This window comes from Octadecabacter sp. B2R22 (assembly GCF_018861045.1).
Lineage (GTDB): Bacteria > Pseudomonadota > Alphaproteobacteria > Rhodobacterales > Rhodobacteraceae > Octadecabacter.
On sequence record NZ_JAHKQJ010000010.1, the window covers coordinates 339,649 to 452,419 of the forward strand.

The following is a 112,771-nucleotide window of genomic DNA, read 5'->3' on the forward strand; positions in this document are numbered from 1 at the left end:
ATAGCCGACCACGGCCATATTTCGCCAAAACCAGATCGGGACCATTGCCATAGAGATCATCACTGCAAGGCCGAGCCCGAACCGCTGCACTTGTGGCGTAACCCAAGGGGTCATTGATCCACCAGCAACGGAGTAAAGCATCAAGAAGCCAAAGCCCGACACGGCTGTGATCAAAAAGACGACAGGCCAGTTCAGATGCAGCAGCTTTCTGAATCCGGAGGGGACGTATTTTACCTGATACTCAAGATAGCTCATCAGGTGTCTTCCGTATCGCGGCCAGGTTGGATATCGCGGATCATGCTTTCCAAGCGGCGTTGCTGATCCGCAATCTGGCCACGAACGGCAGACGGATACGCAGACAATGGCGGGGTGCCGTCGTACAAAGCCTGAAGCAAGACGTCCCGTGCAATTGGCGCTGCGGCGGTGGAACCGCCTCCGCCATGCTCGACAACCACTGCGACCGCGTACTTCGGGTTTTCAGCGGGTGCGAAGGCCACATAGAGGGCGTGGTCACGGGCTTCCCACGGAAGGTCGGCATTTCGCGTGATGACGTTACCGTTTTCGTCCCGCGCAATGGCGCGCACTTGGCTGGTTCCGGTCTTACCGGCCATCTTGAATTCTTCGACGGCAATTCGGGCGCGATAGGCGGTGCCACGTGAATTGTTCGAGACGTCATACATCGCGCGGCGAACGCGGCGCAGGTTGTTTTCATTGATGCCTAGGCTTTCGCCTGCGCCAGAGGGTTGTTCCACTCCGTCAATGGAGCGGACAAGCCGAGGCGCGACGGCGCGCCCCGTAGCGATACGTGCGGACATCACTGCCAATTGCAGGGGCGAAGTTGCTACGTAGCCCTGACCGATTGAAGCGTTCACCGTATCGCCAACGCGCCAGTCTTCGCCACGGGTTTCGCGTTTCCATGCTTTGTCCGGCATGATGCCAGACCTAATCGCGGACATCGGCAGTTCGTGACGTTCCCCTAGGCCGAGTTTTCGTCCCATGGCTGCAATCTTATCGATGCCGACGCGCTGGGCGATATCGTAGTAATACACGTCGCAGGACTGTTTCAGACTTTCGTTCAGGTTCATGTTGCCATGGCCCGAGCGTTTCCAGCAGTGGAAACGCACATCAAATACATCCGCATGACCGACGCAGCGCACGGTGTCTTCGGCTTCGATAACGCCATCTTCCAAAGCCGCCAGCGCCGTTACCATCTTGAACGTGGATCCCGGAGGATAGGTGCCCTGCACAGTTTTCGCCGCAAGAGGGCGGCGGTGCAGTTTGGGATCGACCTCACGTTCGTTAAGTTCATTCCAGAGCGTCGTAGAAATCCCCTGTACAAAGACATTGGGGTCATAGGTCGGCGCCGACGCGATCCCTTTGATGTCGCCGTTCGTGACATCCATGACGATCGCGGCGGCTGAATCGCCGTGAAGCCGCGCCTGCATGTAGTTTTGCAGTTTTGCGTCGACAGTCAGCTGAATATCGGCCCCGGGAATGCCTTCGACGCGATCAAGTTCGCGCATGACACGGCCAGCGGCGTTGACTTCGACCCGTTTCGTGCCCGCCGACCCACGTAATTCCTGTTCAAGCCGGTTTTCGACCATCGTTTTACCGATCTGGAAACGCGGAATTTGCAAAAGGGGGTCTTGGTCTTCGATGCGGCTCAGATCGTAGTCACTGACGGGGCCGACATATCCAACGACATGGGCCAGATCAGCACCCTGCGGATAGATGCGACTGCGGCCCAATTCGGCCACGACACCGGGCAACGCGGGCGCATTGACGGTCACGCGTGCGACGTCTTCCCATGTCATCCGTTCAGCCACCGTGACGGGCACAAACGGGGATCGCGCCTTGAGCTCCTCGCGTGCCTTTTCGAGCCGCTCAGGGTCCAACGCGATCAGTCGCCCAAGACGGGCAAGAATTTCATCGACGTCACCCGCACCTTCACGGGTCATCGTGACGGTGTAGTGCTGTTCATTATCCGCAATCACCACCCCGTTGGCGTCATAGATCAGGCCGCGGGCAGGGGGGATGAGACCAATGTTGATGCGGTTTTCTTCCGCAAGCATACGAAACGTGTCGGCTTGTTCGACCTGCATCGACCCCATTCGCGCGCCTAAGATACCAATGATCCCAAGTTGCGCCGTCCCAAGCAGCATCGCGCGCCGCGAAAGGCGACGGTTGCTGTCTTCGGTTTCCTTGGGCCCGCGTTTCATATCCTGTGTCCTAATTCGTCCACTTGTCCCGGAGCTGGTCGGCTAACGCCAAAAAGGATGTATGAGAGAAAAACAACCAGCGGGTATGCCAGTATATTAAGACTCAATTGCAGCAATCCCAACCCTATCGACGCATCTGAAACCAGAACCATCGATAACGTGAACCAATAGATGCCCGAAATTACGGCGATTCCAGTGCTGACAGTCGCCCATTCCAACCAGAATGGCATCGTGCGCATGTGCCGTGCTCGGCTGCGCAGGATTTCAGTCAGGATGACCACCAAGGCCGTCCAAAGCCCCGGGGGGCGTTGAAACAACATGTCTGCCAGAAAGAAAATTGCAGCGATAACGAAAACGGGGGCAAAAGACGGACGGCGTGAAACCCACGTGACCGTAAGCAACAGCAAAAAACTTGGCATGATCCAACGTTTTGGATCTGCAAAGGTTTCAAATTCTATCGGCGAAGAGGGGGTGGCGCCACGTTGTTCGATTGGCCAAAGCGACGTGCCCCCTAAACCGGGTGGCACTGTTTCCAGCGGAATGAGTTGGCAAAAGATGAGGAATAAACCGAGGAAGGCGAACGTTATTCGGCCAATCCATTTGCGACGGGTGAGCGTGTTGTCAGCCATCCGAACCATCGCCCGAGCCGTCGTCGGCCTCTGTTTCCTCGGTTGAAACAGGCGCGAAAAGGGGCGCAAGAAGTGATCCGGCTTCTTCGATGCGCGCAGCAGGCTGGCTGCGCAAGACACGAAGGAACTCTAAACGTTCAAGGTCCGCCGACAACCGTGTGCGCATACGACCATCAGTGCCACGCGCAAGTTGTCCAACGGGCAAGTCGGCAGGGAAAACACCGCCATCGCCTGATGTTACAACGCGATCACCGGGCTTCACGAGATCAGAATCTTCGATGAATTGCAGTAAGGGGTTGATCGTGTTGTCCCCTGACAGAATGGCCCTTTGCCCAGACGGCTGAATCGTAACTGGGATTTGGCTTGAGGTGTCGGTGACAAGGATCACGCGCGAGGTTTGTTCGCCAACGCCGGAAATCCGTCCGACAAGACCGATACCATCCATGGCTGGCCAGCCATCAAGAATACCGTCTCGCGATCCGACGTTCAGCAGGACCGATTGACGGTAGGGGGATCCGGAATCCGCCATCACTACGCCTGTGATCCGCGTTAACTGGGGATCAAGCTGGACATTGATGAGCTCCCGCAGGCGCGCGTTTTCTTGGTCTAGCTGAATTGCAGCCTCGCGCCAGCTTTTCATGTCCTGAAGTTCGCGGCGCAGGTCGACGTTTTGTTGGGCAAGGCGTTGATAAGATTGGAAGTCGGACAGCAAGTTCGCGATGCCCGTCACAGGGGCCATTGCCCAATCAAAACTGGGAACCACGGCGTCGATCACCATCATACGAAACCGTTCAACGCGTGGGTTGTCGATGCGCCAAATCAGGAACGTGCCAAGCAGGAACAGCACCAAAACACCGACCAGCAAGCGCCGGACGGGATTTACATAGTCTTCCTTCTGCTGTCGGTCCCGTGCCAATAACGCGGCCCCCTAGATCAGCTGTCGTAGTCGATTACATGCCGCAGCTGGGTCTCGTATTCCAGTGCTTTACCGGTTCCGAGCGCAACGCAGTTCAGGCTTTCGTCAGCGACCGAAATCGCAAGGCCGGTTTGTTCGCGTAGGGCCAAGTCAAGTTCGCCAAGCAAAGCGCCGCCACCTGTCAACATCACGCCGCGGTCAACAATGTCGGCCGCCAAATCCGGTGGGGTTGCTTCAAGCGCTGTCATAACCGCTTCGCAGATTTGCTGAACGGGTTCGGCAAGGGCTTCGGCGACTTGGGCTTGTGAAATTTCGGTTTCCTTTGGCACGCCATTCAAAAGGTCGCGGCCACGGATGTGCATGGACTGGCCACGGCCATCATCGGGCATACGGGCTGTACCAATGGATGTCTTGATGCGTTCGGCGGTTGCTTCACCGATCAACAGGTTATGCTGACGACGCAGGTAGGAAATAATCGCTTCATCCATGCGGTCACCACCGACACGTACAGAACGCGCGTAGACGATGTCGCCAAGCGACAGAACCGCCACTTCGGTTGTACCGCCGCCAATATCGACAACCATATTGCCTGTTGGGTCCGTGATCGGCATGCCCGCACCAATCGCGGCAGCAATCGGTTCTGCGATCAAACCGGCTCGGCGGGCACCAGCTGAGAGAACGGACTGGCGAATGGCACGTTTTTCGACGGGTGTGGCACCGTGGGGCACACAAACGATAATCTTGGGCTTAGAGAAGGTAGAGCGACGGTGCACCTTACGGATAAAGTGTTTGATCATCTCTTCGGCAGTGTCAAAGTCGGCAATTACGCCTTCGCGCATGGGGCGAATTGCATTGATGGAACCGGGGGTGCGACCCAGCATTAGTTTGGCGTCTTCGCCCACGGCGAGCACTTTCTTAACGCCATCTTTCATATGGTATGCGACCACCGAAGGCTCTGACAAAACAATGCCTTTGCCCTTCACGTAAACGAGCGTGTTCGCAGTTCCGAGGTCGATCGCCATATCAGACGAAAAGAGGTTGCCTAAGCCAAACATAGAGATGCCGTTCCCATAGTAATATCGCCCGCGACTCCCCTAAGGATACGGACCCTCGCGGTTATAGGGCGAGGCGGTGTTGGGGGGAAGGGGGGTTGCGCTTAGGCTGCGCGTTATTCCGCCGCGATTTGATCGAAGGACAGCCCGCCGATACGGTTGCCATTTTCGTTGAGCCCGTACTCGGCGATCATCAGGCCCAAATCAGGTGCGTACACTTTTTGGCCGAAGCGGGTTTGACCATCTTCGTCCGAGATGCTCTCGTCAATGCGCCAGATCGTGTACTCGCAGCCACTCAGGGTCGCAGACCCCAGAGCGGTGAGGTCAAGTGTCTGAGTGATGCGCCCTATTTCTTCAGCGCCTTCAAAAACAGTGACCTCTGACGACCAAGTTCTTAGCGTTGCAAGGTTATCCAGCTCGTCGAGTGAAGTTTCATATTCTGTTCGCGCACCCGAACCGGAATGAGGCAGCGCCAGCGGATGTTCAAAAAACAATTCAATGCGAATGTTTTGGCCCGAGAACTGTCTAACACTTGTAATGGCGAGGCCGCGCGGTGTTATGCGGTTCTCCATAAAGACCGGTTCGATAGTGCTCGAAAGCGTGATCGTTTTGCCCGCGTCAAGGTCGGCGGCTGTGGGGCAGTCTTGCGCGACTGCCCCTGTGGAACTTGCGATCAGTGCAAGAGCAAGCCTCATTCGCCGGCATCCGTATACCGAATTTCCGGTGTGTCAGACCCAGCTGCGACCTTTTCGCGCCGCACCAGCAAACGGTTGAGCGCATTGATATAGGCTTTGGCGCTGGCCACGACCGTGTCGGTGTCAGCGGATTGGCCCGTGGCAATGCGGCCGTCTTCTTCCATGCGCACAGATACGGTCGCTTGCGCGTCAGTGCCTTCGGTCACGGCGTGCACTTGGTAAAGCTGCAGTCGAGCGCCGTGCGGGAACAATGCCTTAACCGCATTGAATGTCGCATCAACGGGGCCATCGCCCGTTGCTGATGTACTGTGATCTTCGCCGTCGATTTCCAGAACCATGTCCGCCTTTTGCGGGCCGTTCATGCCGCATACGACTGTTAGGTCCTTCAGTTTCAAGCGGTCGTCTTCGGTGTTGTTCTGACGGATCAGCGCGATCAGGTCGTCATCAAAAACTTCCTTTTTACGGTCCGCTAGATCCTTGAAGCGTACGAATACGTCTTTCAGCTCGTTGTCGCCCATCTCGTAGCCGAGCTTTTCCAGTTTATCACGCAGTGCGGCGCGGCCAGAGTGTTTGCCCAGTGGAAGGGATGTGCCGCTCAGGCCGACGTCTTCGGGTTTCATCACCTCGAACGTCTCGCGGTTTTTCAACATGCCGTCTTGGTGGATGCCGGATTCATGGGCAAAGGCGTTCTTGCCGACGATGGCTTTGTTGAACTGCACAGGGAAGCCGGACACCGTCGCGACTCGCCGCGATATGTTCATTATCTTGGTTGTGTCGATCTTGGTATTGTACGGCATGATGTCCTTGCGGACTTTCATCGCCATAACGACTTCTTCGAGTGCGGTGTTACCAGCACGTTCGCCCAAGCCATTGATTGTGCATTCAATTTGGCGCGCGCCACCCGCAACAGCGGCCAGCGAGTTCGCGGTCGCCATGCCAAGGTCATTGTGACAATGGGTTGAGAAGATCACGGTGTCTGCGTTGTCGACTTCGGCAATCAGGCGTTTGATCAGATCAGCGGATTCGACAGGTTCGGTATAGCCCACGGTGTCTGGGATGTTGATCGTCGTCGCACCTGCTTTGATCGCGATATCAACTGTGCGTTTCAGGAAACCCCATTCGGTGCGGGTCGCGTCCATGGAGGACCATTGAACGTTGTCACACAGGTTGCGGGCATGGGTGACGCACTCATGGATGCGGTCTGCCATTTCATCCATAGTCAGGTTCGGGATCGCGCGGTGCAGTGGGGACGTGCCGATAAACGTATGAATGCGCGGGGATTTGGCGTGTTTCACGGCTTCCCAGCAGCGGTCGATGTCTTTGAAGTTGGCACGAGACAGCCCGCAGATCGTTGATCTATCGGCGCGTCGCGCGATCTCGGACACCGCATTAAAGTCGCCCTCAGACGCAATCGGAAAACCCGCTTCGATGATGTCGACGCCCATGTCGTCCAGCATTTCAGCAATTTCCAGTTTCTCGTCGTGAGTCATTGTCGCGCCTGGGGATTGCTCGCCGTCGCGCAGAGTCGTGTCAAAGATCAGAACTTGATCGGTCATTTTGGTATTTCCTTGTTTTCCTTAGTGTTTCTTGGCGCGATCAATCCCCTGAGCGGTCGCGCCGAAGGGCACGCTCAGAGGCGACTAAGGAGGAGGCCGAGGAGCGGCCGGATATATGCGATCTGCATCATGGGTGCGACTATACTCACAGGATTTCGTTTTGGAAGGGGGTGGTGCAAATTATATGGACGCAGGCTGTGGCTGCCGTAAGCTGGGTGAATGAATAAAGCATTGGTCATTGGCACATCGGGCGGAATTGGGTCCGCTTTGGCGCAAGAGTTGCAGTCACGCGGCTTTGCTGTAACTGGCGTATCGCGATCTGGCGACGGGTTGGATGTAACTGACAAGGATTCGGTTGAACGTGTCTTGCGCGGGCTTGAGGGGCCGTTTGATGCAATCTTCGTGGCGATTGGGACGTTGGCCGCAGGCGGTGCGCCCGAAAAGGCGCTCAGCGCGATTGATCCAGCACGGATGGTGGATATCTATGCTGTAAATGCCGTTGGGCCTGCGTTGGTCTTGGCGCAGCTGGAACGGCTGTTGCCGACGGACCGCGCTAGTTTCGTCGGGGTCTTGTCTGCGCGGGTTGGATCGATTGGCGATAATAAAATCGGCGGGTGGCATTCTTATCGGGCGTCCAAGGCGGCTTTGAACCAGATTGTTCGCGGCGCGGCGATCGAATTTGGGCGCAAGCGGCGCAATGCCGTGGTCGTTGCCTTGCATCCAGGCACGGTCGCAACCGAATTTACCCGCGATTATCCTGCCCACAAAAAGGTGTCAGCCAAAGACGCGGCGGCGAACCTTTGTGACGTGATGAAGCGGTTAGAACCCTCCCAGTCGGGTCGATTTTTTGCCTATGATGGCGTTGAGATAGATTGGTGAGAGATGTGCGACGCCTGCACGCGGATGATCCTGCATTGGCGCAGGCTTTGGATGTCATGCGGGGCGCGTTTGCAGGGATGAACGGGCGGATCAATCCGCCATCGTCATTGGAAAGCATGACTGTTGATGATCTTCGCGATCCAGCGTCCGAAGTTTGGGTCTTTGGTCATCCTGTGGCCGGCACTGTGGTTCTGACGCCGAAACCTCGCGTGCTTTACGTTGGCAAGCTGGCGGTGGCGGGCAAGCGGCGCGGGGTTGGCCGGATGTTGATGGCAGTGGCCGAAGATCGAGCGCGCGCATTGAGGCTGGAGTGGCTCGAGCTGCAAAGCCGAGTAGAACTGGTAGAGGTTCACGCGGTGTTTAAGGCGCTAGGGTTTTCAGAAGTGATGCGAACGACCCATGAAGGGTTCAAGCGGCCGACCAGTATTACGTTTCGGAAAGCGGTTAGGTGAAAATGAACATCAACCAAATTCTTGCTGTCGATTGTTGTTGTTAACGGAGTGAATCTTCCGGATCTTGAACTTTTAACGTTGGCTCAATAGCGAATAGTTCCCAGTATCATTGTTATTTGCGCAAAATTTTGGTACATTTTTATTGGTCCTCGATTTTGAAGGGCTCTTTTTGAACGATACTAATTTTTGGAGCTATTATTATGAAAAAGTTTATTGGCGCGTTAGCGCTTTCTATTGCTGCTTTCGGCTCAAGTTTTGCACAGGCTGCAACTTTGATTGTCGATGACGTGACGTTTGGTACGTCTTCCGTGTTGCGCGACACCACAAACAATCAAGATTTTCTTCGGCTCGATTTGACCATGGGGTATGGCTATAGCGGTATTTCTAGTGAATTCGGTGTTGGTGGTGATTTTGAAGGGTGGTCTGTTGCTTCTACAATGATCATGGATGCGTTGGGTGTTTCTGCCGGTGTCATTAACGGGTCTACAGATGTCGGGCAGATCGGTATCGCCGAGAGCCTTAGGGATTTCTTTTGCCCGGCAAGCACATGTGTCAACCTTTCGTCGACACATGAATATGCCCGAGGGTTGGTTAGTGATTCAACGGCTGTCGCTGGAACGGTGGACGCATTTTCGATTGGGCGCCGCTTCAATGTGGATCCCAACGAGGTTGATTTTCGGATCAGCGGTTACGGGGGTCTGAACGCCATCAATGAAGAGGTTTGGTTGACACGAACGGCGCTGACACCTGTGCCACTTCCGGCTGCTGGCTGGCTGTTGATTGCCGGTTTGGCGGGCATGGGCGTTGTCGGCCGACGCAAGAAGGTTTGACTGGCAGTCTTCGGAGCAAAGTAAAGCGCCCCCATACGGGGGCGTTTTCATTCCAACGGAGGCGTTTCGTCTCACGTTTCGAAGTGGATCAGGTTGGTTGAATGCATGTCTATAAACCTGACGCTGTTTTTAGGGCGCAATTTGAACCGTTATTCCAATCGATCGCCAATCCGCTGGATCGTCTGACAAACCCAAAACGCTCATGGATTCTGACCCAGCTAGTCCACGACCTTCGAAAACTACTGAAATATTAGTCACTGTCAGACCGTCCCTAGAGACTAGGCAGGAAATTGCACCTTCGACATCTCCGAACGCGCTTTGAAATTTGACTGCCGTATACGTCGCCAGAAAACCAATACTCGATTGAGCAATTTGATTGGCATCTAAGGAAATGCCGTTTAGCCCTCTGAACCCCGGAGCGATTGCGTCTTCGAATGAAGCGGTGCAGGCGGCATCTACGCCTTCGAAGACGGGCTGGGTTTAATTGTATGCCCGTGAAACGGACAAGCTCTGGGCTGATACTGGCGTCGCGATGCCCAAAATAAAAGCGGTCGCTATCTTTAAATACACTCGGGATATTTCGTTTTTCACTCGGTCGCCGCATCCTCAACCACAACACCGTCCGTTGCTGGGTTCGCTGTGCCTTGGGTCACCAATGCGCCGTCTTGCCATTCGCCCTCAGCCACTTGGCCTGAGGCGGCGTAAGTCATTGTGCCTTCGCCTTGGCGGCGGCCCGAGCGGAACATGCCGCTGTAGATGTCGCCATTGGTGTATGTTGCAACGCCAAGGCCAGAGATTTCGCCTGTGTCCCATTGGCCTTCATATGTGAAACCGTCGGCCATGGTGATTTTACCTGCCCCGTTGCGTTGGCCGCCTGCAAATTCGCCCTCATAGATTGTGCCATCGGCGTACGTCGCCGTGCCAAAGCCTTCGCGTTGGCCGTTCGCCCATGTGCCGACATAGGTATAGCCATCCGCATACGTCATCGTGCCTTGGCCATGGTTCTTCGCATTAAGGAATTCACCTTCATAGACCAGCCCGTTTTCGTATGTCGCAACGCCAGTGCCGTTGATAACGCCAGACTCCCAGCCGCCTGCATAGGTCGAACCGTCGGGATAGGTGATCGTCCCTGTTCCATGGGCAAGGTCGTTTTCAAAAGTACCCGCATAGGTGGAGCCGTCGGGATAGGTGACTTCACCAGTGCCCTCAATCTGACCTTCGGACCATTGCCCCGCATAGCGGTAGCCGTCAGCGCCCGTAAATGTACCGTCGCCGTCGCGCAGGTCGTTCACAAAGCCGCCTTGGTATACGTCGCCGTTGGCATAAGTAACGGTGCCCGTGCCCGCACGCTTGCCGTCAACAAGGTCACCTTCATAGATGTCGCCGTTGGGCTGGGTGAGGCGGCCTGTGCCGCTCATCTGGCCGGCGTTCCACGTGCCTGCATAAATTAGGCCGTCTGCCATGGTCAGAGTGCCGACGCCTTGGCGTTCGCCATCCGAAAGGGTGCCTTGATAGATCGCACCGTCAGGGTAGGTGATCGTACCTTCGCCTTCTTTGACGCCATTGACCCATGGGCCTTCGTAAATGTAGCCGCCGGGGCTGCGCATGGTGCCTTGGCCGTGGTGCATGGCATTTCGGAAGTCGCCTTCATAGACGACGCCATTGGCATAGCGCGCAATGCCACGTCCCGTGATCTTTCCGTCCAGCCAATCGCCTTCATAAGTGCCGCCATCGGCAAAGTTGATCACGCCAAAGCCCTCGGGTTTGCCTGCTGCGAACTGGCCTTCGTAGATAGACCCATTGGGGAAACGCGCTGTGCCTTGGCCGCGAATCTCTCCTTCGAACCATTCGCCGGTGTATTCATAGCCGTTGGGCAGGGTGTATGTGCCTTGGCCGTGTTGCAGCCCCGCGAGGAATTGGCCCTCGTAGATGCCGCCATCGTCGTATTGTTTCGTCTGCACAGATTGGGACAGTGCAGGGTTTGCCAGCAATAGAGCGGCGATCAATGGAGTGGCGAGGCGCAACATAGGGGCAGGTCTTTCATGCGAAATTTGGCAAAGAATAGGCGGAGTACGCATGTAAGACAACGGGGCTTTCGCGGGTTCGGCTTCCCCTTGCCGTTCATCGGCATTAAGTGGGGGTAAGACGCACGAAAGGTCGCACCATGAGCAAGAGTTTTCGCCTAACGATGGCGCAGTTGAATCCGACAGTCGGGGATATCGCAGGTAATGCAGCCAAGGCGAAGGCCGCATGGGATGAAGCCCGTGCTGCGGACGCGGATATGGTCATGCTACCAGAGATGTTTTTGGTCGGGTATCAGACGCAAGATTTGATCGTAAAACCTGCTTTTCAAGAAGCCGCCCGTGATGCGTTGGAAGCTTTGGCGAAAGAATGCGCAGATGGTCCGATGCTGGGCATTGGCGGGCCGTTGGCCGAGGTGTCGGATGAAGGTGCCAAGCTCCACAATGCCTATTTCATTCTGAAGGGCGGCAAGGTGCACGCCACAACACGCAAGTATTTCTTGCCTAACTTCAATGTCTTCGATGAGGTCCGCCTGTTTTCACGCTCGGATATGCAAGGCCCTTGGGATGCGGGTGATTTACGCATTGGCACACCGATCTGCGAGGATTCTTGGTATCCTGACGTTTGCGAGGCCATGGTCGAAAGCGGCGCTGACGTTTTGATGGTGCCCAATGGCAGCCCATATTTCCGCGACAAACATGAATACCGCATGAACCAGATGGTTGCGCGGGTGACGGAATGTGATGTGCCGTTGGTTTATCTAAATATGGTCGGCGGGCAGGATGACCAAGTGTTTGATGGCGGGTCTTTTGTGCTGAACAAACACGGCGCCTTGGCGGTGCAACTGCCTTGGTTCGACGAGGCCATCGTCCATGTTGATTTCACCCAAACCGATGATGGCTGGGTGGCTGAGAGCGGCGAAAAAATCTTGGAACCAGACAGTCTGGAAACCGATTATGCCGCCATCGTGATGGGCCTGCGCGATTACATGGCAAAGACGGGTTTCAAAAAGGTCCTGTTGGGACTGTCAGGTGGCGTGGATTCGGCGATTGTGGCGGCGATTGCGGCTGATGCTTTGGGGCCAGAAAACGTGCGCTGTGTGATGTTGCCGTCCGAGTATACCTCAGAGGGGTCTTTAACGGATGCCAAAGCTGCGGCCGCGGCGCTGGGCGTGACCTATGATATCGTGCCAATCGGCCCGACCCGCGATGCGGTGACAGAAACCTTGGCCCCGCTGTTTGCTGGGTTGGATGAAGGTCTAACCGAAGAAAACATTCAAAGCCGTATTCGCGGCCTGCTGCTTATGGCGCAGTCCAACAAGTTTGGGGAAATGCTGCTGACGACAGGCAATAAATCCGAAGTCGCAGTGGGTTATGCTACGATTTATGGGGATATGGCTGGTGGATATAATCCGATCAAAGACCTCTATAAAACGCGGGTATTTGATATTTGCCGCTGGCGGAATGCTAATCATCGCCCGTGGATGAAAGCCCTAGAAGGCGAAATGATCCCTGTTGCGATCATCGACAAACCGCCAAGTGCTGAGCTGCGCGATGATCAAAAAGACAGTGACAGCCTGCCCGAATACGACGTGCTGGATGGCATTCTTGAAATGCTGGTGGATGAAGAGGCGAGCGTCGCTGATTGCGTTGCGGCAGGTTATGATCGCGCGATCGTCAAGAAAATCGAACACCTGCTTTATATTAGTGAATACAAACGTTTCCAATCTGCTCCGGGTCCAAGGTTGTCGATGAAGGCCTTTTGGCTGGACCGAAGGTATCCAATCGTAAATCGCTGGCGCGACAACAGCGGCCAGACCTAAAGCGTTTCGATCTGAGTTTGGAGCAGCACGTTTTCGAAGTCGGACAACAAACAAAGTTGCGTGCCTTCGGTCATGCACGCCGCTGAAGCAGCCGCGGCGCCATAACGAAATGCGTCTTCCATGGGCAAATCGCGCGCGAGCGCCATAGTCAGCCCGCCAAGAAAACTGTCGCCGGCACCGACACGTGACCGAACTTCGACGTTTGCTGCATTGACGCGGAGCTGTTGTTGCCCGTCGGCCAGCACAGAACCGTCACGCCCGCGCGCCACAATGACGGTTCGGGCAGCCCCTTGGTCGACCAGATATTTGGCGAAATCCGCGCTGTCCTTGCGTGTTACCAGTGGTCGCCGCGCGAGGGTTTCGGCCTCGCGCTGGTCCATCCGAAGCATAAAGGGCGGTCTATCTTGACCCGCAGCCAGATGCGCAAGGGCAGGGCCAGACGTGTCGATCAGGATTTCCGCATCGGTTTGCGAAAGGTCCTGACAGATTTCGGCGTATAGGTCCGGCGCGGCACCGTTTGGTCCGCTTCCAGATAGGACGACGAACCCGTTGGGCTGAGTGACAGATACCAACGACATCCGCATCGCCTGCAATTGCGCCGCGTTCCAATCTGGACCCGCGAGCATGAATCGGAACTGTTCGCTTGTGCTAAGGTCGGTAACGGCAAGGCTTTGACGGGTGTCCCCTGGGGCGTCATAGGCAATGATATCCAGTCCAGCTTTTTCCAGAAGCTGCTGAACCGTGTCGCCCGTATTCCCCCCAAGCGCCACGAACGGCCGCGCGGTGCCGCCGAGCTGATGGATTGCACGCGCGACATTCAGCCCGCCACCGCCCGGGTCCGGATCTGGTTGGGTGCAGCGCAGCTTTTCGTTTGGCCGCACTTGGGGCGCGGATGTCGCCAGATCAAGTGCCGGGTTTAGAGTAACGGTTAGGATGTCACGCACAACGTCGCCTTTCATAGCCTCAAAACGGACCTGCTATTGAAGCATTAAGTGACAGGTTTCTGAGTGCAAGCAAGTTAGGCGACACATGCACTACGCCGTGTTATTCTGTCTGCGATAGCATGGAGGTTTCTATGGCGGGCTCCAAGAATAAGACCCAAGCGACGAGTACGGATGTTGACGCCTTTATACAGGGTGTTGAACACCCCACGCGTCGTGCTGACGCTCTGGCGTTGGATGAGCTATTCCAAAAGATCACGGGATGGTCGCCGCGCATGTGGGGCCCAACGATCATAGGCTACGGGCAATATCACTATATTTATGATTCAGGCCGTGAGGGTGACATGTGTGCGACGGGGTTTAGCCCGCGTAAGTCAAACCTCAGCCTTTATATCATGCCCGGCTATCAGGATTTTGGCGATCTTTTGGCGCGGCTGGGCAAACACAAAACCGGCGCCGCGTGTCTTTATATCAACAAGCTGGCGGATGTGGATTTGGCAGTGCTGGAAGAGATTATCCGTGCTGGACTGTCTGATCTTGATAAGAAATGGCCCGTGAGACCGAGTTAGAGGCGGGCAAGCTTTGTGATGAGCGTGTAGATAAACACAAAGGCGAAGCCGACGATCGTCAATCCTCCGAGCGTAGCGGAAAGATTCCATGCCGCTTCGCTTACAGCAGTGTCGACGCCGTGGGATGAGACGTAGAAATCGTTACCGTCACGGTATCCGTTGATGGCATCGCCGCCGATGATCATGCTGTGAACGAAGAAGGTCCCAAACAACGCGAAAAAGGCGAGGAACACGCGTTTTTCGTATTTTTTGAGATTTGGATCTATCTTCGGCATACTGCTTATATGGACATTGCAGTGTGGCTATGAAAGGTCACGCAGCAACAAATCATACCGGATTCCTTGTCATGACAACCACTCGCTTCGCCCCATCGCCAACTGGCTATTTGCACATCGGTAACCTACGTGCTGCGCTGTTTAACGCCGCGATTGCACGACAGGCGGGTGGTACGTTCATCTTGCGCATTGATGACACGGATCCTGAGCGATCCAAGCAGGAATACATCGATGGCATTATGGAAGACCTGACTTGGTTGGGGCTGACGTGGGATCGTGTTGAATATCAGTCCAAACGGTTGGACCGCTATGATCTGGCAAAACAAAAGCTCATTGAAATGGGCCGTTTGTATGAGTGTTTTGAAACGCCGGTTGAGCTGGACTTGAAACGCAAAAAACAGATGAACATGGGTAAACCACCGGTCTATGACCGTGCGGCTTTGGCCTTGTCTGAGGATGAGAAAGACACCCTTCGTGCGGAGCGTGGCAGTCATTGGCGGTTCAAGCTTGATCACAAGCGGATTGAATGGGCCGACGGGATTATTGGCGACATTTCGATTGATGCAGCATCTGTCAGTGACCCAGTGCTGTTCAAGAATGACGGGCAGATTTTGTATACCCTGGCATCGGTTGTCGATGACACAGAGATGGGCGTGACTAATGTTGTGCGCGGGTCAGACCACGTGACCAACACGGCCACACAAATCCAGATGATCGAAGCGCTGGGTGGCACCGTGCCAAACTTTGCGCACCATTCGTTGCTGACAGGCCCTCAGGGTGAGGCGCTATCAAAACGTTTGGGCACGCTTGCACTGCGCGATTTGCGGGCCAAGGGCGTGGCCCCGATGGCCGTTCTGTCCCTGATGGCGCGTTTGGGGTCGTCTGATCCGGTCGAGTTGCGTGAAACCGTGGATGAAGTCATTGCAGGGTTCGACCTGAAGAAATTCGGATCGGCGCCGACTAAGTTTAACGCTGATGATTTGGGGCCGCTGACGGCCCGTTGGTTGGCAGCGCGCCCGTACGAAACCGTTGCAGACACGGTGGGCGATCTTGGTGTGCCTGCTGAACTTGGTGAGCGGTTCTGGAATGTGGTCCGTGAAAACATCACCCACCTTGGTGAAATGGCCGAATGGTGGGCTGTGTTCCGAGACGGGGCAGAGCCGCAGATTGCTGATGAAGACGCGGAGTTTATTCCACAGGCCTTGGCTCTTTTGGGTGATCCGCCCTATGCGGATGATACTTGGGGCACTTGGACTGGCGCTGTGAAAGAGGCCACAGGTCGCAAGGGTAAGGGGCTGTTTATGCCGCTGCGCCATGCGGTGACAGGGCGCACGCGCGGGCCAGAAATGGCGGACGTAATGCCACTGTTGCAGGTCAAACCGAAGGGCTAACTGCATACCCATCTGGGTTTGTTGCGGGCGTTGACGTCTAATTCACTGCACAACGCCTGTTCGGTTTTGTTGCCTTGCTTCACTTCGGCCTGAGGCAGATAGTCCACCGCATGAATGAACAGGCAAAATTTCTCAGCGGATCGTTGATGCGTCACATCACCGTCATGGCGCTTACGTCGTCGGTTGGTTTGATGGCGGTGTTTCTGGTCGACTTTATCGACATGATTTTCATCTCGATGCTGGGTAAGGCAGAACTGGCTGCGGCCATCGGTTATGCGGGTGCGATCCTGTTTTTCACATCGTCATTCGGGATCGGCATGGCAATTGCAGGTGGCGCTTTGGTGGCGCGTGCCTTGGGCGAAGGTGATGAAGGTCTGGCTCAACGGCAGGCGACAAATGTGCTGATCTTTGGGGCTTTGTTTGGCGCCGTGTTTGCGGCAGTTGTCTGGCTCAACCTTGGCGCTATTGTCGGTTTGGTTGGCGCGACTGGGCAGACCGCAGATCTGGCGATTAGTTATCTGAGCATCATCATTCCGTCGTTGCCAATGCTGCTAATCGGCATGGTTGGTGGCGCGATCCTTCGCGCGCACGGTGATGCGCGCCGTTCAATGTTGGCGACGATTGTTGGCGCTGTGGTGAATGGGGTTCTTGATCCAATTTTGATATTTGGATTCGGGATGGAATTGCAGGGGGCTGCTTGGGCCTCGGTTGTGGCACGTGTCGCGATTGGGGTGACGGCCTTGGTGCCGATCATTCGCTTTTATGGCGGATTTGGGCGGCCCAATTTGGCAAGCATGTTGCCGGATTTGCGCCCTGTGATGATCATCGCATTTCCAGCGATCCTTACACAGTTGGCGACGCCTGTTGGGCAGGCTTATGTCACCCGCGCGATGTCGGAATTCGGCGAGGATGCCGTCGCGGGCATGGCGATTGTCGGTCGCCTGACGCCTGTAGCATTCGCGATTATTTTTGCGCTGTCGGGCGCCATTGGTCCGGTTATCGGGCAGAACTTTGGCGCGAGACAGATGGACCGTGTGAACGGCGCGTTCCGCGAGGGGCTGATCTTTACAGCTGGCGTTGTGGTGATTGTGTCGGGGCTTTTGTTTGCAGCACGACCACTGTTGGTAATGTTGTTTGAGCTTGATGGCCAAGCACAGGGGTTGGTCTTCTTGTTCGCGGGGCCACTAAGCCTGATGTGGTTCTTCAACGGGATGATCTTTGTCAGCAACGCGGCCTGCAACAATATGGGCCATCCGTTCTATTCGACTATTGTGAATTGGGGGCGGCATACGCTTGGTACGATCCCGTTTGTCATTGTGTTTTCAGCATGGTTCGGCGCGGGTGGCGTGTTGATCGGGCAGGCTGTGGGCGGCGTTTTATTTGGCCTGATCGCCTTTGTAATCGCGCTGCGGGTCATGCGCGGGGGCGGTGGGTCTGCTGGGGCGGATGGTGTCCACAAGCAGGCGCGCATCTTTGGCTGGATGTACAAGAACCGATAACTCCGCGAGTGCGTTGTCTACTGTATCTCGGGTGTTCGCGGCCAGTGGTTGCGAGCGTGGGTAAAGCGGGTCGCTACGATCATCAAGGATTGGCCCCCAGCCGTGTGTCGTCGCAAAGAAATGGGCCGCGCCGTCGTCGCCCATGAGAGACGTATAGCCAGAGACGACAACATCCAGATAGCTGAGCAAGATTGGATGCCCCATGCTGGGCGGCGCGATATGGTCTGGGTTGGCCTCGTAAACCGCGGTATCGGTTTTGAATTGGTCGGTCACATCGCGGCGCAGGTAGGCGTGTTCGCGGGCATCAAGTGCGTTCCAGTCGGCATTTGGGACACCTGCGGTGATGCCGTGAAGGGTCGTGCTGGGGCAGGGTTCGACGGACAAAAACGCGACAGGGCGCGCGCGGGCGTGACGCCAGACGCGGCGCCATCCTGTTAGGGTTGCAGGGGTCGGATCAGCGTAGTCATGGGTCGCCAAATTAACGAGGCTGCCATAGCCGAAGAACTGCGGATGTGGGTCAGCCTTGGTCATTCCCGCGACCTTAGAACACGTGCTGGTTTGGCGGCAAGTGGGCGTAGGGCAAAGGCAAGGCCCGCAAGTAGCGTCGCCCCCATTCCGCCTAAGATAATGACGCTCGCCGAAGACCAGATTGGGCTGAAATCGGTTTCCATGATGAAGGTCGAGACAGCCCAGCCGCCAAGCATGCCAGCCCCCAATGCGACAAGCCCCGCAGCAAGCCCAAGTAAGGCAGAACGCAAGGCAAAGCTGCGCAGGATAGTTGAGCGTGATGCGCCAAGGGTCTTGAGAACGGCAGACTCATAAGTACGTGCAGGAAGCCCCGCAGCGGCAGCCCCGATCAACACAAGGAACCCCGTTAGGAGAGTGGCCAGCGCGCCATAACGCGTCGCCGCTGAGATGCCACCAAGAAGGGTCACGACTTGATCAATTGCGTCACGAACGCGGATGGCAGTGATGTTTGGATAGGCCGAGGCAAGGTCACGCAGGATCGCGGCTTCGGCTTCGGGGGTACTGTAAACGGTGCTGATCCACGAATGGGGCGCACCTTGTAGGGCCGCAGGGTTCATCGACATGATGAACCCCATTTGCGCGTTTTCAAAACTGACTTCGCGAAAGCTGGCGATGGTCGCGGTGATGTCGCGGCCCAAGATGTTGGTCGTGATCGTGTCGCCGATTTTCAGGCCCATTTCTGCGGCTTCTTCGGCCGCAAAGCTAATGAGCGGCGGGCCCGCGTAATCGGTGGGCCACCATGCGCCCTCGGTGATAACCGTGCCATCGCCGGGCTCGGCAGAGTAGGTGAGGCCACGATCCCCGCGCAGCACCCAATGGTCGGCCACATCGCGGGCAGGCTGGCCGTTGATCTGGGTGATGATGCCTCGCAGCATGGGCGCGGCTTCGTATTCGCTAACCGCTGGATCACCGTCAAGGCGTGCGCGGAACCCGTCGATCTGATCGGGCTGGATGTCGACAAAGAAATAGGACGGCGCAACGTCAGGCAACTCGGTCGCGATGGAATTGCGAAGGTTTCCATCGATCTGCCCAACTGCGGCAAGGACAGACAGACCAAGCCCAAGCGAGAGCACGACAGAAGTTGTTTCGCCACCGGAACCGATTGCGCCGAGCGCTGCCCGCCATGCAAGCCGTCCACGGGCTAAACGGCGAAACCTGCGGGCTGTGAAGCGGGCGAAGGCGGCGGCGAGGACAAGCAGAATGAGCGCACCAGCGATGCCGCCTGCTGTCCAAAGGGTCAGGAAGGCAGTGCCGGAAAACAAGATCGCCGCACCGACGAGCAGGGCGAGGAGCAAAGCCGTCGCAATAAGATACCGCGTCGCCGGAAGGGTACGCCCCGCGCTGAAGGCATCGCGAAACAGCGTGGCGGCTTTGATGTTATCCGTGCGTGCCAAGGGCCAAAGTGTGAAGATAGCAGCGGCAAGCACACCGTAGATCGCAGCCTCGGCCAGTGGCGCGAGGTGCAGGGTGAATTCAGCAGGGATCGGCAAACGGGCTTCGATCACAGGCGCAAAGGCGAGAGGAATGGCTGCACCAAGGATCAGGCCGATGGCGACACCCAAAAGCGTCAAGATGCCGATCTGTAGGCCGTAACTAAGAAAGATGGTGTTGCGCGTTGCACCAAGGGTCTTCAGCGTCGCAATGGTGTTTGATTTTCCCGAAAGATAGGCGCGCACCGCAGCGGAGACGCCGACACCCCCAACGGCCAGCCCAGACAGGCCAATCAAGATCAGGAACGCACCAATGCGATCAACAAATCGCGCAACACCCGGAGCACCAGCGCGGGCATCACGCCAGCGCAGACCGCTGTCCGCAAACTGGGTTTCGGCCTCGGTTTCTAGCGTCGCAAGGTCTGCGCCCTCCGGCAGGTCGAGGCGGTAGTTGGTTTCCATCAGGGTGCCGGTGGCAAGCAAGCCAGAGTCCGCGAGGTCATCGAGCAGCACCAAGGTCCGTGGGCCAAGGCCAAAGCCGCCGCCAGAGTTGTCAGGGTAGCTGACAAGGATCGCCGAAAGCGTGAAGGTTTGATCGCCTAAGTTGAAAAATTCGCCTACAGCAAGGCCAAGCCGGTCCGCCAACACGCGTTCGACCACGGCCCCGGGGTGGGTTCCGTCGCCATTAAAGGCGGTAGACAATGGCATTGGTGGATCAAGAACCGTCTCACCGATCAGCGGGTAGAGATCATCCACCGCCTGCACTTGGGTCAGCCCACGTTCAACGGTGTCGCGGTTAACCACCAACATCGAGCGGAAATCCGTGGTTTCAGAAACGCGGGTGGCGATGTCTGACATCCACGCGCGTTCATCGTCACTGGCAAAGCGATAGGTGAACCGCACGACGGCATCCCCGCCGAGCAAGGATGCGCCTTCGGCTTCCAAGCCTGCTTGGATAGAAGCGCGCACGGTGCCGACGGCGGCAATGGCCGCGACCCCAAGGGCAAGGCACGCAAGGAAAATGCGAAACCCGCGCAAACCACCACGCAATTCGCGTTTGGCAAAGGTCCATGCCAATTTAAGGGTGGTCAGGCTCATTGGGCGGCCAGTGCTGTGGTATCGATGCGCCCGTCACGCAGACGCACAACACGGTCACATCGGGACGCCAATTCATTGGAGTGGGTGACCATTATCAATGTCGCGCCATGTTGATCGCGCAGGGCAAAGAGCATGTCGATGATGGCCGCGCCATTGGTTTCATCAAGGTTTCCGGTCGGTTCATCGGCCAATAGGATCTTAGGGCGCGTGACAGAGGCCCGCGCCAGCGCGACACGTTGCTGTTCGCCCCCCGACATCTGAGCAGGGTAATGATCGGCGCGATGGCCAAGCCCGACAGCGGTCAATTCATCGGCGGCGCGCGCAAATGCATCGCGAACGCCAGCAAGCTCCAGCGGTGTTGCGACATTTTCCAGTGCAGTCATTGTCGGGATCAGGTGGAAAGATTGGAACACCACCCCCATATTGTCCCTACGAAACCGTGCGAGCGCGTCTTCACCCAGTCTGGTAAGGTCTGTGCCAAGTGCGGTGATGGTTCCGCCGCTGGCTGTTTCTAGTCCGCCCATCAACATGAGGAGTGATGATTTGCCCGATCCACTAGGCCCCACCAATCCGAGCGTTTCGCCCTGCGGCACGGTCAGTGAAATGTCATGTAAAATATCGACGGTCCCTGCATTGCCGGACAGTGAGAGGGACACATTCATGAGGGACAGCGCATCGGTCATTGGTCGGGCCTTTTCGGGTTTGGGCTCTTTGACATATGGGGTGATCCGCGCGAGTGGCAACCTGTGTTTGGCGATGATTTTAACGGTCAGCATGGCACAGGCGGAAACCGCGACGATTGCGGCGCTAGGGGACTCGCTGACCCAAGGCTACGGGCTGCCGATTGAGGACGGTTTTGTGCCGCAACTTGAGGCGTGGTTACGGGCCGAGGGGGCGGACGTTGAGGTGATCAATGCGGGGGTGTCCGGCGATACAACTGCGGGGGGGCTAAGCCGCGTGGCATGGACGTTGACCCCGGATGTGGATGCTTTGATCCTGAACTTGGGTGGCAATGATCTTCTACGTGGTATTGACCCGGCCGTAAGCCGTGCCAATCTTGATGGCATTTTGCAGGTGGCGACAGAGGCTGGTGTCGATGTGTTGTTGGTCGGGCTTGATGCGCCAGGCAACTATGGCACGGACTATGAGGTGGCTTTCGAGGGTATGTTTCCTGAACTCGCCGAAACCTATGGCGCGGATTTATACGAAAGCTTCTTTGCTCCGCTTGAGGCTGACACCAACGTTACCGCGGCCCGCGCGGCCTATATGCAGGCCGATGGAATACATCCAAACGCCGCTGGCGTTGCGCGGATTGTAAGCGGGATTGGGCCATCGGTTCTCGATCTGATTGCGCCGTAAGCAGCGGGAAGGTAGCGTGGGCGCTTAACTTAGTAGGAGTAAAGATATGTCCAATACCGTAGCAAAAGTCACAGAAATCATCTGTTCGTCTTCCAAGTCGTTTGACGACGCCGTCGAGAACGGCATCAAACGCGCATCCGAGACCCTTAAGGGCATCACGGGTGCATGGGTTGCAGACCAGAAAGTCACTGTCACTGACGGTAAGATTGATGAGTACCGTGTTGTGCTCAAGGTGACATTCGTTCTGAAAGACTAAAATAGTCGCCAAACGTAAAACTAACACGGGCGCTACAGCTTGAGGCGCCCGTATTATAGCGAGATGTCTGGTCGCCGATCTATGTGTCAGCGACCGCCAAATTGATCGTACTAACGTTGCACATATAATGTGCGACGAACCGATGGTTCGTACATGCTTTTGGGCTTACCCGTTCATTACGAACGTTATGGGAATGGGGCGGTTGCTTTCCCCTCGCGCCGCATCATGACCCGAACTACATTTAGGCAACTGTAACATTTGGGGACTGTCATGTTTAAATTTCTGTTTGGAAAAACCCGCGGTAAAGCCGCAATTGAAACCCAGCGCGATACCGTTGCTCGCGCTGTCGATGAGCTCAATAGCGTCTTGGCGTTGATGGCGGATAAACCTGTGGTGAGTATAGACCTAAATAGCGGCCTGATCACTGTTGATCTGCCAGAACAGATGCCGGATGAGGCTTTGGCTTTGCCCGCACCAAATGAGGCAGCGGAAGCGGTCGAGGAAACCGTTAAGGACGCCGTCGAAGGCGAGGTTTCTGAAAAAGCAGCGTAACTCGGACTTAACGAATTGATACAAAATAGGGCGGCCCCGAAAGGAGCCGCCCTTTGCTTTGGTCAAAAGACCGAAAGCTTATGCGAGTGCGAGGTTAACCGCAGATTCGCGGCCGTCGCGGCCAGCTTCGACGTCGAAAGTAACTTTCTGATCGTCTGCCAGACCTGTGAGGCCGGAACGCTCAACTGCGGAGATGTGAACGAATACGTCCTTGCCGCCAGTTTCAGGAGCGATAAAGCCGAAGCCTTTTGTTGTGTTGAACCATTTGACTGTACCGTTGGCCATGTCATGTCTTCCTTTTAAAATGTTGCCCGCATTGTGCGGCAACCGTGGCGTAGTCAGTGCTAGGTCGAAGAACTGTGTGCCGTAAAAGGTAGACAGGGGTCGAGATAGAATAACGTTTGCACCGCTGATATGGGGCAGGTCGCTTTATATTGCAAGGGATATCGCTGGTCGGCCTCATTTCGGCAATTTCACGCTTGGGTTGTTTTGGGTTGCCAAACCGGCAAGAGCAGTGTCTTGCAGGGCGTAACAAAACAAGGGGTTAGCGCAATGCGTTGGGATGAATTGATGGACCGCGCCGGTGGCGTTTGTGAATTTTGCGGCACAGCGGGCGAATTGACTTCTGTAGACGTACCGCCGAGCGATCAGGTGCTTTTGTGTGCGCCGTGTCGTGGTGAGGGCGATGTTCCAGCGGCGCATTGGCGCTGTCTTGAGGGGGCTATGTGGTCTACCGAGCCCGCCGTTCAGATCGCTGTGTACCGCCGCTTGGGCGAGATCGAAGAGATGTGGGCATCAGATGCGAAGGACAGCATGATGATGGACCCCGACGTTCTAGCCCGCGCGCAAGACGTGGCCGAGGTCGTGGATCATTTCGACAGCAACGGTATGCGGCTGGAACATGGGGATACGGTCGTGCTGGTCAAAGACTTGCCGGTTAAGGGGGCTGGGTTCACGGCGAAACGCGGGACTGCGGTGCGCAACATTTCCCTAGTCCCAGACAACGCCGCGCATATTGAAGGGCGCGTTGAGGGACAGCGGATTGTGATCCTGACGGAGTTTGTGAAGCGGAAGTGAGAAGGGCGGTCCGAAGACCGCCCAACGTCTAGAGCACGAAGCTCAGGATCGTTAGTACAAGTGCAATGGTGCCAATAAAGTCACCGTAGCTTACTCGTCCCTTCAACTTGGTTAAGAACCGCATGGCGTTAGCCTTTTAGCGATGCCCGACCGGTCGAGCGGTTTCACTCGCTCAGTGGATTATACTGCCCTTTATAGCAGTTCAGACGGCCCTTATGATCACTAGGGGCTATCCTGTCGAAGAGCTCCCGTCAGCATCGCGCTGAGATAGCACCCCTTAGCTACGCCCGGCTACAGGCTCACACAGCGCCGCTAGGCACTTCAGAGTTAGATGGCAAAACGCGCATTGTTCCTAAGGAATTGCTCGAATTACTAAGCGATTGACGGCTTCTGCTTGGTCAATCTCCATCTGCCATTTTTATATGGGTATCGCCACCGCAGCGTTCAATAACCGTGAATTGATTTTAAACGATGCTACCGCGCGAACTTCTTGTGTTTCATCCGTTTCGGTTCCATCGCATCCGCACCAAGGCGCTTTTTCTTGTCTTCTTCGTAGTCCTCAAAGTTGCCTTGGAACCACTCGACGTGGGCTTCGCCTTCGAAGGCGAGGATGTGTGTGCAAATCCGGTCGAGGAAGAAACGGTCGTGGGAGATGACCACGGCGCAGCCTGCGAAATCGACCAGCGCGTCTTCCAAGGCGCGCAGGGTTTCGACGTCCAGATCGTTGGTAGGTTCATCGAGGAGAAGGACATTGCCGCCTGATTTCAACAGCTTAGCCATGTGCACGCGGTTGCGTTCACCGCCCGACAGCACGCCAAGTTTTTTCTGCTGGTCGCCGCCTTTGAAGTTGAATGCAGAGCAGTAGGCGCGGGAGTTCATTTCGGCATCGCCGAGTTTGATCACTTCGCCGCCGCCGGATATTTCTTCCCAAACGGTCGCGTTTGCATCGAGATCATCGCGGGATTGATCGACATAGGAAAGCTGTACGGTGTCGCCAAAGGTCACAGTCCCGGCGTCCGGTTCGATTTGGCCCGTGAGCATGCCGAACAGCGTGGATTTACCCGCGCCGTTTGGACCGATCACACCAACGATGCCGCCCGGTGGCAGTTCAAAAGACAGGTCTTCCACCAAGAGCTTGTCGCCCATGGCTTTGGTCAGGTTTTCAACTTCGATCACCTGAGAGCCAAGACGAGGGCCGTTCGGGATGATGATCTGGGCACGGCCCATTTTCTCGCGCTCGGACTGATTTGCGAGGTCGTTATAGGCGCTGATACGGGCCTTGGATTTGGCCTGACGGGCTTTTGCGCCTTGGCGCATCCATTCCAGTTCGCGTTCCAGTGTTTTCTGCTTGGACTTGTCATCCTTGGCTTCGCGTTCCAGACGCTTTGCCTTGGCTTCGAGCCAGCTGGAATAGTTGCCTTCGTGCGGGATGCCTGAGCCACGGTCGAGCTCCAAGATCCAGCCGGTGATCGCATCTAGGAAATAACGGTCGTGGGTGACGATCAGGATTGTGCCTTTGTAATCAACGAGGTGCTGTTGCAGCCACGCGATTGTTTCGGCGTCGAGGTGGTTTGTCGGTTCGTCAAGGAGCAGCATATCTGGTGCGTCCAGCAGCAGTTGGCACAGGGCAACGCGGCGCTTTTCACCACCCGACAGGGTGCTCACATCGGCATCATCGGGTGGACAGCGCAAGGCCTCCATGGAGACGTCGATTTGAGCATCGAGATCCCAAAGGTTCTGGGCATCGATTTCATCCTGAAGTTTCGCCATTTCATCGGCGGTTTCATCAGAGTAGTTCATCGCGAGTTCGTTGTAGCGATCCAGGATATCCTTTTTCGCTTTCACACCGAGCATGACGTTTTCACGGACTGTGAGGTTTGGGTCCAGCTCCGGTTCCTGCGGAAGATAGCCGACAGTTGCGCCCTCGGCGGCCCATGCTTCGCCCTGAAATTCTTTGTCTTGGCCGGCCATGATCCGCATGAGGGTGGATTTACCGGTGCCGTTCACGCCCACGACGCCAATTTTGACGCCAGGTAGGAAGTTTAAACGAATATTTTCAAAGACTTTTTTCCCACCGGGGTAGGTTTTGGATACGCCATCCATGAAGTAAACATATTGATAGGCTGCCATGTCTCTGGTCCCTCGGATTGGAATTGCTTTTGCCAGTGAATACGCTTGCAAGGCGGGCTGTGCAATGGGCAGTGCTGGCGGCTAAGCGTGCTGAGCTGGGGCGTTCTCGACGGTGTCCCGGAGCCAGTTATGCAGAGCCTCGATCGATAAGGGACGCGAGAGCCAATACCCTTGGATTATGCGGCAACCCATGTTTTGCAAAGCACGTGCGGTTTCTACGTCTTCGACACCTTCGGCGATGACGGTCAGCCCCAGATCATTGGCAAGCTCTACGATTTTGCGCACGATTTTGCGACTTGCAGAGTCCTCCAGTAAGACTCCAATCAAACTTCGATCGATTTTCACGCCCGACACATCGAGCGAGGCCAAATGAGACAGCCCTGCAAACCCGACGCCAAAGTCATCGAGGTGCACTTGGAATCCAGCCTTCCTCAAGTCTGAAATGATTGCGGCGTGGGACGTGGTTTCGGCGACATCCCCGAAGTTGGTGTTTTCCAACACCTCAATTGTTATTTGCGCTCTGTTGATATTGGCGGCCTCAACGCCCCAAACCAGCCGATTAACAAAGTCGGGATGAGTGAGAAGTTCAGGGGATGCGTTAAATGCAACTTTCAAGTGGTCTAGTCCGATTTCATTTAATCGCGCTTTTTCCGAAAGGGCGGCTTCCATCGCGAGCAGATCAAGCGCACCCATGTGACCCAAATCTTTCACGATGGGTAAGAAGTCGTCTGGAAGGATGATCCCGTCTTCTGGGTGCTGCCAACGAACAAGTGTTTCCATCCCGACGATTTGTTGCGTTGCGATATCCATTGTCGGTTGGAAATAGAAATCCAGGGTGCCGGCATCGATGGCTTCAGCCAAATCCAACGCGTGGCGAAGTTGGACGGAATGCCGTGCATGAAGGTCTTCATCATAGAGGACCACTTGGTTGCGGCCCGAACGTTTCGCCTCATAAAGAGCGAAATCCGAGTGTACGAGTAGATCACCGGCCGTTGACGGTTGAGAATGCGACAACGCGGCACCGATGCTGGCGTGAACCTGAAGAATTCGCCCCATCCATTCAAAAGGTTCTGAGATTGCTTTGATGATGGTTTGACTGAAACGTTTGAGGTAAACGAGGTCCGTCGTTTGTGGGCACACCACGACAAATTCATCACCCCCGACTCGCGCGACCAGGTCGCACTTGCGAATGTTATCTTGGATAACGTTGGCTGCATGGATGAGCACGGCATCGCCTGCGGAATGGCCATGGGTGTCATTTATGTCTTTGAAATTGTCGAGGTCGATGTGCAAGAGCCCGACGGGCGCGCGCCCCTCAACCACGAGCGCATTTTCGATGAAGTCTAGAAACGCGCCGCGATTTGGAACGCCGGTCATGGCGTCGTGCGTAGCTTGTTGTTCGAGGCGTTGGCTAATGTCATGCAGTTGGGATTGTTGATCAACCTGTTTGGTAACATCGCGGCAAACAAGAATCGCGTTCTCCTGGCCATCGGCTGTTTTGACAAAGGAGACGCTTATCTGGTTCCAAAAGAGAGTACCGTCTGCACGTTGGTTTTCGACCAGTTCGTAGCTATCCCATTTCGGATCTTTTGGGTCAAACCGGAATTCGGCAACTTCCTTGGCCGAGAGCTTATTGCCGTCTGGTAGGGCATGTTCCAGAGGGTTTAACCCGATCACCTCTTCTCGTGAGAGCCCATGAATGTGGCAATATGAATCATTCGCCCAAAGAATGCGCGCCTGCATATCTTGAATTACAATTCCGTCAGGTGCGTTTTCGCACGCGAGTTTATAGTGTTCACTGTCATTTAAGGTTTGGACCATGTCACGTTGAGCACGGCGCAGGTCATCCCGTAGGCGGCTGTTGTGTTGACGTGTCCGGTACAACATCGGGATCAGAACCAGCGCAAGAGCAACCAGAAAGAGAAGCGAGACGACGAATATGGACACCTATGACCCTTTGTTTGATTGCTATGGCTTACTTTGAGGCAAATGTGTTTGGTTAATGTTAACAGTCTAGGCGACGTTCAGGGGACCTATAAGTTCGTTGAAATCCACCTTTGAGGATAAGGTTCTAAGTCACTGCGGAATTGCCATTGGGGCGAGTGCTGCGTAAGGACCGTTTAATGCAGCGTGATGGAATGCCATATGCCCGCGCCGGTCAGGTTGTGGGATTGTTGGGAGGATCGTTTGATCCGGCCCATGACGGGCATGTTCATATCTCGAAAGCGGCGATGGTTCGTTTGGGACTGGATCAGGTGTGGTGGCTGGTGAGCCCGGGCAACCCCTTGAAAGAAAAGGGTCCTGCGCCGATAGCTGATCGCGTCCGTCGGGCTAGGGCTGTGATGAAACACCCGCGTGTTACGGTCACGGACATCGAACAGCTCCTTGGCACTCGTTTTACCGCAGAAACGATTGCGAAATTGCAGACAGCTTATCCGGATGTGAGATTTGTTTGGCTTATGGGGGCAGATAACCTGACACAGTTCCATCGTTGGCAAAATTGGCAAGAGATCATGCATCGAGTTCCTGTCGCGGTTTTTGCGCGCCCGGGGGATCGGATTTCGGCACGGATGTCACGAGCCGCGCGGATGTATCGAGAGAATCGCTTGGTTGGGCGTGCGGCGTCTTTGTTGGGCAAATCCGAAGCACCGGTGTGGACCTTTATAAACCTGCCGATGTCGCAATCGTCATCGACTGCGATCAGAAATGCAGGGGATTGGACACCTAGTACGGTTGTTGGCGATGATGATGAGAATTAGAGTAGTTTAATGTCTGTGAACCTTACGCGTCGGGCCCTATTGGGCGGATTGTTAACCAGTACTGCGGGAGCCGCATTGGCCGAGGGACCGTTGCAGTCGCTGCGTCCGGCCCTACGGACTGCTGTACCCGTCGCGTCTGCGGCGCCCGAAAGCAGCCCCATTCCGCGTATTGCCCCACGTTTGCGGGCGACGATTGAAGAACTCATCGCGTCGGCTGATCTGGACGGAACGGTTGGTTGCGTCCTTGCGGATGCCCGCTCGGGCGAGATTTTGGAACGGGTTGATGGCGATGTTGCGCTTCCGCCAGCAAGTGTGACCAAGGCTGTGACGGCACTTTACGCGTTGGATGCTTTGGGTGGCGCACATCGGTTCGTGACGCGTGTTTTTGCAATTGGGGGTGTTTCGGAAGGCACTTTAAGTGGTGATTTGATTTTGGCTGGCGGCGGCGACCCAACGCTTTCGGCGGATCATTTGGCTGAACTGGCTGCTGCTACCAAAGCTGCGGGCATTTCCGAAGTCACAGGTCGTTTGTTGTGTTGGCGCGGGGCACTGCCTTACGCCGAAGAGATTGAACCATCACAATTAGACCATCTTGGGTACAATCCGGCGGTCAGCGGTTTGAATTTGAACTTTAACCGCGTCCATTTCGAATGGCGCCGCGTCAGTGGCAATTGGCAGACGACGATGGATGCCCGCACGGAAAACCGTGTTCCACGGGTCCGCATGGCAAAAGTTCGTATCGTGGACCGTGGCGCGCCGGTGTTTGCGACGGATGCGCCGGATTCATGGTCGGTCGCTCGGTCGGCGTTGGGGAATGGTGGGTCACGTTGGATGCCGGTTCGCCAGCCGGCACTTTATGCGGGGGACGTATTCAGGACGTTAGCGACTGAGGTTGGGCTGCGGTTGCCGGAACCCGAGGTTATCGACGATCTGCCTACCGGTGAAGAAATCACGCAGCACCGTAGCGCGACCCTTCGCACGATATTGAACGAAATGCTGTTGTATTCAACAAACCTGACTGCGGAAATCTGTGGGTTGGCGGCCACGCAAGCGCGGTTTGGATCTGCCGTCGGTATCGAGGCATCTGCCGCACATATGACCACATGGATCGGAGAGACTTTTGGCCTAGAGGCCCAGTTTGTCGATCATTCGGGGCTGAGCGACGAGAACCGGATCAGCGCCGATGATATGGTGAAACTGTTACTCCAAGAGGGGCCGGATGGGCCGTTGAAACCCATTCTGAAACGTATTGCTATGCGGGACTCCGACAATAATCGCCTTGAGGGGTATCCTATTGAAGTTAGGGCGAAAACGGGCACATTGAACTTCGTCAGTGCGCTGTCGGGATATATTGAAACGGTTGACGGCAAGGACCTCGCATTTACGATTTTCACCGCAGATATCGAACGCCGCGAACGTGGGAAGGCAGCGGGCGACGAAGTTCCTGCGGGTTCGATTGAATGGAACAGACGCTCCAAGCGGTTGCAGCAACAACTATTGCAACGCTGGGGATTGGTCTACCGAGATGAAGTCTTGGACCTAGAGCGCGGCTAAAGCGTCATGTGCCGCGCACGTGCGCCGCGTTCAATAGCTGCCGCATGGAGGCGGTCGATGTTCAGCTCATAGCGAATTTCTTCGAGCATACGCAGCTCGGACTGCGCGATGTCGCCGTCTGCAGCCGCGACGTCACAGGCTAATGCATAGGCCGTTTCGTTCAGGTGTTCCGGAAGCGTCTGGCGAATAAGGCCGAACAGCGCATCAAGTCCGTCTTCTTGATCGAAAAGATCAAAGACAGTTTGTGACACCCGTGGGACGTGGTCTGCGTCGTAGTCGGCGAAAACGGGCAGGTTATTGATGCTGTTTGTGATTTTGACCAGCTCGGCCGTGCGGATGTCTTCGTCGCTGGCGGAAACGGCGATCATGACCGCGCATAAAGCGTCTTGGGCTGTAAGGGACGGGGTCCCTGAAATCGTGTCTGGCATCTCGTGATACTCCTGCTTGTTGGTTCACATTTATTGACGACGAGGCAGCACTGCAATAGGACGCGCGACATGCCGCACCATAGGGGTGGCGGCCCATATTCATAGAGAAGACCCATGAGCAATTTGCGTGACGCTGGAATGACCTCCAAGGCTTGGCCCTTTGAAGAAGCACGAAAGCTGCTCAAACGGGTTGAAGCGTCCGGCAAGGATCATGTGTTGTTCGAGACCGGTTATGGCCCTTCTGGTTTGCCGCATATCGGAACCTTTGGTGAGGTGAGCCGCACAACGATGATCCGCCGTGCGTTTGAGGTGATCTCGGATATTCCTACGCGGCTGATCTGTTTTTCCGACGATTTGGATGGCATGCGTAAAGTGCCGAGCAATGTGCCCAACCCAGAGCGGTTGGAGCAGTACATGCAGTTGCCGCTGACATCTGTTCCAGACCCGTTCGACGAGTATGAGAGCTTTGGCCATCATAACAACGCTATGTTGCGCCGCTTCTTGGATACGTTCGGGTTTGAATACGAGTTCATCTCTGGCAAGGAATACTATGAATCCGGCGCCTTTGATGAGGTGCTATTGAGAGCTGCGGAAAAATACGACGATGTGATGAAGGTGATGTTGAAGTCTTTGCGCGAAGAACGCCGGGAGACCTATTCCATCTTCTTGCCGATGCACCCAGAGTCGGGTCGCGTGATGTATGTGCCGATGAAACATGTCGATGCAAAGAACGGCACGGTTACGTTTGAAGACGAGACAGGCAAAGAATTCACCGTCCCTGTGACGGGTGGCAATGTGAAGTTGCAGTGGAAGCCGGACTTTGGCGCGCGCTGGGCGAGCCTTGATGTTGATTTTGAAATGTATGGCAAGGATCACAGCACCAACACGCCGATTTACGACCGCATTTGCGAGATTTTGGGTGGCAAAAAGCCGGAACACTTCTCTTATGAGCTATTCTTGGATGATCAGGGCCACAAGATTTCAAAGACATCGGGCAACGGGGTGAGCATTGATGAATGGCTGACCTATGCCAGCACGGAAAGCCTGTCTTACTTCATGTACTTGAAGCCCAAGACTGCAAAGCGGATGCATTTCGATGTGATCCCGAAGGCGGTTGACGAATACCATCAACAGCTGCGGGCCTACCCAAAGCAGGATGATGCGGGCAAGTTGAACAATCCAGTGTTCCACATTCACGGCGACAACGTGCCAGAAAGCACGATGGTCGTTCCGTTCTCGATGTTGTTGAACCTTGCCAGCGTGTCTCAGGCCACTGACAAAGATAAACTCTGGAGCTTTATTCAGCGCTATGCGCCAGACGCGTCCCCTGAAGGCAACCCTGATCTGGATGCGGCGGCTGGATTTGCCGTGCGATATTACAAAGACTTTGTGGAGCCGCAGAAGGTTTTCCGCCTGCCGACAGAACAAGAACGTGGCGCGTTGCAAGCGTTGATCGCGTGTTTGAAGTCCGAAGAGGTTGCGTTGGCTACGATTGCCCAGAAGAACGAGCAAGAAGGCAAGGACATGCCACTGCCAGATGTTGATTGGCACAACGATGAGTTCTTGCAGTCAATCGTGTTTGCGGTGGGCAAAGTGCACGGGTTTGATCCGCTGCGGGCTTGGTTCTCGTGTCTGTATGAGGTGCTTCTGGGCGCGAAACAAGGTCCACGTTTTGGTGGGTTTATTGCGCTCTACGGTGTTGAGGAATCTATCTCTCTAATCGAGGCCGGTTTGGCTGGTGATTTGGTGAAATGAAACCAAATCCCGTTTGGCTCCGTATCTTAGGTATGGAGACAAACGGGAGCGCGACATGAGATCGATAAAAGGTGCTTTTCTAACGTTGGCTTTGTTCGCAACAGCGGCCAGCGCACAAGACCAGTCAATCGAAGACGTTATCAACAATCAGCTGCAAGCGTTTCGGGATCGCGACGTTCAAGAGGCTTGGCAGTACGCCAGCCCGATGATCCAAGGCATATTCAGAACGCCCGAGACGTTTGGCCGGATGGTCGAGAACGGGTATCCGATGGTGTGGGACAATTCGGACATACGGTTTCTGGACAGGCAAGAAACCGGTTCTCAAACCCGCCAAGAGGTTCAGATACAAGGGCCGGATGGACTGTTTTACATCCTTGATTATGAAATGATTGAGACCCCTCAGGGCTGGTTGATCAATGCTGTGCAAGTGATCCCCGCACCCGAGATGTTTTCCTAAGCATAGCCCTTGTCGTTGCGCTGAGCGTCGGCGCACCGTGACGGTGCTGTCAGAGGCCGTTTACCCCTAACGACTACCCATATGAGCTGTTGATCTGCGCGCCCGACGGGCCGTTGGGTCTTGTTTTGGCGGGGTTGTTTAAATGACCCCTATTAAAAGGGGTTTCCTATGAACAAGGTGATTACTGACGGGCTGGTGTTTATGCCGCCACCATTTTCAGACGGCTTGGATGTGTGGTCGAGCGGGGATGGAACACCGGGGTCGGATACCTATGATCAGTCCGGCGGCGGGGCATATGTTCCTGCGGATCAAGATTTTGCAGGGTGCATTGAGATTGTAAAAACCAGCTCGGTGACAAAGCTGCGGTACATGGGAGAAACGTCCGTGTTGCCGGGGTGTTATTTGCGTGTGACGGCCAAAGTCAAATGCGTTTCAGGTGCCTTACCGGATGTTCGGATTGCGGGCTGGGCTGGGCAATCCGGCGGGGCTGAACTGACTGGCGTTGTGACCAATGGACCATCGGTTTCGATCACCAGCTATGGTGAGGTGTTTGAAGTCACAGCAATCATCGGCACAGGTGCGCGCACTGGTGTTGATATGACATGGGCAAACGCCAGCTACGGGCATTTTGGGATTGATTTGACGGGCGCGAACGGGGGTGTTGTGCGTGTTGATGATATTACCATTGAGGACGTGTCATCCGTGTTCCTGCGAGATCAGGTGGGCATCGTGGATGTGCGCGATTACGGCGCGCTGGGCGATGGTGTCACGGACGATTCAGCGGCCTTTGAAGCCGCGGATCAGGATGCGGATGGCCGCGAGGTTTTGGTGTCTGAGGGGACTTATTTCCTTGGTGGGTCGGTGACGTTCAACAACCAGGTTCGGTTTCAGGGCACGGTCACAATGGGCGACGAACACCGGCTGATTTTCCAGAAGAATTTCGACTACCCGACCTATGTTGATGCCTTTGTCGACGAAGAGCTGGCATTCAAAAAAGCGTTTCAAGCGTTGTTGAATTTTGCGGACCACGAAAGCCTTGATTTATGTGGCCGCCGTATTTCGCTTTCTGAACCTGTCGATATGCAGGCAGCGGTCAACAATAAGGACAAGTTCGAAGTCCGCCGCGTCATCCGAAACGGGCAATTCCAGCCCATCGATGGCTCTGCGTGGGACAGTGATGTTGTCGTGGCGCAGGCGACGTACAGTGCGTCGGAGTCGATAAAACTGACCAACGTGGCTAATATCAGCGCAATTCAACCGGGATCTTTGGTGACGGGGAATGGCGTGAGCCGCGAGATTTATGTGACGTCGGTGGATGTCGCGAACTCCGAAGTGACGTTGAATGCGCAAATGTATGACGCGATCGGCACGCAGGAATTTACCTTTACGCGGTTCAAATATCTGTTGGATTTCAGCGGGTTCACGAAGATGTCCGACATGATCCTAGATGACATTGAATTCAGCTGTGGCGGCGAAGCCAGCGGCGTGTTGCTGCCGCCCAACGGTTTAGTCTTTCAGGTTCGTGATTGTAGTATCAAGCGTCCCAAGAACCGCGGTCTGACGTCTCACGGGACGGGGTGCCAGGGTGTGATCATTGATCGCAATATGTTTGTGTCGGACGAGCAGGATATTGAATCCCGCAACCGTCAATCCATTGCGTTCAATGTGAATGCGAACGATCCGAAAATCCGCAACAACCGTGGTGTGCGGTTCCGTCACTTCTGTGTCTTGCAGGGCAACGGCAATATCATCGCGAATAATCACTGGTTCCAAGGGGATAATCAGGATGACGGGCCGCGTTTGGCGGGCGTTGTTTTGACGTCACCCAACTGTCTGACAACCTTCGTTGGCAACTACATCGATAACAACTTTATCGAGTGGACGAACGAGCACGACGCGACGCCCGACGCCACGGGATATTCGTTTGGAGGGCTGACGATCACGGGCAATATCTTTTTGGTCAGCGAGGTCACGACTGCCTTTTCGTGGATCGTGATCAAACCCCACGGAGAAGATCACGCGATCAATGGGTTGTCTGTGCAGGGCAACGTGTTTCGCACCAACTCGGCGACTGTCGGGCGGGTTGAGCAGATCGACACGACCTATGCCGACCTGCGCTATGATTTGATGCGCAACATCATTTTCCAAGGCAATGCGTTCAACGGGATCAGCCAGCCGACGCGAAATCCGCATATCGATACGCACAGCGAAAACTCGGTCGATGCGACGTGGACGATTGATACCGAAGGTTATCTGCCATTCGGGGGCTGGGCGCGCACGATTGATGCCTTGGTGCCCGTCGGTGCGATCCGCAACGGGTCAAACACTGCGGTGTTTTCGATGCCCTATGCAGAGCCTGTGAACGGGTCCAACTCGGATGCGTTTGATATCATCTGGCCCGAACCGGTGAAGGGTGAGATCAGGTATTCGGCACGGATGGACAATCCGGCTTGAGATGAGAGGGCGCCGCAAGGCGCCCTTTTGCCTTAGGAAAGAAAATGAATGAGGGTCAGATGAACTACCTCACCCACCCCGTTTCTTCCTCGGCTTGATCCCACCGCGTTGGCCGGGCCTGCCGGCTTGTGATCGGCCTTCCGCTTTCTTGGCGTCATTCACCGCCTTATCAACCTGATATTGCCGCGCGAGGGGGTCGTCGGAGACCACCAGATCCACGGCTTCCAGACGTTTGACTTCGTCGCGCAGGCGGGCGGCTTCTTCGAATTCGAGGTTCTCGGCGGCTTTGCGCATGTCGCCTCGCAGCCCGTCCAGAACGGCCTCCAGATTGGCACCGTGTAGGGGGTTGTCGACCGTGGCCGTGACGCGGTTCATGTCGACGTCGCCTTTGTAGAGGCCCGCCAAGATATCCTCGACGTTCTTTTTGACCGTCGCAGGGGTGATGCCGTGTTCTTCGTTATAAGCGATCTGTTTGGCACGGCGGCGGTCGGTTTCGCCCATGGCGCGTTCCATGGACCCCGTTATGCGATCCGCGTACATGATGACGCGGCCTTCGGCGTTACGGGCCGCGCGGCCAATTGTTTGGATCAAAGAGGTTTCGGAGCGCAGGAACCCCTCTTTGTCCGCGTCCAGAATGGCGACCAGTCCGCATTCAGGGATGTCCAAACCTTCGCGCAGCAGGTTGATCCCGATCAGCACATCGAACGCCCCAAGGCGCAGATCGCGCAGAATTTCGATGCGCTCGATCGTGTCGATATCGCTGTGCATATACCGCACTTTGATGCCGTTCTCGTGCAGGTATTCGGTGAGGTCTTCTGCCATTCGCTTGGTCAATGTGGTGACCAAGGTGCGGAACCCATCCGCAGTGACTTTGCGAATTTCGTCCATGACATCATCGACTTGCGTGTCCACTGGTCGAATTTCGATCATGGGGTCGAGCAGCCCCGTGGGGCGAATGATTTGTTCGGTGAACACGCCGCCGGTCTGTTCCATTTCCCACGAAGCGGGAGTGGCGGAGACGAAGACAGATTGCGGGCGCATAGCGTCCCATTCCTCAAACTTCAGCGGGCGGTTGTCCATGCAAGACGGCAGGCGGAAACCGTGTTCGGCCAGCGTCATCTTGCGGCGGAAATCGCCTTTATACATGCCGCCGATTTGGGGCACGGAAACGTGGGATTCATCGGCGAACACGATTGCATTGTCGGGGATAAATTCGAACAGGGTAGGGGGCGGTTCACCCGGCGCGCGGCCCGTCAGGTAGCGGGAATAGTTTTCGATGCCGTTACACACGCCCGTCGCCTCGAGCATCTCGAGGTCAAAGTTGCAGCGTTGTTCAAGGCGCTGCGCCTCGAGTAACTTGCCTTCGTTTACCAGTTGATCGAGCCTGATCTTCAGCTCTTTCTTGATGCCAACAATCGCTTGCTTCATCGTCGGCTTGGGCGTCACGTAGTGCGAGTTTGCGTAGATACGGACCTTTTCGAACGTGTCAGTCTTCTCTCCCGTAAGGGGATCGAATTCAGTGATGGTTTCCAGTTCTTCACCAAAGAACGACAACTTCCACGCGCGGTCATCAAGGTGGGCGGGCCAGACCTCTAATGAGTCGCCCCGTACGCGGAACGTGCCGCGTTGAAACGCTTGGTCGTTGCGTTTGTAGGCCTGCGCGATGAGATCCGCCATGATGCCGCGTTGGTCGTATTCACCGCCGACGTGCAAATCCTGGGTCATCGCGCCGTAGGTTTCAACAGACCCGATGCCGTAGATGCAAGACACGGACGCGACGATTATCACATCATCGCGTTCCAAAAGCGCTCGCGTAGCCGAGTGGCGCATGCGGTCGATTTGTTCGTTGATTTGGGATTCTTTCTCAATGAAAGTATCTGATCGCGCGACGTAGGCTTCGGGTTGGTAGTAGTCGTAGAAGGACACGAAATATTCCACCGCTGCGTCAGGAAAGAAGCCTTTGAACTCCCCATACAGCTGCGCCGCGAGGGTCTTGTTAGGGGCCAGAATGATCGCAGGACGTTGAGTTTCCTCAATCATTTTCGCCATGGTGAACGTTTTGCCAGTACCAGTCGCGCCCAGCAAAACCTGATCGCGTTCGCCGTCTCGGATACCTTGGGACAGTTCTTTGATCGCTGTGGGTTGATCACCAGCCGGGTCAAATTCAGTCACCAGTTTGAACGCGCGTCCCCCTTCGAGTTTCTCGCGTGTTTTCACGTCCGGCGCCGGATTAGCGAGGAATTGTTCGGCTTCGGATTTGTCGGTCTGGGCGTATGGCATGAAGGCTCCTGTCAGCCCTTAATGTGACATCTGAGCGTGTGGGTTCAAGGGGGGCTGCTGACAGCTCCATGTCAGCAGCGTGTCCTTCAATTCAGTTTCTAAAGTGTCATGATCGTTTCTTCACCGCTGAGGACCAAAAACATGTCAGCAGTCGCACCCTGCGAGATGCGATCTGCACGCGCCAAAGCCAAGCCGATTTCGTTGGTGACGGGATGCTCCCCGATGCATTCAATCGCGGGGCGCGGGACGAAAAGGGTGGGGTCAAAGGCGACGCCAAGTGTAAAGCCATCGAGCCCTGTTGCCATGGGAACGCTTAAGTCGTGAAACACCAGCGCGGTTTCCTTTACGCGTAGGCGGGTGAGCCGAGGGAATTCCCCGATGGGTTCATCATTGACTGAAATAATCTCGAAGAGTGCGTCCGCCAGCGGGTCGTTCGCGTTTATGGACATGTGAGAATTCTGTTGCGCAGAAACGATGCTCGCGAGGGAAAGTAGCGCAAGGGTGCTTAGGTTGGCGGCAAGACGGATTTTCATGGTGAAGTTCCTGATATTAAGTGCTGGAAAATAGGACGTGAGCGACAGGGCATTCCTTGGAAAACTGTCTATATTTTCTCACCATGCTGCCGCGCAAAGGGATTGCGTCACAGGCGCATTTGTCCGATATAAGCCCTGTCAAACAGGAGCCAATCATGCGCGCACGTATTTATCAGCCAGCACGAACCGCTATGTCGTCAGGTACTGCCAAGACCAAGCATTGGGTGTTGGAATATGCGCAGACGTCTGCGCGCGACGTTGACCCGTTGATGGGCTGGACGTCATCGAGCGATACGCAGACGCAAGTTAAGATGTCTTTTGAGACCAAAGAAGCGGCGTTGGACTACGTAGAAGCCCACGGGATCGAAGCCACGGTTCAAGACCCAAAATCACGTCGCGCCAATATCCGCGCTGGCGGTTACGGCGAAAATTTTGCGACAAACCGTCGTGGCGCTTGGACGCACTAAGAATATGTAAGACCGACCCTTTGGGCGATACCCGAGTTCCATCGGACCGCATTAACGTGTTTTGGTTGATCGCATAGTCGTCATACATGAGCAGCGTCGCGGCACCCTAAGAGGGCAAAGAAGACGCTTGAATTTAGTACGGTACCACCGCCAACGAATGTAACGACGAACAAATAGACGACGTCGGTCTTGTCCAGATGCTGCCCTTACAATAGCTCCGCCACGCAAGCCGAGGTTCCGTCATTTGCGACGACCACACGCGCTCCTGTTTAGGCTCAATAATGTATGTCTCTGGCTGATTACTCCCGCCGATGAGATAGGCATCGCTAAATGAAACCCTTGAAGGATGTCGCATCCGAGTGCCGCGAGCGCCGTTGCCTGCTCTTCATTCTCAACGCCTTCTGCGACGACCTCAATCTTTAGAGCCTGCGCGATATCCACAATCGATTTCACGAGGCTGACCATTGCGTCGTCGGTGCTCACATTGCGGATCAAAGAACGGTCAATTTTCAGCCGCTTCGGGCGCACATTTACGAGCCCTAAAATTGACGCGTACCCACTTCCAAAATCGTCAATCTCAAATTCCACCCCAAGGGTTCTGAGCTGATCGAGTGCCTGCGAAACTTCGTCATTTATGACGTCCAGGAACACCGTCTCGAGAAGTTCAAAGGACAAGTATCTTACGTCGTCACCGAGCGCTTCGACACATTGGATCATTTTAGGATCAACCAATCGCTGGCTGGAAATATTCACCGAAAGCCGGGGCACCCTAAACCCTTCGCGCCGCCAACTGCGAAGGCAATTCACCGCACCTCGCAAGATTTGCCGATCGAGTTCCGCGACACAGTTCGATTCTTCTGCAAAGCCGAGAAAATCCGCGGGAAGAAGCAAGCCGCGGTCAGGGTGTTGCCAACGTGCGAGCACTTCAAACCCAACGAACTGTAAGGTTTGAGCGTCAAACTGGGCTTGGAAATAAGGCACGATCTGCCCGTCATCCGCCAAAGCCTGGTTCAGTTGGTCTTTCATGATGCGGTTGTATTCGACTTTTTCGCGCAACTTGGGGTGAAATTTGCGGCTGGTACACCGTCCCGATCGCTTGGCTTCGTAAAGCGCAAGATCCGCGTCCCTCAGTCTTTGCCAGATGTCGATCTTCCTTCTGGAACAGACCGTAACACCGATACTGGCGGACACTGCAATGCTATGCCCCTCAATCGTTTTCGGCTTGGACAATAGATTGTTAAGCTCAACGCAGAATGCCGTAGCCCTTGCTCCTCCGGGGACGTCATCAAGGATGGCGACGAATTCATCGCCACCGATACGGGCCACAAATTCTGCCGGATGTCGAAGCGCGTTAAGCTGTCTGGCAACATGGACGAGTGTCGCATCCCCAATCGCATGCCCGAACTGGTCATTCACGTCCTTGAAATTGTCCAAGTCGATTTGAAGGATAGATACAAATCGTCGATCCAAACTTTGGTCCGAACGGAACTGTTTGCAAACCCGTTCCAGATTCCTTCGATTGGGGAGATCGGTCAGAACGTCATGGAGCGCATTGTTCTCCACATTTCGATTTGCCAAAACGAGCTCTTGGTTGCGCTGCTTCAGTTCGGTTTGCGTCTTGATGAGGTCAGTGACATCCGAGTTCGTTCCAACCACGCGAACGGTGCGATCGTTTGCATCACGCAGGACCTGTCCTCGTGATCGCCACCAACGCCACGTTCCGTCACTGTGTTTTATGCGATAGGTCTCATCAAAAGGGGAATTGAGTTTGATGTGGTCATCAAACGCCTTGAGTACGCCAGTGGCATCGCCAGGGTGAACGCGATCTTCCCACCAAGAGAATTTATCGGGTACAATTACGTGAACTTCACCCAAAAGAGTGAAATTCTGCGTCGAGAAAAAGACGTGGTCGTTGGCCAAATCAAAGTCCCAGATTCCGTCAACCGCCGCATCCATTGCAAGGTCATACCGTTCGTTTACTTCCTTCAGCTGCGAAAGGTTGGTCGCACGCTCCTCGCGATCCATGGAGAACCCAATCAACTCAGAAACTGAGGCTGCATAGGCCACTTCGTCGGGAGACCAGTTGCGAGACGTGTTGACGGTCTCGATACAAACGACACCTCTGGGACCAGCGGCGGACCTGATCTGCGCATCCAGCATAGAGAAGATATGATTTGGCTTTAGGTAAACCTCGGTAAAATCGCATGTCCGTGGGTCGGTTCTCGCGTCATTTGCTGCAATGACTCGTTCCGTAAGAAACGCATTGAAATATTGCGGAAAGTCTTTTTCTTGGAGCAACAACCCCGACTGATGTTCATCTGTTTCAGCAAGGTACAAATCCATACATTCGATCGTGGTGTGATCTTCGGACAGCGCCCACGCGCTCACCCGGGCCACGCCCAACTGGTCGGCTGCTTCCTTTGTGACGATGCGCGAAAATTCAGCCTTACCTACAGAATCTCTTGTATAAAGCCTCATCAGTCGATCCAAAGATGCATTGAATTCGCGAATGCGTCCGAGAATATGCTCTTCGCCGAAAGCAGTGGGTTTGGATTGGATCAGATTTGGCCTCGCCACGTTCACAACTCATTCTAAGAAATTTATTAAACAATCTATCTTTTCATTCTACTTCTTGGAGCGGTTAACAATTTGTTAACGCCTTCCGCTTTTTCGCAAGGCAACAGGCCGTCGAAACGCTCTTCGTTTCGCTGGATAATCCCACATAGCAAAAAATTTGTTAAGCCAAACCAAACGGCTGAGACGCCTCAAAGGTCACCCCACCCATAAGGATCGGCGGGGAGGCTGCTAAAACGTCTCAATGCTAAGCCAGAAGTCCGCTTTGGAACCGCTACGTTGTAGCGCAAGTTTGAGCATCGGCGCCGTTCCCGTACGCGTTTTCAATCATCGCGACGTCGTAAACGATACTTGAGGAATGGGTCGTATGATCAATGCACGAGGGCCTCTGTGCCGCGGCCCTCGTGTTCGTATGATGGTTCTGCTTTGGCAGGATTGGTTAAAAAGGCGCCCCGCTTTTGCTGTGGGGCGCCTTCTTCAGTTAGTGACAGGCAGGGCGCGTGCCCGGCAAAAGCACTTTGTCGATGACGTGGATGACGCCATTGTCAGCCATAATATCGGCAATGATGACATTTGCCATTTCGCCAGTTCCGTCAGCGATCGTCACGCCGCCACTGCCAGCCGTAATGCAAAGTCGTTCGCTGTCTAGGATCGGGCGGAAGTAGTTTGAGCCAGCGGGGATCATATTTGCAGACAGCTTTCGGTCATCGACATGATAAAGCAGCACATTGGTTAGCTGATCCTTGTTCTCGGGAAGTAGAAGGGTCTCAACTGTTCCCTCAGGCAGCGCTGCAAATGCGTCATTCACGGGCGCGTAAACCGTGAAAGGGCCCGGGCCCGACAATGTGTCGACAAGGCCAGCGGCAGAAACCGCGGCGACAAGGGTTGAAAAGCGCTCATCGCCAGCTGCGATTTCTACGATGGTTTCGGCACTCGCGGCGGCGGCTGCAAGGCTGAGTGTGAGGGCTGCAGCGGTGGCTTTCAGGTTCGTTTTCATCTTTGTTCTCCGTGTTGCCGGACGATCATGTCCGTTCTGATTTGCGTTTCGTACAAAGGTTACGGAGGGCGATGAAGCTTGGTTCACAGGGTCACAAAAACGTGAAGATGAACTGATTAAGCTGTTGTAATAACGAAAAAAACCACCGGATATCCGATGGTTTTTGGTCAGTCGAGTGTGATGTCTTGACTGCTAAATCCGAAACAACGGCTGAAGCAAACGCGGGATGAGTGAATTGAACCGCAATGGCGCGTCCGTGGCCGCAAGACAAATGCAAGGTGCGCCAGCGTCGGCAACCGGCGTGTGTTCCACTGTTTGATCTGCAACCTCAAGATCACCAACGCCGAACCGTCCGGTTTCATCGCTGAAGCTGCCTTGCAGGACCAAAGTCAGTTCCAAACCGTTATGGCTATGGTCCGGTACGGCGCGTCCTTGTGGGATATAGAGCAGACGAACGGACCCATCGCGCCCATCCGACAAAATGCTCTGGCGGACCCCCATTCCGAGAGATTTCCAGCGCGGCGGCTTGCCTTTCAGCGCTTCCATCACAGGACCCGGGAAAGCCCCCGAACGCTGATAAACGGGTTTCTCGGCAATTGGTGCGTCCAATAGATCAAGCACATTAGATTTCAGACCGTCTGATACGGCTTCGGTGCTGGCCGTTTCCAAGACCGCGCCTCCGGTCGCTAGGTGGGCCTCGTAAGCCGCGCGACAGTCCAAGCATAGCGATATATGGGCGGCCACGGCCAAGGCAAAGGGCTGAGGCAGGCTTCCTCCAGCGTAAGCCGCCAGCAGGGCGTCGGGGGCATGGTGGGTAATAGTCGTCATCTTATCGCAGTTCCTTCAACTCGTGACGTAGCTTTTCAAGACCCAGACGGATTCGGGACTTGATGGTGCCAAGCGGCAGGCCGGTTTGGGTGCTGATTTCCTGATGGGTCAGTTCGCCCAGATAGGCCTTTTCAACCATTTCGCGCTGATCCGGCTTTAGTCTACCTAGTGCATCTCTCAACTGCCCAGCTTCTTGCTCAACGGCCAGGATTTGGCTTGCGTCGGGCTCTGCGCTCGGATCTTCGCCCAGCTCTTCCGGGAGCGGTTTATTTTCCTTACGGATCACATCGATCTGGCGGTTTCGCGTGATTTGATAGACCCATGCTGACACTTGCGCGCGCTCAGGATCAAACTGCTCTGCCTTGCGCCAAACGGTCAGCATGACGTCTTGCACGATCTCTTCTGCCTGTCCTGACCCCGTGCCAGTGCGCATGATGAACCCCTTCAGCCGAGGCGCAAAGTGATCAAACAACAGGGCAAAGGCATCGCGGTCCCGATCATTGCGAACGGCAATCATTGCGGCCGTCAGATCGGATATCTGTGGGGACGATTGCTTCACTAAAGATCGGTCCTTTCGCGATGCCACTAAAGGGCGCCGCTCAGCTTGTTCGATATCTATGCATTCTGTCAACATAGCCCAATTACGGAAGGGATCATTTCTTGGATCATTTTTTGATCCGAATTGCTTGAGCGCACGTAAACTATCTAACAACCAACCGGAGTTACGATGTCTTTAGATGCACTTCCGACCCGCCCGCAACGGATTGCCATTATCGGCGGCGGTATATCTGGGCTTTCCGCGGCCCACCTTCTGTCCCCACATCACGCGGTGACATTGTTTGAGGCCGCTCCAAGGCTGGGTGGCCACGCTCGCACCGTTTTGGCGGGCCTCAACGGCAATCAGCCAGTCGACACGGGTTTCATTGTCTTCAATTACGCGAACTACCCGCACCTGACACGGATGTTTCAGGAGCTAGACGTGCCCGTTGTCAAAAGTGACATGAGCTTTGGCGCTACGATAAATGGCGGGGAAATCGAATACGGGTTACGCGATTTGGGCGCGCTTACGGCTCAAAAACGCAATCTGCTGCGGCCTGGATTTGTCCGCATGGTCCGAGATATCCTGCGATTTAACGACAAAGCCGAAGCGCTCGCGACGGACGATGCCGCCACAATCGGCGATCTCATGAATGATCTAAGTTTGGGGGACTGGTTCCAGCGCTACTACTTGATGCCCTTGTGCGGCGCGATCTGGTCGACGCCGCCGGATGAAATTCGCGGTTTTCCTGCTCGCGCTTTGGTGCAATTCTTTCGAAACCATGCACTGTTAAGCTCATCGGGCCAGCATCAGTGGTGGACCGTGGACGGCGGTAGCATCGAATACGTGCGCCGTTTGGAACACAGCCTGCGCGGGCGTGGTGTTGCGATCCGAACCGGAACCGCCGTGCAAAGTGTCAGTCGTGATGGTCAAAAAAGCACCGTTCACAGCAGCGCGGGCCCGCTTGAACCGTTCGACCAAGTGATTTTCGCCTGCCATTCCGATCAGGCTTTACGCCTTTTGGAACAGCCGACGCCACAGGAACGAGCTGCCTTGTCCGCGATCCGGTTTCAGGACAATCAGATGATCCTGCACAGAGACGAAAATCAGATGCCCAAGCGCCGCTCTGTCTGGTCAAGCTGGGTCTACAAAGCAGATACAACCCGTCCGGAACCCGCCATAGGGGTGACGTATTGGATGAACCGTTTGCAGAACATCCCGTCAGATGACCCGCTCTTTGTGTCTTTGAACCCGTTCGAGCCCGTGCCCGATGAATTGATCTACGATCAAAAGACATTTCGACATCCGGTGTTTGATGCACCGGCGTTGGTTGCCCAGCGGCAGCTGACCGAAATGCAAGGTCATAACAACACGTGGTATGCTGGGGCCTACACACGGCACGGATTTCATGAAGACGGGTTTGCAAGCGCGGCCCGTATAGCTCGAATGATGGATCGGCAACTCGCATGACGCAACAGCCAGAACTTGTAGTTGGTGTGACGACCCATGCGCGTCGTGGGGCGATCAAGCATGGCTTTCGCTATGGTGTCGACTTTGTTCTGATAGATCCCGAAACAGGTGCCAGTGGTCCACGCTTGTTTTCGCGCAATCGTTTCAATCTCGCCGCGGTCCATGATCGCGATCACGGCGGGCCACTTAAGGACGGACGAGGCGCCCAATGGGCCCGTGACGTGTTAACGGCAAACGGACTTACCGCGGCGGACCATCAGCTACAGCTGCTCACTCAACCACGCCTGTTCGGAAATTGCTTTAATCCAGTCAGCTTCTGGTTGGCAAAACGCGGCGAAGATCTGGTTGCCGTCATCGCCGAGGTTTCAACGCCGTTTGGCGACCGTCACTCGTATCTGTGTCACTTACCAAATTTTTCCCCCATCACGTCTGACAGTCGCATCACCACGCCAAAATCGCTGCACGTGTCGCCGTTCCAAGAGGTGAAGGGCAATTATGAATTCAGCTTTGACATTCAGCCCGATCGCATCGCCATCCGCATCTTTTACCGCCACGGCGATGAAGGCGTGATTGCCACTCTTGCTGGGTCCCGCGCGCCCCTGACAAATGCGAATTTGATCAAAGCCGTTCTGCGCCGTCCTTTGGGCGCCTTTCGGACAATAGCGTTAATCCACTGGCAGGCCGTTCGATTGAAATTGAAGGGTGCCCGATACCGCACCCGCCCGACACCCCCCAAGACCGAGGTCACATAATGCTCTTCCTGACAAAACGCGTGAAACACGATTTCTTGGAAACCTGCGCGCAGATTCATTCCGGAAGTCTGCAACTAAGAACGCCAGAGGGCGAAGTGTTCAACTTTGGTCAAGGCAGCCCAGCTGCCGATATGCAGATCCACGACTGGTCCGTGGTGACCGCGATCGCTTCGCGCGGCGACATCGGACTGGGGGAGGCCTATGTCGCTGGCTTGTGGGACACATCTTCAATCGAAGACCTGACAGCCGTTGCTTTGAAAAACCTCGAACAGTTTCGTGGCTATGCCTATGCAGGGTTCTGGAGCAGCCTGAAATTTCGCGTCGTAAACCGGCTCATGCGTACCAATTCGTTAAAGGGGGCCGCGCGCAACATCAGGGCGCATTATGATGTTGGCAACGAGTTCTACCAACTCTGGCTGGATGAAAGCATGACATACTCTTCCGCGATGTTTGCTGCGGGGGACGATGACCTCGAACGCGCGCAAAATCGCAAATATGATCGTGTTTTGAACCAAATCGGGTCTGCAGAACGTGTTCTTGAGATCGGTTGCGGTTGGGGTGGATTTGCTGAACGTGCGGCGGACAATGGGCGTCACGTAACCGGACTGACAATTTCCCCCAGCCAAAAGGGGTATGCCGATGCACGGCTAGACGGGCGCGCGGAAGTTCGTCTGCAGGACTATCGTCAATGCACGGGCCAGTATGACAGCATTGTTTCCATCGAAATGATCGAAGCGGTCGGGCAAACCTATTGGCCAACCTATTTCGCCACCCTCAAAGCCCGACTTTCAGAAGGCGGGCGGGCCGTTATCCAAGCGATTACGGTGCCCGATGACTATTTCGAAACGTATCGGCGCAGTGCCGACTACATCCGGCAATATACCTTCCCCGGTGGCATGTTGCTGTCAGACGCCGTGATCGCCGATCACGCCAAACGTGCGGGTCTTGTGGTTCAGGGAAATCATGCATTCGGCCAAGATTACGCCCGCACCTGTGCCCACTGGAGTGATCGATTAACTCAGCAATCGGTCAAGGTGAACAAATTGGGGTATGGCCCCGAATTCTTGCGCAATTGGCAGTTTTACCTTGGGATTTGTGCGGGATCTTTCGCGGTCGGACAGACTGACGTTGTTCAAGTGGAGCTGGCCCATGCCTAAGTCTGAGACAATTTGGATTATCGGCGCCAGCGAGGGCATCGGTGCCGCATTGGCGCGTGAATGGGCGCAACGAGGTGCGCGCGTGATTTTGTCTGCACGCTCACAAGATCGGTTGGATGTTTTGGCGGCGGAACTGGGGGCAGGGCACATACCCCTTGCTCTGGATGTCTCAGATCGTGGCAGCATCGATGAAGCCGCCACCAAGATCAGCCAGATCGGCGCACTGGATCGCATTGTGCATCTGGCCGCGATCTATGATCCGGGCAAGATCGCCGATCTTGATCCCGATAAGGCTGCGAAAATCGTCTCAACCAATCTGACGGGGAGTTTTTACATTGCGCAGGTCGGCCCAACACTGCTGAAGGAAGGCGGGCAACTGGCGCTGTGCGGATCGGTGGCAGGATATATCGGCTTACCCCAAGGCCAGATCTATTCAGCAACCAAGGCTGGTGTGATCAATCTAGCAGAATCCCTGCGAGCAGAGCTTTCGGAGCGCATCGACGTCCGCCTGATCAACCCCGGCTTTGTCGACACTCGCCTAACACAGCGCAACGACTTCCGTATGCCTGCGATGGTGACACCCCAACGCGCCGCCGCCGCGATCATCGACGGGCTTTGCTCAAGACGTTTTGAGGTCCATTTCCCACGCCGCCTGACTTGGAGCCTGAAATTTCTAAGCGCGCTTCCCTATTGGGCGGCGATGCCCTTAACCAAGAGGCTAACACAATGATGAAATACCTCCCGCACGTAGTGTTAATTGCAACGGTAACGTTCGTTTTGTCGCCGCTGGCATCGAGTGGATTCAACGGCTTCACCGCAGATCAGTTTCCTGTCGCACAGATTGATCCACCTGTGCAGCCCGCAGGCTACGCGTTCTCGATTTGGGGAGTCATTTACCTGTGGCTGGTCATCGGGGCGGCATATGGCCTCTGGCGTAAAGCGGATGATCCCGACTGGCAGGCCATGCGCTTGCCGCTCGCGATTAGCTTGATCATCGGGACGTTCTGGATCGCAGCAGCGAACGTCGCACCAATTTTGGCCACGGTCATGATTATTGCGATGGCGGCTTCGGCAATACTCGCCTTGTTTCGCGCCGGTCATCAACAGCCTTGGCTACAGGCCCGCCCTGTCGCGCTTTATGCCGGTTGGTTAACTGCAGCCAGCGGTGTGGGCATTGGCGTCCTCCTCGGGGGCTACGCAATACTGTCGGCCCAAATCGCGGCGATCGTTTGTCTGTCAGGCGTTTTGGTCGTCGCGCTATTCGTGCAATCAGTAAGACCCCGAGAATGGGGCTACCCCGTTGCCGTCATTTGGGCGCTGGTCGGTGTGATTGTCCAAAACGCGTCCAGCGCGAACTGGTCGGCAATTGCATTGGCCGCCATTGGCATTGCCGCGTTGACGTTTCGCGCCGTTTTCTCATTCATGAAAGGTCCAAGCTCATGAACATTCTGATACTCTATCTCTCAACTGCTGTGATCTTTTTAGCAGCCGACGTTGTGGGCTTGCGCCTGCTTATTAAGCCAGTGTTTGAACGCCATGTCGGGCACCTGTTCGTTGATCCGTTTCGTGTGGGACCAGCCGCCGTTTTCTATCTGGGTTATATCGCTGGGGTGCTGTGGTTCGTTTCGGCCTCGGCTCTCCGAGATAACGATCCAACGGCAGCTTTCTTCGGCGGCATAGCGTTGGGGCTTTTGGCCTATGGGACCTATGAGTTCACGAACTATGCGACACTTCGAGACTGGTCGTTCCAGCAGGTTGCCCTCGACACGATCTGGGGCGGCATTCTGACCGGGTTCGCCGCATGGGCAGGGGTGATGGTTACCCGCTCCATAGGGTAAGTCGGTTCATACCACGCCTGAAAACTGGCCGGTTTTCATTCACTGTGACTGAAGTTTGCTCCTAATCTTCAAAAGCTTTGAATGTCCGCTTTGTCCGCATCCTGTGAGTTCAGGCACCCCAGTCCAACATTCGTCCATAAGTGAAATTTTTATAATATCCAAATAACGGGCTTGACCCTGACACTAGTGTTAGGCCGCTAAGGCTGTCTGCTCACCATAGGTGATTACGTATTTACAGACAGGAAGAACACGACATGACACAAAATAACATTTGGCAAAACAAGGTCGCAATTGTGACCGGCGGCAGTTCCGGTATTGGTAAGGCGACGGCGCTTGAGCTTGTTGCACAGGGCGCGAAGGTTCTGATCACCGGACGCAACGCTGATAAACTTACCGAGGTGGCAACGATGAGCGATGCGATTGAAGCACTGCAAGCAGACAGCGCGGACCCAAAGAGCGGAATGCAGATCGTCGAGGCAGCAACTAGCAAGTGGGGACGCCTCGACCTGATCGTCAATAATTCTGGGGCGGGTCAACCGCACCCGATGGCCGGTTACGATGCCGATGTCATCGCCAATATGTCTGCAGTTAATATCGTTGCGCCTTCCCTTTTGGTAAAGGCAGCGCGCACCGCCCTAAGCGAAAGCAAGGGGGCCATTGTGAATATCGGTACAGCTGCTGCCCAAAACGCGGTGCCGATGATTGCCCACTACGCCGCAACCAAAGTCGCTCTGGAAAGTTTGACCAAGTCTTGGGCCATCGAATTGTCCGGTGACGGCATTCGTGTAAACGCGATTGCGCCCGGTCCCGTCAAAAGTGGCGCGCTTACGGGAATGATGGGATTACCAGACGAAATGGCGCAACAGATCGAAGAACAAGAGGCTGCTCAGGTTCCTCTTGGGCGTCGCGGTTTGACAAGCGATATCGTGCCATGGATCCTCCAATTGGGCAGTTCTGACAACCAATGGCTGACGGGTCAAATCTTGACCGTAGACGGCGGTTGGTCTTTGCGAACCTGAGGTGCAAATGGGCTGGAGGAAATCATTTCCTCCAGTTCCGCCCTTGACGAACAATGAACACCTTCACATGTGTGTATGGGGTGGATGAAAAGGGATAAAGATGCAGGCTAAAGAAGCGTCCGAACGGCTTGGCATAACGCAACGCATGTTGCGCCACTATGAAAAACAAGATCTGATGTCCGTTGGACGCACGCTCAATGGTTATCGTCGATATAGCGAATGCGATCTGCGTCGCGCTGGTCGCATTCGTGACTTTATTGCGACCGGATTTTCCACTCGCGAAATCCGTGCCATGAGCGCCTGCCTATCCGATGACGGCTCTGGCCCTTGTGAGGGTGGAATTGAAAAAATGTTGGAAAAGCTAGAGCATATTGAACGGCTCAGGGCTGATCTGGACGATCGCCGCGCGGCGGTTCTTGAGCGCCTTGCCGTCTTTAAGAACGGTATTTCAAGTTCGGAAGATTCAGTTGAGACAATGGAAACCACGACCGACTCCTTTGTGCGTCGTGAGACACCTGCCGACTTAGGCGCGGCTGGCCCCAGATAGAACCAAGCGACAATTGCTTCGAGCGGAGCGTTTTACCCATCATCAAATCTCGAAAGCGGACGTCGACCTAATGTTCAGCAAAGTCCGTTTTGTCCGCACTTTGGACGTTATGGCAAAGCACGCTTGAAACTTCCGCCCGTCCGCCGCTAGAAGGGCCTTAGCGGTCCGGTAGCTCAACTGGATAGAGCACCTGACTTCTAATCAGGATGTTGAGGGTTCGAGTCCTTCCCGGATCGCCAATTTGAAATGAGCCAGTGACGTCCGACATCCAAAGACCGTCTTTCCGACAAAAAACGGCTTTTTGGAGGGTTTTTTGTCTTGATTTGGATTTAATGGCTATATTTCAGTAGTTTGCTTGAGTTTCTCAGGCGATTTCGCCTTGGAAACATTCGGGCCAGTTTCACGGTTTCAGCGCGTTGACATCCGTTCCGGATGCGGTTCACCTTATGTTCTCACAGGTTCCGGAACCTTTCATATCCCATTGCCTCAACAGTCATTGATCGTCGGGCGGCAGCGCTGGGTATTTCCTGCGTTATGAAAGGCAACCGACATGACCCAATCTCAATCCAAGATTCCGTTTCATAATCTGACCTTCTACGACGACCTGCCCAAAATGCGCGATGTGGAGGCTCGGTTAAAGACGTTCCTCGAGACAACACGCAGAAGGGCGCAGCGGATTGAGATTGAGGCGGGCCGCATGGCGGAAGAAGACCGGGTGTATCCATATGACTTGGTCGGTGATGCGGACATGGGGCGCATCGGGCGTCGTGCAGTGTGGTTCCTAGAACGCAAGCAACTTTCAACCGGCATGCATCACCTCAGCGATGAGAACCGTGTCAGGCTCACATCCCTCAGAGGCGGGTTGCCTGTGGCCCGCATCGCCACCGAGCACGAGGCTGACGAGATCGCGGCGGCGTTGCACGCCGAGATGCCGTGGATGTCACCCGCAACTGAAGCTGTCTGGCACGGGCTTCGTGCATCGGCGCGCGAGGGGCTGGCGGGGCTGCGGTTTACTCCGCTCGCTTTGGTCGGGTCTCCCGGGATCGGCAAAAGCCATTGGGCGCGCCGTCTTGCGCATCACCTTGCCGTGCCAACGACCATGATCGACGCGACGGGCGAACCCGCTACGTTTGCCATCGTCGGGTCCCAGCGCGGCTGGTCCAACGCGACACCGGGCAAGCTGCTGCAGACTATTCTACGGGAGCGTCATGGTGGGCCTCTCGTCATCGTTGATGAGGTCGAGAAGTCAGGTGATATCCATTCCAGCAAAGGCACACGTCATGCGTTGACCGATGCCTTGCTGCCGCTGCTTGAACGTATGACAGCCGCAACATGGGAGTGCCCGTTTTTCCAGATCAAATGTGATATGTCTTGGGTGAATTGGGTGATGACAGCCAACAGCCGCCAAGGCTTGCCTTAGCCGCTGCAAAGCCGTTGCGTCGTCTTGGACCTTCCAGATCTTACGACTGATCAGCTGCGGGATTTTGCGCAGACCGAAGGCATGCGCCGTGACTTGCCAGCCCCTGCGATGGCCGCCTTGATGGATATCATTGATTGTGGCGCAATCATCAACGCTGGGCTGAGCCTCCGCACAGTGAGCCGGATGCTTGATCGCGCACAAACGCTGGCCTACAAGCCGCTGCTGAATTGAGTTTGCGCCATGGATTATCAAACTATTCCGTATCACAGCGGTGAAATTGCAGTCTTAAGCAGATATCTGGCCTAATGGTTGCATCAAATGTCCAGAATCACACTAAGGGCGGGAAGCGGCCGTTCGCTGCATGTGTGAAACTTGGCTTTATCGTATTGAGAAGCAGACGTTTGGCGGCAATTGACCCGCTTAACCGCAGCGATGGACAGTTTTGCGACAATTTTACCAGATGCGCCGGCGCGCAATAAAGTCGGGATATGATAGTGCGCCAAAAGCGATGTTATTTCTGGTGAAGGTTCTGCTTGTACACAGGGTATTGGCTTGCCAATTTCCGTTCTTTGAGTGGTGGCTTCTGCTTCAGAAGCAGCGTTTGATCGGCTAACGTTGTAACTCAGCCTCTAAGAGACTACGTAGAGGGTACAAACGTTGTGGTCTTCTGAGGCGCAGGCGCATCGCCAGCCCGAGCGAACCACGATTTTTTATCATGAAAATTCAGCTGTCACGTCCTCGTGCAAGGATCTGACGTTTGGGGAGTTTGCCTGTCGTATCGCGCACGAGCACAACACTTGTGATGCGTGTTCACCCGTTGCTTCGGGTTGGGCATTGAGATGAACTTCGGGCAAGCGGTTATGAGCTTTCAGCCGAATACAATGGCTTGTTACATCTTCGTTTCATGGTCTTCGATCAAATGCAATACGACTGGAACGTCCGAAAACCAAAAGGTCTGGGCGTTTCTGGCAACCAATCTCCGGACAATGCGGCGGCGGTTTTGAAACGCTCAAACGAGCGTTGCTTTGCCGTTAACGAGCCCACCAAAAAGGAAATAATGTGAAACCCGAACTTCAAACAATAGATACCATCCGTCGCCCTGTTAGAGGCGCGCAAGCGCCGCCGTTGCCCTCCGCAACAAACGCACAATCGGCTCCAATCTCTCAAATTACGTTGCCGCCATCAGCGATTGTCTATTGCGAGGGTAACTTTGCCAAGATTGATGGCAAAACTGCAAATGGCCTTGTCCGTCATTCAGAAGCCTACCGAATTCTCTCGGTCATCGACAGTGACCACCAAGGCCGCAACAGTGGGCTGGTTCTTGATGATACGATGAACCACATACCTATCTTCGAAGACTTAAATACTGCTATCGCCCATGAAGCCGTTATCCCTGATACCTTGATCTATGGCATGGCCCCCTCATCGGGGCGGCTGTCGTTCTCTGATCGGGCCGTTGTGCTGAATGCGATCACGCGAGGAATGAATATCGTCAGCGGCCTGCATGAATATCTTAGCGATGACGCTGAAATTGCAGGCGCGGCGTCCGCCCAAAACGTCACGATCCGTGACATTCGCAAGCCCAAGCCTAGCAAAGACATGCGGTTGTTCGACGGCCGTGTCGCAGATGTTGACGCGTTGCGCATTGCGGTTCTCGGGACTGATTGCGCAATTGGTAAGCGGACAACTGCGACAGTTTTGGCGCGAGCTTTGAACGCAAAAGGCATCAAGACCGTGCTCGTCGGCACCGGCCAAACTGGTTTGATGCAAGGTGCGAAATATGGTGTAGCTATGGATGCAGTTCCACCGCAGTTCTGCTGTGGCGAACTTGAAGGCGCGATTGTTGCAGCCTCGGAGGCTGAGAAACCTGATGTCATTTTGATCGAAGGCCAAGGCGCGTTGAGCCATCCGGCCTTCTGCACGTCGGCCTTTATTTTGCGGGGCAGCCAGCCGGATGCCGTCATTCTACAGCACGCACCAAAACGCGCCCATCGCTGCGATTTTCCCAATATGCCGATGCCCACCCCTGCAAGCGAAATTAAGTTGATCGAGGCATTTGCCGATACAAAAGTCATCGGTGTTACGATCAATCATGAAGGGATGTCAGAGGCAGAGATTACAGACACTATCGCCGGACAATCGCATAAGCTTGGATTGCCCGTTACAGACGCACTTAGCCGACCAGCGGCGCATTTACTGTCGATGGTTGTGGCTGCCTATCCTGGTTTGCAGCAAGGAAAACCCGTGGCTGTGATATGAGTAGTCCGCGCATAGAGGTGGATCTCAGTAAGATACGCCACAACACGAGAACTATTGTTGAGCGGTTGAAAGCGCGTGGCATCCATGTGACCGGAGTGACCAAAGCAGTGTGCGGGCATCCAGCCATCGCACAGGCTATGCTCGACGGTGGTGCTGCGGGCCTTGCGGAGGCGCGGTTGAGCAATGTGCGCAGGTTACGCAAAGCTGAGATAACATGTCCAATTACACTGATCCGCACCCCCATGCTGAGCCAAGCCGAAGATGTCGTCCAAGTTTGTGAGGCGAGCTACAACACAGAGTTAACCGTGATCTCGGCCTTGGCAGTTGCTGCGATCCGGCAAAAAAAGGTTCACGAGGTTATCCTGATGATCGAGATGGGCGACCTGCGCGAAGGCATTTTACCACAAGATCTCGGGGGCATAGCCCAACAGGTGGTGGACATGCCCGGTGTGGCGCTGAAAGGGATTGGCGCCAATTTTGCCTGCCTAAGCGGCGTCGCCCCGACAGCCACAAAAATGCAGGATCTGTCTGACCTTGTGAAAAACATTGAAGGACGGTGCGGTTCTGTTCTTCAGGCGGTATCTGGTGGCAACTCTGCAAACCTGCCTTGGGCACTCGGGGAGCTTCCTATTGGACGGATTAATGATCTCAGGATTGGTGAGGCAATCCTTTTGGGCGTCGATCCGGTTTCTGGAAATCAGATTGGCGGGATGTATCGGGACGCCTTTACGCTTTTTGCCGAAGTTATTGAGACTAATGCAAAGCCTTTGTCTCCCCCCATCAGCTTTGCCAATCCTGTGTTGGCAAAGCTGCATCTGGTGCCAGAAATTGAGACGGGCGAACGTGCGATCCTCGCCATCGGTCTCCAGGATACAGATATCTCGGGGCTTTCATTGCCGCTTGGAAATACATTCATCGGCGCAACGAGCGATCACCTCATCCTTGGCACCAAACTTGAAACGCGGCGCCTTGGTTCGGAAATGAGGTTCAAGATGAATTACAGCGCGTTGATGCGTGCCATGGCCGCCCCCGACGTTCAAACCAATCTGTTGCACGATCGGCCCGCACCAGACGTGCGGGATTCCCACGGCCCCAATAAACATCTCGCATTGGTCTAAACGATCTCGTCCGGACCGGCTTGGATTAAATCAAATAGGAGAATGCCCCTTGGCAAAGCTAACAAAGAAAAGCGCGTTCAAAGCGCAAGGTCCCAATGCGGAAACGCCAATGGACAGGACGTCACGCATTGTCAGGAAAATGGTGGATGAGGAAGCTGAAGAACGGAAAGTTAAGATGGAACGCCTTCGCAATGCCCGCCTTGAGCGGGAAGCAAGCACGCCGAGGACGCCAAAGCGGTAGCGCATAAGAGTGGTTCACCCACAGCCCCTACAATGCGATGATCATAGTGTTGCCCGCTCATTTCTAGGCGTCAGTAGCGCCCCCATAGTCTCCAAGGATTTTCCCATGTCAAACTCAGACGAGAGCGAAGCAAAAGTTCACTATATCTGTCAAACATATGTGGAACAGAAGCCCGGGAGAGACGGGCAAGCAAGCCTGAAAATTGGCAAGCAATTCCAATATTCAACTGCTTCAGAGGCCCAGAATAGAGCCGAAAGGGAAGCTCAGTTGGAGGACTGCGCAGGTGCTGATGCCTATATGATCAGTGAGGACCCGAACAGCGGCGAAGTCGGCTCACCCAGCTTTCTTGTCCGGCTTGGAAATGTTCCTGAATTTGATGATTTCTAAAGTTTCGGGTCTGCCCTCGGCTTTCCTCCAAAACCAATAACACTTCACACGCGACACGGCGTCCGACAAAATGCGGGACGATACTAAGGAAGCGAGCGTTGGCGAATATCGACATGGTCCCGCGTATTGTTAATTCGCCTCTCAGCTGACTTTGCCATCACGGCGAATGTCCGGAATGACGGGCCGCACCGCAGCATCCAAGATGGTTGCTGGAGGTCCGGAAGGTGAACGACGTGGACTTCCTGAACCAAGCCTTTCCGCATTAGACGACGTATTTGAACATGGAATGTTGGCAGACCGGACCCTTAGCTTGCGCACAGTATCCAGGATGCTGGATCGGGCTGAGGCGCTGATTTCGAGGCCTATCCTTCAGTGAGGGCGGAAACCAGACCTTCGCCGCAGTTGCGAAGAATAGGCTCGCCGTATGAAAAAGCAGACGTTCGGCAGCAAGTGGAACTCTCAACTGCAGCGAACGGCGGCAACGAGCCCATCGGAGACCAACAGATTTCTCGCTGCATGCGCTCGCAGCACGGTTTATGCTGCAACGGCTAAGAACTCGGCGTCGCGACGCGGCGTGAAGACCGGCCATTCATACAAAGGGCAGCGAGAACGAAACGCTCAAGGATCGAGTCGCGGACAAAGCGCCATTTCGCTGCATTGTGCGTAAATGACCGCTTTGGATATCAGCGGATGCAGCTATCGCACAATCACTTGGACGTTGTTTTCGTTGCCATACTGCAAATCATACTGACATGTGCATCAAGCCACTCGGGAGTGAGTGGCAATCCGGCTACGAGCTTTCGGAAATAAGGAATGGCAATCGCCATTTCGACCAGTTGTTCGACTGGGGCTCCTTCACTGAGTTCACCACGTGCATGTGCCGCAGTGAAAACGGATTCCACGTCACCCTTCCGGTCTGCGATCCATCTATTCATCAAGTCTCGTGATTGCTTGTCGGTGGCTGCGGCGGCAATGACTTGTGGCGCAATTTTACCCCAAGGGGTTTCGTTCAACGCCATCACGAGCCTTCCAATCATCCAAGTCAGGTCGATCTTTAACGGGCCATCCGTGCGGGGCTCGTCTTTTGGACCAGTTGCCGCACGGCCAAAAGCAGCGTTTCGCAGCGCGTCGAGCTTTGGCCAATGCCTATACAACGTGCTCCGTGAGATTCCAGTTCGGGCGCTTATGGCCGCGTGGGTCACCGCCAAGGCACCCTCTTCTTGAAGAAGGGTCAGGGCCGCATCCAAAGCCTGCGTGCGTGTCGCATCTAATCGGGGGTCGGGCAATCGTTCCATGGATTGTGTGTAACCCAAACCTCCACCAAAGGGAACGCTTTGTATCGCTTTAATACAATTTGTTGCGTTACGATACAATATGTACCACACACAAGAGCAGCGTTTGGATTCGGATGAGCCTCGCGAAGGGCTGTGTCCATAATCTGAAGCTTGAAATAGACAACTGGAGGAGACCGAAATGAAACTCACGAATCTAAAAGCTCTTGCAACCGCATCAGCGCTCGCGCTAACAGCAGCCGCGCCTTTGCAGGCTGAAACCTCACTTGAATACACAAACGAAATAGCACCCGGCGTTTATAGCTATAGCAGCGGCGGCGGGTATCACTCCATGTTTATGGTCACCGACGGCGGTGTAGCCGTTTTTGAAACGGTCAACTCCGCCCATGGCGAAAAAATGATCGAAGCTATTCGCGGTATCACCGATCAACCCATCGAATATGCGATGCACAGCCATAACCATTGGGACCATGCCAGCGGCGGCGGCGTGTTCCAGGCAGTCGGAGCTGAGACAGTCGCTCATGATTTGGCTGCTCAGTATTTAGCCGCTGTCCCTGGGCAAGATACTTCTACTGTCGATATCGTTTGGGACGGCAACCGCCACGACATCGAAATTGGTGGGGTCACCGTTCAACTTCACTATTTGGGCCTCAATCACGGCCTTGGCATGACGGTCTTTGTCGTCCCAGAGAAACGGGTGGCTTACATCGGCGATCTGGTCACGCCGAACCGCGTTGGGTTCAACATCATGCCAGATTTCAACATCGGTGAATGGGAACGTTCGCTGGGCCAAATCCTAGAGCTCGATTTCGATGTCGCTGTGTGTTCACATACTGGGCTGTCTGCAGAGGAAGCGCCAAATGGTTGTACCAAGGCGCATGTGGAAGAGGAGAGACAGTTTATCGGTGACCTCAGAGGTGCTATTTTTGCTGAATTCCAAAAGGGTACACCAGGCGAACAAGTTCCGGCTGCCGTAGAACTGCCGCAATACGCTGAGTGGGTCGGATACGACGACTGGCTTGAGATGAACGCGTGGCGGATCATGCTTGATATGGGTATGGGCCCATATCCTTGGGTTCCCGGAGCCAGCCAATAGGCATCTGATATAAAAGTCTCTTCCAACAACAGTTTGGAAGAGACCACAATTTTCACCAACGCGACCGATTGTATAGGATCTGAAAAATGCGCCTTTCACAAGTGAAGCAGTTTTGCGTGCCCCTTTTACTGACGGCAATGACGCCAGCCTTGGCAGATGCGGAAAGCCTGCCACTACGCCCAACTCCAATTCCTCAGACGACCAATGGCGTGCCTCACATGCAAATTGGCATTGATGTGGTTCCTGATCTCGCAGAAAAGTTGCTGCAGCGGGTTGCTCAGTTTCCTGGGGTCAGTCTTGGAGAAACGCGAATATCGATGCCGGGTGTGGTCGGGTTTCAGTTCGACGAAGGTGTGTCGCTTGCCCGTCCAGACGTAATTGTCGGTGGCCTTGAATTTGCCCACCTGCATGCAGACGGAAGTTTGCACGCCTCGCTGGACCCTCAACTTGCGCGCACCGCTATTGATGCAGGCTGGGCTGTCGCGCATCCTTGGGCAATGCAACGAGACGGTTGGGAAGGCTTCGTCATGATTTTCACGCCTACGACCGAAAGCGAGCTTGAGGTCGTCGTCCAGCTTGTCGAAAACTCTTACACTTTCATCACGGGTCGCAGCTTGGCCAACTAAAAGGTCCGCACACCCGACGCCATTCACCGAAGGACAATAATATGACCAAATCCGTACCAATCATTGCCGCAAAACACCCTGCCAAGGTCGATCTTGAAAAGGGGAAGGATTATTATTGGTGTCAGTGTGGCATGTCCAAAAGCCAGCCGTTTTGTGATGGGTCTCATGCCGGAACCGACACAACGCCTCTCAAGTTCACCGCTGAAGAAACGGGTAGTGCGGCGCTATGTCAGTGCAAGGCGACAGCGAACGGTCCATTCTGCGATGGAACACATGCCAGCCTTGGCGATTTGGCAGCCGGTGATCCATCCCCAAAGCCGAAATCGGACGTCCCAACGGCTAACCCAACCCCAGAGGAACCGACAGTCGCCCGTATTCATGCGCTGGCGCGTGACGGGCTTTCCAAATTGGGCCACCACGGTGAGATGGGTTCGATGGGCGTGCCTCGTAAAGACCTGCCGCATTGGGATGACATTCAGGTATTGCCCGCACAAATGGCCCGCAAACCATTGCTGGACCACGTTCCGGTAACGACTTCCGTGACCATCGGCCCGCGTGCCGCGAAACCCTTGCAACTCGACATCCCACTGTTTGTCTCCGACATGAGCTATGGGGCTTTGTCGGAAGAGGCGAAGACCGCACTTTCGCGTGGCGCACAGATGGCAGGCACGGGTATTTGTTCCGGCGAAGGCGGCATGTTGCCTGAAGAACAGGCCGAGAATAGTCGCTATTTTTATGAACTCGCGTCCGCGAAGTTTGGCTGGGACCTAGACCTAGTCGCCCGTGTTCAAGCGTTCCACTTCAAAGGCGGCCAAGGTGCCAAAACAGGCACTGGTGGGCATCTTCCGGGTGAAAAAGTGCAAGGTAAGATTGCGGAAGTCCGTGGATTAGAACCCGGCCAGGCCGCAATTTCCCCCTCGACCTTCGCTGATCTGGAAACGCCCGCAGACTTCAAACGCATTGCGGATCAAGTGCGCGAACGCTCCGGCGGCATTCCCATAGGTTTTAAACTGTCCGCCAACCACATCGAAGACGACATCGACTTTGCCTTGGAAGCAAGTGCGGACTACATCATTTTAGACGGGCGCGGCGGTGGAACCGGGGCGGCCCCGTTGATTTTCCGCGACCATATCTCGGTCCCGACAATACCTGCCCTTGCGCGTGCCCGTGCGCATCTCGATGCCAAAACAGGTCGCGAAGTCTCCCTTGTCATAACGGGTGGTCTGCGCGTCGCCGAAGACTTTGTGAAAGCGATGGCAATGGGTGCAGATGCCGTCGCGGTCAGCAATTCCGCCATGCAAGCTGTCGGTTGCATCGCCGCCCGAATGTGTAATTCCAACAATTGTCCCGTCGGTGTTGCGACGCAAAAACCAGAGCTTCGCAAACGGCTTGATGTGCAGGTAGGTGCTGAACGTTTGTCGCGGTATTTCGGAGCCAGCGTGGAAATGATGCAAGTCCTCGCACGGGCCTGTGGACATGCGTCGTTGAGCGATCTGAATGAACGTGACATCACGACATGGAAACGAGAAATGGCGGATCTTTCCGGGGTCCGGTTTGCTGGCGTTAAACGGTAAGCCTGTTGAGGCGATAGCCGTTTAAGCGGTCATTCATGTGTTCTGCAGCATCGGGGGCTCTGGGCTCGACGCCGCCTTTTGCTTACGCAGAAACACTTGGTGGCGCATCCACGGCGAAGCCGACATTAGTTTTCAGGTTATAATACTCTGTCAGCGCTATGTTGATGTTTGGGCTGGAGGGTTGGATGGAGGGCAAATCATGCCAAGCGTCCAACTTCCCGCCGTCGCCCCGAAACGCAGAGCTTGGAACAAGGGGCGCCTTGTCGGACAAAAGCGTCCACTACTTCCCAAGCAAGTCTGGGCCATCCGCGCGCGCTTAGAACTCGCGGGCAATCTTCGCGATCTAGCTTTGTTTAACGTCGCAATCGACAGCAAATTGCGCGGTTGCGACTTGGTCGCGCTCAAGGTCGGTGATCTTATCAGGGATGACCGGGTGCGAGAACGCGTGTCGGTCGTTCAAAGCAAAACGAACAAGCCTGTGCAGTTTGAACTGGCTGAAAACACGCGAGAAACAGTGTCCAGCTGGATCAGATCGCCGGAAATGATCGGATGCCAATTCATATTCCCTAGTCGTTTCCACGATCGCCCACACATATCAACACGCCAATATGGGCGTTTGGTTCGGGACTGGGTTGTTTCCATCGGGTTAGAACCTAGTGGTTATGGCACCCATTCCATGCGCCGAACAAAGGTGGCGGAAATCTACCGCAAGACAGGCAACCTGCGTGCCGTCCAGCTTTTGCTTGGACATACAAAGGTAGATAGCAACGTCAGATATCTGGGGGTCGAGCTCGAAGACGCGCTGAGCATTTCCGAGCGGATCGACATCTAAGAACCTTGACGAACGGCTCCTGCCGTTCGTCATTTCGAAGCGGTCACGGCCGCTTGATAACTCTTACGGCAGTGCTGAGCCCTATCTGTGAATTCAGTTTCCAAGCTGCGCGCGCCTCATCAAAAGTATCCAATCACAATTGGTCAAGTAAGTGGTCTCTCAGGCGCGCGAACGATGGCTTGTCGAGAAGCTCTTCGCGGTAAACAAGGTAGTATCCAAAGCCATCCCGAGTGATTGGCGTGCCGACGCGAACGATAGCGCCTGATGCGACCAGATCATCCTCTAACCCCATCGTTCCAATGCCTATACCTTCGCCCGCACTTACCAAGTCAAGCATCGTCGGGTAACTGCCGATCTTGGAAATTTGACCGCGATCCGGCAAGGACTGTCCTGTTAATTCACACCAAACGGACCAAGTGACCCAGCCTACATCATGCGGGTCGCCATGATCAAAAATGAGACGCGGATCAAGTGTCGCCAGTGGCGCATCGGGATCAAATTCCGGATGCTGATCCAAAAACTTGGGTGCTACGATAATCTGGCAGTGTTCGCGGAACAGCAGATCTGCGCAATTCACACCAAAAGATCCACGACCAAAGCGGATCGAAAAATCGACAGACGGGTCATCGAAGGCGCGGTAATCATCGGCGGTCAGGAAGTTTACCGTGGCCTCCGACGCCATGCGCAGCGCGCTGATCTTTGGCATCAACCACAGATGTGCAATGCCAAAGGACGCACCGACAACCAATTCATCTTTGCCGACGCGTGTTGCATCCCGAATGCCAAGTTCAAGTCGGTCCAGAAGGGTTGTCGCGAGATCCGACAAAACGGCACCTTCACGGGTCAACTGGACAACACTGCCGTTGCGGCGAAACAACGGTGAGCCGATCCAGTCTTCCAGCCGTGCCACATGCCGGGTGACGGCGGGTTGGGCGACAGACAGTTCCTGCGCCGCACGGGTGAAATTGCTATGGCGTGCAGCGGCTTCAAAGGCCAGAAGCGCGTTGAGAGGAGGGAGTTTGCGCCGCATGAACGTATCGCCTTGTGATAACAAAAAGGTATCACAACATTCCACTTTTGTGGATCGCGGTAAAGCCGATTGATCTGCATAGTTTTGCAAAGCCAGTGGGAGACGAACAATGGAAAAAGTCGCGTTCACGCAGATGAAAGACGGCACGAAAGAGGAATACGATTTCCTCACCGAACATGAGACGGACTATGCCAAGGACACGGCGAAGCGGCTTATGAAAGCGATGGTAGAACTGGACGAAGGCCTATCAGGCTACCTCGTCACGCGGCTGGGCCATTCGTTGCAATCCGCGACGCGTGCGTGGCGGGACGGTGCGGATATCGACTGGGTCGTCTCCACGCTGCTCCATGATATTGGCGACATATACGCCCCCTATAACCATGATGAATACGCGGCGACCATTCTGCGCCCGTTTGTGCGCGAACAATGTGCATGGTGCGTTCAGACCCATGGGGATTTCCAGATGATCTATTACGGGCATCACGTTGGCGGCGACCCCAACAAGCGCGATCGGTTCAAAGATAGCCCCTTTTTCGACGATTGCGCGGTGTTTTGCGAACGCTGGGATCAGGCGAGTTTTGATCCTGAGTATGACAACCTGCCACTCTCGTTCTTTGCGCCGATGGTCGAAGAGGTGTTTGCGCGCACGCCCTATGATCCAGATGTGATAAAGGCCGGCGTTCGCGCGCCGTTGGCAGATGCGGGTGTGGCCGCAAGCCGCGCTGCCGCCTAGCCCCTCGGAAATGTACCTATGACCGACCGTCCCGAAACACCGCCCCGCACCCCGCGCCGTATCTGGAACTTTACGCCTGCGCTGCCGTTGCAGCTTGCCCCCTATTGGGATTGGCCGCTGCGTCCGCTCGCGTCACTGGTTTACCTTCTCAAAAGCTGGAATCCAGTCGGGATGCGGCTCATGTTCCTTGCGCTTGCCGTGATCGTTTGGGCGTTCTTCACCCCCGAAATATCGCGTGCCCAAACGGTGCAATTCGATTGGGTGTTCGAAGTTTGGCTGCGCAATGTTATCTTGTTGACCGCTGTTGCCGGCGGGCTCCATTTGCTGCTCTGGCGGTTTGCAACGCAGGGCGACGACTACCGCTATGACATGCGACCCATGATGAAAGGGGCCAAGGTTTTTTGGTTCAAAAATCAGGTCTGGGACAACATGTTCTGGTCCTATGTTGCCCTGCACTTCTGGACGTTCTTTGAATGCCTGATGTGGTATTCTTACGCGAATGGTTGGGCGCGCATGATCACGTTTGACAATAATCCGGTCTGGTTCGTCCTGCTGATCGTGTTGATCCCAATCTATGCGGGCCTGTATTTCTATGCGCATCACCGCGTGCTGCACATGGGGTTTATGTATCGCCACGTGCATTCATGGCACCACCGCAACATCAATACCGGCCCATGGTCCGGCCTTGCAATGCATCCGGTCGAAAGCTTTATCCTGATGACCGATGTGCTGATCTTTCTGCTGATCCCTGCGCATCCCATCCATATCCTGTTCATGATGTTCCATCACGGGATCGGTGCGCCCACTTCCCACGCGGGATTCGAAAAGGTAAAGCTGGGACGCGGTATGGACATCGAAGTCGGTGACTTCTTTCACCAGCTTCACCACCGATTTTTCGACTGCAACTATGGAACGGGGGAAACGCCTTGGGACAAATGGTTCGGGACCTTCCATGACGGCTCGCCCGAGGGGAACGCTTTGGTCAAAGAACGGCGTCGTAAAATCTGGTCCAGCCAGTAGGGAGTTTATCAATGAAGAACATCTACACCTTCGGGCGCAAGCCCGCGCAGCGCAACTATACCGTCGCAGACCTGATCGCGCTCAAGGGGTCGGGCAAGCGGCTGACCATGTGCAATCCAGCAACAGAGGCCGAGTTCAAGGCCTGCGTCGAGGCTGATATTGACCTGCTGACGGTCTGGGATGTGCATCTGGAAATGACCCGTCAGATTGCGCCAACCCATTTTGCAGGCACCGCAATGAACTGGGGCCAATTTGCGACCAACGACGAAATTCTGCGCCACGCCATCGGGTGTATGGAAGCAGGCGCGGACATGTATTTCACAAACCGCAGCTTTGATGTGGTCGAGATGTTGGCGCGCGAAAGCATCCCAGTTCAGGTGCATATGGGCCTCGTGCCATCGCTGTCACACTGGGCGGGCGGCCTGCGCGCATTCGGGCGTACGGCGGATGAGGCGATGCAAATCCTGCGCACGTTCAAACGCTACGAGGATGTAGGAGCCTTCGCCTGCGAGATTGAATGCGTTGCCGAAGATACCTTACGTCTGCTCAATGACCGCACGTCGATCGTCACAATTTCACTTGGGTCGGGCAATGCAGGTGATGTGATCTTCCTGTTCATGGCCGATATTTGCGGCGAGGCCGAGAACCCGCCACGTCATGCCCACGCCTTCCGCGATCTCGCACCCTTGCACCAGCAATTGCACACCGAACGGGTCGCAGCCCTCAAGGAGTTCCAGTCAGAAGTGCGCGGGATGGCCTTTCCTTACCCAGCTCAGTCGATCAGCATGCGGACAGGCGAATTGGACAAATTGCACGAAGCGCTTGAGAAAGTGTGACTGAAAGCTGTTGCGACAGCAGTTTTTGATGATGTCAACGGCATCTTGACGCCAGCATAATGTGGACCCCATACCCATCACTATGGACAGCTCGATTGCCCTTGCTAAGTCTGGTTTTCGTCAGTTGGGAGCGATCGTAGCGAGTGATCGGTTTGGATTCGACCGTTTCTGGCTCGATTGAATGGCTGGTTCAGGGAAACCTGCTGCATTGCGTAGCTTCTTGTGCTGCACCTGCGAGAGAATGCTGCGTCAGCGAAGGCGGAAAGTCCAAGGTCGGCTTCGGTCCGCGAAGCAGACTTTCAACCATCAGAATGCACTCAGAACGGTTTGCTCGTGCAGCGAAGGTCTGCTTAGAGCCCAGATTACAGATTTTCTGCAGCGCCGCGAATGTCTGCTACTGAAACGGTTGCTCGTTCCGGTTCCAAAAGACATGACTTACGTACTCCTTTTTGGAATCATAGATCTCCCCGAAGATTTGAACCCGCTCTTGGGCGTTGGCTGGGATTTCGGTCAGCCCAGTTAAACCGCACGCAACAAGATGGGCGAAAAGCGTTTGATTCATCGATAGATAGCCGCCCCAGTCCTCAAGAAGGGGGAATGTTTCTGACAGGTACTCAAGTGCTCCATGTGTCCAATAAAGTGCGGGGAGAAACTTGCCTGTTGGACCGTCGGACTCTGTATAATCAGGCGCATCCCAATTGCGCTTTTGTGTCGTAAATATCTTTCGCTTAGGTAAGCACACCCAATAAGTCTCGTTCAAGGGTTTCCCCGTTCTCGCATTTGAAAGCCGCGCGGGGTAAAAAAGGGCGAGATCAGAGTCGAACGCCTCGATAGCTACTTTTGCTTTAGCGCTGAATATGGGCGTCTTGACCATGAATATATCTGGCAACGAAGCCGATGATTTCGGTGTAACGGTGACGTCGACAAAAGCGTCGCACAAATCGTCGTCATCCATAAGGTGCCTTACAACTCGGAGTTTGCTTCCTAACCATTCTGGAACGTTCTCAACAACAAACGTCTTGTTTTCGTTGTCCGGTGTGATCTGTGGCATCTTTAGGATTTGCGGAAACGCTGTGCCTTTCATTGCGTTGGGAAACCGCGCTAACGCTTCTTGACCCACAAATAGAACATAATAAGCCGCATCAACCGCTACCCGTCTATGTTCGGCTTTATTGCTCATAAACACTCCTTTGATTATTAGGTCACGGCGGAAAGCTGGCTCACCGAATTGCTAGGGGTTCGATAGCATAGCGGACATTCGTTACGACCTCTAGCATGGCAGCTTTGGTCCGCAGAGCGGTCATCTGTAACGCTTCCAGACGTGCTCAAGTAGATGCACATGCGGCGAATGGCGGCAATGAGCCCAAATCAACCAATGCTGCGTTTTGCTCGAATGACCGCATTTCCTTTTTTGGCATTTTCATGCAGAAAGCTAAGAAGTGTAAGCATTCTCTGTCCAAGAGCAGTAGCGCGCCAAGGTGAACTGGTGGAGAATGCCCGATTAGACTGTGTCAATTCCGGATCATTTAGCTAAAGTTGCCAACAGGATATCAATATTCTCTTCTTGCTGACCCAGAAGGGCAAGCGCCTCGGTTTCAGAATGCTGGACCAGAGGTACAACAGCATCAACATCAGCCCAAGACCGAACAAACATAGAACTCAAGTCTCGACTAGTGGCAGTCGGTGCGATGTATACGACAAGCGATTGCAAACCTGAGTGAGCAAGCCGTTCTGCTTTTCGGGCCTGCATTTCCATAAATTGTACATGATCTTTTTCGAAACCCGTGACTCTGGTCATATCAACCAGTTGTTTTTGCCCCGAAGCATAGTCGGGGTGCGAAACATAGGCTTCTGACGCCGTTAGCGTATCATTGACTGAAGCGTAGCCAGAGTATCGAACTACAACAAGGCCTCGTTCTGGGAAAATGTTAAACTCAACAGGCATAAATATTTCTAATTATTGATAAATCTTATGTGATCGAGGAGCGATATAGCGATGCCGCCAGGTAATTTGGTGTCAAAAAATTGACCATTATGGAACGACCCCGAACGCCTCCCATGCCAAATAAGGCAGTTCAACCAACGATCGATTATTGGACCTCTTCCCAAATAGCCGACATCGGTGAATTTCCAGCGAACTCACACTTTGTCCGCTCAGCTGCCATCGGCTACATTTATGACGAAGGTCTGCTTTTCACCACTCGTATCGGCTGTCACTCACGGTCATTCGCTGCATGTGCGCCTTATGTTTCTGTCTTGCATGTTAACAGACATTCAGGCTGGGTATTCGGCGACGGCGGCTAACTCAACGTCCTTTGAGTTCGAAGCAGCTGCAATAAGCTGCAACCACGCATCTTGGAACGTCTCCATTGCCCTATTTGCCCGATACGTTGCTGGCGGTTTGTCCGCGGTGCAGGACGTTCGAAGCAAATCTTCAATGGCTGAGGCAAGGGAACCTCGTGTAAAAGACCCAAAGTATTGGGTGCCGTGCTCTTCGTGATCCATAAGGCCATCTACCTTCGCACAGAGCAGCGGCCGCCCTGATGCCAGAGTTTCGATTGCCACCAGCCCGAATGCCTCCCAACGAGATGGCATCACAACAGCATCGATAACCCGGAATGCGTCGTTGGGGTCGGCACAAAAGCCGACGAATTCGATCCGTTCGTCCGCTCCGGCTAGTTTGCGCAACATCTCTTCCTGCGGGCCTGTTCCTATGACCTTTAGCCGCAAGGATGGGTTGGGCAGCGTTTTAAAGGCATCGATTAGAAGATCAAACCCTTTTTGACGGTCCAGCCGCCCGATCGCTCCGAGCGTTGTGATGTGGCCCTCTATACGTGGGATCGATTGCAACGGTTTAAGGTCGACGCAAGATTGGATTGTTGTCAGCTTTTGCTCCTCGATTATGTTGCGCGAGGTCATCCAGTCGGCCTGTGCGTGGCTTACGGCTACGACGCGATCAAACAGCGAAAATGCGACCTTCAAAAGGCTCGCGAAGCGACCCCTTCGAGTGACGTTCAGACTGACGAAAGCAGAGGTGTAGCTGTGTTCGACGTGAATGATCGGCGTATTAGGGCGTGACGCACGCAAAGCGATTAAAGCGGGCAAAGTGCGCCAGCTTATTGTGGTATGGGACACGATCACATCTACCGCTTTTGGCAATGTGCCGAACCGTCCACGCTGAGCTTTGTGGATCATATGATTACCCGTTCGGTTCAAGGCGTCGGACGTGCAGATGAAGTCAACGACACGGGTCACGCCACCGGCGGTGGTGTCATCGATCAGGTGCAGAATTTGTGGTTTAAGTGTCATCAATCAGGTCGCTTTCCGTTGCATCAAGACGCTGATGGCAGTCGGGCCGCCGTAACGCAGCACCATTGTCGCCCCAAGGGTACTTAGGGTTTTGGCGGGCTCCTCGACAAACGGGCGCATGGATTGCCCAAAGGAAGCTTTGGTCATTTCGACAGCGCGATTGGAATCTAGATCGCTGATCGCGCGGCGTGCAAGGTAACGCAGTTGGTATGCGCGGGCGGGCTGGACGTGGCGGGCGAAAAAGGCTGGATGAAGCGAGGATAATTTCGTGACCATCCGCTCCCATGCAGCAAGCTGCTGATCCGTGTTCGCGGAAAGCCCTTTGGAGTTAATACGATAGCGGGTCAGCAGCCCTTCAACACCTTCAAATTCCCAATCTGTTGTCAACGCGATGCGCAACCAACACTCAATGTCTTCGGACTGGCGAAATGTCTCATCGAAATACCAGTTCCGGACGCGTTCGCTTTTGGGGCGATACGCGATTTCGCGAAAGACCTCCCGGCGAATTACGGCGGTAGACCCATTGCCAATTGGGTTTCGCTTCAGGATGTGCGCAGCAGAAATATCTTGAAGCTGTGGGCTTTGAGCAAGGCCCATATCTGCCCCGTCATCGTTGATGAGCGAAGACCCTGAATAGCTGATCCCGACATCTGGTCGATTTCGAAAATGCTCGATGTGAGCGGCCAATTTGGTTGGCTCCCAGATGTCATCTGCATCACAAAATCCAATGACAAGACCATCGGCAGCGTCGATGCCTGTATTTCGCGCACCAGCTAGGCCACGATTGCGTTGGTAGATAATCCGAATACGGAGATCATCGGCATAGCGAGACAATACCTTGGACGTCGCATCTGTTGATCCGTCATCAACAACGATGATTTCGAAATCTGTGAATGTCTGCGCCAAGAGCGCGTCAAGCGTTTGCGAGACGGTCGCTGAGACGTTGAAAGCAGGTACGATAATTGAAGCAACGGGCATGAGAGCCTCCTGTTGGTTACTGGGCAAAAAGGGCACGGGACAATGCTGGAGGGAAAAATGTTGCACAGAGTGCAGCCCCCAAAGTCAGCACGCCGCGTTTAGGTGAATTGAAGAAGCCAGCGGGGCTTGTCAGAATGCCAAGCAATGCGAGATTGAGAGCGTGGACCCTGCTTTCCCCGAGGCGGAGCGCCCGCCGTGCAAGGTAGCGGTAATAAACGGCATTGGCCGCGTCATCTGGGGTATGGCCAAAGGACAGCGCGGTGCGGATTGCCGCGTGGCGACCCAATTGCATGGCGATCAGATCGCTGGACAACCCGTTAAGGCTTGTACGGTAATACGTTTGCAGAGCGTCGACCCCGACAACTCTCGCACCTCCCCCAACGAGCCGGATCATCCAATCCAAGTCTTCGTTGTGGACCATCTTTTCATCAAATCCGCCTGTGTCGCGGAACGCGCCTGCACGCACAGCCAAATTTGACATTGTGCAAACGGGATTTTCGGCGAGCAGCATTGGGATTGTAAGGTCGATGTCAGGGACGGTTGAGCGGGTGCGGCTGTCCGTTGGCGTATCTTGGAAGAAAGCGATTTGGCCGTAGATGGCGTCCACGGTCGTGTCACTGAACTCCGCTTTCAACTGGGCGAGTTTTTCAGGGGTCCAGATGTCGTCCGCGTCGCAGAACGCGAGCACATCGCCAACAGCCCAACTCAGTCCAATGGAGTTTCGCGCACAGCTTGGTCCATGACCGGTTGTGGAGCCAATCGTGATGCGAGAATCCATCGCCGCATAGCGTTCGATAACAGCGCGTGTTGCATCCGTAGACCCATCGTCAACACATATGGCTTCCCAACAGGTGTAAGTTTGTGCCCGGATCGCATCGAGAGTTTGAGGCAGAGACTCTTGCGCGTTGAAGCACGGGATAATTACGGAAAATAGGGTCATATTGTTACCGATCTGTTTGGTAATTTGAACGTGGGATGCAAAATGAGAATGGCCGCGAGGAGCATCACAGTCGTCGATGTGATGACGTAGCCAAGTGTCAGTGTCGGCAGGCCGAACGGACCAAGGACGAGAGCGTTTGCGATCACGACGGTGGCCAAGATTGCTGTCACCATAAGCTCGACATGGGCGCGATTGGTCGTGCGCAGCCAGCTTGCGGTGGTCGCCCAAAGGGTCGTCGGGATCGCAAGAAGGCACAGGAGTTGAACAAGGGTTTCGATGCCGTCCCAACCGTCCCCCAACAGGATTGGAACGTAGATCGGGGCAAGCACGGTTTGTAAAACGACCAGCGGTGCTATCATTCCCACGCCAATGAGGAGGCTTTGGCGCAGGGTTACGAGGCGGTCGGTTGACTGGGAAAAGAGTGGGAACAGGACTGTGGAAAGGGCGGTTGTGAATGCGTTGGAAAGGCTAAGGCCCGCGTTGAAGGCCATAAAGTAAAGCCCAAGCGTTTCCGCCCCGAGCGTCGCACCAACCACAAGCTTGTCGGCTTGTAGGCGCATAACTTTGACCACTTCGACGCCGAGCACGGCCCAACCGTAGTTAAGGAACGGGCGCAACGTTGCGCGTTGCTGGCTTTGGTTCGTCCACGGGTGCAGGCGACGCACAGCAATCAGCCAAATCGGCGCCGACAAAATGCGCGGCAAGACAAGCGCAATAGCTGTCGGCCAAATCAACACCAGAACAATCGAGATCAGGTTCGCACCAACAACCTGCGCGCCCGCAATAGCGGCGGTCTGCTTGAGCTGACCAGCGCGCATCGCCAGTGCGACCTGCACCAAACCCGCTGGCATAAACAGGTATTCAATTCCCATAAGAAGAACGAGGCCCGCAAGAAGCGATCCAGTCCCGTAGACATAAAGCGCTGCAGCGATGCCAGCTTGTGCGAGGAACAGGCCAACACACCAAACCCAAAAAATGCGATGTGCCGTTGCGCAGGTTTCATCCAGATCTTCATCACGCGCCGCGATGATGCGCTGCCCCACGCCGTTTTCCGTCAGCGATTTCAGGATGTCACCCGCAGCCAGTGCGGCCGCCGCAACCCCGATCTGTGTTAGATCAAGCGTGCGCGCAACGGCTACGACAACCAAAAGGCGCGACGCCTTAGACGCCACTTCGGACGCACCATAGGCGATCAAGTTCGTCGCAAAGGATTTGGAGTGGTTGGGCCGTATCATGGAACATCTTTCAATTTCGATGCCCCAACACTGGCGCACGAAACACCCCGTTGTCAGCCGCGCGGACGGCCAGTTTCAGCCCCCAAAAGCATCGTGATCTATCCGTCGGGATAGGCGAATTAGCCGTTGGCGCACTCGCCCCATGGGGGTGCGCACAGCTATTGTATCTTGAAGTAAATCGTAAGTTTCTCGGAGGCCGACATGGCTAAATCGTTCACAACACTTAGCGTCATTGGCGCATTACTAATGTCATCGGCCTGTGCCAGTTTTGATCCACCAGATAATATTGAACCCGTCGCCCAAGGGGGCGGATATCAAGCGCAATATCGCGAACCTCATGTGACGCGTAATAACGCTGATTTCCTGCGCTCCGCCGAATTGAACGCGCAGAAATGTCTGCCCTATGGCGCGGGTGAAGGCGGTGAAGGGGCAGGAAAAGGTAGCACACTCGCAGCGATTTCCCTTCGCGGTGAGCGTCTATCACGCAACGATTTGCTCGACGTGCGCGTTGCTGATGACGATACGTTCAATGGCGACTACGTCATCTCACGCGATGGGATGTTGAAGTTGCCGTTTTTGCAACCGATTCCGGCGCAGGGTCGGTCAACCGATCAGGTCGAAGCGGATATTGCAAATGCATTACTTGCTGAAGATTTCTACGGCACCGCACCGCGTATTTCTGTCCGCGCGTCTGACTTCGCATCTGTTACGGTCGGTGTGTCAGGCGCTGTGTTTGAGGCACACGCTGTCGAAATTGGCGGTGTTCGCGGCGATAGCGTAGATGGCCGTCGCCAAGACGCGATGGGAGCTTCGACCGAGGGGCGCAACCTGTCTGCAGCCTTGCGCGCGGCGGGAGGCGTGCGACCCGATGCTGATATTTCATCTGTTGAAGTGCGCCGTGGCTCAGACGTCTACCGCCTTGATATGCGAGGCGTATTTGAAGGCGAGAACAACGTCGATATCATGTTGCTGACCGGAGACGAGGTTTTCGTACCAAGCCGCCAGTGTTTCCAAGAAGACCTGATGCGCCCAAGCCCCATCAGCCCTCCCGGTGTCAGCTTGTTCCTCTCGAACCTCACCCAACCGGCACAAAACAACGCTGCGTCCGCCATAGGTCAAACCGTCCGCGAGGTGCCTTACGGGACGCGCTACATGCAGGCTGTAATTGACGCGAACTGTGTCGGCGGACCACGCAGCACCAGTGCTGACCGCTCATCCGTCCTGTTTTCACGCAACCCAACCAATGGCCTCTCGGTCGTGATTGAACGTGACATCGAGGATCTACTGCGCCGCGCGGATCGTGACGATTACGATCCTTATCTTCTGCCTGGTGACGCTTTAGCGTGTTACGACAGCACCATTACGAACATCGCCGAGATTGGCCGTGTGTTCGGGATCGTAGGAGCGGTTACGCTGGGTTTATGAGTACAGCCTGTGTCAGGGCATCGCGAGTGTCCTGACACACGCCCAAAACGAAGGGCCGCATTGCATCAACGCTGTCTTTGTCGCCCGCCTTCGCGCTGTCTTCCAAAGACAAGAAGGCCTTTTTGACTGCCGTGGCACCAAAGAGAGACGCGGAGCCTGCAGTCTTATGGGCAAATGCTGCAATCTCATCCAAGTCTGCACCAGGGGAAAGCCACTGCGAAACCGCCGTTAATTCAGTGTCGAACTTTGCCAGCAAAGGGGTGAAATTATCGGCACCAACCGTCTCACGGGTTTCGGTAAGATGCGGGATGTCCAAGAGTTGTGTTTGGTCGGCATTCTGAACGACGGCCTCGCCTGACATAACAGCCCGCAGTGCGGACTTTGTAAGTGGCTTTGTTAAAACCGCATCCATTCCATTTGCCAAGAAGTCGGCTTGTTCATTGGCAAGCGCATTCGCGGTGAGGGCGACAATACGCGTTTTCGCTGACGCTCCATTGCCAGATCGAATTTTCGCTGTCGCTGCACGCCCATCCATGACGGGCATCGAAATATCCATCAAGATCAGGTCAAATTTTTCACCGTGAGCTCTATCGACCCCCTGTTGGCCGTCAAAAGCCTCGGTGACATCGTGTCCATCAGCGATCAGCATGTTGCGCACTACGAAACGATTGATCTCGTTGTCTTCAACAATCAGCACTCGCTTTGGCGCACCAACGAGTGAGATAGCGTCTACTGTGGTTTCTTGTGCAGCGGGTTCAGCGACTGTCGCTGGAACTTCAACGAGGAAAGTGCTCCCGTCCTCTTGCGTGCTTTCAACAGTGATATTCCCGTCCAAGGCTTCTACAAATCGGCGAACAATCCCCAACCCTAGTCCTGTTCCACTGACATCGCGGTCATAAGATGTGTCGCCGGTGGTGAAATCGTCAAAGATACGTTCCAATAGGTCCGGCGCAATTCCGATGCCCGTGTCTTCAACGACAAAGTGCAATTGGTTATCCTGCCATGAGGCCGTGATTGAGACGCGCCCGTTCTTAGTGAACTTCACCGCATTGCCGATCAGGTTCATCAAGATGTGTTGAAGCCGTTCAGAATCCCCGTTGATCCAATGCTGGGCGGGGCCGTCCCAGCCCCAGTCTAACGTCGTATCTTGCGCTGCTGCCATGCCGCTTTGATTGTCGACGATATCTTGCAGCAAGGCTGAGATATTCAACGGTTCAAAGCGCACGCTGACTTTGCCGCTGTCATACCGCGCAATGTCTAACACATCGGAGACATGGCTCATCAAAAGCCGACCGGAAGTCTCCATATTGCGCAGGAACGTGTCCTGTTTGGCGCTCAGCGGCGTGTCCCGCAGGAGGCTCATGTTGCCTAGAAGGCCGTTAAGTGGCGTTCTGATTTCGTGGCTCATCGTTGCCAGAAAATCCGAGCGGCTTTTCTCTCCGGCGATGGCTTTGTCACGTGCCTCAATCAGCTCCAGCTCATCTGCGACGCGCTGCGAAACGTCCCGCAGGAACGCGATGAAGATTTCGCCTTCGTCGGTTGTTGCGGATTGGATGGCAAGCTCCACAGGGAACGTAGATCCGTCCGCATGCTTTGCCTCAAGCTGCACGCGGCCTTTGCCAACCACGCGTTTTTCACCCCCTTGACGCATCCGTTCCATTCCAGCGTTATGGGCGTCGACCATGTGATCGGGAATGATGACCTTTCCGATTTCCCTTCCCATCACGTTTTGCCCGATGTGCCCAAATATTTGTTCTGCAGCGGAATTAAAGCCGGTAATTCTACCCTTAGCGTCGCTTACGATAACGCCGTCTAAAGACGTGTTCATGATCGTGTTAATGCGAGTTGCTGCTTGAACTTGTTCACGTTCCCGCTGACTGATCTGCCCGTTAAGCCGAACGAGATAGGCAACCCCCAATCCAAGCGCGGTGATAAGGGCGACAAGTGCCAAAGCAAGCTGGGTCATCGTACGGGTCACTGTTTGACGTTGCGCGTCTGCTTGTTGTGCAAATAGGTTTAGCCCTGCGTTTGATAGACCACGAACATCTGGCCGAGCATCCTGGGCTATCCCTGAAAGCAGGGGTAGGTTTCGTGTTAGTTCGATATCGTCAACGTCGACAAGTTGTACCGCGTCACTCAGGAAGGTTTCGATTTGCGACAAGCTGGCTTCGAAAGCTTCGTCCGCACGCAGGACCTCAAAGACTTTTGCCTGACGGATCGTTGTGATGCGGCTGTAAAAAACGTCAAATCGTTGTCGAACTGCCGCTGGGTTCACACCAACACGCAACCGGCTGTTGAATTCCTGAAATTCAACTTCAGTCTGTGACAAAGCCCATTGCACGTTATCGGATTGCGCAGTGCTTTGCGCCTCAATCTCTTGGGTCACGTTCCATGTCAGGATAGCGATAGATGCTAATGCCAGAAGGCCGGCCAGCACTACAAGAGTGCGGCCAGCCCTTTGACGCCGGTAAGTTTTATTTGGCACGATTAGGTTCCCATGTCGTTTCCGGCTTTCTTTAAGGGTTACTCAACAACTTCAATCCTGTCGAGTTGCCAGATACTACGCGAGTAAATGACCTCGGTGCGGTAACTTGATGATGCATCGTAGGGATAGATGATCCAAAGGGGACCCTTGTCACGGACCGTCATTCTTTCGCCGTTCATCACAAAAGCAATGATTGGTCCGTTTTCCACTGCGTCACTGACTGGTATTTCGACGGTGTAATCGTTGATGGCCGTGGCAAATAAAGTACCGTCTTCAATGCCCAATGAGTCGATGAATGACTTGAGCGAGACGCCCTCGAACGTCTGCACCCCATCGGTCCAGATTGTTGAGGTATCGATACGATCAAGCCCAAGCGCGCTGAGAGATTCATAATCAAATTCTCGGTTAAGTGCTTCATCAGAAGACTGTACGGTCCCAGTCACCGTGAGGATAACGTCCCCATTGGGGGGGGGGACGTCATCTGCACGGGCCGCACCCGCCATGACCAAAGCCACTACTGCTGCGGATGCGAAAGCGAAAACTCGAGTAAACATGTCAAATCCTTTGGATGGTTAAAGGATGTTTGACACAGCTTGCGTCGTTTCGCTTGTGGGTATCGGGATAGGCACCTATCCGAACGGATAGGTTTCGCCTCCTATGCCGTCATTTGTTCAGGAAGTTTGCGTGTTTCCATAAAGGCTGCGAAGTCTTTTCCCAGATCTACACGGTCCAGTGCGAAAGCCGCTGTCGCTTGGACGAAGCCCTGAATTGAACCGCAATCAAAGCGCTCGCCGGCAAACTCGTAGCCTGTCACGCTTGCGTTCGACAGATCGGCGTTGATCGCGTCAGTTAATTGAAGTTCACCACCGACGCCGGGGCCAAGGTCGGCGAGACGCGCGAAAATGGATGGCTGCAAGATATACCGCCCGACCACGGCTTGCGTCGAAGGCGCGATGTCAGGGCGAGGTTTTTCAACCATGCCGCGGGCATGAAAGACGCGGCCTTGCCTACGTTTTACGTTAAGAACACCATAAGATGACGTCGCTGCGCGCGGAACGTCCATGGTTGCAACCATATGCCCGCCGACGTTTCGGTGTGCCTCAACCATTTGCGACAGCGCCCCTATTGGCCCTTTGATGACGTCATCTGGCAAAAGCACGGCAAAGGGATCATCCCCGATCAGGTATTTGGCCTGTCTGACGGCATGACCAAGCCCCAACGCGCGGCCTTGGCGCAAGATCGTTAGGGCACCCTCACGCATGTGGGAAGGTTCAAGCGCGGCAAGCGCGTCGGTCTTACCTTTGGCCTTCAGTGTCATTTCCAGGGCGGCGGCGGTGTCAAAATAGTCCTCAAGCGCGCCTTTGCCTGCTGCGGACACGAAGATGAACTCTTCAATTCCTGCCGCGCGGGCCTCGTCCACTGCATATTGGATCAGGGGGCGGTCAATAAGCGGCAACATTTCCTTTGGAACGGATTTGGTAGCTGGCAGGAAACGTGTGCCCATTCCAGCGACAGGGAAGACGGCTTTGCGAATACGTGACATGAACTTAAACCTTTCAATTTGTACTAGTGTGCGCCGCGGCCGGAAATCACGGCGCGGAATGTCATTGCTATTAGAATGAGATCGAGGAGGACTGTTCGGGACGTCGCATACGCCAGATCCATGTCGACCATTTTGTCGAAACCCACGTTGGCGCGACCCGATACCTGCCACACGCCTGTGATCCCAGGTTTGACTGCCAAACGGCCGTAAGCGCGTTTTGGGTAAGCTGCCACTTCGACAGGGAGCGCGGGGCGTGGACCAACAACCGACATCTCGCCGCGCAATACGTTCAGAAACTGCGGAAGTTCATCAATCGAGAAGCGCCGAATGAAGCGGCCAACCCGTGTGATGCGCGGATCGGATTTAGATTTGAAGCAGATACCAGCGCGATCAGACGTCGCAAGCAGGTCTGCACGTCGGTTTTCCGCATCAACACACATCGAGCGGAACTTCAGCATCGGAAACTCCCGGCCATCCTTGCCGACACGGTATTGTTTGAAGAACACAGGCCCACGGCTTTCGGCCTTGATCGCAATGGCGGTCGCGGCAAGCAGAGGCGCGAGGAGGATCGCCGCTGTGCCAGCAACCGCCACATCCAACCCGCGCCGAATGATCGAGGTCATCGTCATTTGGCGGGCAGCATTGCGCCCTGCGCGGGTAAGAAAAGTAGCGTTCCCAATAAGGTAACGTTTCGCTAAGCGCCGTGGCTCAAGTCCTAAACGCCACAACCACTCACCACCTATCCGACGCAGCGCACGTGGTGCTCGGCTGACATTACCGGCAAGAAAATCAAAACATGCGCCGACCCCCATTGTCAGATCTGCATGGATGCGATGCGCATTGCGATGCAGCCAAAGATCTTGCATTGGCACACCCAAAGCGACCAGAACGATATCGGCCTCACAGGCATTCATATAGGCGACAACAGCGTCTTCATCTTTCGCTTGGTCGTAACCATCTAGCGTGCCGACGATCCGCAGACCCGGGTTTTTAATCGTCAGGGCGCGGGCCGCAGCATCAGCCGTTCCTGGTTTGCCGCCAAATAAGAACACCGATTTCCCGTGTCTTGCAGCTTGTTCCATGAGAGCAGGAACCAAGTCGGTTCCGTTGAGGTTTGCAGTCAGTTTCTGGCCGGACATTTTCGCGGCCATGGAAACGCCTGATCCATCTGGCAGCAGCAAATCCGCAGATTGAATGGCCGCGGCATACGTGTGATCGGACGCCATTACGTTAAAGCAATGCGCGTTCATATACGCGACGCGGCGTCGCCCTGCGGACAACAAGGCGGCAACAGTTTCTGTTATTGCTGCATCCACTAATGAGACACGAAGACTCGGGATGTAGGTTTGCGGCAGGGCCTGAACTGGTGTCAGTGTGCCGGTGAATGTGATGTGTTTGGTCATTTGAGCAGCTTTCGTTGAACAATTCATTGCCTAATGCATCAACGATTTCAGTCCCTTGTCGCAACGGAACGGTCGGACAGGTGCGTGCCTCTTTCGGACTCAGTTTGAACCTGACGGAGGTGTTTCCACCCATTTGAGGCTGCGGAACCTATCCGTTTGGGTTAACCGACTAGCTCTTTTCCCCCCGCAGTTTGCCTTTGTTTGGCCGTAAAACCGCGTATGAAGGGAGTGACCATTCCCAAGGAACCAGACCATGAGAATACTGATTGCTGACGACCACGACCTGTTGCGCGACACGCTTGTCATGTTCCTTGAGGGGCAGGGCGCGATGGAAACCGCGAGTGTCGGTACCTTGCAGGACGCGATGGATCGTATCAAAGCAGATGACGCCTATGATCTGGTGCTGCTCGATTACAATATGCCAGGCATGAACGGTCTGGATGGGTTGCGCACCGTTTTGGAGATGGAGCAAACCGACCGCGTCGCTCTGATTTCCGGTGAAGCGACCAAGCAGATTGCGGAAGATGCGCTTGAGGCAGGAGCAGCAGGTTTCGTACCCAAGTCGCTTCCGGCAAAATCATTGGTGAATGCGGTGAAGTTCATGGCAATGGGTGAGCAATATGCGCCACTTGATTTCATGACCGCCGTTGAAGAGGTGCCACAGAACGCACTCGCCGATAAATTGACATCACGGGAACTGCAGGTCCTCGAAGGCCTGACACAGGGCAAATCCAACAAAGAAATCGCGCGGGATTTGGACATAACCGAACCAACCGTGAAACTCCACGTAAAGACGCTCTATCGCAAAGTTGGGGCTGCGAACCGGACACAAGCCGCGCTTATCGCGCGCGAAGCGGGCCTGTTCTGAACTATCCATTCGGATAGAGGTTGGGGCAAACGCTCCGCGAACCCAACCTTACGCCCAAATGCGTGAGCTGTGGTCTTAAGGTAATTCATCGGCCAAGGAGACCGCCGATGAATACGACATTCAAAAACAGTATTGCCGAACTTTCCCGCCTCTCAAGGCGCGGAATGGGGCGTCGCATCATGATGGGTGGGCGCTTGGGGGATCTCAAACGTATGCCACGTTATGCGGCGACCGCTATACTGGGTGCCACGCTTATCTGGGCGCCTTTACTCGGCTACCTCAAAACCGCCCCCCTCACTTACAGATCAACGACCTCGCTGATTTTACCGGGGTCTGGGGCATCTGCGTCCATGAACCTTAACGGGATTGGTCAAGCGTCCTCTTTCGCCAACTCTGCCTTTGCCAGTAACGCGGTTAGCCCGACGGAGACATATAAACGTTTGTTGGGCGCTGATCGCATTGTGGATGCTGCGGCGCAGTCATTAGGGCTTACTCGTGAAGAAATTGGCGCGCCGCGCATTCAGTTGGTCGATCAAACAAGTCTGATCCATGTTGAGATGATGGGCAGTTCACCCATGGATTCACAAGCGCGCGGTGACGCGTTGCTACAAGCATTTTTCGTTGAGCTGGATGCCTTGCGAGATGACGAGGCAAGCACGCGCCAAGATAGCGGTCTTCAGGCGATCGACGAGTTCCGCACATCCGTCGCGCAAACACGCAGCCAGATCACACTGTTGCAAGAGCAAAGCGGTTTGATGTCGGTGGATCAATATGACCGTCTGGTCGACCGCCACCTTGAACTTGAGGCCGTAATCTTAGATCGCATTGCAGGTCTAAGTGAACGGAGCGCAAGTGTAGCGGCCCTTGAGACACAGCTTGGCTTGGACGCAGAAGCGGCGGCAGCCACGTTGAAGCTGTTTGCGGACGGAGGGTATCTGGCACTTCTCGAAGAAGCGGCCAGCCACGAGGTCGCGCTCGCTGACGCCAATGCGCGTTTCGGGTCGCGTCACCCTCGCGTAGAGGAGGCGCGTAGTGCTCGCGACGAAGCGGCATCGATCGCATTAGAACTGGCAATTGCTGTGACGGGCCTGGACGTGCAAACCTTATCCGCACTTGATTTGGCCCCACAAGGCGCACGCGCCGAATTGCTCTCCGATCTTGTTCAAAAACAGGTTGAGCTGAGCGCGGCAGAGCAGGAATTGGCCACGCTACGGATGCAGTTTACTGAAGGTCAGGCAGAGATTGGTCGCCTTTCGCGAGCTGCGTCAGATTTGCAGGACCTTGAACGGGACTTCTCAGTTGCAGAGGCGGTTTTTGCCTCCGCAATTGCACGCGCTGAAACGGGAAAGTCGGACGTCTACGCATCCTATCCACTTGTTCAGGTCCTTGAAAATCCATCCTTGCCCAATCGCCCCTCGTCGCCCAACCGAAAACTGGCGTTTCTTGCGGGTGTCGCAGCAACATTGATGTTGTTGTTCGGGCTATCGCTTGGCTGGATCAGACTGGCACTCATTTCGCGGCTGACGAGCAAACCAGAGACAGATGCATGACGGATCTCAACCCCGTCGAGCGGTTTATCTATCGCATGCTTGTGTGGACATGGCCGCTATATGGTCTTGGCGCGCTTTATGTGGTTGGGCCGGTTATCGCTTGGCTGCTTGGAGGGCTGGCGGTTCTGGTTCTGTATCTTGGACCGGCAGTGCGTCCTGACATGCGCGCGACGGGTGCAATTCCGCCCGTTGTCTGGGCATGGTTTGCGGGGATGTTTGTGCTGTTGGTGGCGCTTTGGATCGGCCATCTGGACTGGTCGCTTGGCCTAAAGCAGACAATCAAATCATCAATTGGCTGGGCAAAGGGTTGGGCGCTTTTGGCACTCTTTCCGTTAATCGGTGCAGTTCTGCCGATCCGAAGATCTGTGTTGGTGCGTGGACAATGCGTCATTGGGTTATGGACGCTGATCCTCGCGCCGATCATGTTCGTTGCGCCCTACATTGGTTTACCCGAACGGATATTCACATCCCCCCTTCAGGCGATTGGTGGTCCAGGACCTGAATACTTCTCGGTGTACTTTTTCACGTGGGACCCAGGGAGCTGGGCCCCGCGATGGCAGTTCTATGCGCCGTGGTCGCCATTTGCCGCCTTGCTTGGCGTTGTGATGGTGCTGTTTGCTCTTGAAGAGAAATGTATCAAATGGCGCAGCATCGGGATCGCCGCTGGAACATTGATGATTTTGGCATCCAAGTCCCGCATGGGCCTTGTCGGGATCGTCGCCTGTACTATCGGGCCACGCATGATGCCACTTTTGTTGCGCAGCTGGGCGTGGCACATCGTGGCCGGATTGACAGCATCTTTGGCAATGTTCGGCGCAACTTTTGCGTCGACTGCATCTGACGCAATTGCTGCATTCAAAGGCGCGCGTGCAGACAGCACGCGTGTTCGCGAGGCTCTGCAACGCATCGCATCTGAAAGGTGGCAAAACGAGGCTTTTTGGTTCGGCCATGGCACACTTCAACCGGGGAGCCACGCCGTCGAGTACATGCTCATCGGCAGCCACCACACTTGGTTCGGTTTGCTATTCGTTAAGGGTCTTGTGGGATTGTTGGCCTTGTTGGTTCCCTTCGTGTGGCAAACCTTGCTGGCCCTAATTGATGCGGCGCGAGGCCCAAGGGGATACTTACCGCTTGGGATTATGATGACGCTGACGCTGCTGTCTTTTGGCGAGAATATTGAGATCGAAGCCTACCTTTTGTGGCCAGGCCTTATAGTGCTGGGCATTCACGCAAGGGAATGCGCGTCTTAGTTCTGGCGCCAACAGCTCGCATAGGCCTTGGCGCCGATATCGATCGCGCAGTCTCTCACACGCGTTCTCTTGAGGGGGGTTCCAAAATACTTGCAACGAAACCGCCGGCGAACAGCTTGAGAGTTCACTGCTCTTTGGAGTGAATAATTAGAGTCCGAGACGCCTGAGCCCAGTTCAGGTTTCTGCAAGCTCCAGAATAAGCGAGCTGACGCCTCGTGTCCCCGGCACGATAGGTTTTTATATCGAGAACTTTTCGTCTCGAAAATTCCAAGAATGCATTAATCCGGAGCGGACATTCGACGAGAAGTGTCTCACGGCGGCTTTGTCCGCAGCGCTGACCTCCGGGATGAATACTTCGAAGGTCTGGCTTGGTGTGCGAGGCTTGGTACTTTGGGCGGCAACGAATGGCGGCTGTGAGCCACAACATCGTTCATTCTTCTTTGCAGTGCGTGACGACTTTGGTAGCCTTGTCCACACAATGTTTCGGACAAATGTAGATGCGGAACAGAAACCTTTGAACTTCAGAAAGTTGTAGGTGGGCGTGGCAGATATCGACTTGAAATCGTGTAACGTTCAGGACGCAGTTCAGCGGATAGCGGATTTCTATCAGGTTGATTACGTGACCCTCCACCTCTTTCGTTCAGGCGAGGATGCGCAGAACAAGCCTTATGTTCGCACCAACTACCCCGATGCTTGGGTGAGCCACTATTTACTGAATGACTACGTGCGGATTGATCCTGTCTTACAAATGGCGGAGCGGACCGCTGGGCCTTTCTGCTGGTCCACTATTTCTCCCCAAGGCGTTCAACTGGATATGATGGAGCAAACCGCCAAATATGGCCTGGGCCAGACGGGTTTTAGCGTCCGTCATGTCGATGCGATTGGCCGCCGCAGTGTGCTGTCTTTCAACGCACATGATGCGAAAGGCGGGGACACTTGGGAGCCATATCTGGCAGAGATGCGAGAGGGGCTCATTCATTTGGCACACGAAATTCATCTCATGGCCTTAGCCGAGATATATGTGGACGGTGAGACGCTTCCCCAGCTTTCGCCGCGCGAGATCGAATGCCTAAAATGGACGGCTCAGGGCAAAGCGCATACTGACATCGCGATTATCCTCGATCTTTCGGATCACACCGTACGCGGTTATCTGAAAGATGCGCGGATGAAATTGGACTGCGTCACGCTTGCGCAAGCCGTTTCCAAAGCCTCGACGCTTGGGTTGATTTAACAAACCTTCCCCTTTTTCGCTTTTAGCAGCCCCCCTCAATTGCGGGGATTTCTCGAAAAGTGCCTGCAGCCTAGCTTTGACCCATTCCGCAAAGGCGGAACGTTATTAAGCAAGGAAGTAACAATGGCTCAATTGGACGCTCTAAACACCGCAATCGAAACATATTTCGAGGCAATCCATGACTGCAACGTCGAGAAGTTGGATGAAGTCTTTCATCCGCAATCCAGTCTCTTTGATGCAGATAACGGCGAGGTCTTCGTAGAACCGATTGACAGTTTTCGCGCGGATGTCACAGGGCGAAAATCGCCGCAAAGCGCTGGCCAAGTTTTGGACGCAGAAGTCTTGCTGATCGACTTTCTGTCTCCGCTGAGCGCGACCGTAAAAATCCGCATCCGCGCACATCAGAATGTTTTCGTTGATCACTTGGGCTTCGTGAAGGGAAGCGCAGGTTGGAAAATAGTCTCAAAAATCTGGCATCTTGAACAGGTCCTATCGTGACCCATCGGGTTGTGGAAACCAACGTGTGAAAGGGATGAGAATGTCCACATTCATTAAGTTTGCAAAAGTGTCATCGGTCATCTGTGTGGCGGCCGTGGTAGGTTGGGGGAGCTACGAGATTTTGCGCCCTGCTTACGACGGGTCCGTGGGTATCGCAAAAGGCGAAGCCTATGCTCCGGTTCGGGATACGAATGTGTCCTTTGATATCTGGTACCCAGCTCATCCTGGTGGGAAGGCTGTCACTGTTGGCGGAAACGGGGTTTTCTTTGGCACCCAAGCGGGGCGCGAGGCACCTTGGCAAGAAGGCACGTTCCCGCTGGTGCTCATCTCACATGGGGCAGGGGGCAATGCTGGCCAGTTCGGTTGGATCGCGTCAGAGCTGGCGAACAATGGGTATGTCGTTGTGCTCCCAAATCATCCAGGTACGACCAGCGGCAATGCCAGTGCGCAAGCGGCTGTTCGGGTCTGGGAACGCCCGCAGGATATCACAGCTATTCTGGATCACATGACCAGTCATGAGGATGAGTTCTCTTATGTTGATTTTGACAACATCGGCGTTGTCGGCTTTTCGGCCGGAGGTTACACCGCTTTGGCTTTGTCAGGTGCGCGGGTTGATCCTGACCGGCTACAGCGGTTCTGTGACGAGAGCGATCACGGGATGTCGGACTGCGCGTTCTTAAGTTACTTTGGGGTCGATCTTCATCAGTTGGATCTGTCGCCCGCAGCGCAGGATCTCAGGGACGCGCGCATTACAACGGGAGTCATAGTAGACCCTGGGATCATCAGCACTGTCACAGATGAAAGCCTGTCGACCATCGATATCCCTCTCTTTGTCATCAACCTCGGCACCAACGAAAGCGTTCCTGAAGGTGTTCATGCATTGGACGCAGCGCACCGTATTCCCGGCGCGGAGCATGTGTTTATACCCGATGCTACGCACTTTAGTTTTCTTGCAGAGTGCAAAGAACGCGGACCTGAAATCCTTGAGAAAGAGGGCGAGCTGGATCCGCTATGCATGGATGCCGATGGCCGAAGCCGAAGCGAGCTTCACACTGAATTGGCCCGACGGATTAATTCCTACCTCGACGTACACACTGGAGAACCCGCCTTGCATGCTGCCCCCGCAGTTTCTGAATGACTTTCCGTATTCAATTTATCTGGCTGGGTGACGGTCTCGGCTGTCCACGCTCATCTGGCGTCCGAGTGTATAGGCGCCATCGCCTCCCTGACAGCGGGCGCTACGACCTCAGTCCCCGTCTAGATCGTTCCAGATGTGTTGCACCCAGGATTTGATTTGCAGGGCTTCGTCCCAGCGGTTCGACATCTCGCGCCCATCAGGCCCGGTCATCGCGTAATCTGGTGGACCCAGCTCGCATAGAAACACACAGTTGCCTTCAGGATTGCGCGCGCGCCAGCCCGCAAATCCTTCTTGCCACCAGCCTTTGAACATCTCGATCCACTTCTGGTTTTGCGGAAAGTCCAGTTGCAGCTGGATCTGGCTTCGGCTTGCCACGCGACCTTGAAAACTGTCTGACCGTGCAAGAATACGGCTCATGTGTTCGGCGTCACGCGGGCGTAGGGGGCATGCCATTTCGCGCCCTGTGACGTAGTGGGACAAGTCGGCGCACATCCGCATCTCGGGCACCGCGTCTAGCAGACAGAGCGTTGCGAACAGATCATTGGTGATGCAATCTCGGTGGGTTTCAAACAAGATTGGCATGCCTTCTTGCTCTGACATTTCGATCCATGCGCGGATGACTGGGATCATGCCCTCCACACTCACAGGCATCACCTGCCCTATCACAACCACGAAAGGCGCGCCGAAGTCTTTCGCCATTTTCAACGTTGGCCGAAGCCCTTCGATGGTTTTCGGAAAATCAACCAAAAACGGTCGAAGCCCCGCGCGGGCCATCATCGGTTCAATGCGTTTCACGTCCTCAACCGAGGTCGCGCCAAAATCCAGTGCCATGCCTTGGTAACCAGCATCGGCGACCATTTCGACCACCTCTTCGAACTGCAATTTGACGCCACTTGGGTCATGGGGCTGCATCGCCCAAAGGGAGGTGTAGATATCGAGGGATTGGGTCATTCGGCTTCCACCCGCATGCTGCGTCCGTTCACCGGAACCACCCAGACTTCGTTCATCGGGTACTTGCTTTCGTCCTGTTGGCTCAGCTTCTTGATGACTTCGATTTGGAACTCTATCCACCCCATGCGCCAGACCTCACCGCCAATTTGCGTTTCGATTTTGTTGTTCAGGTCACGCAGCTTCCAAAATGGTACGGACGGGAATGTATGGTGCGCCGTGTGGTATGGCATTTGCCAGCACAGCCAACGGATCACGGCATTCGTGCGCGTGCTGCGAGTATTTTCCAAGATATTATCTTCGTGGCTCAATCCCAAATGCTCGATCGTATTTTGAAGCTGGTGAACGGGTTTGGTTAGGATCATCGGCAAAATCCAAAACGTCAGCCACGCCCAGCTTCCTGCAATCAATGATCCGACGAGGATCGCGACATAAAGAGCGAGGTGGATGCGGCTTTCGCGGATAACTTTGGCTTCTTCGTCAGTTCGAATAAAGGGTTCAACGATAATCCCACGCGCCCGACGCACGACGCCAAATATACGGTTGCGCCAATAGGTAACGCCGCTGAGCCATAAAAGGTAGGTTGTCAGGGTGTAAGGTTCACGCACCAGTTCGCCATCGCGTTCCCAATCTTGGGTCCATCTGTGGTGGGCAAAATGCATGACCTGATCAAAATCGCGTGGAAATATCATAACGAACCCGATCACACGCCCCCAGATTTCATTAACTTTCTTGGTGGCAAAAACCGTGCCATGGGACAGTTCGTGTTGGCCTGCATATAAGAAGTTTAGCAACACCCCTAGCCCAAAACCGGTCGCCAGAACCCAAACGCTGCCCATCGCTTTGGCGTGAAGAACCGCAAACACGACAATGGCACCAACATGGCTTAGGATTTGCATCCACCCGCGCAAGTCAGACCGCGCGTTGAGGTCGCGCAGCTCTTGGGGTTCCAACAACTTACGGCGGGAAAAGCTAGCTTCCATGGCGTGGTCCTTATGAAGTTTGCTAGTCAATGAGTATTCATGTAATTATCACATGTCTAATGATTAAATTTCCCAAAAATCATGAAATAGCCACATGAGTTTACCCCCAATTTCTGCCTTGATTGTATTGGATGCGCTGGCCCGGACAGGGACAGTTCGGGATGCAGCGGTCGCAGTTCGTCTGAGCCAAAGTGCGGTAAGTCACAAACTGAAGGCGCTTGAAGCACAGCTTGGGTTTCAGCTGACCACCGCGAAAGGTCGCGGCGTTGTCCTGACATCAGATGCTCGACGTTACGTGGCCGCAATTCGGCCTGCGTTGTCGATTTTGCACGAAGCGCATAGTGGTTTGGATCAAGCCAAGGGCCCCCTTGAAATCGCTGTTGTGTCCGGGTTTGCGGCGACATGGCTGGCGCCACGGTTGACGGAATTTCGACAACGTCACCCCGCTATCTCTCTTAAACTGAGCAGCGTTGCGGCTGGCGAAGACATCCCCGATTGTGACCTTGCAATCGTGTTTACGGACCGTCCGCCAGAAGGGGCTATCCACCTGTTTGAAGTCACCTTCTTTCCAGTCTGTAGCCCCGATTTCCTCCACGCGCGTGCGCCGCTTATGTTGGAGAACCTCACACCGGACCTGCTGTTGCATCTGAATTCGCAAGACGATTGGCGCCAGTGGTTGGCTCTAAAGGGGCAATCGTTAGAGGTCGGCGAACCGAGCATGATTTTCACAGGCCTGTTGGCAATGTACGCCTCAGCCGAGGCCGGTATGGGGCTGTGTCTTGGTGATGCTGTGACATCGGATCACGCGCTTCGGTCTGGTCGTTTGGTTCGCCCGTTCACATATGAAATCCAAGCGCCCGCGTCTTATTGGGTCACGCCGCCACCGAACGGCTTTACCGCGCCTGCGGCTACTTTTGCGCAATGGCTACGCGCGAAGTTTCAATCATCAAGTCCAAAGCCTGTTGCAGATATGACGTTATAGCATGACGTGCTTGACGAGCGCGGCTTACAAATTGAACCGCAACGCATATTGAGTTTCAAACGCGCCACTCCGCGCTTACGCCATCGGCATTAATCCCTCACGCCTGCATAAGTCCTCAAAGAGCCCGACAAGATAGGGATCATCAGCGGACAGGTGCAGCTTGTCGGCAAATTCATTTAGGGTCATGCCCTGATACGTCATTTCCTCGAAGCGAATATCGGACGCGACAGCCGCTGGCACAGGCGGAATAAAAGGTAAGACCAAGACCGCCGCACACACCGAGGCACACATCGTCAGCCCGGTTTTCACGGTGTCGCGGGAGACCGCCCATCCAAGAGGACCGTCATCGCCCTTTGGAGGCATTATTCGGGATCGGACACGATGCGCATACGATTTTATTCCGTCGAGCCTGCACGCTGATAAGTTTCTCTGAAACAAAATGCTGACCATCCTCTGATGTAATGTCGAGAAGGGTTTACCCTCCCAAAACGGCGCAAAAATGGCGAAACAAAGCAATTTTTCCTATATAATGGTGGTTTTAATGCCGGTTCATTGGGCAACAAACGGGGGGCGGGCCTGACGTCTTCGCTTCTGGAAATTGCGGCAGATGCCATCTACGGGTATTCGCCCCGCCAATCTACCTGCGCTTGTGACCGGACGCGACACACCTTGGTGATACGGGGTCGGTATTTCGGTTTTTGGAGCCGTTTGAAGAACGCAGCTGGTAAGCACGGCATCCGTTTAGGTACGAAAGGAGCGCGTGATTTGGCAGGCTTTTGCTTTGCCTGTTATTGTGTAGTCTTACGCTGTAAAGTCAGAGCGGGGCTTTCGTAGGTCTATGTTTTTTAGTGCGTTAATACGGTTTTGTGATGTGCTGTTAATAGACTTGTGTACGTAAATGCCCCACTCGCCGCACTGCGATTTCGGAGAATTCCCTCGTGAGCAATATTCAAGACCCAAATGAATTCTTACGCGACCTGTTTTCGGCCGCCGTTAAACAAGCTGACCCCATGCGGTGTGTGCCCGCGGCATTGCCACCCAAGCCCGACGGACGGGTCGTCGTGCTGGGCGCTGGTAAGGCGTCGGCTCGGATGGCTGAGGCGGTCGAGGCTGAATGGGGCCCGTGTGAGGGCTTTGTGATTACGCGATATGGCTACGCGCGGGATTGTCAGGGGATTGAGATTGTTGAAGCGGCACATCCCGTTCCCGATCAGGCGGGCGTGGATGCGACGCAACGTTTGCTGGAAATCGCCGAGGGGCTTGGGGCTGAGGACACGGTCATCATGCTGATTTCGGGCGGTGGCTCGGCGCTTCTTTGTGCGCCTGCGGATGGGCTGACATTGGACGACAAGCAGACATTGGCCGCGGATATGCTGGCCAGTGGGATGCCAATTGGGGATATCAACGGAATCCGCAAGGAATTATCGGCCGTCAAAGGTGGGCGTCTGGCGGCCGCTGTGTATCCTGCAAAGATTGTGACGTTGATGATATCGGATGTTCCCGGGGATGATCCAAGCGACATCGCGAGTGGTCCGACCGTTGGCCACGCAGGAAATGCCGATCTGGCAATTGCGACCTTGGCCAAATGGGACGTGACCGCGCCGCCTGCGATTGCCGCTTATCTGGAAAAGGGCGGTGATCCATTGTCACCCGATGATCCACGTTTGGATGGGGTGGAAAACATCATCTGTGCCGCGCCTTCGCAATCTTTGGAAGCAGCAGCGAAGATCGCGCGGGATGCAGGTGTTGATGTGCGTATTCTCGGCGATGCGCTGGAGGGTGAGGCCCGCGATCTTGCGGTTGCCCAATCCGAGATGGCGGTTCAGATCGCCGGGGAAAAGCTGTCTATACCGGTGCTGTTGTTGTCGGGCGGTGAATGCACCGTGACCCGTCGTGGGGATGGTATCGGTGGGCCCAACGCTGAATTTGTTTTAGCGGCAGCACTGGCATTGCGGGGGCATCCAAAAATCCACGTGATCGCTTGCGACACAGACGGAGTAGATGGCGCCGCGGAGGTAGCGGGTGCCGTGGCGGACCCAACGACATTGGCTTTGGCCGAAGCGATGGAAATTTCCGCTGAGGGTGCATTGTCCAATAACAACGCGCACGGGTTCTTTGAAGCCATCGGCGCGCAGGTTGTCCCTGGTCCGACATTGACGAACGTCAATGATTTTAGAGCGATTTTGGTCATGCCATGAGAAGATGGTTCAAACGACTGGCTGTTTTCTTTGCGATGTTTTTCGCGGTGCTGGGGGGCATGGTTGCGTGCAATTCTTTGCCACAACCCGTTCAGCCGCCCACTCCAGAAAACCTTCGGATCGCGACCTATAACGTCCATTACATTTGGATGGGGCGTGAGACGGGGGATTGGTCCGTGGGCGATTGGGAACGGCGCAAGAACGCGCTGCAATTGTCCGTTCGCGCGTTGGACGCGGATGTGATCGGGTTCCAAGAGATGGAAAGCTTTGGGCGCAACATGGCCCCCGCCAATTTGACTTTGGATTATCTGCGCACAAACAACCCCGACTACGCGGCCGCCGCCGTGGGCGACCCTGCCGCGTTTCCATCAACCCAGCCAATTTTCTACCGCACAGATAGATTGCAGTTGCGCGATCAAGGGTGGTTCTTTTTCAGCGACACGCCTGACGTGATTTATTCGCGTACCTTTAACGGATCATGGCCTGCGTTTGCGTCGTGGGCCGAATTTGAAGATACGTCGGGAACGGTGTTTCGGGTCTATAATCTGCATACAGAGTATCGCAGTGCATCCAATCGCCAGCTTTCAGCGCAGCTGGTGGCTGACCGCATCGCAGGCCCCGCCGCCCAAATGCCTGTGTTTGTGATCGGTGATTTCAATGCGGTCAATGGATCAACGACGCTTGGAATTCTGGAAGACGCAGGCGTTACGTTTTGGCCCGCACAGGGATCTACCTACCACTTTAATCGCGGGCTGAACCTGTTTCCTGCCATTGATCATATAGGCGGGACCGAGGGTATCGCCCCAATGGGAAAGACGTTTTCGGTGCGTGGTAAATTTGATGGCGAATGGCCGACAGATCACTATCCGATCGTTGGTGATTTCATTCTGCGTTAGGGCTACATCCAGACCAGATAGGTCACGTGGTAAAAGATCGGTGCGGCGAAGATAACAGAGTCGAGCTGATCAACGAACCCGCCTTGGCCGGGGATCAGGTGTGACCAATCCTTGATGCCTCGGTCGTTCTTAATCGCTGAGATGACCAAGTTTCCAAACATCCCGACAGTGGACGCAAGGGCGGCCATCGCCATGGCCCCAAACATGCTGAACGGCGTGAGCCATGCCAGCAGCCCGCCAATGATCGAGGCGGAAACAACGCCACAGATCATGCCTTCCCATGTCTTGGCAGAAATTCCGGGAATGATCTGGGTTTTGCCGATCCGACGCCCAAAGAAGAAATCAAGTAAATCGCCGAATTGAACGACCATGATCAGGAACGCAATAAGAAGGACACCGCGGTCCGCAGGGTAGCCGTCAAACTCGAGGGTCAGAAGCGCGGGCACATGACTGACGCAGAAGACCGCGATCATCAAGGCCCACTGGGTTTCTGCCACGCGGATCAAAAAGCGGTCCGAATTACCGCGAAGGGCGCTGACGATCGGCAAAAGAAGGAAGACGTAAACCGGAATGAACACGGCAAACAAAGCCTGCCAGCCGAAGCCGATAAAGAGGTATTGCAAAGGGAGAACGACAAAAAAGCCGAGCGCCAGTGACAGGTGATCTGCGCGGCGTTTGTTGGTCAGCGTCATAAATTCCCGCAGGGCCGCAAACGAGGCAAAGGCCGTCAAAATCAAAAGCCCGACCTTTCCCGCGATCAGGGCCAACGTGAACAAGATCACTATCACCCACCAGCTTCGCACACGTGTCTTGAAGGTTTCAACGACTGGGTTGTTGTCGCCCGCCCGCATGCTGAGAACCTCTCCGACGAGGGTAAGGACAATCAAAAGGCCGCAAACCCCGATGAATAACCCGAGAATTTCGGAATCTGTCGACGTCATAAGCGATCATCCTTTGGCGCGAGCGAGACGAGAGCGTTTTCGGCGCGCCGCAGGAAGGCGTCTTTATCTTCACCGTCGTCTACGTGAATTGGTTCGCCAAATGTCACAGTGCAGATCAAGGGCAGGGGAATTACTTCGCCTTTGGGCATAATCTCGGTCACGTTCGACACCCACGTCGGCACAAGGTCGACGTCTGGGCGGGCCTTACCCATGTTATACAAGCCCGCCTTGAAGGGCAGCAGCGGGTCATCTGTCATGTTGCGATTGCCTTCTGGGAAGATGATCAACGAAGACCCGTCATCCAAGGCATCAAGGATGTTTTGCATCGGATCGTGATGTGCGTCGCGGGCTTCGGGGCGACGATCAACGAGGACACAGTTGAAGACCTCCGGCCCGACGAACGCACGTAGTTTGTTTTTCAGCCAGTAGTCTGCCGCTGCAACAGGGCGCACATCGCGGCGTAAGTTGGGCGGCAGGCAGGACCAGATCATTGGCATGTCGGCGTTGCTGACGTGATTGGCGAAATACACCCGTTGCTTGTTGACCGGTTCAATGCCGCGCCAATCCGCACGAACAGCCGTCAGGAATCGCACCAACAGTGAGATTGCTAGTCCGACGATTTTGGCAGCGCCGCGCCGAGGGAGGGACAGAAGTGATTTCATTGCAAGGACATTGGCTGAGGTTCGCACATTTGGAAAGGGGTGCGCCCCGCCCACCCTAGGGACTGGGTTGGGGCAGGGCGCTTGCCGTGAGAGGCAAGAGGGTTGTCGGGGATCAGTCTTTGACGTCGTCGCCGCCAACATATTCGGACAAAATGCGCTCGTTGCGGGCTTCTTCAAGGCGTGTCACACGGTCCTCTGAGAGGCGTTCGTCAAAGCGCAGTTTCACAAAGTTCACCAAGGACAGGGTGAGAAGAAGAATACCAATGCCCCAGTAGCCTTTAGTCGAAAGAGGCACGTCAGGGGACATATAAAGCGAGAGGCCCAGCATCCCGTAGGCGACCACGACACCAGCGCCGTTAAATAGGGTAATCATTGCGTTATCGTTTTTGTTAAAGTTGCTCATCGAATTATTCCTTTTATAAATTTCAGTAAGTTAAGCGGATTTCTTGGACTGTTTCAGGCGGGCCAGTACATCGTCTGCGGTGGTGCGTGTCGCTGCACCAAATCCGTGATCCGCCATACGGTCCGTCAATGTTTCGTGGCCCAAATCCCGATCGATATCGCGCAGGATCTCGGATTGCTCGAACGGGTCGTCGCGGCCCATGACACGGGTGATCAACTCTTCAGCCTCCTCGACGTTGGATGTGTGCCCGATGGTCGAGCTCAGCTTGGACTGGATCGCTTGTTCACGGCGTACAGCGCGGGCTTGGATCGCACCTTGTTTTAGATCGATGATCCGGCGGTGGCCTGCCTCGATAGAATTGCGCAAACGGATGACTTTTTGATCCAGACGGTCGCAGGTTTCATTGCGGATCGTCAGTTCGTTTTCCATCTGGGCGACGGCCTGTGCAGCCTCTGCTGCAAGGTCTTCGCGGCCTTTGTTCAGGGCTTCTTGGGCGCGGCCCATCATGTCGGTAACGCGGTTTTTCAGGCTCGCGCGCTGCCGCTCTTCGCTGCGCTGACGCTGGATAAGAGAGGCGAGCGTGGCCTTGGCGGCCTTAAGAGAGGTTTCAGCCTCGCGAATTTTTTGGTCAATCAATTCAATCGCAAAAGCATCGCGAACGCGGTCTTCGGAGCGGGCGTTAACCCCTGCAATCAGGGTTGAGAGTGTCTTGAACATATCGCTTCCTTTCATGTGTCGCGGTTCACATTGTGTGTGAACGTTGTTCATGAATTGAAGTTAGCGAGGGTGGCGTGATGTATCAAGTATTTTTGTGAACGATGTTCATAAAAATCAGGATTGAGAGGCTAAGTGCCTGAGAATCAATGAAATCATTTCATCAAGTTGGGCGGCGGGAACCCCCGCAGAGGCCTCATCCAGCCCCAAAAGCACAATTCCATGCACCGATGAGAACAAGGCTTTGGTCAAAAGCTGGCGATTCTCGGCGGTGTGATCGGGGAAGATGACGGACAAGGGCGCGTCGATGTAGGCGAACAGCTGGCCCATCTCCTGTAAATACCAATCAGGCGCGGCTTCGCCAGCGGGGCGTTCAATATCAAACAGCGCGCGCCAAAGGTTAAAGTTCTTGGCCGCGAAGTGGTGATAGGCGTGCGACATCACAATCAACTGTTCGGTCGCATCTTGTGGGGCGTCAGCCAAGGCTTCGGCGACAGCAGCGCCCAGACGTTTGAAGGTGCCTGCATTCACAGCCAGCACCAGATCATTCAGATCACCGAACACATTATAGATCGCGCCAAGGGCACAGCCTGCATCCTTCGCGAGGTCCCGCGCACGCAGGTTTTTCAGCCCGTCGGTCTCAATCCGGCGCCGCGCCTGTGCGATCAGGGTTTCGCGCAAAGCGGCGCGGCGCAACTCGACTTTTCCAGCCATGACGGTCTCCAGTGAACTTTGTTCAAAGATAACAGCGCCAGAGGCGTGCGCAAGCTTGTTCTAGGGCTCGTCTTTGACCGGCGCGCCGCCCGCAAACAGATTAGGTGCGTGGTAGCCGATCGGATCTTCCTGCATCTGTAGATGCAGCCCGTCGTCCGTAAGTGGGTGCGCCCGTGCGAGATCTTCGTCTACTTCAATGCCAAGACCAGGTGCCGTGGGAACATTCACATAGCCATTCTCAATCGTGATCGAGGATTTGATCAGCGCGTCGTGGAACGGTGTCTCGATGGTCTCGCACATCAGAATGTTGGGTAGGGTCGCCGCGAGCTGGACGTTTGCAGCCCATTCAATCGATCCCGCGTAAAGGTGCGGCGCGACTTGGGCGTTGTAGACCTCGGCCAGTGTCGCGATCTTTTTGGTTTCCCAAATGCCACCAGAACGCCCAAGGGCAGGTTGCAGGATATTGGCAGCCCCGCCGCGCAAGATCGGTGCAAATTCGGCTTTCGTGGTCAGACGTTCGCCTGTGGCGACAGGGATTTTGACCGCTGACGCGACCTTTGCCATTTCGGCAACTGAATCCGGTGGAATAGGTTCTTCGTACCAAAGTGGTGAAAACTTCTCGATGGCTTGGCCCATGCGGATCGCGCCACCTGTCGAAAACTGGCCGTGAGTGCCGAACAACAGATCGGCGCGCGTCCCAACGGCATCGCGAATTTTCTGGCAGAACGCGACGCTTGTTTCAATGTCATGCATCGAGGGCATATGGCCGCTGCGAATGGTGTAGGGGCCTGCAGGGTCGAATTTGACCGCCGTGTAGCCCTTCTCGACCATGCTCACCGCGACTTCGGCAGCCATGTCGGCACTGCCCCAAAATTCAGGCAGCGGGTGGTGGGGGGCGGGATAAAGGTACGTATAGGCACGGATCTTATCGTTAAGTCGCCCACCGATCAGCGCGTGAACAGGGCGATCACGATCTTTGCCCAAAATGTCCCAACACGCGATTTCAAGGCCGGACCACGCGCCGATGACTGTTAGGTCGGGGCGTTGGGTGAAGCCCGATGAATAAACGCGCCGAAACATCAGCTCGATATTTTCGGGGTTCTCACCCTGCATGTGCCGTTCGAACACATCCTTAATGACATGGGTCATCGCATCGGGGCCTACGGATGATGCGTAGCATTCGCCCCAGCCTGTGATGCCTGTATCGGTCGTGACCTTGACCAAGATCCAATAGCGTCCACCCCAACCAGGGGCAGGCGGGGCCGTTATGATGACGTCTAGATCTTGGAGTTTCATGTCAAAGTCCCATTGCGTTGGCGAAGGCCATTAGTGCTGAATCGATATATTGGATGACCTCGACAGGCCCGAAGAAATACAGGTCTGGCGCTTGGATGTCATCCATATAGATTTGAAGCTGCAAGCCGCTTTGGGCGTTGAGAACGATGTCACGCGTTTCATCTACAGCCATAGCCCCGACAGCAGAATCGACAACCGCCAATGCGCCTTGGTCGATGGTGCCAGGGGCAAGTCCTTCAAGAAACGGCCGCACGTTTTCACTGTCGAAATTCATCGACGTTTCAGCGGCGTGGCCAGCAACCGGCTGTGCCTCTTGCGTAGGTTTATTGAACAGGCTTGATAGGAAACGGATCATGTATCGGCCTTCGTTTTGAAAATGGCCGCTGGCTAAAACACAATCACGTTGCGTTTGGCGGCCCCTGTCTTGGTATCCTCAATCGCTTCGTTGATCTGGTCAAGCGACCATGTCCCCGAGATAAGTTCGTCCAGCTTCAAACGGCCTTGTTTGTAAAGGTCAACCATCCACGGGATATCGCGTTTGATCACCACGTCGCCCATCTTTGAGCCGATCATGCTTTGGCCGGCAGCGGCGAAATTGGCCGCCTCGTATTCCGAAAAGGCACCGGATGGCGGCATTCCAACCATGACGACGTTACCGCCTTTGGCTAGGTAACGTGGCGCTTGGTCATAGACCGGTGCAACACCGACGGTGACGAGGACAGCATCTGCGCCGCGGCCCATGGTTTTCTTGGCTTCTTTCCACGGCTCTCCCGTTGCAAGAACCGCATCGGTCGCGCCAAATTCTTTGGCCACATCGAGTTTGGACGGCTCCATATCTACGGCCACGATGCGGCGCGCACCTGCGATGGCCGCCCCTTGGATCGCGTTTAGACCAACGCCACCTGCACCGATAATAACAACATCCTGACCGGGGCGGACTTTGGCGGCATTCACGACCGCACCAATGCCAGTGATGACGCCGCAGGCCAAAAGACTGGCGGCTTCCATGCTGATCCCATCCGGGAGCGTCACAACCTGAGAGCTGTCCACGACAACCTTTTCGGCAAAGCCACCACAGGCCATCGCTTGGTGGAGCTTGCCGCCATCGGTGGTTTTGATCGGACCATCGTCACCGTCATATGGTTCTTCGCAGTTGGTCGGACGGGCCGCAGAACAGGACGGGCAGGAACCGCAAGCGCGGATCAGTGTGACGACGACCTTATCGCCCACGTTTATACCGCGTGCGTTCGGGCCTGTGGCGGTAACAGTTCCAGCTGCCTCGTGGCCATAAACGGCGGGCAAGGAGCCACCCCAATGACCTTCGGCGTACGTAATGTCGGAATGGCAAATCGCACAGGCGGCAAGGGTGACTTCGATCTCTTCACCGATGGGCGCACGGATTGCGATGTCTTCGATTGAGAACGGCTCACCAAATGTATGGCAGACTGCGGCTTTGATTGTGGACATTGGGCGCTCCGGTCAACTCTTTTGATGGAGCGTGGCGATGTCGTGAGAAGGACGCAAGCACGAATGCGACAAGCGGTGTCCTTACTGGACGACAGTCCGTTTGCGCCCCAAGAAGACGATCAAGCAGGCGATCATGATTGCAGCCGACAACGCAAAGGCCGCGCCCGGAAAGTAAGCGCCAGTTTCGTTGGTAAACGCCCAGAACAATTGCGTCATAACAAGCGGCGAGAAAATCATGGCCATGGATCGCGCAGAAGAGATAACGCCCTGCAATTCACCTTGTTGGTCATCGCCTGCGCGTTTTGACATCAGGCCTTGCACTGCAGGATTAACAACAGCCCCCAATGACGTAAGCGGGATGAATACCAACGCAACCCAACCGTTGGTGATCAATGTCAAAGCAATGAAGGCTAAGAAGTTAAATGCAATCCCGTAGATTATGGTGATGCGTTCACCCCAATGTTTCAGGGCAACACGGATCAAGACGGCTTGAACAAAGGCCATGCCGACCCCGAACAATGCCAGCGAAACGCCGACCATGCCGGGCGACCAGCCGAAGGCCTCTTTCGTGAAATAGGCCCATGTAGCGGGATACGCGATGAACGCGAACTCATATAGAAACACCAGCAGGATCAGGCGGCGCAAACCATCCAACTGCGAAAGCGCCTTGAACGCGCCAAACGGGTTTGCGCGGCGCATCGAAAACGGGCGGCGAATGCGGTCAGTTACAGTTTCCGGCAGCACGAAATATCCAAAACACAGGTTGATCGCGCCAAGTGCGGCGGCGGCGTAGAACGGCGCACGGGTGCCAAGCTCGCCCAACAAACCGCCGATCACTGGCCCCAAGACGAAGCCGAGCCCAAAAGCCGCCCCAAGCAGCCCGAAGTTCGCAGATTTTTCTTCGGGCTCTGAGATATCCGCAATAAAGGCGTGTGCGGCGGATTGAGTTGCGGCTGTTATGCCTCCGATAACCCGCGTCACGAAAAGCAGCCAAATGGTCCCAGCCACAGCCATGATCAAGTAGTCCAGCGTCATTACAAACAACGAGATAAGTAGAATAGGGCGGCGACCAAAACGGTCGGACAATGATCCAAGAACCGGTCCGAAGATAAACTGCATTACCGCAAACGTGGTGGCCAGAATACCGCCCCAGATGGCGGCTGTGCCGATCGTGCCACCGTTTACCTCAGCGATGAGGTCCGGCATCACCGGCAGAATGAGCCCGATGCCCATGGCATCAAGGGTCAGTGTCATCAGGATAAACAGGAAGGCGCGTTTGCGCTGGATGGGTGTCATGTTGGGCATTTAAGGGCGTGACGCCAAAATGAGAAGAGGGCAGGCCGTAACGTTAAACGTGACCAATCCCGGATAAGAACTCGGTCAGCTTGGTCGCGATGTCATCCGCATGGGTTACGGCGGTAATATGGCCCGCGCCTCGGATCAGGTGAAACTGCGACCCTGGCACAAGATCGGTGGTTTCACGTACGAGGTCAGGCGGCATTGCTTTATCGCCGTTGCCACACATGCCCAAGGTCGGAAGGCGCAGGCCAGAGGTGGGCGTGTAAAAATCGGTCCCAGCAAGGGCTTCGCATGTCGCAGCGTAGCCTTCTGGATTGGCCTGCAACAACCACTCTTGCAACTTTTGGCGGTCTTCGCCGGCATTCCAGCGCTCCATCGTGGTGTCCGCGATGGCCTGCATCCCGCTTTCACGCACGGCCTTGGCGCGCTCATGCCATGGTTCAGGTTGTCCGACTTTGGCGGCGGACGCGATCATCACCATCCCGCGCACAAGATCGAGCCGTTTAACGGCCAGTCCTTGCGCCACCATACCTCCGACGGACAGTCCGACAAAAACCACATCGCGCAGATCGAGATTGTCACAGACCGCTTCGGCATCCGAAATCAGCGTTCCCATGCCGTAGGGGCCGTCAGGCGCATCCGATTGGCCGTGCCCGCGCAGGTCATAGCGCACCGACCGATAGTTCGGCAGACGTTCCACCACGCCATCCCAGACGCGATGATCGAGTCCAAGGCAATGGGAGTATACCAACGTAGGTCCGCTGCCGCTTTCGGTCGCAAAGAGCGTCGCGCCCTTGGCGTTTATCTTATGCGTTGTCGTCATCGCCCATCACCATATGTGCAATGATCTGGCCATGATCCGAGGCGAGCTTATTATAAGGCGCTTCGGGATGGGACCCATCGGTGATGTGGTCATTCAGGACAGAGAAATACTCCATCTCGCCCAGTTTGGCCGCGTAATCGGGGTGAAAATGGCGCGACATGTAAATCTGGTCGATCGATTCATAAGTGCCGCCAAACGCCGAAGTATAGACCATGTCGCGGGCAGATTTTCGCACGAACATTTTTTCAGCGGAATGCAGGCGGACGCGATTGATGTCTTCTGTGATCTGCTCGTTTTCCGCTTTGGTATAGCGATCCTGCGGCGTCTTGGCATCGTGACGCAGCATCCAAGAATAGTTCTTGAACGGCGTTTCACCGGAAATGATTTCGGAACTGACCGCATGTTCGCCGTCGTTGAAATCACCCAAGACCATGACGGGGTTACCGGCTTCAAGTTCTTTGATGATCTCTGCGCGCAGAACCCATGCTTCGGCCATGCGACGCAAGGCGGCCCGCAACGCGCCAAGTGCGCGGGTGGTGGGGTCGTAGTTGGTTAGGTCGGCGGCGGGCGGAAAGTCTGCACCAGCAGGTTTATGATGTTCGCCGAGCTTGGATTTCAGGTGACAGTTGAACACCGTGATAACGGCATCACCAACAGGGATACGCGCCTTTAGGATCGGGCGTGAAAGGCGGCGCAGCCGGAAATAACCTGCATCATCATCGCCATCCGCGCCGCGCAAAGCGGAAAACGGGATATCGACGGGTTCGGGCAGATCTTGGATGACCTCTGGCGTGCCGACAAAGCCAAACCGTGACAGGATCGCAACGCCTGGTCTGCGCTGGCCCGGTTCTCCGTCTGCAACATTGGGCGCGACGGCGAGCGCGCCTTTTCCCTCAAAGTAGGGCGTATAGGCCAAGCGGCGAAAAATTGCGCGGCGGTGATATCGTTTGGACTGATCTGGCACTGAGGCGTCATTGGATGCCTGACCGCGCACGTCGGTTTCTGTGATGACATCGCGCAAAATATCTTCTTCGAAAATCTCTTGAAAACCGACGATATCCGCGTCCATGCTCAAAAGTTGATCGGCCATCCAGTCCTGTTTCCACGCGTATTCTTCGGGCGTGTATTTCATGAACTTGTAGTATTCCTGATCGGCCCCGATAAGGTTTTTGACATTGAAACTGGCGATGGTGAAACGGGTCATGGAACAGCTTTCATTAGGATAAAACGGGCGGAACCCTGATTTAAGAGCCCGAGGGAAAACAGGATTAGGACAAGGTGTCCAGTGCGCGCATGAACTGCGTCGGGTCAACATTGCCGCCTGATATGGTGACGATGACCGCATCCCCGTCGATATCGTTAGACCGATAAAGCGCGGCTGCAAGAGCCGCAGCACCGCCGGGTTCCGCGACAAGCTTGAGACGTAAGAAGGCCTGTGCCATCGCTTGCAAGGCTTCGTCCTCAGAGATCGCAAGCCCGGGCCCGCACAACCGTTTCATGATCGGAAACGTTAGATCACCCGCTTGGGGGGTGATAATGGCGTCGCAAATGTTGCCAGACGTCGCGGTGTTGCGTTCAAGGTTGCCAGAGCGCAGCGAGCGCGCGACATCATCAAATCCTTCAGGCTCAACAGGGCGGATGCGCAGGGTCGGGGCGTCTGCTTCACAGGCCAAAGCGATGCCTGACGTCAGGCCACCACCGCCACAACAGACCAACACATCGGCATTCTTGATCCCAAGCGCGTTGGCGTCTTCTGCTATCTCAAGTCCACACGTGCCTTGCCCAGCTATCACCAAGGGTTCGTCGAACGGTTTGATCAGGGTCAGCCCACGTTCATCGGCTAGGCGGGCGCCGATCTCGTCGCGATCTTCGTTGTCGCGGTCATAAAGAACGACTTCGGCACCAAGGGCGCGCGTGTTGTCGATTTTAAGCTGCGGCGCATCCGCGGGCATGATGATCACAGATGTGGTTTCGTGACGGGCAGCGGCCAAAGCGACACCTTGAGCGTGGTTTCCTGATGAAAACGCAATGACGCCACGGGCGCGAATGGTTGGATCAAGTGCGGATACGGCGGACCAGCCGCCGCGAAATTTGAAGGACCCCGTATGTTGCAAGCATTCGGGTTTTATAAACACTTTGCGGCCCGCAACCTCGTCGAGGAAGGGCGAAGACAGCAAGGGCGTGCGGCGGGCATGCCCGTTGAGGCGAACAGCTGCGTCGCGGATCATGTCGATGGTGCAGGCTTCGCTCATAGGTCCTGTATCCAGTTTTGTAGAACGGAAATGGATTCCGGTTCGTCAAGAAATGGCACGTGGCCACGGCCCAGCACAGTCGCGGCATGGGCATCGGGTCTTCGGTTTCGCATTTCATCAAAGGCTGCTGCGGATAGCAAATCGGACGCGTCACCGCGTAAGAATGCCAATGGCAATCCTGCCAGTGCGTCAAACACGGGCCACAAATCGGGTGCGAGATTGGTGCTGGCGGCCAGTACGGTGTCGGCCAGTTTAGGGTCATACTTGATCACGAGACCCGCGTCCGTTTGCGTGTAGTGATTGCGGACTTCCGTCTGCCAGCGTTCCATTGGAACACCCTTGAAGTGCGACCACGCCTTGGCGCGAAATTGCGCTGCTTCGTCATGTGTTTTTTGGGCGGGGTTGCGACCGATGTAGTCTTTGATGACGCTCAGTCCAGCGGCCTCAATTTCTGGGCCGATGTCGTTGAGGGCCACGCCAAGCAGGCGATCCTTGGCCGTTGCCGCAAGCACCATAGCGATAAGCCCGCCACGCGATGTGCCCAGCACGGCGGCTTTGTCGATGCCGAGGTGGTCAAGAAGCGCGAGAGCATCCATGCCTTCTTGCGGGATTGTATAGCTTGCGGGGGCAGCCCAATCAGACTGTCCGCGCCCGCGGTAATCCATTCGTATCAGACGGACGCCACTCTCTAGAAGATATGGGGCCACATGATCGAAATCATGGGTGTTGCGGGTTAACCCAGCGAGGGCCAGAACAGGCAGGCCTGCACCCTCGTCCGTGAAATAAAGCTGTGTTCCGTCGGCGGTCGTGAACTTTGGCATCAGACCAGATCAGGGATGGTTTTCAGGTCTTTGAGAGTGCGGTGCGGTGCGGCCCACAGGCGGTCTTGGGGCTTGTCATCGCGATTGACCCAAACCGTCGCAAAGCCATATCCGGCCGCGCCAGCTGCATCCCACCCATTGGAGGATGCGAACAACACTTCGGATTGGCTGACATCAAAGCGATCCCAGACAAGATCGTAAACGAGGTTATGTGGTTTGTAGATCTGCACTTCTTCGACGCTGAGAACATCATCAAGGTATTCGCCGATCCCAGCCGAGCGCACAGCATTTACCAGCATATCAGGCGACCCGTTGGACAAGATTGCGACGTTCATTCCCTTTTCCTTTAAGGATTTCAGCATGGCGGGTACTTCGGGAAAGGCGGGAAGTTCCTTGTAGACCGAAAGCAACTTGGCCCGCAGTGCGTTGTCCGCAAGGCCGTTGTTTTCCATGGCCCAATCCAGCGAATCTTGGGTGACTTGCCAGAATGGGATATAGCGGCCCGAGATAGCACGCAGCCACGAGTACTCCAGCTGCTTGGCGCGCCAATCCGCCGATAAACTGCCCCAAACCGCTGCCAATTGCGCCTGACCCGGTTCTTTGGCGACGTTGCGGGCGGCTGCGCCCACGTCAAACAAGGTGCCGTAGGCGTCGAAAATGCAGGTGGTTATGGTCATAGGAGCCCTTTCAGTTGTGGGTAGCTTTGCATGGGCAGATAGCGTTTGGAACCCTCAATAGGGCGGAAGTTTTAGGCGTTATAACCGATAGGTGAGTGCCGCGCGGATCAATGGTGTGATCTCAGCCAGCGGAATAGGCATATCTGGCGATAAGTGGACGGCGCGATTACCGTCGAATTTCATCTCAGGCGGAGCGAGGGCGCGGAAATCCGACATGACTGTGGTTTGGCAATGAGTGAAAACCGCCAGATCACCAGATTTGGTTGCGCCCAACCGGATGGGAGTGCCCGCTTTTGTGTCCGGCGTCGCATAGGATGGCTGACCCCATTTTAGGGATTCTGTGATGCGACCGACGGGTAGGGCCCCGGCTTGTTCAAAAATCAAACCACGAATTGCCAGCAAACCCGAGCGTTGAACGTCATGCATGGCGTCAAAAGCGGCGCTGACGGCGTTGGTTTGAAACGGGTGTTGCATAAGACAAGCGTCGCGCAACGGGTGCTGATTTGCAATCCCATGGGCCGATTGGTAGGCAGCCGCCAAATTAATCACGCTAAAGGATAGCACAATGAGCCAAGTTAAATCAGGCGATACCGTTTCCATTCACTACACAGGCACATTGTCCGACGGCAGCACGTTTGATTCCAGCGAAGGGCGCGATCCTTTGGAATTCGTCGTTGGGTCCGGTCAGATTATTCCAGGTTTGGACAAAGCCATCCCCGGCATGGCCGTAGGCGATAAGAAAACCGTCGAAATCCCATGCGGCGAAGCTTACGGCGAAAGCAATCCTGCCAACCGCCAGTCCATCCCGCGTGAACAAATTCCTGCGGAAATTCCGTTGGAAATGGGTCTGACGCTGCAGATGCAATCACCGGATGGTCAGCACGTCATGCCCGTCACTGTTGTTGAGATGAGCGACACAGAAGTAACGCTGGATGCCAACCACGCGCTTGCGGGCAAAGACCTGACATTCGCGATTGAAATGGTATCGATCAAGGCAAGCTAAACAGCCGACATTCAAAAAGTCGGGCCGCGCTAATCAGTGCGGCCCGTTTGCGTTTGTGGGGATTAGATGAAGCGTAGGATGGTCGATTGCCCACCAACGAAGAGGGCCGCAGCCGTAAACAGCCATGCCCCAAGGCACAACAAGGCGCGCTTTTTGGACATCCGACGATAGGGCGCACGGCCATCGCCACCGCCTGTCTGCATCATGTGCTGAACCGTCATGAGGACAATGAAAATCAGAAAAATACGTTGCGATAAGAGCGCGACCAATCCGATCAATGCGGCGGAAGTCGCGAAGATATAGAACGGCGCGCGGTCGTGGAACACTGAGGTGATGCTGGCCGTCAAGCGGCCCCCGTCCAATGGCCAAATCGGCAGTAGGTTAAAGAAATTCAACGCTCCGCAAATGCTGGCAAACGTCATCAACGGCCCATAAGCGGCGGGCATCACATTGATCGACATCCCCGCCAGCCCGTAGGCCAGAACCATGGGAGCGATGCAGATTGCAGGACCCATTAGCGTGATGAAAACGCTTTCTTCCTGCGTGTCGGGTTCGCGATTGGAAATCGCGTAGCCGCCCAACAACGGCACAAGTCGAAACCGTGCATCATCATGGCCCGCGACACGAAACGCGGCGACATGGCCGAATTCATGGATTACGACAACAAGGATGAGGGACAGCCCGAAGACGGGCCCAAATAGGAACACAGCCAAAATCACGGCCAAAATGGAAACGCCAATACCTTGCGGGTCCATGCCCAACACGGTCATCTTCGTTCGCGACACCAGACCGCCACGTAAGGCATAGGCGGTGGCAAGGCATGCAATAATGCCTGCCAAAAGTGTGACTGAACCGCTCATTACGAACCGCCTGTTAGGCTAGATTTTCGAGGGCGGGCATCATCATAACGTGCAGGCCACCATCGACGTGAACGATTTCACCAGTTGTTGATGCCCCGACGTCAGACGCCAAGTAAACGGCTGTGCCACCAACTGCGTCAAGGGACGCGTTCTGGCGCATAGGCGCATTGGCCTCGGCGTACTTAAACGTGCGACGCGCACCTGCGATTGCGGCACCAGCAAGGGTTTTCATTGGTCCTGGGCTGATCGCGTTAACACGAATACCTTGTGGTCCAAGATCGGCAGCCAAATAGCGGGTCGCAGATTCAAGGGCGGCTTTGGCAACGCCCATGACGTTGTAATTTGGCGTGATGCGTTGGCTGCCGTCATAGGTCAGTGTCAGCAACGTGCCGCCGTCTGGCATGATCTGGGACGCACGTTTGGCCACGTCAATAAAGCTGTAACAGCTGATCGCCATGGAGTTTGTGAAGTTGGCGCGTGTGGTGTCTGACACACGACCGGTCAGTTCGTTCTTGTCGGAATAGGCAATCGCGTGGACCAGAAAATCGATCTTGCCCCATTTGTCTTTCAACGTTTGAAAGCAAGCGTCGAGTGATGCGTCATCCATAACGTCCGCTTCGACCAAAGTGTTCGAGCCAACAGATTCGGCTAGTGGCCCAACCCGTTTCAACAATTGTTCGCCCTGATAGGAGAACGCCAGTTCCGCGCCAGCCGCATGCATCTGCTTTGCGATGCCCCAAGCAATAGAGCGGTCATTGGCGACCCCCATGATAAGTCCGCGCTTGCCGTTCATGTCGATGGTCATAGCCTGCTCTCCATTTATTAGGTTGGGTTTGCGACGGATTAGGGGGGCGGGTCAAGGTTCCGGTGAGTCAATCGAGGCAGTAACGGTATGATCCGAGGGCCGCTATGGCTTCACCTCCCCCGTCTTTCGGGTCCTGTAGCCCCCAATGGTCGCCCTCAATCTAAGCATGCTAGCCCTAACTGCGGGACCTTTTGCGAATCGGTGCGTCTCTTGGCAAAAAACTTCCGTATCGCTGGAAACGTTAGGCGCAGATCAGGCGCATTGTTTCGGGTTTTCAAACGGATGGAGCTTGGATGTCTTGGAATTCCGTTCTCATAGCGCCACCTTTATGGGCGATATGGCTCGAACACTCTCCCCTTGCGTGTGCTGGCTTGAAGAAATGCAGCATATTCGTACTTTTTGGTGCTTCGGCGGTTCTAAGTTGTCGACGTTAACAGTTTGTTAAGGTATAAACGTCGGCAAGGCTCCGTTTTGGGGCAATGTAAACTTGTTATCGATGAGGTACTTTATGTTTAAGACAATCGCCGTTGTAGCCGCTCTTGTAAGTGCATCTGCTGCGTCTGCCGCAACCGTCACGTTTTCGGCTACGGATACGTTCACGCTTAATAACACAACATTCAACGGCTTTTCTGCAGTTGTTGACACCGATGTCGATGGCGGGAACGTCTCGTTGGCTGGAACGCTTTCGACGATTTTCGATAATTCGGTTGTGATAAACAATACGCAAGCGCAATCCATCGATGTTACTGCGACCTACATGGGTCAAACCCTGACGCAATCGGTCGATTTCGCGTTGCGGACACGTAACTTGACGACTGGTGCAACTCCGGGAGCCGCTGGTCAACTTACTCTCTCTGCGCCTGTCGACTTCGATTTCGCAGATGGTACATTCACTTTTGACTTCTTCAATAGTTTTGTAAGATGCTTCGAGTCCCAAAACTGCGGTGTTGGCACTGTAACGGATAGCAGCCGAGACACATTGACGGCCTCCTTCGAAGAAGCGCTGGCTCCAGTTCCGCTTCCAGCGGGCTTCGGCTTCTTGCTTGCCGGTATGGGCGCACTTGGTGTTGCACGTCGTCGCAAGAACGCAACTGCTGCTTAATCGTTTACAGCAGATCTAATTAGAAAAGCCCGCCAATCTTGGCGGGCTTTTTTTGTCTTATTGAGATGTGAGGCTGTTGATTGCAGCCTCATACTCTCTAGCCGCGATACTTACTCAGCAACATCGACCCGTTTGTACCGCCAAACCCGAAGGAGTTGGTCATCACGGTATCCAGGCCTGCATTCTCCTTGAACTCGGTCGCGATTTCAGCAGGGTCCAAGGCTGGGTCGAGCGTTTCAACGTTGATGCTTGGGATAATGTAGTCGCCTTGAAGCGCCAGCAGGCAATAGACCGCCTCTTGTGCGCCTGTTGCGCCTTGGCTGTGGCCCGTCATGGATTTGGTTGAACTGATCGGAGGCGTGGAGCCTTGGCCGAAGACACGGCGCACGGCTTCTACTTCGCCGACATCACCAACCGGCGTGGATGTGCCGTGGGCGTTGATGTAGCTGACTTCGCGGCCTTCGGGCAGGGTTGCCAATGCGCCGCGCATGGCGCGTTCGCCGCCTTCACCAGATGGGGCAACCATATCGGCACCATCTGACGTCGCAGAAAACCCTGTGACTTCCGCGTAGATTTTCGCACCACGTGCCAAAGCACCGTCCAGCGATTCCAGAACGACCATCGCACCACCACCCGCAATCACGAACCCGTCGCGGTTTGCGTCAAAGGCGCGAGATGCCTTTTCAGGCGTGTCATTATACTTTGACGACATCGCGCCCATGGCATCGAACAGGCAGGACAGCGTCCAATCCAACTCTTCGCCGCCGCCACCAAACATTATGTCTTGCGTGCCAAGCGCGATTTGTTGCGCGGCCATGCCGATGCAGTGCAGTGATGTAGAGCAGGCCGACGTGATCGACATGTTCATGCCTTTGATCTTGTAGGCGGTCGCCAAGTTGGCGGAGATCGTGGACGACATGGTTTTAGGGACGGCGAAAGGCCCGATCCGCTTCGTCGATCCGGTTTTCAGGACAACCTGATGAGCCGCAAACATCGCCGATGTAGAAGGGCCGCCAGAACCCGCAATCACGCCGGTCATCGGGTTGACGATTTCATCTTCCGAAAGGCCCGCGTCTTCGATGGCTTGCCCCATTGCAATATGGGCATAGGCCGCACCGGGGCCCATGAAGCGCAGGGTGCGTTTGTCGACATGTTCAGACACATCAATCTTGAGCGTGCCTGCGATCTGGCTTCGAAACCCGTGCTCGGCCATCTCCTCAGAGGCGACAATACCCGACTTACCAGCCCGCAAAGCCGCATCGACTTCTGCTACGTTGTTCCCGATGGGGGAAACAATTCCCATTCCTGTAATGACGACACGCCGCATAGCTGCTCCCTAAGTAGTGTTTTCTTAGGTGTAGGCGAGAGGGGGGGGAGGAGCAAGTGGGGGACTAGTGGGACTCAACATCGTCTTCCTCGGATTCGTAATAGTCCGTTTGTCTGGCGACTAAGCCGCCAATCTCTGCAATAACCCCTAGAGCGATAGCAACCAAAAGATACCTAGTGCCTTCGTTGATAGCCTCGCCGCTATTCGCTGTCCCTAAATATCGAGCGGAATCTGCGAAGTTTTGAGCCATGTCATCGGAGCCAAATGCTACCAAAAAACCCATGCCGATCCGTAGAAGGCTCAGCCAAAAAATTAGATGCGCAATGAATTTTGCCGTGCGAATAAAAAACATGCTCGTTTCTCAGCTCTCGCTCAACGCCACTTTCATATCCTTCACTTCATAGGCCAGTTCACCGTCGACCTTAACGATGCCGTCGGCGACGCCCATTGTCAGGCGGCGGGTTTGGACTGCTTTGGTGAAGTCGATTTCATACGTGATCATTTTCGCCGTTGGGCGCACCATTGCTTTGAGTTTGATTTCACCAACGCCGAGCGCATAACCGCGGCCTTTCCAGCCGCGCCAGCCGAGGTTGAAGCCCGTCAGTTGCCACAGACCATCGAGACCCAAGCAGCCGGGCATGATTGGGTTGCCGGGGAAGTGGCATTCAAAGAACCACAGGTCAGGCGTAATATCGAATTCGGCCATAACGTGACCTTTGCCGTGTGCGCCGCCGTCACCTGAGATGTCGGTGATGCGGTCCATCATCAGCATGGGTGGTTCGGGCAATTGTGCATTGCCTTCGCCAAAAAGCTCCCCGCGAGCACATTTTAGAAGGTCATCGCGGTCAAAACTTGTTGGGAATTCGCTCATGATAGGTGTGTCCTTGTGGAGTGGTGCAATTCTGGCTGTTGTTACCTGCTATCATCTTGGGATTACCAAGGGCAAGAGAGCCGCAAAACACGCGTTCTGGCTGCGACCTATTCGCATTTTAGATTGAACAGAGCCGGAGATGTCACCATATTAGAGGGGATCAGATCAAAAGGTGCCGAAATGGCGGATGTAACCTCAAACGAACCCTCAGAACGCGGCACACAGTGGCTCGCGGGGGCAGGGCTGCGACCGACACGGCAACGTGTAGCACTTGCCGGATTGTTGGTTGGGGATGGGCGTGATCGTCACGTCACCGCCGAAAGCCTGTTCGAAGCGGCAACACAAACCCGCGAAAAGGTGTCTTTGGCCACTGTCTACAATACGTTGCGCGCGTTTTGTGACGCCGGTTTGCTTCGTGAGATCACGGTGGATGGCAGCAAAAGCTATTTCGACACGAATATGTCGGATCACCCGCATTTCTACTGGGAAGACGACAATCGTTTGTCTGATGCGCCAGCAGAGCAGCTTGAAATCGCACGGATCCCAAATGCGCCAGAGGGTGCAGAAATTGCGTCTGTGGATGTCGTCATCCGGTTGCGCCGCAGCTAACCTCATTACGCTTCATTAGATTTTAACCTCGTTTGCCCAATGATGGGGCATGAGTTTACACACCCCATTCCCCCGCCCTCCGGTTCCTGCTTCTCCCGATGATGCGTTTGTCTCGGTTACAATGCGGCTGGCTGAACCGCGATCTGATTTGCTGGTGCGCCATGTGCGTATTCTACGTGACTGCGTTGCTTTGGCCCAAAAAAGGTGGGCCTTTGAGGTTGAAGCAGCCGTCGTCCTACCGTCCGAGATGCAGCTTCTGTGCGTCTTTCCGTGCGGTGAGTTTGGTGTTGGTGGCGCGCTTCAGCTGATCTCGTCAGCGTTTGCGAAACATGTGCCTGTGCCACCAATGACGGGTAACCTGTGGTCCGACTGTAGTGAGGTGATCGAGATTCAGCCTGCTGTCGCAGAACTACGCCGCGGTTTTATCGAACAAGCGCCAGTTCGTGCCGGATTGGTTTTGGTCGCGAGTGATTGGCCGTTCAGCTCTGTTCATAAAAAGGCACAGCAGGCAGGCGATACGGGTGTTGCTGTTGCTTAGACGGGTGTGCGATTTTGCGTCGCTCGCCCCTGTCTAGAACCACTGCCCCGGTTCCATCAGGCCTAAATCTAGCAACTGTTGGCTGTGCCATTCAAACGGGATCGAGTTGTGCCATTTGAATGTTTCGATATCAAACGTGGACCCCGGGTTGCGTTTGAGCGCCTTGGCCGTGCGGAATGAACAAATCGTGGCTGTTAGGTTGTGGTGCCACGGGCAAGCGTAGGTGTTGTATTCGGGATCGTTAAACAGGTGATCGGGCAAGAACACCAATCCCGGTTTGTTGCGGAATAGGGCAACTCGGTCGATGCGCCGACGCGGCACGGGAATGTGCTCTTCGAACCGCCACCGCAGCCCGCCAAAGAAATCCAACTGGCGATCCAGATCATTGTTCCAGCGATCCTTACGGGCCAGTGCATAATAACCTGTCTTGTCTAGATGGGCGTCCTCTATGCACACCGCGTTCGTGTTCTGCCACAGATCGCCTGTATAAAGGTCGACCACATAAGTCAGGACCGTGTCGCGCCGCTCTTCCACGTTGAACGCAATCATTTCGCCAACGGTACGGTGTTCGCAGAAGGGGTGAAATAAGAACTCGGCGTTGTAGCAGTAGTAAATCCAGATATCGCCAGTGGCTTTCATCACGCCGTTTACGGCTGTTTCTAACGCGGTTGGCGTCCGGACATTGTAATCAACACGGATGATCTGTTCGGCCACATCTTCGGCTATGGAAAACTCGGGCATGGCGAGAACGACAGTATGGCGAAATCCCGCGTCTATGTGGTGGCGGATAGTTGCATCCAGCTCGACTTCATCCTCGGCTAATATCAGCGCAACAGGACCCTTCAGCAGTTTGGGCGCGCCGTCTTTTAGAAAGCTGGTGAGGTCTGAATACTTGATCATTTGGTTGCTCTGCCTGATTGCGGCTAATGTCTGGCAAATCACGCTTCATTGCAAGCAGGCAGGCCTTGCGCTAAATGCAGCCGAAACCCACCATGAAAGCTGTCCCGATGTCCGCGCCAAATAAACCTGCCGCCAAGAAGTTGTTCATTAAGACCTACGGGTGCCAGATGAACGTGTATGATAGTGAACGTATGGCCGAAAGCCTTGGTGGGCAGGGCTATGAAACCACGCAGAGCCCCGAAGACGCGGATATGATCCTGCTGAACACCTGTCACATTCGTGAAAAGGCGGCGGAAAAGATTTATTCGGAACTCGGGCGTCTTAAAGGACTGAAGGCAGACAAGCCGGACCTAAAGATCGGCGTTGCAGGCTGTGTTGCACAGGCCGAAGGTGCCGAAATCATGAAACGCCAGCCGATAGTTGATCTGGTGGTAGGCCCGCAAAGTTATCACCGCTTGCCGGCTATGGAAGAAGCCGTAACCAAGGGTGAAAAAGCTTTGGATACGGATTTCCCTGAGGACGATAAATTTGAAACGTTAAAGTCGCGCCCCAAAGCGAAGCGTGGGCCAACCGCGTTCTTGACCGTGCAAGAGGGCTGCGACAAGTTCTGCGCCTTCTGTGTGGTGCCTTATACGCGTGGCGCCGAAGTCAGCCGCCCGAGCGATCGTATTATTCGCGAAGCTCAGGAATTGGTCGAAGCGGGTGTTCGCGAACTTACGCTGCTCGGGCAGAACGTGAATGCCTACCACGGTCATGATGGCGGCTTGGCAGGGCTGATCTGGGATCTCGATAAAGTCGATGGCTTGGAACGAATCCGTTTCACCACCAGCCACCCCAACGACATGGATGATGCTTTGATCGAAGCGCATGGGACGTGCGATAAGCTTATGCCGTATCTGCATCTGCCTGTTCAGTCCGGTTCTGACAAAGTGCTCAAGGCGATGAATCGCAAACATACACGTGACGAATACTTCAAACTGATCGAACGCATTCGCGGCGCGCGTCCTGATCTGTTGTTGTCTGGCGATTTCATTGTCGGTTTCCCCGGTGAGACCGAAGCCGATTTTGAGGACACAATGGATTTGGTGCGCACTGTTGGTTACGGGCAAGCGTATTCGTTCAAATATTCCACCCGCCCTGGCACGCCTGCCGCTGAGCGCGCGCAGGTCGATGAGGACGTAAAGTTGGATCGCCTTCACCGCCTGCAGGCCCTTTTGGGGGAACAGCAGCGCGACATTCAGGACTCGATGATTGGGCGCAAGGTTAAGGTCTTGTTTGAAAAGAATGGACGCGAAGCGGGGCAGATGATCGGCAAGTCCGAATACCTGCATGCCGTTTTTGCAGAGACATCAGATGTGTCCATCGGTGACATCAGAGACGTCATGATCGTTAAGTCCGAAAGAAACTCTTTAGGTGGCGAAATCTGCTAGCGTGAACCGCGAGCGCAACCTTAGCGATTGATTGCTTGACCCGCGGGTCAATTGAAGGTTGTCCACAGGGACAATACTCCATTTTTACCCGTGATTGTTGTCGGTTTAGCTACAATATGTTGTGTTTTTGCCTTCCAATGTGGCTAAAAATTGTTAATCTCTTGCGAATAATGTGACTTGGCGTCCATTAAGTGGTGTGCCGCATCAGGGGCGCTTTTGGTGGATGTAGTGTGTAAGAACAGGGCAAAAAAATGAAACGACAAGTGGGCAACGCGTTGTCAGTGGGGATTCACCACACGCGCGCAGTTATGATTACGGGGAATTCGGAATGCCAAATCTAATGAAATAT

The 112,771-nt window shown here is 55.0% G+C and carries 111 protein-coding genes and 1 tRNA gene (2 of these 112 running past the window's edge); 54 read left to right on the forward strand and 58 right to left on the reverse strand.

What is annotated here, in order from left to right:
• From rodA to KO486_RS14585, 7 genes are all read right to left on the reverse strand, one after another.
• Positions 1–255: the beginning of a rod shape-determining protein RodA gene (gene rodA, locus KO486_RS14555; protein WP_216038004.1), read on the reverse strand. It extends 885 nt beyond the left edge of the window; 255 of the gene's 1,140 nt are visible here — the first part of the coding sequence; the start codon lies at positions 253–255; its stop codon lies off the left edge, out of view.
• On the reverse strand, positions 255–2,219 hold the full coding sequence (gene mrdA / locus KO486_RS14560) for a penicillin-binding protein 2 (RefSeq protein ID WP_216038005.1): 1,965 nt from the start codon (positions 2,217–2,219) through the stop codon (positions 255–257). Before mrdA ends, rodA begins: the two co-directional genes overlap by 1 nt.
• Positions 2,216–2,848 (reverse strand): hypothetical protein, encoded by a 633-nt coding sequence (locus KO486_RS14565; protein ID WP_216038006.1) that lies wholly within the window; start codon positions 2,846–2,848, stop codon positions 2,216–2,218. The genes mrdA and KO486_RS14565 overlap by 4 nt, the downstream gene beginning before the upstream one ends.
• Positions 2,841–3,764, reverse strand: a complete 924-nt coding sequence (gene mreC / locus KO486_RS14570; protein ID WP_216038007.1) for a rod shape-determining protein MreC — start codon at positions 3,762–3,764, stop codon at positions 2,841–2,843. The genes KO486_RS14565 and mreC overlap by 8 nt, the downstream gene beginning before the upstream one ends.
• A 17-nt stretch (positions 3,765–3,781) precedes the next feature.
• Positions 3,782–4,819, reverse strand: a complete 1,038-nt coding sequence (locus tag KO486_RS14575) for a rod shape-determining protein (RefSeq protein ID WP_216038008.1) — start codon at positions 4,817–4,819, stop codon at positions 3,782–3,784.
• A 113-nt stretch (positions 4,820–4,932) separates the two neighbouring features.
• Positions 4,933–5,511, reverse strand: coding sequence for a hypothetical protein (locus KO486_RS14580; protein ID WP_216038009.1), 579 nt, complete (start codon positions 5,509–5,511; stop codon positions 4,933–4,935).
• Positions 5,508–7,067, reverse strand: coding sequence for a 2-isopropylmalate synthase (locus tag KO486_RS14585; RefSeq protein ID WP_216038010.1), 1,560 nt, complete (start codon positions 7,065–7,067; stop codon positions 5,508–5,510). The genes KO486_RS14580 and KO486_RS14585 overlap by 4 nt, the downstream gene beginning before the upstream one ends.
• A gap of 219 nt (positions 7,068–7,286) precedes the next feature.
• Here KO486_RS14585 and KO486_RS14590 point away from each other — a divergent pair, with 219 nt between their 5' ends.
• The 3 genes from KO486_RS14590 (at position 7,287) to KO486_RS14600 (ending at position 9,228) form a co-directional block, all read left to right on the forward strand.
• Positions 7,287–7,946, forward strand: a complete 660-nt coding sequence (locus KO486_RS14590; protein WP_216038011.1) for an SDR family NAD(P)-dependent oxidoreductase — start codon at positions 7,287–7,289, stop codon at positions 7,944–7,946.
• A 5-nt stretch (positions 7,947–7,951) separates the two neighbouring features.
• Positions 7,952–8,398, forward strand: a complete 447-nt coding sequence (locus tag KO486_RS14595; RefSeq protein ID WP_303435314.1) for a GNAT family N-acetyltransferase — start codon at positions 7,952–7,954, stop codon at positions 8,396–8,398.
• 200 nt (positions 8,399–8,598) lie between these two features.
• Positions 8,599–9,228, forward strand: coding sequence for a VPLPA-CTERM sorting domain-containing protein (locus tag KO486_RS14600; protein ID WP_216038012.1), 630 nt, complete (start codon positions 8,599–8,601; stop codon positions 9,226–9,228).
• A 587-nt stretch (positions 9,229–9,815) separates the two neighbouring features.
• Here KO486_RS14600 and KO486_RS14605 read toward each other — a convergent pair.
• Positions 9,816–11,255 carry a 2-isopropylmalate synthase gene (locus KO486_RS14605; protein ID WP_216038013.1) on the reverse strand — a complete coding sequence of 480 codons (1,440 nt, stop codon included), beginning with the start codon at positions 11,253–11,255 and terminating at the stop codon, positions 9,816–9,818.
• A 137-nt stretch (positions 11,256–11,392) separates the two neighbouring features.
• On the opposite strand from KO486_RS14605, the gene KO486_RS14610 reads away from it, so the two are divergent.
• Positions 11,393–13,072 (forward strand): NAD+ synthase, encoded by a 1,680-nt coding sequence (locus KO486_RS14610; protein ID WP_216038014.1) that lies wholly within the window; start codon positions 11,393–11,395, stop codon positions 13,070–13,072.
• On the opposite strand, the gene KO486_RS14615 is transcribed toward KO486_RS14610, so the two are convergent.
• Positions 13,069–14,016 (reverse strand): 1-phosphofructokinase family hexose kinase, encoded by a 948-nt coding sequence (locus KO486_RS14615; protein WP_216038015.1) that lies wholly within the window; start codon positions 14,014–14,016, stop codon positions 13,069–13,071. The two genes, KO486_RS14610 and KO486_RS14615, sit on opposite strands and share 4 nt — an antisense overlap.
• A gap of 131 nt (positions 14,017–14,147) precedes the next feature.
• Here KO486_RS14615 and KO486_RS14620 point away from each other — a divergent pair, with 131 nt between their 5' ends.
• The gene (locus KO486_RS14620; RefSeq protein WP_216038016.1) at positions 14,148–14,582 is read left to right on the forward strand and encodes a DUF1801 domain-containing protein; all 435 of its coding nucleotides are present in this window, start codon (positions 14,148–14,150) and stop codon (positions 14,580–14,582) included.
• Here KO486_RS14620 and KO486_RS14625 read toward each other — a convergent pair.
• Positions 14,579–14,857 carry a hypothetical protein gene (locus tag KO486_RS14625; RefSeq protein WP_216038017.1) on the reverse strand — a complete coding sequence of 93 codons (279 nt, stop codon included), beginning with the start codon at positions 14,855–14,857 and terminating at the stop codon, positions 14,579–14,581. The two genes, KO486_RS14620 and KO486_RS14625, sit on opposite strands and share 4 nt — an antisense overlap.
• A 71-nt stretch (positions 14,858–14,928) precedes the next feature.
• Between KO486_RS14625 and gltX the strand changes: the two genes are divergently transcribed.
• A complete protein-coding gene (gltX, locus tag KO486_RS14630; protein WP_216038018.1) occupies positions 14,929–16,248 on the forward strand; it encodes a glutamate--tRNA ligase in 1,320 nt (439 codons plus the stop codon).
• Positions 16,249–16,358: 110 nt separating this feature from the next.
• Positions 16,359–17,747, forward strand: coding sequence for an MATE family efflux transporter (locus tag KO486_RS14635; RefSeq protein ID WP_216038019.1), 1,389 nt, complete (start codon positions 16,359–16,361; stop codon positions 17,745–17,747).
• Between the two features lie 527 nt (positions 17,748–18,274).
• On the opposite strand, the gene KO486_RS14645 is transcribed toward KO486_RS14635, so the two are convergent.
• A complete protein-coding gene (locus KO486_RS14645) occupies positions 18,275–20,803 on the reverse strand; it encodes an FtsX-like permease family protein (RefSeq protein WP_216038020.1) in 2,529 nt (842 codons plus the stop codon).
• On the reverse strand, positions 20,800–21,486 hold the full coding sequence (locus tag KO486_RS14650; RefSeq protein WP_216038021.1) for an ABC transporter ATP-binding protein: 687 nt from the start codon (positions 21,484–21,486) through the stop codon (positions 20,800–20,802). The genes KO486_RS14645 and KO486_RS14650 overlap by 4 nt, the downstream gene beginning before the upstream one ends.
• A 73-nt stretch (positions 21,487–21,559) precedes the next feature.
• On the opposite strand from KO486_RS14650, the gene KO486_RS14655 reads away from it, so the two are divergent.
• The 3 genes from KO486_RS14655 (at position 21,560) to KO486_RS14665 (ending at position 22,970) form a co-directional block, all read left to right on the forward strand.
• Complete coding sequence (locus KO486_RS14655) at positions 21,560–22,162, forward strand: arylesterase (protein WP_216038363.1); 603 nt, start codon at positions 21,560–21,562, stop codon at positions 22,160–22,162.
• 46 nt (positions 22,163–22,208) lie between these two features.
• A complete protein-coding gene (locus KO486_RS14660) occupies positions 22,209–22,418 on the forward strand; it encodes a dodecin family protein (protein WP_216038022.1) in 210 nt (69 codons plus the stop codon).
• A 270-nt stretch (positions 22,419–22,688) separates the two neighbouring features.
• A complete protein-coding gene (locus tag KO486_RS14665; RefSeq protein ID WP_216038023.1) occupies positions 22,689–22,970 on the forward strand; it encodes a hypothetical protein in 282 nt (93 codons plus the stop codon).
• 78 nt (positions 22,971–23,048) lie between these two features.
• Here KO486_RS14665 and KO486_RS14670 read toward each other — a convergent pair whose 3' ends face one another.
• Positions 23,049–23,255: a cold-shock protein gene (locus KO486_RS14670; RefSeq protein WP_015496137.1), complete on the reverse strand. Its 207-nt coding sequence runs from the start codon at positions 23,253–23,255 to the stop codon at positions 23,049–23,051.
• Positions 23,256–23,522: 267 nt separating this feature from the next.
• Here KO486_RS14670 and KO486_RS14675 point away from each other — a divergent pair, with 267 nt between their 5' ends.
• Entirely contained in the window at positions 23,523–24,047 is a 525-nt protein-coding gene (locus tag KO486_RS14675; protein WP_216038024.1) for an alkylphosphonate utilization protein, read from the forward strand.
• Between the two features lie 474 nt (positions 24,048–24,521).
• Here the strand turns inward: KO486_RS14675 and ettA are convergent, their stop codons facing one another.
• Positions 24,522–26,177, reverse strand: a complete 1,656-nt coding sequence (ettA, locus tag KO486_RS14680) for an energy-dependent translational throttle protein EttA (protein ID WP_216038025.1) — start codon at positions 26,175–26,177, stop codon at positions 24,522–24,524.
• An 81-nt stretch (positions 26,178–26,258) separates the two neighbouring features.
• Positions 26,259–28,124, reverse strand: a complete 1,866-nt coding sequence (locus tag KO486_RS14685; protein WP_216038026.1) for an EAL domain-containing protein — start codon at positions 28,122–28,124, stop codon at positions 26,259–26,261.
• 176 nt (positions 28,125–28,300) lie between these two features.
• On the opposite strand from KO486_RS14685, the gene KO486_RS14690 reads away from it, so the two are divergent.
• Both KO486_RS14690 and KO486_RS14695 read left to right on the forward strand, forming a co-directional pair.
• Positions 28,301–28,936: a nicotinate-nucleotide adenylyltransferase gene (locus KO486_RS14690; RefSeq protein ID WP_216038027.1), complete on the forward strand. Its 636-nt coding sequence runs from the start codon at positions 28,301–28,303 to the stop codon at positions 28,934–28,936.
• Between the two features lie 9 nt (positions 28,937–28,945).
• Entirely contained in the window at positions 28,946–30,490 is a 1,545-nt protein-coding gene (locus KO486_RS14695; RefSeq protein WP_216038028.1) for a D-alanyl-D-alanine carboxypeptidase, read from the forward strand.
• Here the strand turns inward: KO486_RS14695 and KO486_RS14700 are convergent.
• Entirely contained in the window at positions 30,487–30,918 is a 432-nt protein-coding gene (locus KO486_RS14700) for a tellurite resistance TerB family protein (RefSeq protein WP_216038029.1), read from the reverse strand. The genes KO486_RS14695 and KO486_RS14700 overlap by 4 nt on opposite strands.
• Before the next feature lie 114 nt (positions 30,919–31,032).
• Between KO486_RS14700 and KO486_RS14705 the strand changes: the two genes are divergently transcribed.
• The 3 genes from KO486_RS14705 (at position 31,033) to KO486_RS14715 (ending at position 35,584) form a co-directional block, all read left to right on the forward strand.
• Positions 31,033–32,673 (forward strand): lysine--tRNA ligase, encoded by a 1,641-nt coding sequence (locus KO486_RS14705; protein WP_216038030.1) that lies wholly within the window; start codon positions 31,033–31,035, stop codon positions 32,671–32,673.
• Between the two features lie 55 nt (positions 32,674–32,728).
• Positions 32,729–33,130, forward strand: coding sequence for a DUF4864 domain-containing protein (locus KO486_RS14710; RefSeq protein WP_216038031.1), 402 nt, complete (start codon positions 32,729–32,731; stop codon positions 33,128–33,130).
• 168 nt (positions 33,131–33,298) lie between these two features.
• Positions 33,299–35,584: a glycoside hydrolase family 55 protein gene (locus tag KO486_RS14715; protein ID WP_216038032.1), complete on the forward strand. Its 2,286-nt coding sequence runs from the start codon at positions 33,299–33,301 to the stop codon at positions 35,582–35,584.
• Positions 35,585–35,653: 69 nt separating this feature from the next.
• On the opposite strand, the gene uvrB is transcribed toward KO486_RS14715, so the two are convergent.
• Together uvrB and KO486_RS14725 are read right to left on the reverse strand one after the other, a co-directional pair.
• The gene (uvrB, locus tag KO486_RS14720; protein ID WP_216038033.1) at positions 35,654–37,864 is read right to left on the reverse strand and encodes an excinuclease ABC subunit UvrB; all 2,211 of its coding nucleotides are present in this window, start codon (positions 37,862–37,864) and stop codon (positions 35,654–35,656) included.
• A 98-nt stretch (positions 37,865–37,962) separates the two neighbouring features.
• Entirely contained in the window at positions 37,963–38,397 is a 435-nt protein-coding gene (locus KO486_RS14725; RefSeq protein WP_216038034.1) for a hypothetical protein, read from the reverse strand.
• Positions 38,398–38,552: 155 nt separating this feature from the next.
• Between KO486_RS14725 and KO486_RS14730 the strand changes: the two genes are divergently transcribed.
• Positions 38,553–38,864, forward strand: coding sequence for an ETC complex I subunit (locus KO486_RS14730; protein WP_216038035.1), 312 nt, complete (start codon positions 38,553–38,555; stop codon positions 38,862–38,864).
• Positions 38,865–39,104: 240 nt separating this feature from the next.
• Here KO486_RS14730 and KO486_RS14735 read toward each other — a convergent pair whose 3' ends face one another.
• The 4 genes from KO486_RS14735 to KO486_RS14750 form a co-directional block, all read right to left on the reverse strand.
• The gene (locus KO486_RS14735; RefSeq protein ID WP_216038036.1) at positions 39,105–41,342 is read right to left on the reverse strand and encodes an EAL domain-containing protein; all 2,238 of its coding nucleotides are present in this window, start codon (positions 41,340–41,342) and stop codon (positions 39,105–39,107) included.
• A 577-nt stretch (positions 41,343–41,919) separates the two neighbouring features.
• Positions 41,920–42,435 carry a fasciclin domain-containing protein gene (locus KO486_RS14740; RefSeq protein ID WP_216038037.1) on the reverse strand — a complete coding sequence of 172 codons (516 nt, stop codon included), beginning with the start codon at positions 42,433–42,435 and terminating at the stop codon, positions 41,920–41,922.
• Between the two features lie 192 nt (positions 42,436–42,627).
• Entirely contained in the window at positions 42,628–43,263 is a 636-nt protein-coding gene (locus KO486_RS14745; protein WP_216038038.1) for a ChrR family anti-sigma-E factor, read from the reverse strand.
• 1 nt (position 43,264) lies between these two features.
• Positions 43,265–43,780 (reverse strand): sigma-70 family RNA polymerase sigma factor, encoded by a 516-nt coding sequence (locus KO486_RS14750; protein ID WP_252734882.1) that lies wholly within the window; start codon positions 43,778–43,780, stop codon positions 43,265–43,267.
• Between the two features lie 210 nt (positions 43,781–43,990).
• Between KO486_RS14750 and KO486_RS14755 the strand changes: the two genes are divergently transcribed.
• The 14 genes from KO486_RS14755 (at position 43,991) to KO486_RS14815 (ending at position 56,009) form a co-directional block, all read left to right on the forward strand.
• Entirely contained in the window at positions 43,991–45,271 is a 1,281-nt protein-coding gene (locus KO486_RS14755; protein WP_216038040.1) for an FAD-dependent oxidoreductase, read from the forward strand.
• Positions 45,268–46,023, forward strand: a complete 756-nt coding sequence (locus tag KO486_RS14760) for a DUF1365 domain-containing protein (RefSeq protein ID WP_216038041.1) — start codon at positions 45,268–45,270, stop codon at positions 46,021–46,023. The genes KO486_RS14755 and KO486_RS14760 overlap by 4 nt, the downstream gene beginning before the upstream one ends.
• Positions 46,023–47,180 (forward strand): cyclopropane-fatty-acyl-phospholipid synthase family protein, encoded by a 1,158-nt coding sequence (locus tag KO486_RS14765; RefSeq protein WP_216038042.1) that lies wholly within the window; start codon positions 46,023–46,025, stop codon positions 47,178–47,180. The genes KO486_RS14760 and KO486_RS14765 overlap by 1 nt, the downstream gene beginning before the upstream one ends.
• Positions 47,173–47,910 carry an SDR family NAD(P)-dependent oxidoreductase gene (locus KO486_RS14770; protein ID WP_216038043.1) on the forward strand — a complete coding sequence of 246 codons (738 nt, stop codon included), beginning with the start codon at positions 47,173–47,175 and terminating at the stop codon, positions 47,908–47,910. The genes KO486_RS14765 and KO486_RS14770 overlap by 8 nt, the downstream gene beginning before the upstream one ends.
• The gene (locus tag KO486_RS14775) at positions 47,907–48,623 is read left to right on the forward strand and encodes a tryptophan-rich sensory protein (protein WP_216038044.1); all 717 of its coding nucleotides are present in this window, start codon (positions 47,907–47,909) and stop codon (positions 48,621–48,623) included. Before KO486_RS14770 ends, KO486_RS14775 begins: the two co-directional genes overlap by 4 nt.
• A complete protein-coding gene (locus tag KO486_RS14780; RefSeq protein WP_216038045.1) occupies positions 48,620–49,018 on the forward strand; it encodes a DUF2177 family protein in 399 nt (132 codons plus the stop codon). Before KO486_RS14775 ends, KO486_RS14780 begins: the two co-directional genes overlap by 4 nt.
• Before the next feature lie 254 nt (positions 49,019–49,272).
• Complete coding sequence (locus KO486_RS14785; RefSeq protein ID WP_216038046.1) at positions 49,273–50,037, forward strand: SDR family oxidoreductase; 765 nt, start codon at positions 49,273–49,275, stop codon at positions 50,035–50,037.
• A gap of 100 nt (positions 50,038–50,137) precedes the next feature.
• Positions 50,138–50,584 (forward strand): MerR family transcriptional regulator, encoded by a 447-nt coding sequence (locus KO486_RS14790; protein ID WP_216038047.1) that lies wholly within the window; start codon positions 50,138–50,140, stop codon positions 50,582–50,584.
• 162 nt (positions 50,585–50,746) lie between these two features.
• A tRNA-Arg gene (locus KO486_RS14795) sits at positions 50,747–50,823 on the forward strand.
• A gap of 311 nt (positions 50,824–51,134) precedes the next feature.
• Positions 51,135–52,004 (forward strand): AAA family ATPase, encoded by an 870-nt coding sequence (locus KO486_RS14800; protein WP_252734810.1) that lies wholly within the window; start codon positions 51,135–51,137, stop codon positions 52,002–52,004.
• A gap of 24 nt (positions 52,005–52,028) precedes the next feature.
• Complete coding sequence (locus KO486_RS16495) at positions 52,029–52,235, forward strand: hypothetical protein (protein ID WP_252734812.1); 207 nt, start codon at positions 52,029–52,031, stop codon at positions 52,233–52,235.
• 828 nt (positions 52,236–53,063) lie between these two features.
• Positions 53,064–54,263 (forward strand): DUF1611 domain-containing protein, encoded by a 1,200-nt coding sequence (locus KO486_RS14805; RefSeq protein ID WP_303435309.1) that lies wholly within the window; start codon positions 53,064–53,066, stop codon positions 54,261–54,263.
• A complete protein-coding gene (locus tag KO486_RS14810; RefSeq protein ID WP_216038048.1) occupies positions 54,260–55,381 on the forward strand; it encodes an alanine/ornithine racemase family PLP-dependent enzyme in 1,122 nt (373 codons plus the stop codon). Before KO486_RS14805 ends, KO486_RS14810 begins: the two co-directional genes overlap by 4 nt.
• Before the next feature lie 346 nt (positions 55,382–55,727).
• The gene (locus KO486_RS14815) at positions 55,728–56,009 is read left to right on the forward strand and encodes a hypothetical protein (RefSeq protein WP_216038049.1); all 282 of its coding nucleotides are present in this window, start codon (positions 55,728–55,730) and stop codon (positions 56,007–56,009) included.
• Between the two features lie 707 nt (positions 56,010–56,716).
• On the opposite strand, the gene KO486_RS14820 is transcribed toward KO486_RS14815, so the two are convergent.
• Positions 56,717–57,304, reverse strand: coding sequence for a TetR/AcrR family transcriptional regulator (locus KO486_RS14820; protein WP_216038050.1), 588 nt, complete (start codon positions 57,302–57,304; stop codon positions 56,717–56,719).
• A gap of 178 nt (positions 57,305–57,482) precedes the next feature.
• Here KO486_RS14820 and KO486_RS14825 point away from each other — a divergent pair, with 178 nt between their 5' ends.
• The 4 genes from KO486_RS14825 (at position 57,483) to KO486_RS14840 (ending at position 61,429) form a co-directional block, all read left to right on the forward strand.
• On the forward strand, positions 57,483–58,397 hold the full coding sequence (locus tag KO486_RS14825; RefSeq protein ID WP_216038051.1) for an MBL fold metallo-hydrolase: 915 nt from the start codon (positions 57,483–57,485) through the stop codon (positions 58,395–58,397).
• A gap of 86 nt (positions 58,398–58,483) precedes the next feature.
• Complete coding sequence (locus KO486_RS14830; RefSeq protein WP_216038052.1) at positions 58,484–59,023, forward strand: luciferase family protein; 540 nt, start codon at positions 58,484–58,486, stop codon at positions 59,021–59,023.
• Positions 59,024–59,064: 41 nt separating this feature from the next.
• Positions 59,065–60,597, forward strand: coding sequence for a glutamate synthase-related protein (locus tag KO486_RS14835; RefSeq protein ID WP_216038053.1), 1,533 nt, complete (start codon positions 59,065–59,067; stop codon positions 60,595–60,597).
• A 199-nt stretch (positions 60,598–60,796) separates the two neighbouring features.
• A complete protein-coding gene (locus KO486_RS14840) occupies positions 60,797–61,429 on the forward strand; it encodes a tyrosine-type recombinase/integrase (RefSeq protein WP_216038054.1) in 633 nt (210 codons plus the stop codon).
• Between the two features lie 133 nt (positions 61,430–61,562).
• Here KO486_RS14840 and KO486_RS14845 read toward each other — a convergent pair whose 3' ends face one another.
• Positions 61,563–62,459, reverse strand: coding sequence for a LysR family transcriptional regulator (locus KO486_RS14845; protein WP_216038055.1), 897 nt, complete (start codon positions 62,457–62,459; stop codon positions 61,563–61,565).
• Between the two features lie 109 nt (positions 62,460–62,568).
• On the opposite strand from KO486_RS14845, the gene KO486_RS14850 reads away from it, so the two are divergent.
• The 3 genes from KO486_RS14850 to KO486_RS14860 are packed head-to-tail and all read left to right on the forward strand — an operon-like array spanning position 62,569 to position 65,048.
• The gene (locus KO486_RS14850) at positions 62,569–63,192 is read left to right on the forward strand and encodes a peptidase (protein ID WP_216038056.1); all 624 of its coding nucleotides are present in this window, start codon (positions 62,569–62,571) and stop codon (positions 63,190–63,192) included.
• An 18-nt stretch (positions 63,193–63,210) separates the two neighbouring features.
• On the forward strand, positions 63,211–64,212 hold the full coding sequence (locus KO486_RS14855) for a sterol desaturase family protein (RefSeq protein ID WP_216038057.1): 1,002 nt from the start codon (positions 63,211–63,213) through the stop codon (positions 64,210–64,212).
• A gap of 11 nt (positions 64,213–64,223) precedes the next feature.
• The gene (locus tag KO486_RS14860; protein ID WP_216038058.1) at positions 64,224–65,048 is read left to right on the forward strand and encodes a 3-methyl-2-oxobutanoate hydroxymethyltransferase; all 825 of its coding nucleotides are present in this window, start codon (positions 64,224–64,226) and stop codon (positions 65,046–65,048) included.
• A 394-nt stretch (positions 65,049–65,442) separates the two neighbouring features.
• Here KO486_RS14860 and KO486_RS14865 read toward each other — a convergent pair whose 3' ends face one another.
• The 6 genes from KO486_RS14865 to KO486_RS14890 form a co-directional block, all read right to left on the reverse strand.
• The gene (locus KO486_RS14865) at positions 65,443–66,228 is read right to left on the reverse strand and encodes a hypothetical protein (protein ID WP_216038059.1); all 786 of its coding nucleotides are present in this window, start codon (positions 66,226–66,228) and stop codon (positions 65,443–65,445) included.
• Between the two features lie 342 nt (positions 66,229–66,570).
• Positions 66,571–66,993 carry a hypothetical protein gene (locus tag KO486_RS14870; RefSeq protein ID WP_216038060.1) on the reverse strand — a complete coding sequence of 141 codons (423 nt, stop codon included), beginning with the start codon at positions 66,991–66,993 and terminating at the stop codon, positions 66,571–66,573.
• Between the two features lie 329 nt (positions 66,994–67,322).
• Entirely contained in the window at positions 67,323–68,357 is a 1,035-nt protein-coding gene (locus KO486_RS14875; RefSeq protein WP_216038061.1) for a glycosyltransferase family 4 protein, read from the reverse strand.
• 3 nt (positions 68,358–68,360) lie between these two features.
• Positions 68,361–69,335, reverse strand: coding sequence for a glycosyltransferase family A protein (locus tag KO486_RS14880; protein ID WP_216038062.1), 975 nt, complete (start codon positions 69,333–69,335; stop codon positions 68,361–68,363).
• Positions 69,336–69,351: 16 nt separating this feature from the next.
• Positions 69,352–70,275: a glycosyltransferase family 2 protein gene (locus KO486_RS14885; protein WP_216038063.1), complete on the reverse strand. Its 924-nt coding sequence runs from the start codon at positions 70,273–70,275 to the stop codon at positions 69,352–69,354.
• Entirely contained in the window at positions 70,272–71,510 is a 1,239-nt protein-coding gene (locus KO486_RS14890) for an oligosaccharide flippase family protein (protein ID WP_216038064.1), read from the reverse strand. The genes KO486_RS14885 and KO486_RS14890 overlap by 4 nt, the downstream gene beginning before the upstream one ends.
• A 201-nt stretch (positions 71,511–71,711) precedes the next feature.
• On the opposite strand from KO486_RS14890, the gene KO486_RS14895 reads away from it, so the two are divergent.
• On the forward strand, positions 71,712–72,935 hold the full coding sequence (locus KO486_RS14895) for a polysaccharide biosynthesis/export family protein (RefSeq protein WP_216038065.1): 1,224 nt from the start codon (positions 71,712–71,714) through the stop codon (positions 72,933–72,935).
• On the opposite strand, the gene KO486_RS14900 is transcribed toward KO486_RS14895, so the two are convergent.
• From KO486_RS14900 to KO486_RS14915, 4 genes are all read right to left on the reverse strand, one after another.
• The gene (locus KO486_RS14900) at positions 72,919–75,420 is read right to left on the reverse strand and encodes an ATP-binding protein (RefSeq protein WP_216038066.1); all 2,502 of its coding nucleotides are present in this window, start codon (positions 75,418–75,420) and stop codon (positions 72,919–72,921) included. The two genes, KO486_RS14895 and KO486_RS14900, sit on opposite strands and share 17 nt — an antisense overlap.
• A gap of 38 nt (positions 75,421–75,458) precedes the next feature.
• Entirely contained in the window at positions 75,459–75,974 is a 516-nt protein-coding gene (locus KO486_RS14905; RefSeq protein ID WP_216038067.1) for a molybdopterin-dependent oxidoreductase, read from the reverse strand.
• A 101-nt stretch (positions 75,975–76,075) separates the two neighbouring features.
• Positions 76,076–76,963, reverse strand: coding sequence for a UTP--glucose-1-phosphate uridylyltransferase (locus KO486_RS14910; RefSeq protein WP_216038068.1), 888 nt, complete (start codon positions 76,961–76,963; stop codon positions 76,076–76,078).
• 23 nt (positions 76,964–76,986) lie between these two features.
• Entirely contained in the window at positions 76,987–78,366 is a 1,380-nt protein-coding gene (locus tag KO486_RS14915; protein WP_216038069.1) for a WecB/TagA/CpsF family glycosyltransferase, read from the reverse strand.
• A 253-nt stretch (positions 78,367–78,619) separates the two neighbouring features.
• On the opposite strand from KO486_RS14915, the gene KO486_RS14920 reads away from it, so the two are divergent.
• The 6 genes from KO486_RS14920 (at position 78,620) to KO486_RS14945 (ending at position 84,901) form a co-directional block, all read left to right on the forward strand.
• Complete coding sequence (locus KO486_RS14920; protein ID WP_216038070.1) at positions 78,620–79,234, forward strand: response regulator transcription factor; 615 nt, start codon at positions 78,620–78,622, stop codon at positions 79,232–79,234.
• 107 nt (positions 79,235–79,341) lie between these two features.
• Positions 79,342–80,784 (forward strand): hypothetical protein, encoded by a 1,443-nt coding sequence (locus KO486_RS14925; RefSeq protein ID WP_216038071.1) that lies wholly within the window; start codon positions 79,342–79,344, stop codon positions 80,782–80,784.
• Positions 80,781–82,034: an O-antigen ligase domain-containing protein gene (locus KO486_RS14930; RefSeq protein ID WP_216038072.1), complete on the forward strand. Its 1,254-nt coding sequence runs from the start codon at positions 80,781–80,783 to the stop codon at positions 82,032–82,034. Before KO486_RS14925 ends, KO486_RS14930 begins: the two co-directional genes overlap by 4 nt.
• A 541-nt stretch (positions 82,035–82,575) precedes the next feature.
• Positions 82,576–83,265: a LuxR family transcriptional regulator gene (locus KO486_RS14935; RefSeq protein ID WP_216038073.1), complete on the forward strand. Its 690-nt coding sequence runs from the start codon at positions 82,576–82,578 to the stop codon at positions 83,263–83,265.
• Between the two features lie 123 nt (positions 83,266–83,388).
• Positions 83,389–83,763, forward strand: a complete 375-nt coding sequence (locus KO486_RS14940; protein ID WP_216038074.1) for a nuclear transport factor 2 family protein — start codon at positions 83,389–83,391, stop codon at positions 83,761–83,763.
• 40 nt (positions 83,764–83,803) lie between these two features.
• On the forward strand, positions 83,804–84,901 hold the full coding sequence (locus tag KO486_RS14945; RefSeq protein WP_216038075.1) for an alpha/beta fold hydrolase: 1,098 nt from the start codon (positions 83,804–83,806) through the stop codon (positions 84,899–84,901).
• A gap of 108 nt (positions 84,902–85,009) precedes the next feature.
• Here the strand turns inward: KO486_RS14945 and KO486_RS14950 are convergent, their stop codons facing one another.
• On the reverse strand, positions 85,010–85,852 hold the full coding sequence (locus KO486_RS14950) for a sugar phosphate isomerase/epimerase (protein WP_252734814.1): 843 nt from the start codon (positions 85,850–85,852) through the stop codon (positions 85,010–85,012).
• The gene (locus KO486_RS14955; RefSeq protein ID WP_216038076.1) at positions 85,849–86,832 is read right to left on the reverse strand and encodes a fatty acid desaturase; all 984 of its coding nucleotides are present in this window, start codon (positions 86,830–86,832) and stop codon (positions 85,849–85,851) included. The genes KO486_RS14950 and KO486_RS14955 overlap by 4 nt, the downstream gene beginning before the upstream one ends.
• A 94-nt stretch (positions 86,833–86,926) precedes the next feature.
• Here KO486_RS14955 and KO486_RS14960 point away from each other — a divergent pair, with 94 nt between their 5' ends.
• Positions 86,927–87,814: a LysR substrate-binding domain-containing protein gene (locus tag KO486_RS14960; RefSeq protein WP_216038077.1), complete on the forward strand. Its 888-nt coding sequence runs from the start codon at positions 86,927–86,929 to the stop codon at positions 87,812–87,814.
• A gap of 75 nt (positions 87,815–87,889) precedes the next feature.
• Here the strand turns inward: KO486_RS14960 and KO486_RS14965 are convergent, their stop codons facing one another.
• Positions 87,890–88,177: a hypothetical protein gene (locus KO486_RS14965; RefSeq protein WP_216038078.1), complete on the reverse strand. Its 288-nt coding sequence runs from the start codon at positions 88,175–88,177 to the stop codon at positions 87,890–87,892.
• 575 nt (positions 88,178–88,752) lie between these two features.
• On the opposite strand from KO486_RS14965, the gene KO486_RS14970 reads away from it, so the two are divergent.
• Together KO486_RS14970 and KO486_RS14975 are read left to right on the forward strand one after the other, a co-directional pair.
• Positions 88,753–90,012: a glycerate kinase gene (locus tag KO486_RS14970; RefSeq protein ID WP_216038079.1), complete on the forward strand. Its 1,260-nt coding sequence runs from the start codon at positions 88,753–88,755 to the stop codon at positions 90,010–90,012.
• On the forward strand, positions 90,009–90,908 hold the full coding sequence (locus KO486_RS14975; RefSeq protein ID WP_216038080.1) for an endonuclease/exonuclease/phosphatase family protein: 900 nt from the start codon (positions 90,009–90,011) through the stop codon (positions 90,906–90,908). Before KO486_RS14970 ends, KO486_RS14975 begins: the two co-directional genes overlap by 4 nt.
• Positions 90,909–90,910: 2 nt before the next feature.
• On the opposite strand, the gene KO486_RS14980 is transcribed toward KO486_RS14975, so the two are convergent.
• From KO486_RS14980 to KO486_RS15050, 15 genes are all read right to left on the reverse strand, one after another.
• A complete protein-coding gene (locus KO486_RS14980; RefSeq protein WP_216038081.1) occupies positions 90,911–91,849 on the reverse strand; it encodes a phosphatidate cytidylyltransferase in 939 nt (312 codons plus the stop codon).
• Positions 91,846–92,511: a lysophospholipid acyltransferase family protein gene (locus KO486_RS14985; RefSeq protein WP_216038082.1), complete on the reverse strand. Its 666-nt coding sequence runs from the start codon at positions 92,509–92,511 to the stop codon at positions 91,846–91,848. Before KO486_RS14985 ends, KO486_RS14980 begins: the two co-directional genes overlap by 4 nt.
• A gap of 112 nt (positions 92,512–92,623) precedes the next feature.
• The gene (locus KO486_RS14990) at positions 92,624–92,914 is read right to left on the reverse strand and encodes a hypothetical protein (RefSeq protein WP_216038083.1); all 291 of its coding nucleotides are present in this window, start codon (positions 92,912–92,914) and stop codon (positions 92,624–92,626) included.
• A 30-nt stretch (positions 92,915–92,944) separates the two neighbouring features.
• On the reverse strand, positions 92,945–93,631 hold the full coding sequence (locus tag KO486_RS14995; protein WP_216038084.1) for a PspA/IM30 family protein: 687 nt from the start codon (positions 93,629–93,631) through the stop codon (positions 92,945–92,947).
• A gap of 114 nt (positions 93,632–93,745) precedes the next feature.
• A complete protein-coding gene (locus KO486_RS15000; protein ID WP_216038085.1) occupies positions 93,746–94,342 on the reverse strand; it encodes a TetR/AcrR family transcriptional regulator in 597 nt (198 codons plus the stop codon).
• 60 nt (positions 94,343–94,402) lie between these two features.
• Positions 94,403–95,638: a mandelate racemase/muconate lactonizing enzyme family protein gene (locus KO486_RS15005; protein ID WP_216038086.1), complete on the reverse strand. Its 1,236-nt coding sequence runs from the start codon at positions 95,636–95,638 to the stop codon at positions 94,403–94,405.
• 1 nt (position 95,639) lies between these two features.
• The gene (locus KO486_RS15010) at positions 95,640–95,993 is read right to left on the reverse strand and encodes a hypothetical protein (RefSeq protein WP_216038087.1); all 354 of its coding nucleotides are present in this window, start codon (positions 95,991–95,993) and stop codon (positions 95,640–95,642) included.
• A 32-nt stretch (positions 95,994–96,025) separates the two neighbouring features.
• Positions 96,026–97,105 (reverse strand): Zn-dependent alcohol dehydrogenase, encoded by a 1,080-nt coding sequence (locus KO486_RS15015; RefSeq protein ID WP_216038088.1) that lies wholly within the window; start codon positions 97,103–97,105, stop codon positions 96,026–96,028.
• Positions 97,106–97,186: 81 nt separating this feature from the next.
• Positions 97,187–98,401: a TCR/Tet family MFS transporter gene (locus KO486_RS15020; RefSeq protein ID WP_216038089.1), complete on the reverse strand. Its 1,215-nt coding sequence runs from the start codon at positions 98,399–98,401 to the stop codon at positions 97,187–97,189.
• Between the two features lie 52 nt (positions 98,402–98,453).
• Complete coding sequence (locus tag KO486_RS15025) at positions 98,454–99,227, reverse strand: alpha/beta fold hydrolase (protein ID WP_216038090.1); 774 nt, start codon at positions 99,225–99,227, stop codon at positions 98,454–98,456.
• Positions 99,211–100,431 (reverse strand): endonuclease/exonuclease/phosphatase family protein, encoded by a 1,221-nt coding sequence (locus KO486_RS15030; RefSeq protein WP_216038091.1) that lies wholly within the window; start codon positions 100,429–100,431, stop codon positions 99,211–99,213. The genes KO486_RS15025 and KO486_RS15030 overlap by 17 nt, the downstream gene beginning before the upstream one ends.
• A 64-nt stretch (positions 100,432–100,495) precedes the next feature.
• On the reverse strand, positions 100,496–101,479 hold the full coding sequence (locus KO486_RS15035; RefSeq protein ID WP_216038092.1) for a threonine/serine dehydratase: 984 nt from the start codon (positions 101,477–101,479) through the stop codon (positions 100,496–100,498).
• Positions 101,476–102,300: an alpha/beta hydrolase gene (locus KO486_RS15040; protein ID WP_216038093.1), complete on the reverse strand. Its 825-nt coding sequence runs from the start codon at positions 102,298–102,300 to the stop codon at positions 101,476–101,478. The genes KO486_RS15035 and KO486_RS15040 overlap by 4 nt, the downstream gene beginning before the upstream one ends.
• Positions 102,300–102,977, reverse strand: coding sequence for a haloacid dehalogenase type II (locus KO486_RS15045; RefSeq protein ID WP_216038094.1), 678 nt, complete (start codon positions 102,975–102,977; stop codon positions 102,300–102,302). The genes KO486_RS15040 and KO486_RS15045 overlap by 1 nt, the downstream gene beginning before the upstream one ends.
• 78 nt (positions 102,978–103,055) lie before the next feature.
• The gene (locus tag KO486_RS15050; RefSeq protein ID WP_216038095.1) at positions 103,056–103,451 is read right to left on the reverse strand and encodes a DUF1801 domain-containing protein; all 396 of its coding nucleotides are present in this window, start codon (positions 103,449–103,451) and stop codon (positions 103,056–103,058) included.
• A gap of 91 nt (positions 103,452–103,542) precedes the next feature.
• Between KO486_RS15050 and KO486_RS15055 the strand changes: the two genes are divergently transcribed.
• Complete coding sequence (locus KO486_RS15055) at positions 103,543–103,980, forward strand: peptidylprolyl isomerase (RefSeq protein ID WP_216038096.1); 438 nt, start codon at positions 103,543–103,545, stop codon at positions 103,978–103,980.
• 62 nt (positions 103,981–104,042) lie between these two features.
• On the opposite strand, the gene KO486_RS15060 is transcribed toward KO486_RS15055, so the two are convergent.
• Together KO486_RS15060 and KO486_RS15065 are read right to left on the reverse strand one after the other, a co-directional pair.
• Positions 104,043–104,840 (reverse strand): site-2 protease family protein, encoded by a 798-nt coding sequence (locus KO486_RS15060; RefSeq protein WP_216038097.1) that lies wholly within the window; start codon positions 104,838–104,840, stop codon positions 104,043–104,045.
• 13 nt (positions 104,841–104,853) lie between these two features.
• Complete coding sequence (locus KO486_RS15065; RefSeq protein WP_216038098.1) at positions 104,854–105,645, reverse strand: SDR family oxidoreductase; 792 nt, start codon at positions 105,643–105,645, stop codon at positions 104,854–104,856.
• Positions 105,646–106,153: 508 nt separating this feature from the next.
• On the opposite strand from KO486_RS15065, the gene KO486_RS15070 reads away from it, so the two are divergent.
• A complete protein-coding gene (locus tag KO486_RS15070; RefSeq protein ID WP_216038099.1) occupies positions 106,154–106,747 on the forward strand; it encodes a VPLPA-CTERM sorting domain-containing protein in 594 nt (197 codons plus the stop codon).
• A 97-nt stretch (positions 106,748–106,844) separates the two neighbouring features.
• Here KO486_RS15070 and KO486_RS15075 read toward each other — a convergent pair whose 3' ends face one another.
• From KO486_RS15075 to fabA, 3 genes are all read right to left on the reverse strand, one after another.
• Positions 106,845–108,074: a beta-ketoacyl synthase N-terminal-like domain-containing protein gene (locus tag KO486_RS15075; protein WP_216038100.1), complete on the reverse strand. Its 1,230-nt coding sequence runs from the start codon at positions 108,072–108,074 to the stop codon at positions 106,845–106,847.
• Between the two features lie 64 nt (positions 108,075–108,138).
• On the reverse strand, positions 108,139–108,426 hold the full coding sequence (locus KO486_RS15080) for a hypothetical protein (protein WP_216038101.1): 288 nt from the start codon (positions 108,424–108,426) through the stop codon (positions 108,139–108,141).
• Positions 108,427–108,435: 9 nt separating this feature from the next.
• Positions 108,436–108,945, reverse strand: a complete 510-nt coding sequence (gene fabA, locus KO486_RS15085; RefSeq protein ID WP_216038102.1) for a bifunctional 3-hydroxydecanoyl-ACP dehydratase/trans-2-decenoyl-ACP isomerase — start codon at positions 108,943–108,945, stop codon at positions 108,436–108,438.
• Positions 108,946–109,125: 180 nt separating this feature from the next.
• Here fabA and irr point away from each other — a divergent pair, with 180 nt between their 5' ends.
• Both irr and KO486_RS15095 read left to right on the forward strand, forming a co-directional pair.
• Positions 109,126–109,554, forward strand: a complete 429-nt coding sequence (irr, locus tag KO486_RS15090; protein WP_216038103.1) for a Fur family transcriptional regulator Irr — start codon at positions 109,126–109,128, stop codon at positions 109,552–109,554.
• A gap of 49 nt (positions 109,555–109,603) precedes the next feature.
• On the forward strand, positions 109,604–110,092 hold the full coding sequence (locus KO486_RS15095; protein ID WP_252734815.1) for a hypothetical protein: 489 nt from the start codon (positions 109,604–109,606) through the stop codon (positions 110,090–110,092).
• A 33-nt stretch (positions 110,093–110,125) separates the two neighbouring features.
• On the opposite strand, the gene KO486_RS15100 is transcribed toward KO486_RS15095, so the two are convergent.
• On the reverse strand, positions 110,126–110,992 hold the full coding sequence (locus KO486_RS15100) for a hypothetical protein (RefSeq protein ID WP_216038104.1): 867 nt from the start codon (positions 110,990–110,992) through the stop codon (positions 110,126–110,128).
• A gap of 107 nt (positions 110,993–111,099) precedes the next feature.
• Here KO486_RS15100 and miaB point away from each other — a divergent pair, with 107 nt between their 5' ends.
• A complete protein-coding gene (gene miaB / locus KO486_RS15105) occupies positions 111,100–112,422 on the forward strand; it encodes a tRNA (N6-isopentenyl adenosine(37)-C2)-methylthiotransferase MiaB (protein WP_216038367.1) in 1,323 nt (440 codons plus the stop codon).
• 340 nt (positions 112,423–112,762) lie between these two features.
• Positions 112,763–112,771 carry the beginning of an OmpA family protein gene (locus KO486_RS15110; protein WP_252734821.1) on the forward strand. 549 nt of this gene lie beyond the right edge of the window, so only the first 9 of its 558 coding nucleotides appear in the window; its start codon is at positions 112,763–112,765; its stop codon lies beyond the right edge, outside the window.

What these genes read in the sequence shown, in the direction of transcription:
- mrdA (WP_216038005.1), bottom strand. Translation starts at nt 2,219, where the DNA reads ATGAAACGCGGGCCCAAGGAAACCGAAGACAGCAACCGTCGCCTTTCG.
- KO486_RS14565 (WP_216038006.1), bottom strand. Translation starts at nt 2,848, where the DNA reads ATGGCTGACAACACGCTCACCCGTCGCAAATGGATTGGCCGAATAACG.
- KO486_RS14575 (WP_216038008.1), bottom strand. Translation starts at nt 4,819, where the DNA reads ATGTTTGGCTTAGGCAACCTCTTTTCGTCTGATATGGCGATCGACCTC.
- KO486_RS14580 (WP_216038009.1), bottom strand. Translation starts at nt 5,511, where the DNA reads ATGAGGCTTGCTCTTGCACTGATCGCAAGTTCCACAGGGGCAGTCGCG.
- KO486_RS14585 (WP_216038010.1), bottom strand. Translation starts at nt 7,067, where the DNA reads ATGACCGATCAAGTTCTGATCTTTGACACGACTCTGCGCGACGGCGAG.
- KO486_RS14590 (WP_216038011.1), top strand. Translation starts at nt 7,287, where the DNA reads ATGAATAAAGCATTGGTCATTGGCACATCGGGCGGAATTGGGTCCGCT.
- KO486_RS14600 (WP_216038012.1), top strand. Translation starts at nt 8,599, where the DNA reads ATGAAAAAGTTTATTGGCGCGTTAGCGCTTTCTATTGCTGCTTTCGGC.
- KO486_RS14605 (WP_216038013.1), bottom strand. Translation starts at nt 11,255, where the DNA reads ATGTTGCGCCTCGCCACTCCATTGATCGCCGCTCTATTGCTGGCAAAC.
- KO486_RS14610 (WP_216038014.1), top strand. Translation starts at nt 11,393, where the DNA reads ATGAGCAAGAGTTTTCGCCTAACGATGGCGCAGTTGAATCCGACAGTC.
- KO486_RS14620 (WP_216038016.1), top strand. Translation starts at nt 14,148, where the DNA reads ATGGCGGGCTCCAAGAATAAGACCCAAGCGACGAGTACGGATGTTGAC.
- KO486_RS14625 (WP_216038017.1), bottom strand. Translation starts at nt 14,857, where the DNA reads ATGCCGAAGATAGATCCAAATCTCAAAAAATACGAAAAACGCGTGTTC.
- gltX (WP_216038018.1), top strand. Translation starts at nt 14,929, where the DNA reads ATGACAACCACTCGCTTCGCCCCATCGCCAACTGGCTATTTGCACATC.
- KO486_RS14635 (WP_216038019.1), top strand. Translation starts at nt 16,359, where the DNA reads ATGAATGAACAGGCAAAATTTCTCAGCGGATCGTTGATGCGTCACATC.
- KO486_RS14645 (WP_216038020.1), bottom strand. Translation starts at nt 20,803, where the DNA reads ATGAGCCTGACCACCCTTAAATTGGCATGGACCTTTGCCAAACGCGAA.
- KO486_RS14650 (WP_216038021.1), bottom strand. Translation starts at nt 21,486, where the DNA reads ATGACCGATGCGCTGTCCCTCATGAATGTGTCCCTCTCACTGTCCGGC.
- KO486_RS14655 (WP_216038363.1), top strand. Translation starts at nt 21,560, where the DNA reads ATGATTTTAACGGTCAGCATGGCACAGGCGGAAACCGCGACGATTGCG.
- KO486_RS14660 (WP_216038022.1), top strand. Translation starts at nt 22,209, where the DNA reads ATGTCCAATACCGTAGCAAAAGTCACAGAAATCATCTGTTCGTCTTCC.
- KO486_RS14665 (WP_216038023.1), top strand. Translation starts at nt 22,689, where the DNA reads ATGTTTAAATTTCTGTTTGGAAAAACCCGCGGTAAAGCCGCAATTGAA.
- KO486_RS14670 (WP_015496137.1), bottom strand. Translation starts at nt 23,255, where the DNA reads ATGGCCAACGGTACAGTCAAATGGTTCAACACAACAAAAGGCTTCGGC.
- KO486_RS14675 (WP_216038024.1), top strand. Translation starts at nt 23,523, where the DNA reads ATGCGTTGGGATGAATTGATGGACCGCGCCGGTGGCGTTTGTGAATTT.
- ettA (WP_216038025.1), bottom strand. Translation starts at nt 26,177, where the DNA reads ATGGCAGCCTATCAATATGTTTACTTCATGGATGGCGTATCCAAAACC.
- KO486_RS14690 (WP_216038027.1), top strand. Translation starts at nt 28,301, where the DNA reads ATGCAGCGTGATGGAATGCCATATGCCCGCGCCGGTCAGGTTGTGGGA.
- KO486_RS14695 (WP_216038028.1), top strand. Translation starts at nt 28,946, where the DNA reads ATGTCTGTGAACCTTACGCGTCGGGCCCTATTGGGCGGATTGTTAACC.
- KO486_RS14700 (WP_216038029.1), bottom strand. Translation starts at nt 30,918, where the DNA reads ATGCCAGACACGATTTCAGGGACCCCGTCCCTTACAGCCCAAGACGCT.
- KO486_RS14705 (WP_216038030.1), top strand. Translation starts at nt 31,033, where the DNA reads ATGAGCAATTTGCGTGACGCTGGAATGACCTCCAAGGCTTGGCCCTTT.
- KO486_RS14710 (WP_216038031.1), top strand. Translation starts at nt 32,729, where the DNA reads ATGAGATCGATAAAAGGTGCTTTTCTAACGTTGGCTTTGTTCGCAACA.
- KO486_RS14715 (WP_216038032.1), top strand. Translation starts at nt 33,299, where the DNA reads ATGAACAAGGTGATTACTGACGGGCTGGTGTTTATGCCGCCACCATTT.
- uvrB (WP_216038033.1), bottom strand. Translation starts at nt 37,864, where the DNA reads ATGCCATACGCCCAGACCGACAAATCCGAAGCCGAACAATTCCTCGCT.
- KO486_RS14725 (WP_216038034.1), bottom strand. Translation starts at nt 38,397, where the DNA reads ATGAAAATCCGTCTTGCCGCCAACCTAAGCACCCTTGCGCTACTTTCC.
- KO486_RS14730 (WP_216038035.1), top strand. Translation starts at nt 38,553, where the DNA reads ATGCGCGCACGTATTTATCAGCCAGCACGAACCGCTATGTCGTCAGGT.
- KO486_RS14735 (WP_216038036.1), bottom strand. Translation starts at nt 41,342, where the DNA reads ATGAGGCTTTATACAAGAGATTCTGTAGGTAAGGCTGAATTTTCGCGC.
- KO486_RS14740 (WP_216038037.1), bottom strand. Translation starts at nt 42,435, where the DNA reads ATGAAAACGAACCTGAAAGCCACCGCTGCAGCCCTCACACTCAGCCTT.
- KO486_RS14745 (WP_216038038.1), bottom strand. Translation starts at nt 43,263, where the DNA reads ATGACGACTATTACCCACCATGCCCCCGACGCCCTGCTGGCGGCTTAC.
- KO486_RS14750 (WP_252734882.1), bottom strand. Translation starts at nt 43,780, where the DNA reads ATGATTGCCGTTCGCAATGATCGGGACCGCGATGCCTTTGCCCTGTTG.
- KO486_RS14755 (WP_216038040.1), top strand. Translation starts at nt 43,991, where the DNA reads ATGTCTTTAGATGCACTTCCGACCCGCCCGCAACGGATTGCCATTATC.
- KO486_RS14760 (WP_216038041.1), top strand. Translation starts at nt 45,268, where the DNA reads ATGACGCAACAGCCAGAACTTGTAGTTGGTGTGACGACCCATGCGCGT.
- KO486_RS14765 (WP_216038042.1), top strand. Translation starts at nt 46,023, where the DNA reads ATGCTCTTCCTGACAAAACGCGTGAAACACGATTTCTTGGAAACCTGC.
- KO486_RS14770 (WP_216038043.1), top strand. Translation starts at nt 47,173, where the DNA reads ATGCCTAAGTCTGAGACAATTTGGATTATCGGCGCCAGCGAGGGCATC.
- KO486_RS14775 (WP_216038044.1), top strand. Translation starts at nt 47,907, where the DNA reads ATGATGAAATACCTCCCGCACGTAGTGTTAATTGCAACGGTAACGTTC.
- KO486_RS14780 (WP_216038045.1), top strand. Translation starts at nt 48,620, where the DNA reads ATGAACATTCTGATACTCTATCTCTCAACTGCTGTGATCTTTTTAGCA.
- KO486_RS14785 (WP_216038046.1), top strand. Translation starts at nt 49,273, where the DNA reads ATGACACAAAATAACATTTGGCAAAACAAGGTCGCAATTGTGACCGGC.
- KO486_RS14790 (WP_216038047.1), top strand. Translation starts at nt 50,138, where the DNA reads ATGCAGGCTAAAGAAGCGTCCGAACGGCTTGGCATAACGCAACGCATG.
- KO486_RS14800 (WP_252734810.1), top strand. Translation starts at nt 51,135, where the DNA reads ATGACCCAATCTCAATCCAAGATTCCGTTTCATAATCTGACCTTCTAC.
- KO486_RS14810 (WP_216038048.1), top strand. Translation starts at nt 54,260, where the DNA reads ATGAGTAGTCCGCGCATAGAGGTGGATCTCAGTAAGATACGCCACAAC.
- KO486_RS14815 (WP_216038049.1), top strand. Translation starts at nt 55,728, where the DNA reads ATGTCAAACTCAGACGAGAGCGAAGCAAAAGTTCACTATATCTGTCAA.
- KO486_RS14820 (WP_216038050.1), bottom strand. Translation starts at nt 57,304, where the DNA reads ATGGAACGATTGCCCGACCCCCGATTAGATGCGACACGCACGCAGGCT.
- KO486_RS14825 (WP_216038051.1), top strand. Translation starts at nt 57,483, where the DNA reads ATGAAACTCACGAATCTAAAAGCTCTTGCAACCGCATCAGCGCTCGCG.
- KO486_RS14830 (WP_216038052.1), top strand. Translation starts at nt 58,484, where the DNA reads ATGCGCCTTTCACAAGTGAAGCAGTTTTGCGTGCCCCTTTTACTGACG.
- KO486_RS14835 (WP_216038053.1), top strand. Translation starts at nt 59,065, where the DNA reads ATGACCAAATCCGTACCAATCATTGCCGCAAAACACCCTGCCAAGGTC.
- KO486_RS14840 (WP_216038054.1), top strand. Translation starts at nt 60,797, where the DNA reads ATGCCAAGCGTCCAACTTCCCGCCGTCGCCCCGAAACGCAGAGCTTGG.
- KO486_RS14845 (WP_216038055.1), bottom strand. Translation starts at nt 62,459, where the DNA reads ATGCGGCGCAAACTCCCTCCTCTCAACGCGCTTCTGGCCTTTGAAGCC.
- KO486_RS14850 (WP_216038056.1), top strand. Translation starts at nt 62,569, where the DNA reads ATGGAAAAAGTCGCGTTCACGCAGATGAAAGACGGCACGAAAGAGGAA.
- KO486_RS14855 (WP_216038057.1), top strand. Translation starts at nt 63,211, where the DNA reads ATGACCGACCGTCCCGAAACACCGCCCCGCACCCCGCGCCGTATCTGG.
- KO486_RS14860 (WP_216038058.1), top strand. Translation starts at nt 64,224, where the DNA reads ATGAAGAACATCTACACCTTCGGGCGCAAGCCCGCGCAGCGCAACTAT.
- KO486_RS14865 (WP_216038059.1), bottom strand. Translation starts at nt 66,228, where the DNA reads ATGAGCAATAAAGCCGAACATAGACGGGTAGCGGTTGATGCGGCTTAT.
- KO486_RS14870 (WP_216038060.1), bottom strand. Translation starts at nt 66,993, where the DNA reads ATGCCTGTTGAGTTTAACATTTTCCCAGAACGAGGCCTTGTTGTAGTT.
- KO486_RS14875 (WP_216038061.1), bottom strand. Translation starts at nt 68,357, where the DNA reads ATGACACTTAAACCACAAATTCTGCACCTGATCGATGACACCACCGCC.
- KO486_RS14880 (WP_216038062.1), bottom strand. Translation starts at nt 69,335, where the DNA reads ATGCCCGTTGCTTCAATTATCGTACCTGCTTTCAACGTCTCAGCGACC.
- KO486_RS14885 (WP_216038063.1), bottom strand. Translation starts at nt 70,275, where the DNA reads ATGACCCTATTTTCCGTAATTATCCCGTGCTTCAACGCGCAAGAGTCT.
- KO486_RS14890 (WP_216038064.1), bottom strand. Translation starts at nt 71,510, where the DNA reads ATGATACGGCCCAACCACTCCAAATCCTTTGCGACGAACTTGATCGCC.
- KO486_RS14895 (WP_216038065.1), top strand. Translation starts at nt 71,712, where the DNA reads ATGGCTAAATCGTTCACAACACTTAGCGTCATTGGCGCATTACTAATG.
- KO486_RS14905 (WP_216038067.1), bottom strand. Translation starts at nt 75,974, where the DNA reads ATGTTTACTCGAGTTTTCGCTTTCGCATCCGCAGCAGTAGTGGCTTTG.
- KO486_RS14910 (WP_216038068.1), bottom strand. Translation starts at nt 76,963, where the DNA reads ATGTCACGTATTCGCAAAGCCGTCTTCCCTGTCGCTGGAATGGGCACA.
- KO486_RS14915 (WP_216038069.1), bottom strand. Translation starts at nt 78,366, where the DNA reads ATGACCAAACACATCACATTCACCGGCACACTGACACCAGTTCAGGCC.
- KO486_RS14920 (WP_216038070.1), top strand. Translation starts at nt 78,620, where the DNA reads ATGAGAATACTGATTGCTGACGACCACGACCTGTTGCGCGACACGCTT.
- KO486_RS14925 (WP_216038071.1), top strand. Translation starts at nt 79,342, where the DNA reads ATGAATACGACATTCAAAAACAGTATTGCCGAACTTTCCCGCCTCTCA.
- KO486_RS14930 (WP_216038072.1), top strand. Translation starts at nt 80,781, where the DNA reads ATGACGGATCTCAACCCCGTCGAGCGGTTTATCTATCGCATGCTTGTG.
- KO486_RS14940 (WP_216038074.1), top strand. Translation starts at nt 83,389, where the DNA reads ATGGCTCAATTGGACGCTCTAAACACCGCAATCGAAACATATTTCGAG.
- KO486_RS14945 (WP_216038075.1), top strand. Translation starts at nt 83,804, where the DNA reads ATGTCCACATTCATTAAGTTTGCAAAAGTGTCATCGGTCATCTGTGTG.
- KO486_RS14950 (WP_252734814.1), bottom strand. Translation starts at nt 85,852, where the DNA reads ATGACCCAATCCCTCGATATCTACACCTCCCTTTGGGCGATGCAGCCC.
- KO486_RS14955 (WP_216038076.1), bottom strand. Translation starts at nt 86,832, where the DNA reads ATGGAAGCTAGCTTTTCCCGCCGTAAGTTGTTGGAACCCCAAGAGCTG.
- KO486_RS14960 (WP_216038077.1), top strand. Translation starts at nt 86,927, where the DNA reads ATGAGTTTACCCCCAATTTCTGCCTTGATTGTATTGGATGCGCTGGCC.
- KO486_RS14965 (WP_216038078.1), bottom strand. Translation starts at nt 88,177, where the DNA reads ATGCCTCCAAAGGGCGATGACGGTCCTCTTGGATGGGCGGTCTCCCGC.
- KO486_RS14975 (WP_216038080.1), top strand. Translation starts at nt 90,009, where the DNA reads ATGAGAAGATGGTTCAAACGACTGGCTGTTTTCTTTGCGATGTTTTTC.
- KO486_RS14980 (WP_216038081.1), bottom strand. Translation starts at nt 91,849, where the DNA reads ATGACGTCGACAGATTCCGAAATTCTCGGGTTATTCATCGGGGTTTGC.
- KO486_RS14985 (WP_216038082.1), bottom strand. Translation starts at nt 92,511, where the DNA reads ATGAAATCACTTCTGTCCCTCCCTCGGCGCGGCGCTGCCAAAATCGTC.
- KO486_RS14990 (WP_216038083.1), bottom strand. Translation starts at nt 92,914, where the DNA reads ATGAGCAACTTTAACAAAAACGATAACGCAATGATTACCCTATTTAAC.
- KO486_RS14995 (WP_216038084.1), bottom strand. Translation starts at nt 93,631, where the DNA reads ATGTTCAAGACACTCTCAACCCTGATTGCAGGGGTTAACGCCCGCTCC.
- KO486_RS15000 (WP_216038085.1), bottom strand. Translation starts at nt 94,342, where the DNA reads ATGGCTGGAAAAGTCGAGTTGCGCCGCGCCGCTTTGCGCGAAACCCTG.
- KO486_RS15005 (WP_216038086.1), bottom strand. Translation starts at nt 95,638, where the DNA reads ATGAAACTCCAAGATCTAGACGTCATCATAACGGCCCCGCCTGCCCCT.
- KO486_RS15010 (WP_216038087.1), bottom strand. Translation starts at nt 95,993, where the DNA reads ATGATCCGTTTCCTATCAAGCCTGTTCAATAAACCTACGCAAGAGGCA.
- KO486_RS15015 (WP_216038088.1), bottom strand. Translation starts at nt 97,105, where the DNA reads ATGTCCACAATCAAAGCCGCAGTCTGCCATACATTTGGTGAGCCGTTC.
- KO486_RS15020 (WP_216038089.1), bottom strand. Translation starts at nt 98,401, where the DNA reads ATGACACCCATCCAGCGCAAACGCGCCTTCCTGTTTATCCTGATGACA.
- KO486_RS15025 (WP_216038090.1), bottom strand. Translation starts at nt 99,227, where the DNA reads ATGACGACAACGCATAAGATAAACGCCAAGGGCGCGACGCTCTTTGCG.
- KO486_RS15030 (WP_216038091.1), bottom strand. Translation starts at nt 100,431, where the DNA reads ATGACCCGTTTCACCATCGCCAGTTTCAATGTCAAAAACCTTATCGGG.
- KO486_RS15035 (WP_216038092.1), bottom strand. Translation starts at nt 101,479, where the DNA reads ATGAGCGAAGCCTGCACCATCGACATGATCCGCGACGCAGCTGTTCGC.
- KO486_RS15040 (WP_216038093.1), bottom strand. Translation starts at nt 102,300, where the DNA reads ATGCCAAAGTTCACGACCGCCGACGGAACACAGCTTTATTTCACGGAC.
- KO486_RS15045 (WP_216038094.1), bottom strand. Translation starts at nt 102,977, where the DNA reads ATGACCATAACCACCTGCATTTTCGACGCCTACGGCACCTTGTTTGAC.
- KO486_RS15050 (WP_216038095.1), bottom strand. Translation starts at nt 103,451, where the DNA reads ATGCAACACCCGTTTCAAACCAACGCCGTCAGCGCCGCTTTTGACGCC.
- KO486_RS15055 (WP_216038096.1), top strand. Translation starts at nt 103,543, where the DNA reads ATGAGCCAAGTTAAATCAGGCGATACCGTTTCCATTCACTACACAGGC.
- KO486_RS15060 (WP_216038097.1), bottom strand. Translation starts at nt 104,840, where the DNA reads ATGAGCGGTTCAGTCACACTTTTGGCAGGCATTATTGCATGCCTTGCC.
- KO486_RS15065 (WP_216038098.1), bottom strand. Translation starts at nt 105,645, where the DNA reads ATGACCATCGACATGAACGGCAAGCGCGGACTTATCATGGGGGTCGCC.
- KO486_RS15070 (WP_216038099.1), top strand. Translation starts at nt 106,154, where the DNA reads ATGTTTAAGACAATCGCCGTTGTAGCCGCTCTTGTAAGTGCATCTGCT.
- KO486_RS15075 (WP_216038100.1), bottom strand. Translation starts at nt 108,074, where the DNA reads ATGCGGCGTGTCGTCATTACAGGAATGGGAATTGTTTCCCCCATCGGG.
- KO486_RS15080 (WP_216038101.1), bottom strand. Translation starts at nt 108,426, where the DNA reads ATGTTTTTTATTCGCACGGCAAAATTCATTGCGCATCTAATTTTTTGG.
- fabA (WP_216038102.1), bottom strand. Translation starts at nt 108,945, where the DNA reads ATGAGCGAATTCCCAACAAGTTTTGACCGCGATGACCTTCTAAAATGT.
- irr (WP_216038103.1), top strand. Translation starts at nt 109,126, where the DNA reads ATGGCGGATGTAACCTCAAACGAACCCTCAGAACGCGGCACACAGTGG.
- KO486_RS15095 (WP_252734815.1), top strand. Translation starts at nt 109,604, where the DNA reads ATGAGTTTACACACCCCATTCCCCCGCCCTCCGGTTCCTGCTTCTCCC.
- KO486_RS15100 (WP_216038104.1), bottom strand. Translation starts at nt 110,992, where the DNA reads ATGATCAAGTATTCAGACCTCACCAGCTTTCTAAAAGACGGCGCGCCC.
- miaB (WP_216038367.1), top strand. Translation starts at nt 111,100, where the DNA reads ATGTCCGCGCCAAATAAACCTGCCGCCAAGAAGTTGTTCATTAAGACC.